Source organism: Pseudomonadota bacterium (assembly GCA_016195085.1).
In the GTDB taxonomy this organism is placed as follows: domain Bacteria; phylum Pseudomonadota; class Alphaproteobacteria; order SHVZ01; family SHVZ01; genus JACQAG01.
Genome location: JACQAG010000022.1, coordinates 111,709 through 225,607 on the forward strand (window position 1 = coordinate 111,709; position 113,899 = coordinate 225,607).

The 113,899-nt window shown below is 65.3% G+C and carries 105 protein-coding genes and 1 pseudogene (2 of these 106 running past the window's edge); 48 read left to right on the forward strand and 58 right to left on the reverse strand.

Translation table 11 applies throughout. The features are described 5' to 3' along the window. The 8 genes in view from bamA to gloA are tightly spaced (at most 17 nt apart) and all read left to right on the forward strand, a layout consistent with a single transcriptional unit that may run on beyond the window. Positions 1 to 1,053: the 3' end of an outer membrane protein assembly factor BamA gene (gene bamA, locus HY058_06255; GenBank protein ID MBI3496886.1), read on the forward strand. The gene continues 1,218 nt to the left of window position 1, outside the view; only the last 1,053 of its 2,271 coding nucleotides appear in the window; its start codon lies off the left edge, out of view; its stop codon occupies positions 1,051 to 1,053. Positions 1,054 to 1,055: 2 nt separating this feature from the next. Then, the gene (locus HY058_06260; GenBank protein MBI3496887.1) at positions 1,056 to 1,700 is read left to right on the forward strand and encodes an OmpH family outer membrane protein; all 645 of its coding nucleotides are present in this window, start codon (positions 1,056 to 1,058) and stop codon (positions 1,698 to 1,700) included. Positions 1,701 to 1,716: 16 nt separating this feature from the next. Next, complete coding sequence (gene lpxD, locus HY058_06265) at positions 1,717 to 2,739, forward strand: UDP-3-O-(3-hydroxymyristoyl)glucosamine N-acyltransferase (GenBank protein ID MBI3496888.1); 1,023 nt, start codon at positions 1,717 to 1,719, stop codon at positions 2,737 to 2,739. A 3-nt stretch (positions 2,740 to 2,742) separates the two neighbouring features. After that, a complete protein-coding gene (fabZ, locus tag HY058_06270) occupies positions 2,743 to 3,228 on the forward strand; it encodes a 3-hydroxyacyl-ACP dehydratase FabZ (GenBank protein MBI3496889.1) in 486 nt (161 codons plus the stop codon). Then, positions 3,228 to 4,028 carry an acyl-ACP--UDP-N-acetylglucosamine O-acyltransferase gene (gene lpxA / locus HY058_06275; GenBank protein ID MBI3496890.1) on the forward strand — a complete coding sequence of 267 codons (801 nt, stop codon included), beginning with the start codon at positions 3,228 to 3,230 and terminating at the stop codon, positions 4,026 to 4,028. The genes fabZ and lpxA overlap by 1 nt, the downstream gene beginning before the upstream one ends. Further along, on the forward strand, positions 4,018 to 4,839 hold the full coding sequence (gene lpxI / locus HY058_06280; protein ID MBI3496891.1) for a UDP-2,3-diacylglucosamine diphosphatase LpxI: 822 nt from the start codon (positions 4,018 to 4,020) through the stop codon (positions 4,837 to 4,839). The genes lpxA and lpxI overlap by 11 nt, the downstream gene beginning before the upstream one ends. Then, complete coding sequence (lpxB, locus tag HY058_06285; GenBank protein MBI3496892.1) at positions 4,836 to 6,020, forward strand: lipid-A-disaccharide synthase; 1,185 nt, start codon at positions 4,836 to 4,838, stop codon at positions 6,018 to 6,020. Before lpxI ends, lpxB begins: the two co-directional genes overlap by 4 nt. 17 nt (positions 6,021 to 6,037) lie before the next feature. Then, positions 6,038 to 6,478, forward strand: coding sequence for a lactoylglutathione lyase (gene gloA, locus HY058_06290; GenBank protein MBI3496893.1), 441 nt, complete (start codon positions 6,038 to 6,040; stop codon positions 6,476 to 6,478). A 490-nt stretch (positions 6,479 to 6,968) separates the two neighbouring features. Here gloA and HY058_06295 read toward each other — a convergent pair whose 3' ends face one another. Next, on the reverse strand, positions 6,969 to 7,490 hold the full coding sequence (locus tag HY058_06295; protein ID MBI3496894.1) for a hypothetical protein: 522 nt from the start codon (positions 7,488 to 7,490) through the stop codon (positions 6,969 to 6,971). Positions 7,491 to 7,967: 477 nt separating this feature from the next. Here HY058_06295 and HY058_06300 point away from each other — a divergent pair, with 477 nt between their 5' ends. Next, positions 7,968 to 8,168 carry a hypothetical protein gene (locus tag HY058_06300; GenBank protein ID MBI3496895.1) on the forward strand — a complete coding sequence of 67 codons (201 nt, stop codon included), beginning with the start codon at positions 7,968 to 7,970 and terminating at the stop codon, positions 8,166 to 8,168. A gap of 116 nt (positions 8,169 to 8,284) precedes the next feature. Here HY058_06300 and HY058_06305 read toward each other — a convergent pair whose 3' ends face one another. The 8 genes from HY058_06305 to HY058_06340 all read right to left on the reverse strand — a co-directional run bounded on the left by HY058_06305 (position 8,285) and on the right by HY058_06340 (position 15,733). Continuing rightward, positions 8,285 to 8,671: a response regulator gene (locus HY058_06305; protein ID MBI3496896.1), complete on the reverse strand. Its 387-nt coding sequence runs from the start codon at positions 8,669 to 8,671 to the stop codon at positions 8,285 to 8,287. A 232-nt stretch (positions 8,672 to 8,903) separates the two neighbouring features. Continuing rightward, entirely contained in the window at positions 8,904 to 9,842 is a 939-nt protein-coding gene (locus tag HY058_06310; GenBank protein MBI3496897.1) for a nucleoside hydrolase, read from the reverse strand. 33 nt (positions 9,843 to 9,875) lie between these two features. Then, positions 9,876 to 10,823: a cupin domain-containing protein gene (locus tag HY058_06315; protein MBI3496898.1), complete on the reverse strand. Its 948-nt coding sequence runs from the start codon at positions 10,821 to 10,823 to the stop codon at positions 9,876 to 9,878. Positions 10,824 to 10,845: 22 nt separating this feature from the next. Continuing rightward, entirely contained in the window at positions 10,846 to 12,120 is a 1,275-nt protein-coding gene (locus HY058_06320) for a hydantoinase/carbamoylase family amidase (GenBank protein MBI3496899.1), read from the reverse strand. 7 nt (positions 12,121 to 12,127) lie between these two features. Then, positions 12,128 to 13,006: an alpha/beta hydrolase gene (locus tag HY058_06325; GenBank protein ID MBI3496900.1), complete on the reverse strand. Its 879-nt coding sequence runs from the start codon at positions 13,004 to 13,006 to the stop codon at positions 12,128 to 12,130. 17 nt (positions 13,007 to 13,023) lie between these two features. Further along, entirely contained in the window at positions 13,024 to 14,154 is a 1,131-nt protein-coding gene (locus HY058_06330) for a pyridoxal phosphate-dependent aminotransferase (GenBank protein ID MBI3496901.1), read from the reverse strand. A gap of 29 nt (positions 14,155 to 14,183) precedes the next feature. Beyond that, positions 14,184 to 14,963 (reverse strand): SDR family oxidoreductase, encoded by a 780-nt coding sequence (locus HY058_06335; protein MBI3496902.1) that lies wholly within the window; start codon positions 14,961 to 14,963, stop codon positions 14,184 to 14,186. Positions 14,964 to 15,037: 74 nt separating this feature from the next. Beyond that, entirely contained in the window at positions 15,038 to 15,733 is a 696-nt protein-coding gene (locus HY058_06340) for a GntR family transcriptional regulator (protein MBI3496903.1), read from the reverse strand. 236 nt (positions 15,734 to 15,969) lie between these two features. Between HY058_06340 and HY058_06345 the strand changes: the two genes are divergently transcribed. The 4 genes from HY058_06345 (at position 15,970) to HY058_06360 (ending at position 20,026) form a co-directional block, all read left to right on the forward strand. Beyond that, positions 15,970 to 16,755, forward strand: a complete 786-nt coding sequence (locus HY058_06345; GenBank protein MBI3496904.1) for a class II aldolase/adducin family protein — start codon at positions 15,970 to 15,972, stop codon at positions 16,753 to 16,755. A 117-nt stretch (positions 16,756 to 16,872) separates the two neighbouring features. After that, the gene (locus tag HY058_06350) at positions 16,873 to 18,180 is read left to right on the forward strand and encodes a sugar ABC transporter substrate-binding protein (GenBank protein MBI3496905.1); all 1,308 of its coding nucleotides are present in this window, start codon (positions 16,873 to 16,875) and stop codon (positions 18,178 to 18,180) included. A gap of 15 nt (positions 18,181 to 18,195) precedes the next feature. Further along, positions 18,196 to 19,149: a sugar ABC transporter permease gene (locus tag HY058_06355; protein ID MBI3496906.1), complete on the forward strand. Its 954-nt coding sequence runs from the start codon at positions 18,196 to 18,198 to the stop codon at positions 19,147 to 19,149. 10 nt (positions 19,150 to 19,159) lie between these two features. Further along, positions 19,160 to 20,026, forward strand: coding sequence for a carbohydrate ABC transporter permease (locus HY058_06360; protein ID MBI3496907.1), 867 nt, complete (start codon positions 19,160 to 19,162; stop codon positions 20,024 to 20,026). Between the two features lie 15 nt (positions 20,027 to 20,041). On the opposite strand, the gene HY058_06365 is transcribed toward HY058_06360, so the two are convergent. From HY058_06365 to HY058_06415, 11 genes are all read right to left on the reverse strand, one after another. Next, the gene (locus HY058_06365) at positions 20,042 to 20,803 is read right to left on the reverse strand and encodes an N-acyl homoserine lactonase family protein (GenBank protein ID MBI3496908.1); all 762 of its coding nucleotides are present in this window, start codon (positions 20,801 to 20,803) and stop codon (positions 20,042 to 20,044) included. Between the two features lie 85 nt (positions 20,804 to 20,888). Continuing rightward, positions 20,889 to 21,641, reverse strand: coding sequence for a DUF2061 domain-containing protein (locus tag HY058_06370; GenBank protein ID MBI3496909.1), 753 nt, complete (start codon positions 21,639 to 21,641; stop codon positions 20,889 to 20,891). Next, positions 21,638 to 21,862 (reverse strand): hypothetical protein, encoded by a 225-nt coding sequence (locus tag HY058_06375; GenBank protein ID MBI3496910.1) that lies wholly within the window; start codon positions 21,860 to 21,862, stop codon positions 21,638 to 21,640. The genes HY058_06370 and HY058_06375 overlap by 4 nt, the downstream gene beginning before the upstream one ends. Then, positions 21,855 to 23,183, reverse strand: coding sequence for a citrate (Si)-synthase (gene gltA / locus HY058_06380; protein ID MBI3496911.1), 1,329 nt, complete (start codon positions 23,181 to 23,183; stop codon positions 21,855 to 21,857). Before gltA ends, HY058_06375 begins: the two co-directional genes overlap by 8 nt. A gap of 118 nt (positions 23,184 to 23,301) precedes the next feature. Then, positions 23,302 to 24,708: a glutamate--tRNA ligase gene (locus tag HY058_06385; GenBank protein ID MBI3496912.1), complete on the reverse strand. Its 1,407-nt coding sequence runs from the start codon at positions 24,706 to 24,708 to the stop codon at positions 23,302 to 23,304. Positions 24,709 to 24,865: 157 nt separating this feature from the next. Next, positions 24,866 to 25,576: a transcriptional repressor LexA gene (gene lexA, locus HY058_06390; GenBank protein ID MBI3496913.1), complete on the reverse strand. Its 711-nt coding sequence runs from the start codon at positions 25,574 to 25,576 to the stop codon at positions 24,866 to 24,868. A 114-nt stretch (positions 25,577 to 25,690) separates the two neighbouring features. Then, on the reverse strand, positions 25,691 to 26,905 hold the full coding sequence (locus HY058_06395) for a molybdopterin molybdotransferase MoeA (protein ID MBI3496914.1): 1,215 nt from the start codon (positions 26,903 to 26,905) through the stop codon (positions 25,691 to 25,693). After that, positions 26,902 to 27,378, reverse strand: coding sequence for a cyclic pyranopterin monophosphate synthase MoaC (gene moaC, locus HY058_06400; protein ID MBI3496915.1), 477 nt, complete (start codon positions 27,376 to 27,378; stop codon positions 26,902 to 26,904). Before moaC ends, HY058_06395 begins: the two co-directional genes overlap by 4 nt. Then, entirely contained in the window at positions 27,375 to 28,187 is an 813-nt protein-coding gene (gene trpC, locus HY058_06405; protein MBI3496916.1) for an indole-3-glycerol phosphate synthase TrpC, read from the reverse strand. Before trpC ends, moaC begins: the two co-directional genes overlap by 4 nt. Continuing rightward, a complete protein-coding gene (gene trpD, locus HY058_06410) occupies positions 28,184 to 29,224 on the reverse strand; it encodes an anthranilate phosphoribosyltransferase (GenBank protein MBI3496917.1) in 1,041 nt (346 codons plus the stop codon). The genes trpC and trpD overlap by 4 nt, the downstream gene beginning before the upstream one ends. Further along, positions 29,221 to 29,808: an aminodeoxychorismate/anthranilate synthase component II gene (locus HY058_06415; GenBank protein MBI3496918.1), complete on the reverse strand. Its 588-nt coding sequence runs from the start codon at positions 29,806 to 29,808 to the stop codon at positions 29,221 to 29,223. Before HY058_06415 ends, trpD begins: the two co-directional genes overlap by 4 nt. 301 nt (positions 29,809 to 30,109) lie before the next feature. On the opposite strand from HY058_06415, the gene HY058_06420 reads away from it, so the two are divergent. From HY058_06420 to HY058_06470, 11 genes are all read left to right on the forward strand, one after another. Next, on the forward strand, positions 30,110 to 31,255 hold the full coding sequence (locus tag HY058_06420) for a divergent polysaccharide deacetylase family protein (protein MBI3496919.1): 1,146 nt from the start codon (positions 30,110 to 30,112) through the stop codon (positions 31,253 to 31,255). Between the two features lie 172 nt (positions 31,256 to 31,427). Beyond that, entirely contained in the window at positions 31,428 to 32,990 is a 1,563-nt protein-coding gene (locus tag HY058_06425) for an ABC transporter substrate-binding protein (protein MBI3496920.1), read from the forward strand. Between the two features lie 232 nt (positions 32,991 to 33,222). Then, the gene (locus tag HY058_06430) at positions 33,223 to 34,161 is read left to right on the forward strand and encodes an ABC transporter permease (protein MBI3496921.1); all 939 of its coding nucleotides are present in this window, start codon (positions 33,223 to 33,225) and stop codon (positions 34,159 to 34,161) included. Positions 34,162 to 34,205: 44 nt separating this feature from the next. Further along, positions 34,206 to 35,057, forward strand: coding sequence for an ABC transporter permease (locus tag HY058_06435; protein ID MBI3496922.1), 852 nt, complete (start codon positions 34,206 to 34,208; stop codon positions 35,055 to 35,057). Then, positions 35,057 to 36,049 (forward strand): ABC transporter ATP-binding protein, encoded by a 993-nt coding sequence (locus tag HY058_06440; protein ID MBI3496923.1) that lies wholly within the window; start codon positions 35,057 to 35,059, stop codon positions 36,047 to 36,049. Before HY058_06435 ends, HY058_06440 begins: the two co-directional genes overlap by 1 nt. Further along, the gene (locus HY058_06445) at positions 36,046 to 37,008 is read left to right on the forward strand and encodes an ATP-binding cassette domain-containing protein (GenBank protein ID MBI3496924.1); all 963 of its coding nucleotides are present in this window, start codon (positions 36,046 to 36,048) and stop codon (positions 37,006 to 37,008) included. The genes HY058_06440 and HY058_06445 overlap by 4 nt, the downstream gene beginning before the upstream one ends. 35 nt (positions 37,009 to 37,043) lie before the next feature. Further along, positions 37,044 to 38,123, forward strand: coding sequence for a prolyl oligopeptidase family serine peptidase (locus HY058_06450; protein ID MBI3496925.1), 1,080 nt, complete (start codon positions 37,044 to 37,046; stop codon positions 38,121 to 38,123). Next, complete coding sequence (locus tag HY058_06455) at positions 38,120 to 38,959, forward strand: creatininase family protein (GenBank protein MBI3496926.1); 840 nt, start codon at positions 38,120 to 38,122, stop codon at positions 38,957 to 38,959. Before HY058_06450 ends, HY058_06455 begins: the two co-directional genes overlap by 4 nt. Beyond that, positions 38,956 to 40,506 carry an FAD-binding protein gene (locus tag HY058_06460; GenBank protein ID MBI3496927.1) on the forward strand — a complete coding sequence of 517 codons (1,551 nt, stop codon included), beginning with the start codon at positions 38,956 to 38,958 and terminating at the stop codon, positions 40,504 to 40,506. The genes HY058_06455 and HY058_06460 overlap by 4 nt, the downstream gene beginning before the upstream one ends. 246 nt (positions 40,507 to 40,752) lie before the next feature. Then, positions 40,753 to 42,711, forward strand: coding sequence for a methyl-accepting chemotaxis protein (locus HY058_06465; protein MBI3496928.1), 1,959 nt, complete (start codon positions 40,753 to 40,755; stop codon positions 42,709 to 42,711). Positions 42,712 to 42,916: 205 nt separating this feature from the next. Further along, entirely contained in the window at positions 42,917 to 44,497 is a 1,581-nt protein-coding gene (locus HY058_06470) for a putative N-acetylmannosamine-6-phosphate 2-epimerase (GenBank protein MBI3496929.1), read from the forward strand. A 50-nt stretch (positions 44,498 to 44,547) separates the two neighbouring features. Here the strand turns inward: HY058_06470 and HY058_06475 are convergent, their stop codons facing one another. After that, positions 44,548 to 46,164, reverse strand: a complete 1,617-nt coding sequence (locus HY058_06475) for an MHS family MFS transporter (protein MBI3496930.1) — start codon at positions 46,162 to 46,164, stop codon at positions 44,548 to 44,550. Between the two features lie 681 nt (positions 46,165 to 46,845). Here HY058_06475 and HY058_06480 point away from each other — a divergent pair. Continuing rightward, entirely contained in the window at positions 46,846 to 48,420 is a 1,575-nt protein-coding gene (locus HY058_06480; protein ID MBI3496931.1) for an acyl--CoA ligase, read from the forward strand. Between the two features lie 405 nt (positions 48,421 to 48,825). On the opposite strand, the gene HY058_06485 is transcribed toward HY058_06480, so the two are convergent. The 4 genes from HY058_06485 to HY058_06500 form a co-directional block, all read right to left on the reverse strand. Then, entirely contained in the window at positions 48,826 to 49,464 is a 639-nt protein-coding gene (locus HY058_06485; protein ID MBI3496932.1) for a response regulator transcription factor, read from the reverse strand. A 201-nt stretch (positions 49,465 to 49,665) separates the two neighbouring features. After that, the gene (locus tag HY058_06490) at positions 49,666 to 52,422 is read right to left on the reverse strand and encodes a histidine kinase (GenBank protein MBI3496933.1); all 2,757 of its coding nucleotides are present in this window, start codon (positions 52,420 to 52,422) and stop codon (positions 49,666 to 49,668) included. A gap of 14 nt (positions 52,423 to 52,436) precedes the next feature. Further along, the gene (locus tag HY058_06495) at positions 52,437 to 52,676 is read right to left on the reverse strand and encodes a hypothetical protein (GenBank protein MBI3496934.1); all 240 of its coding nucleotides are present in this window, start codon (positions 52,674 to 52,676) and stop codon (positions 52,437 to 52,439) included. Between the two features lie 108 nt (positions 52,677 to 52,784). Further along, positions 52,785 to 53,162 carry a response regulator gene (locus tag HY058_06500; protein ID MBI3496935.1) on the reverse strand — a complete coding sequence of 126 codons (378 nt, stop codon included), beginning with the start codon at positions 53,160 to 53,162 and terminating at the stop codon, positions 52,785 to 52,787. Positions 53,163 to 53,418: 256 nt separating this feature from the next. Between HY058_06500 and HY058_06505 the strand changes: the two genes are divergently transcribed. Further along, positions 53,419 to 53,949 (forward strand): PAS domain-containing protein, encoded by a 531-nt coding sequence (locus HY058_06505; protein MBI3496936.1) that lies wholly within the window; start codon positions 53,419 to 53,421, stop codon positions 53,947 to 53,949. A gap of 29 nt (positions 53,950 to 53,978) precedes the next feature. On the opposite strand, the gene HY058_06510 is transcribed toward HY058_06505, so the two are convergent. Together HY058_06510 and HY058_06515 are read right to left on the reverse strand one after the other, a co-directional pair. Continuing rightward, complete coding sequence (locus tag HY058_06510) at positions 53,979 to 54,398, reverse strand: PaaI family thioesterase (protein MBI3496937.1); 420 nt, start codon at positions 54,396 to 54,398, stop codon at positions 53,979 to 53,981. Then, positions 54,395 to 55,372, reverse strand: a complete 978-nt coding sequence (locus HY058_06515; protein MBI3496938.1) for a zinc-binding dehydrogenase — start codon at positions 55,370 to 55,372, stop codon at positions 54,395 to 54,397. The genes HY058_06510 and HY058_06515 overlap by 4 nt, the downstream gene beginning before the upstream one ends. Positions 55,373 to 55,524: 152 nt before the next feature. Here HY058_06515 and HY058_06520 point away from each other — a divergent pair, with 152 nt between their 5' ends. From HY058_06520 to HY058_06530, 3 genes are all read left to right on the forward strand, one after another. After that, the gene (locus HY058_06520) at positions 55,525 to 57,129 is read left to right on the forward strand and encodes an ABC transporter substrate-binding protein (GenBank protein ID MBI3496939.1); all 1,605 of its coding nucleotides are present in this window, start codon (positions 55,525 to 55,527) and stop codon (positions 57,127 to 57,129) included. Between the two features lie 140 nt (positions 57,130 to 57,269). Beyond that, positions 57,270 to 58,292, forward strand: a complete 1,023-nt coding sequence (locus HY058_06525; protein ID MBI3496940.1) for a methionine synthase — start codon at positions 57,270 to 57,272, stop codon at positions 58,290 to 58,292. 119 nt (positions 58,293 to 58,411) lie between these two features. Further along, entirely contained in the window at positions 58,412 to 59,695 is a 1,284-nt protein-coding gene (locus tag HY058_06530; protein MBI3496941.1) for a cystathionine gamma-synthase family protein, read from the forward strand. A 35-nt stretch (positions 59,696 to 59,730) separates the two neighbouring features. On the opposite strand, the gene HY058_06535 is transcribed toward HY058_06530, so the two are convergent. The 3 genes from HY058_06535 to HY058_06545 all read right to left on the reverse strand — a co-directional run bounded on the left by HY058_06535 (position 59,731) and on the right by HY058_06545 (position 62,616). Further along, complete coding sequence (locus HY058_06535; GenBank protein ID MBI3496942.1) at positions 59,731 to 60,417, reverse strand: Crp/Fnr family transcriptional regulator; 687 nt, start codon at positions 60,415 to 60,417, stop codon at positions 59,731 to 59,733. Between the two features lie 86 nt (positions 60,418 to 60,503). Then, positions 60,504 to 60,785 (reverse strand): hypothetical protein, encoded by a 282-nt coding sequence (locus HY058_06540; protein ID MBI3496943.1) that lies wholly within the window; start codon positions 60,783 to 60,785, stop codon positions 60,504 to 60,506. 259 nt (positions 60,786 to 61,044) lie between these two features. Then, positions 61,045 to 62,616 (reverse strand): ABC transporter substrate-binding protein, encoded by a 1,572-nt coding sequence (locus HY058_06545; GenBank protein MBI3496944.1) that lies wholly within the window; start codon positions 62,614 to 62,616, stop codon positions 61,045 to 61,047. A gap of 286 nt (positions 62,617 to 62,902) precedes the next feature. On the opposite strand from HY058_06545, the gene HY058_06550 reads away from it, so the two are divergent. From HY058_06550 to HY058_06560, 3 genes are read left to right on the forward strand one after another with little or no spacing between them, the layout of a single operon-like run. Continuing rightward, positions 62,903 to 64,102: an alpha-hydroxy-acid oxidizing protein gene (locus HY058_06550; GenBank protein MBI3496945.1), complete on the forward strand. Its 1,200-nt coding sequence runs from the start codon at positions 62,903 to 62,905 to the stop codon at positions 64,100 to 64,102. After that, entirely contained in the window at positions 64,099 to 65,514 is a 1,416-nt protein-coding gene (locus tag HY058_06555; protein ID MBI3496946.1) for a neutral/alkaline non-lysosomal ceramidase N-terminal domain-containing protein, read from the forward strand. Before HY058_06550 ends, HY058_06555 begins: the two co-directional genes overlap by 4 nt. Before the next feature lie 14 nt (positions 65,515 to 65,528). After that, positions 65,529 to 66,503: a DUF4862 family protein gene (locus tag HY058_06560; GenBank protein ID MBI3496947.1), complete on the forward strand. Its 975-nt coding sequence runs from the start codon at positions 65,529 to 65,531 to the stop codon at positions 66,501 to 66,503. A 55-nt stretch (positions 66,504 to 66,558) separates the two neighbouring features. Here HY058_06560 and HY058_06565 read toward each other — a convergent pair whose 3' ends face one another. Further along, complete coding sequence (locus tag HY058_06565) at positions 66,559 to 66,855, reverse strand: hypothetical protein (protein MBI3496948.1); 297 nt, start codon at positions 66,853 to 66,855, stop codon at positions 66,559 to 66,561. A 113-nt stretch (positions 66,856 to 66,968) separates the two neighbouring features. Between HY058_06565 and HY058_06570 the strand changes: the two genes are divergently transcribed. Further along, a complete protein-coding gene (locus HY058_06570; protein ID MBI3496949.1) occupies positions 66,969 to 68,159 on the forward strand; it encodes a mandelate racemase/muconate lactonizing enzyme family protein in 1,191 nt (396 codons plus the stop codon). Positions 68,160 to 68,183: 24 nt separating this feature from the next. On the opposite strand, the gene HY058_06575 is transcribed toward HY058_06570, so the two are convergent. Both HY058_06575 and HY058_06580 read right to left on the reverse strand, forming a co-directional pair. After that, complete coding sequence (locus HY058_06575; protein ID MBI3496950.1) at positions 68,184 to 68,888, reverse strand: phosphatase PAP2 family protein; 705 nt, start codon at positions 68,886 to 68,888, stop codon at positions 68,184 to 68,186. Positions 68,889 to 68,967: 79 nt separating this feature from the next. Then, entirely contained in the window at positions 68,968 to 69,705 is a 738-nt protein-coding gene (locus HY058_06580) for a response regulator transcription factor (protein MBI3496951.1), read from the reverse strand. A gap of 274 nt (positions 69,706 to 69,979) precedes the next feature. Between HY058_06580 and HY058_06585 the strand changes: the two genes are divergently transcribed. Continuing rightward, complete coding sequence (locus HY058_06585; protein MBI3496952.1) at positions 69,980 to 70,129, forward strand: hypothetical protein; 150 nt, start codon at positions 69,980 to 69,982, stop codon at positions 70,127 to 70,129. A gap of 60 nt (positions 70,130 to 70,189) precedes the next feature. Here HY058_06585 and HY058_06590 read toward each other — a convergent pair whose 3' ends face one another. The 3 genes from HY058_06590 to HY058_06600 form a co-directional block, all read right to left on the reverse strand. After that, complete coding sequence (locus HY058_06590; GenBank protein ID MBI3496953.1) at positions 70,190 to 73,339, reverse strand: PAS domain S-box protein; 3,150 nt, start codon at positions 73,337 to 73,339, stop codon at positions 70,190 to 70,192. Further along, positions 73,332 to 74,201 carry a hypothetical protein gene (locus HY058_06595; protein MBI3496954.1) on the reverse strand — a complete coding sequence of 290 codons (870 nt, stop codon included), beginning with the start codon at positions 74,199 to 74,201 and terminating at the stop codon, positions 73,332 to 73,334. Before HY058_06595 ends, HY058_06590 begins: the two co-directional genes overlap by 8 nt. Positions 74,202 to 74,388: 187 nt before the next feature. Further along, positions 74,389 to 74,673, reverse strand: a complete 285-nt coding sequence (locus tag HY058_06600; GenBank protein MBI3496955.1) for a hypothetical protein — start codon at positions 74,671 to 74,673, stop codon at positions 74,389 to 74,391. 764 nt (positions 74,674 to 75,437) lie between these two features. Between HY058_06600 and HY058_06605 the strand changes: the two genes are divergently transcribed. The 5 genes and pseudogenes from HY058_06605 to HY058_06625 all read left to right on the forward strand — a co-directional run bounded on the left by HY058_06605 (position 75,438) and on the right by HY058_06625 (position 80,975). Further along, positions 75,438 to 75,926, forward strand: a complete 489-nt coding sequence (locus HY058_06605) for a GNAT family N-acetyltransferase (GenBank protein ID MBI3496956.1) — start codon at positions 75,438 to 75,440, stop codon at positions 75,924 to 75,926. Next, positions 75,923 to 77,395, forward strand: a pseudogene (locus HY058_06610) (RimK family protein). The gene HY058_06605 and the pseudogene HY058_06610 overlap by 4 nt, the downstream one beginning before the upstream one ends. Positions 77,396 to 77,604: 209 nt before the next feature. Next, positions 77,605 to 78,003 carry an SET domain-containing protein-lysine N-methyltransferase gene (locus HY058_06615; protein ID MBI3496957.1) on the forward strand — a complete coding sequence of 133 codons (399 nt, stop codon included), beginning with the start codon at positions 77,605 to 77,607 and terminating at the stop codon, positions 78,001 to 78,003. Between the two features lie 82 nt (positions 78,004 to 78,085). Continuing rightward, entirely contained in the window at positions 78,086 to 80,182 is a 2,097-nt protein-coding gene (locus tag HY058_06620) for an ABC transporter substrate-binding protein (protein MBI3496958.1), read from the forward strand. Between the two features lie 25 nt (positions 80,183 to 80,207). After that, complete coding sequence (locus HY058_06625) at positions 80,208 to 80,975, forward strand: 2,4-dihydroxyhept-2-ene-1,7-dioic acid aldolase (GenBank protein MBI3496959.1); 768 nt, start codon at positions 80,208 to 80,210, stop codon at positions 80,973 to 80,975. Between the two features lie 118 nt (positions 80,976 to 81,093). Here the strand turns inward: HY058_06625 and HY058_06630 are convergent, their stop codons facing one another. Further along, on the reverse strand, positions 81,094 to 82,950 hold the full coding sequence (locus tag HY058_06630; protein ID MBI3496960.1) for a HAMP domain-containing protein: 1,857 nt from the start codon (positions 82,948 to 82,950) through the stop codon (positions 81,094 to 81,096). On the opposite strand from HY058_06630, the gene HY058_06635 reads away from it, so the two are divergent. Next, positions 82,940 to 83,077: a hypothetical protein gene (locus HY058_06635; GenBank protein MBI3496961.1), complete on the forward strand. Its 138-nt coding sequence runs from the start codon at positions 82,940 to 82,942 to the stop codon at positions 83,075 to 83,077. The two genes, HY058_06630 and HY058_06635, sit on opposite strands and share 11 nt — an antisense overlap. Before the next feature lie 75 nt (positions 83,078 to 83,152). Here HY058_06635 and HY058_06640 read toward each other — a convergent pair whose 3' ends face one another. Next, complete coding sequence (locus HY058_06640; protein ID MBI3496962.1) at positions 83,153 to 83,551, reverse strand: hypothetical protein; 399 nt, start codon at positions 83,549 to 83,551, stop codon at positions 83,153 to 83,155. Between the two features lie 310 nt (positions 83,552 to 83,861). Between HY058_06640 and HY058_06645 the strand changes: the two genes are divergently transcribed. Next, the gene (locus HY058_06645; GenBank protein ID MBI3496963.1) at positions 83,862 to 84,941 is read left to right on the forward strand and encodes a hypothetical protein; all 1,080 of its coding nucleotides are present in this window, start codon (positions 83,862 to 83,864) and stop codon (positions 84,939 to 84,941) included. Positions 84,942 to 84,973: 32 nt separating this feature from the next. Here the strand turns inward: HY058_06645 and HY058_06650 are convergent, their stop codons facing one another. From HY058_06650 to HY058_06685, 8 genes are all read right to left on the reverse strand, one after another. Then, positions 84,974 to 85,918 (reverse strand): succinylglutamate desuccinylase/aspartoacylase family protein, encoded by a 945-nt coding sequence (locus HY058_06650; protein MBI3496964.1) that lies wholly within the window; start codon positions 85,916 to 85,918, stop codon positions 84,974 to 84,976. Positions 85,919 to 85,964: 46 nt separating this feature from the next. Then, positions 85,965 to 86,804, reverse strand: coding sequence for an ABC transporter permease (locus HY058_06655; protein MBI3496965.1), 840 nt, complete (start codon positions 86,802 to 86,804; stop codon positions 85,965 to 85,967). Next, entirely contained in the window at positions 86,801 to 87,790 is a 990-nt protein-coding gene (locus tag HY058_06660; GenBank protein ID MBI3496966.1) for an ABC transporter permease, read from the reverse strand. The genes HY058_06655 and HY058_06660 overlap by 4 nt, the downstream gene beginning before the upstream one ends. A 40-nt stretch (positions 87,791 to 87,830) precedes the next feature. Next, positions 87,831 to 89,369, reverse strand: a complete 1,539-nt coding sequence (locus HY058_06665; GenBank protein MBI3496967.1) for an ABC transporter substrate-binding protein — start codon at positions 89,367 to 89,369, stop codon at positions 87,831 to 87,833. A gap of 50 nt (positions 89,370 to 89,419) precedes the next feature. Next, positions 89,420 to 90,184, reverse strand: coding sequence for a phytanoyl-CoA dioxygenase family protein (locus tag HY058_06670; GenBank protein MBI3496968.1), 765 nt, complete (start codon positions 90,182 to 90,184; stop codon positions 89,420 to 89,422). A gap of 90 nt (positions 90,185 to 90,274) precedes the next feature. After that, complete coding sequence (locus tag HY058_06675; GenBank protein MBI3496969.1) at positions 90,275 to 91,198, reverse strand: DMT family transporter; 924 nt, start codon at positions 91,196 to 91,198, stop codon at positions 90,275 to 90,277. A gap of 62 nt (positions 91,199 to 91,260) precedes the next feature. Continuing rightward, complete coding sequence (locus HY058_06680; GenBank protein ID MBI3496970.1) at positions 91,261 to 92,826, reverse strand: tetratricopeptide repeat protein; 1,566 nt, start codon at positions 92,824 to 92,826, stop codon at positions 91,261 to 91,263. A gap of 5 nt (positions 92,827 to 92,831) precedes the next feature. Then, on the reverse strand, positions 92,832 to 93,743 hold the full coding sequence (locus tag HY058_06685) for a LysR family transcriptional regulator (GenBank protein MBI3496971.1): 912 nt from the start codon (positions 93,741 to 93,743) through the stop codon (positions 92,832 to 92,834). Between the two features lie 125 nt (positions 93,744 to 93,868). Here HY058_06685 and HY058_06690 point away from each other — a divergent pair, with 125 nt between their 5' ends. Continuing rightward, positions 93,869 to 94,339: a DoxX family protein gene (locus HY058_06690; protein ID MBI3496972.1), complete on the forward strand. Its 471-nt coding sequence runs from the start codon at positions 93,869 to 93,871 to the stop codon at positions 94,337 to 94,339. A 51-nt stretch (positions 94,340 to 94,390) separates the two neighbouring features. Continuing rightward, positions 94,391 to 95,092 carry a pirin family protein gene (locus HY058_06695; GenBank protein ID MBI3496973.1) on the forward strand — a complete coding sequence of 234 codons (702 nt, stop codon included), beginning with the start codon at positions 94,391 to 94,393 and terminating at the stop codon, positions 95,090 to 95,092. A gap of 38 nt (positions 95,093 to 95,130) precedes the next feature. Here HY058_06695 and HY058_06700 read toward each other — a convergent pair whose 3' ends face one another. Next, positions 95,131 to 95,961, reverse strand: coding sequence for an ABC transporter permease (locus HY058_06700; GenBank protein MBI3496974.1), 831 nt, complete (start codon positions 95,959 to 95,961; stop codon positions 95,131 to 95,133). A 62-nt stretch (positions 95,962 to 96,023) separates the two neighbouring features. Further along, positions 96,024 to 96,965: an ABC transporter permease gene (locus tag HY058_06705; protein MBI3496975.1), complete on the reverse strand. Its 942-nt coding sequence runs from the start codon at positions 96,963 to 96,965 to the stop codon at positions 96,024 to 96,026. Between the two features lie 178 nt (positions 96,966 to 97,143). On the opposite strand from HY058_06705, the gene HY058_06710 reads away from it, so the two are divergent. Together HY058_06710 and HY058_06715 are read left to right on the forward strand one after the other, a co-directional pair. Further along, positions 97,144 to 98,679, forward strand: a complete 1,536-nt coding sequence (locus HY058_06710; GenBank protein ID MBI3496976.1) for an ABC transporter substrate-binding protein — start codon at positions 97,144 to 97,146, stop codon at positions 98,677 to 98,679. Then, the gene (locus HY058_06715; GenBank protein MBI3496977.1) at positions 98,679 to 99,323 is read left to right on the forward strand and encodes a class I SAM-dependent methyltransferase; all 645 of its coding nucleotides are present in this window, start codon (positions 98,679 to 98,681) and stop codon (positions 99,321 to 99,323) included. The genes HY058_06710 and HY058_06715 overlap by 1 nt, the downstream gene beginning before the upstream one ends. On the opposite strand, the gene HY058_06720 is transcribed toward HY058_06715, so the two are convergent. From HY058_06720 to HY058_06755, 8 genes are all read right to left on the reverse strand, one after another. Further along, complete coding sequence (locus HY058_06720) at positions 99,320 to 99,805, reverse strand: hypothetical protein (protein MBI3496978.1); 486 nt, start codon at positions 99,803 to 99,805, stop codon at positions 99,320 to 99,322. The genes HY058_06715 and HY058_06720 overlap by 4 nt on opposite strands. Before the next feature lie 153 nt (positions 99,806 to 99,958). After that, on the reverse strand, positions 99,959 to 100,711 hold the full coding sequence (locus HY058_06725) for a cysteine hydrolase (GenBank protein MBI3496979.1): 753 nt from the start codon (positions 100,709 to 100,711) through the stop codon (positions 99,959 to 99,961). A gap of 75 nt (positions 100,712 to 100,786) precedes the next feature. Next, positions 100,787 to 102,820 carry a dipeptide ABC transporter ATP-binding protein gene (locus HY058_06730; GenBank protein MBI3496980.1) on the reverse strand — a complete coding sequence of 678 codons (2,034 nt, stop codon included), beginning with the start codon at positions 102,818 to 102,820 and terminating at the stop codon, positions 100,787 to 100,789. After that, positions 102,817 to 103,704, reverse strand: a complete 888-nt coding sequence (locus tag HY058_06735; protein MBI3496981.1) for an ABC transporter permease — start codon at positions 103,702 to 103,704, stop codon at positions 102,817 to 102,819. The genes HY058_06730 and HY058_06735 overlap by 4 nt, the downstream gene beginning before the upstream one ends. 1 nt (position 103,705) lies before the next feature. After that, positions 103,706 to 104,623 carry an ABC transporter permease gene (locus HY058_06740; GenBank protein ID MBI3496982.1) on the reverse strand — a complete coding sequence of 306 codons (918 nt, stop codon included), beginning with the start codon at positions 104,621 to 104,623 and terminating at the stop codon, positions 103,706 to 103,708. Positions 104,624 to 104,648: 25 nt separating this feature from the next. Beyond that, positions 104,649 to 106,169 (reverse strand): hypothetical protein, encoded by a 1,521-nt coding sequence (locus tag HY058_06745; GenBank protein ID MBI3496983.1) that lies wholly within the window; start codon positions 106,167 to 106,169, stop codon positions 104,649 to 104,651. Positions 106,170 to 106,214: 45 nt separating this feature from the next. Next, entirely contained in the window at positions 106,215 to 107,375 is a 1,161-nt protein-coding gene (locus tag HY058_06750) for a carboxypeptidase family protein (protein ID MBI3496984.1), read from the reverse strand. Positions 107,376 to 107,464: 89 nt separating this feature from the next. Continuing rightward, on the reverse strand, positions 107,465 to 108,196 hold the full coding sequence (locus HY058_06755) for a GntR family transcriptional regulator (protein ID MBI3496985.1): 732 nt from the start codon (positions 108,194 to 108,196) through the stop codon (positions 107,465 to 107,467). Positions 108,197 to 108,334: 138 nt separating this feature from the next. Here HY058_06755 and HY058_06760 point away from each other — a divergent pair, with 138 nt between their 5' ends. The 3 genes from HY058_06760 to HY058_06770 all read left to right on the forward strand — a co-directional run bounded on the left by HY058_06760 (position 108,335) and on the right by HY058_06770 (position 111,766). Further along, positions 108,335 to 108,730, forward strand: a complete 396-nt coding sequence (locus HY058_06760; GenBank protein MBI3496986.1) for a TIGR04076 family protein — start codon at positions 108,335 to 108,337, stop codon at positions 108,728 to 108,730. 26 nt (positions 108,731 to 108,756) lie between these two features. Continuing rightward, positions 108,757 to 109,803, forward strand: coding sequence for an aldo/keto reductase (locus tag HY058_06765; protein ID MBI3496987.1), 1,047 nt, complete (start codon positions 108,757 to 108,759; stop codon positions 109,801 to 109,803). An 85-nt stretch (positions 109,804 to 109,888) separates the two neighbouring features. Further along, positions 109,889 to 111,766: a TIGR04372 family glycosyltransferase gene (locus tag HY058_06770; protein MBI3496988.1), complete on the forward strand. Its 1,878-nt coding sequence runs from the start codon at positions 109,889 to 109,891 to the stop codon at positions 111,764 to 111,766. Between the two features lie 151 nt (positions 111,767 to 111,917). On the opposite strand, the gene HY058_06775 is transcribed toward HY058_06770, so the two are convergent. Further along, a complete protein-coding gene (locus HY058_06775; protein ID MBI3496989.1) occupies positions 111,918 to 112,616 on the reverse strand; it encodes a cysteine hydrolase in 699 nt (232 codons plus the stop codon). A 727-nt stretch (positions 112,617 to 113,343) separates the two neighbouring features. Further along, positions 113,344 to 113,899: the 3' end of an ABC transporter substrate-binding protein gene (locus HY058_06780; GenBank protein MBI3496990.1), read on the reverse strand. Its footprint extends 1,049 nt past the window's final position; only the last 556 of its 1,605 coding nucleotides appear in the window; the start codon falls outside the window, past its right edge; the stop codon is at positions 113,344 to 113,346.

The following is a 113,899-nucleotide window of genomic DNA, read 5'->3' on the forward strand; positions in this document are numbered from 1 at the left end:
GGAAGTTCGCCGGACAAGACCGTGGTCAAGGTCGAGATCGAAGAAAAGTCGACCGGCGAGTTGTCGTTTGGCGCGGGCTACTCGACCAGCGACAAGATCCTGGGCAACGTGCAGGTGCGGGAGCGCAATTTGCTCGGCACCGGGCAAGACCTTCGCATCGCCACCACCCTGTCCTTTACCCGCCGAGAGGTGAATGCCAGCTTCACCGAGCCTTATTTCTTCAACAAGGATGTCTCGGCCGGCGTCGACGCCATCTATTCGACCCAAGATCTGCAATCGGTCAGCCAATACGACCAGCGGACCGCGGGGTTTGGGCTGCGCGGCGGCTTCCTGCTGAGCGAGCCCTTGCGCCAGACCGTGCACTACAACCTGTCTTCGGTCTTTATCACCAACGTCGCGGGCTCCGCTTCGCCCTTCATCCGCGAGCAGATCGGCCATACCATCACCTCGCTCATCGGCAACGAATTCGCCTACGACAAGCGCGATGACCGAAACAATCCGACCCAGGGATACTATATTAGGTTCGGCACGGATTTTGCCGGGCTCGGCGGTGACAGCCGGTTCGTGCGCCCGATCATCAAGGGCGGCTACTTCTATCCCTTCGGCAGCGACATCGTCGCCTCCCTCCTCGGCGAGACCGGCGACGTGATCGCCCTTGGCCAGCGGGTGCGGATCAACGACCGCTTCTTCATCGGGGGCGACAACTTGCGCGGCTTCCGGAGTGGCGGTGTCGGTCCCCGCGACACCAATACCCAGGACTCGCTCGGAGGCACGAAGTATTATGCTGGCTCCCTGGAGGTCAGCGTGCCCCTGGGGACACCCAAGGACTTCCCGGTAAGCGGCCGCGTCTTCACCGATTTCGGTAGTCTTTGGGATCTTGGTGAGACCGGGCCAGGTTTGGCCGATATCTCTTCGCTGCGGGTCTCGGCGGGTGCGGGCGTAACGGTCATTTCGCCGCTGGGTCCGATCCGCATCGACTTAGGCATTCCGGTTGTGCGGGAGAATTTCGACCGCAAAGAACTCATTCGCTTCAGTTTTGGCACGAGGTTTTGAGGATGCGCAGTACCATGTTGTGGCGGTTCGCCTTCGCAGCCTCTTTGGCGTTGGCGCCCCTCACGCTCCAAGCTCAGACGCCCCGCCCGCCGGCTCAGCAGGGCCAGCCCGCGCAACCGGCGCCGCCAGCGCAGCCGGCGCCAGCGGGTAAGCCGCTGGGGGCCTTCCCAGCCGCCACAATCGCCGTCGTCGACGTTCAGGAAGTGATGCGGTCTGCCGCCGCCGCCCGCTCGATCCAGCAGCAACTCGATACCCAGCGTGTGTCCTATCAGGACGACATCAACAAGAAGGAAGCCGAGCTGCGCAAGGCGGAGCAGGATCTGACGCAGCAGCGCCTGGTCCTGGCCGAAGATGCCTTCAACCAACGCCGCCGCGATTTCGAAAACCGGGTGAACGACGTGCAGCGCGAGGTGCAGGCGCGCAAGCGCCAGCTGGATCAGGCCTTCGATGACAACATGAACAAGGTCAAGACGGCGTTGCTCGACGTGATCGAGCAGGTGGCCGCGGAAGGAAAGATCTCGGTGGTGCTGCCGCGGGCGAATGTCGTGCTCGCCGACCGCGCGCTCGACCTTACGAGCGAGGTGCAAGCGCGGCTCGACAAGAAGCTGCCGACGATCAAGGTGACGCTGCCGCCGTTGAAACCATAGATCTGATCGGAGACTCATGGCCGATCCGCGGTTCTATGCCCTGGCAGGTCCTTTCAGTGTCGGCGACATCGCACAGCGCATTGGCGCGGAACTGGCCCCAGGCGCGGAAGCCGGCAGGCTGATCCGCAATCTGGCAACACTCGGCGAAGCCGGTTCCGACGATCTCAGCTTTCTCGAGAACCGGCGCTATCTCGAGGCCTTCGGCGCCAGCCGCGCGGGCGCCTGCGTCGTCGAACGGGCGGCCGCCGCGCGCGCGCCCAAGGGGATGACGCTGCTGTTCGCGGCGAGGCCGCGACGCGCTTACGCGCTCGCCGCCTCGCTGTTCTACCCTGCGCGGGACGTGAAGCCGGGTGTACATCCCCGGGCGACGGTCGATACCAGCGCCAAGCTCGGCCCCGGCGTCACCGTCGAAGCGGGTGCCGTGATCGCCGCCGCCGCCGAGATCGGCCGAGGCTGTCGCATCGGGGCCAATGCGGTGATCGGTCCCGGCGTCGTGCTTGGCGATGACAGCGTCGTCGGCGCCAACGCCTCGATCAGCCACGCGCTTATCGGCGCGCGGGTAGTCATCTATGCTGGGGTCCGGATCGGCACGGACGGCTTCGGCTTCGATCCCTCGCCCGAGGGGCACCTGCGGATGCCGCAGCTCGGCCGGGTCATCATCGGCGACGACGTCGAGGTCGGCGCCAATTCGACCATCGATCGCGGCAGCGGCCGCGACACGGTGATCGGCCGCGGCTGCATGATTGATAATTTGGTGCAGATCGGGCACAACGTTCAACTTGGCGAGGGCTGTATTTTGGTCGGCCAGAGCGGCATCGCCGGGTCCGCCCGGCTCGGGCGGCTGGTCACGCTCGCCGGGCAGGCCGGCATTTCGGGCCACCTCGAGATCGGCGATGGGGCCACGATCGGCCCGCAGGCGGGGGTGACGCATAACGTGGCGGCCGGCCAGACCGTGCTGGGCGCGCCGGCGATCCCGGCCTTGGAATTTGCGCGTCAGGTGGCGACCTTGAAGCGGCTGGCGGCGAAGAAGGGCAAATAGGCCATGAACGACGTCAAGGCCAACACTGCGGGCGGCGGCGTTCGGCACATCGCCGAGATCGACATAAACCGCGTGATGCAGATGATTCCGCATCGTTATCCGATGCTGATGATCGACCGCGTCATCGATGTCCATCTCGACCAAAGCGCCGTCGGGGTCAAGAACGTCTCGATCAACGAGCCGTATTTCCAGGGGCATTTCCCGCGCTTCCCGGTAATGCCGGGGGTGATGATTATCGAGGCCATGGCCCAGACTTCGGCGGTGCTGGTGGTGGCCACCTTGGGCCGGGAGGCGGAAGGCAAGCTCGTGTATTTCATGAGCGTGGACGGCGCCCGCTTCCGCAAGCCGGTGCTGCCGGGCGACACGCTCCACATCCATGTGCGCAAGGAGCACAGCCGCGGCAATGTCTGGAAGTTCAGCGCCGAGGCGGTCGTCGACGGTGTGAAGAAGGCGGACGCCACCTTCGCCGCCATGATCCGAGACAATTGATGACGTCGGTCCATCCGACGGCGATCGTCGAGCCCGGGGCGCGGTTCGGCGAGAGGGTGGTCGTCGGCCCCTTTTGCTGCGTCGGCGCCGCGGTCGATCTGGGCGATGGGGTCGAGCTCTCGAGCCATGTGGTGATCGGCGGACGCACCCGCGTCGGCGCCGGCACCAAGATCTTTCCCTTCGCGTCCATCGGGCTGGCACCCCAGGACCTCAAATATCACGGCGAGCCTTCCGAGCTCATCATCGGTCGCGACAACGTCATCCGCGAGCACGTGACCATGCACCCCGGCACCGAGGGCGGGGCGATGAAGACCGTGGTCGGCGACGGCTGCCTATTCATGGTGAACACCCACATCGCCCATGACTGCGTCATCGGCAATCGGGTGGTGATGGCGAACAACGCCACCCTCGGCGGCCATGTGCATGTGGAGGATTACGTCATTCTGGGTGGCGTATCGGCCGTCCATCAGCGCGTGCGCATCGGCAAGCACGCGATCGTCGGCGGCATGTCCGGCGTCGAGCAGGACGTCATTCCCTACGGGCTAGTGATGGGCGACCGGGCGCGGCTCTCAGGGCTCAACCTCGTCGGCTTGAAGCGCCGCGGCTTCGGCCGCGAGGACATCCAGGCGCTGCGAACCGCCTATCGGCTTCTGTTTGCGGCCGAGGGCACGTTGGCCGAGCGGCTCTCCGATGTGGCTGAGCTGTACAAAGCAACTAGCGTGGTGATGGACATCATCAACTTCATCCGCGCCGATGCCACCAGGCCGATTTGCCAGCCCAAAGGGGGCAATGCAGGCTAAATTGGGCATCCTCGCGGGCGGCGGGCCGTTGCCGGGCCAGCTCATCGCCGTGTGCAAGGAATCGGGCCGACCCGTGTTCGTGCTCGCCTTCAAGGGCGAGACCGATCCCTCGACCGTCTCCGGCGTGGAGCACGCCTGGATCCGGGTCGGCGCCGCCGGCACCGGCATGGAACTCCTGCGCGAGGCCGGCTGCGAGGAGCTGGTGCTGGCCGGGCCGGTCAAGCGCCTGTCGCCGGCTAGCCTCCGGCCGGATTGGCGGACCCTGCAGTTCTTCGCCAAGATCGGGCGGCGCGCTTGGGGCGACGACGGGCTCCTGTCGGCGGTCATCAACGAGCTCGAAGGCGAAGGGTTCCGCGTTGTCGGCGCCGAGGAGATCTTGCCGAGCCTGCTGGCACCGTTGGGGCCGCTCGGGCGCATTGCCGCCGATCCGACGCAACTGGCCGATATCGGGCGCGGGCTCGAGGTGCTGCGTGAGCTGGGTCGCCTCGACATCGGCCAGGCGGCGATCGTGCAGCAGGGCGTAGTCTTGGGCTTGGAGGCGATCGAGGGCACCGATCAGCTGATCGAGCGTTGCGGCAAGCTGCAGCGGGCGGGCAGGGGCGGCGTGCTGGTCAAGGTCAAGAAGCCCGGCCAGGAGACGCGGGTCGATCTGCCGACCATAGGCGAGCGCACGGTCAGGCGCGCCGCCGAGAGCGGCCTCTCCGGGATCGCCATCGAAGCCGGCGGCACCATCGTGCTCGGCCGCGACGCGGCGATCGCGGCGGCCGACGAGCGCGGGCTCTTCCTCGAGGGTGTCCGGGTGAGCCGGTGAGCGCCGGGCCTCTCGTTTTTCTCGTCGCCGCCGAAGCCTCCGCCGATGCCATCGGGGCGAGGCTCATGGCCGCGCTGAAGACGGCGACCGACGGCCGCGTGCGCTTTGCCGGTATCGGCGGCACGGCGATGGCGGAAGAGGGCCTCGAAAGCCTGGTGCACTTCGGCGAGCTCAACGTCATGGGCATCATCGAAGTGCTGCCCCATGTGCCTCGCATCCTCCGGCATATCGGCGAGACGGCCAAGGCCGCGCTCGACCTCCGACCCGATGCGGTCGTCACCATCGATGCGCCTTCCTTCTCCTTTCGTTTGGGTCGGAAGCTCCGCGGCAAAGGCTTGCTGCTGGTTCACTACGTGGCGCCCACCGTGTGGGCCTGGCGGCCACGGCGCGCCCGGATGATCGCCCGGTTCCTCGACCATCTCCTTTGCGTGCTGCCCTTCGAGCTGCCCTATTTCGAGAAGGTGGGGCTGCCGGCGAGCTTCGTCGGCCATTCCGTCATCGAGCAGGATGGCATCAGCCCCGACGGTCCGGGCTTCCGCCGGCGCCACGGCATTGCCGACGACGCGCCGCTCCTCTGCGTGCTGCCGGGGAGCCGCGTGGGCGAAGTCAACCGGCTGGCGCCGGTGTTCGGCGCGGTGGTGGCCCGTCTCGCGGCCAAGCACGAGGGATTGCGGGTGGTGGTGCCGACCGTGGCACCGGTGGCGGCCCTGGTCCGCAGCCAGGCCGCCCAATGGCGCGTGCAGCCCGTCGTCGTCGAGGGCACGGCCGAGAAGCATCATGCCTTCGCCGCGTCGACGGCGGCTCTGGCGGCCTCGGGCACGGTTAATCTCGAGCTCGCCGTCGCCGGCGTCGCCTTCGTGATCGCCTACCGGGTCACCTGGCTCAGCTATGGGATCGGCCGGCTCCTGGTGAAGGTGCCGTCGATCGTCATGACCAACCTCCTGGTCGGGCGGAACGTCATTCCGGAATTCCTGCAGCAGGATTGCCGCGCCGATCTGATCGCGCCTGTCGTCGAGCGGCTGCTGACGAGCCTCGAGGCGAGGGAGGAGCAGAGAGCGGGCAGCCACGAAGCAGCATTTCGGCTCGGCCTCGGCGGACCAAGCCCCAGCCGCAACGCCGCCAAAATCATTCTCGACCTCATCGCCGGTCGCGCTAAACTCGCGCCCATCCCCCCGACTTGAGCCAAGGAGTGAGAGCCATGAGCGACGTGCAGACGAAAACCGCATCTTCGGCCGGGAGCGCATTCCAAGGCTCGCGCTTCTTGCACACGATGATCCGGGTCAAGGACCTCGACAAATCCCTCGACTTCTACACCCGGCTCCTCGGCATGAACCTCATCCGCAAGAAGGACTACCCGACCGGCGAGTTTACGCTTGCCTTCGTCGGCTATGGCGACGAGAACGACGCCTCGGTGGTCGAGCTCACCTACAACTGGCCGCGCAAGGAGCCCTACCCGATCGGCGAGGGCTTCGGCCACCTCGCCATCTCGACCCGCGACATCTACGGCGCCTGCGAGAAACTTGCCGCCGCGGGCGTCAAGATTCCGCGGCCCCCCGGCCCGATGAAACACGGCGGCTCGGTCATCGCCTTCATCGAAGACCCCGACGGCTACAAGATCGAGCTCATCGAAAAGAAGTAGTCGCATCCGACGGCAGGGCTGAGAGCGGGAGAAGCGGCTGACGAGAGCGGAGCGCATGCCGACACAATGGCCGGTATCTCATACCTATCGTAGACGGCGAGACCCTGCCGCAAAGGACCGGTCAACGCCCCTCGACGGTGCCCAAGTCCGCGGATGACCGGGGTAGTCTCCCCACCACACGCATAGTCTCGGTCTTCTGATCGAGTCGGCACACTTGGCGGCTCAGGCACCACAGCTCCGCTGCCGGCAGGTCTGACCTCTGCCGCAGCAAGTCAGCCGCCCAGCATGCCGCCGCCTGGTCATCGTCGCGGTGCGCTTCCGCCGAGCTGACGATGATATTCGCCGTGCTGAGAAGGTAACAACGATAGTAGCTCACCATGCGGTCCCCCCACACACGACCGCATTCATAGCCTAGGGTGGTAAACGAACTATTGCCGCAACCGGCATGGAGGAGACATCGGCTCGGGTCTCCCTGCGATGGTTGCGGTGATCATGGGGTCATCGTCGCGGATGCACCGACGCCGCCTGAAGCCGTGGAGGGCGGCTGCGGCTTCGCGGCCTCCTCGGCCGCCGCTCGGTTGGTCTTCTCGCTCGTGCCAAGGGGGCCAGTGAGCCCGATCAACTCCAGCTTGCGCCGGACCGCCTCTTTGAAATCCTCGCTCGCGCCAGCGCGCAGCGCCAGCGTGAAGTGGTCCTTGGCTTTGGCGAGGAGCTTATGCATGCGCGCATCGTCGGCACCACGCCCCGCTGCTACGGCGTCGTCGAGATAGAGGTTCACGCTCGTCTCATAGGCCTGGCGGAGGAGCGACGTGCAGCGGTCCTGGAGTTCGCGGCGGCGCGCTATGGGAAAGGCCTTGTCCTTCACGATCTCGGCGACGCGCTTCGATTTGCGCTCGACCGCATCCGGATTGCCGCTGGTCGCATCGCTCATCATGCGCTCGACTTCCGCTTCGGCCCGTTTGACGAGCCCTTCTTCGAGCTGCTGACGCGACTGCGCCGCCGCTGCCGCCAACACCATGACGTACCTCTCTAAGCCGCAAATAGGGTCCCGAGCGCCCCGATGCCGCGGCATTATCATGGTTCCGCTTTAATGCTGCCTTAACGCATACAATGCGATCTATTCTTGCGGCCACCACGACCGAGAGACCGCGCCTGCGGCCTGGCCGAGGCGAGGCAGAGGGGCGGCCGCGGCGCAACGTTCTCTGCCATGAAGCCCATTGCCGGCATTGTTGCCGCAGCTCTCGCTCTGTCGCCTGAACTTTCGCGCCAGCTGGCCCCAGCAGCGGAAACAACGGCATGACCGACGCGCCGGCGGCACTGCGCTTGGGAAATAGTACGCGGGCGTACGAAGAGTGGCATTGGGCATGCCGTACGGGCAGCTGCAGCACGGTGACATGGCCGTGTCACGTGAGCTCAAGGGGCACCTCTGCGATTGCAACGGCGGCGACCGAACGCAGACTCTCGTCAGCCGCCGCAGGAGTCTGGCTCCATGGCCGCAACGCTATCCCCTGAGCTCGCCAAAGCGATCAGCCGAGCGATCAAGACCGCCATCGACGAGGGCCTCGGTGCCTTTGCCCAAAATGCGGCGGCCATCGCGGTCGTGCGCAAGGTGCACCCGCAACTCAGCTCTGATGCTGCGCTGGCCGTTGTGCTGCGCTGGCGGAAGAGCCAACCAACCCAAAGGTTATAGGCAAGCATCCGGTGCAGGCCGCCTTGCTGGGGATTTGCTGTTGGCGGGGACCTAGCGAAGGTTCCGGCGATGACCTCGACGCCTGATGGTCTCGCGGCGGTGAGCGGCAGCGTGGTTCAGTTGGGGAGCCCGGAGCCGCCGATCACCGCGAGGAGTGCTGAGATCAGGGCTGCGCTGTGGAAGGGCTTCGCCAGGGTCGCTACCGCCCCGTTGTCCTCTGCCACCCGGAGCAAATCCTCGCTCCCGCCGGAGACGGCGATGATCGGCACGGATGGGTCCAATCCCCGCAAGACGCTGATCGTCTCGATGCCGTCGAAGTGCGGCATGATCATGTCGGTGATGACGAGATCGGGGCGGCGCTGGGAGAAGTAGTCGATGCCCTCGAAACCGTCGGTGGCGGTCACCACCGCATGGCCCTCGCCTTCCAGCATCAGCCGCACCAGCCGACAGAAGCGAGGGTCGTCGTCAATCACCAGCACCGCCGCCACGATAGATTCTCCCATTGAGGTCGCCGGGGCTTCTAGCACGTACTATGGTATGCACTCAACCTAGTTGCGATTAAGAATTATAAACTAGGAAAAGTGGCAGGAACCCTTTGCTTGACAGCGACCGGCCGAAGACCCGGGCCGATCATGCGGACCCGTGCGGGCGGCCGATGCCGCCCGTATTGGCTCGGACGGATTCGATATTCCCTGCGGGATATGTCCAGCGGGTCAGAGCGCGCCCGCTTCCCCCTCAGCTAAGCGCCGTCTTCAGCATCCTCAGAAACGCCTTGGTGTCGGCGCGGCGAATGACGCGCGCGTTCGGCATCTTCTCCGGCCAGCGCGTTCCAAGCCGGGGCGGGTGAATCGAGGAGAAGCCGCGGGTGAGCTCGCCTTGCACTTCGACGTCGACGACGCAGTCGTCGCTCTCCAGGATCAGGCGTTCATCGATGGCGCAGGCGCAGGTCAGGGAATCCGGATGGGTGCTGATCGGCTTGCCGTAACGGGCGAGCGCCTGCGCCCGGGGCTCACGTGTGACGGTCATGAAGAACTTGGACAGGGGCGTGTCCAGCGCTTCGATCTCGGCGATCTCCTCGGCATCGAAGGCACCCGACCTCAAAGTCAGTGTCCAGGTGGAGATCGTCATCTTGAAGCCGGCATTGAGCACAATCTTGGCGGCCTCCGGATCGACGTAGAAATTGAATTCGGCCGTCGGCGTGACGTTGCCGATGGCACTGTCGGTGCCCCCCATGATCCAGAGGTGACGGACCGCGCCTGCGATGCGCGGCTCCATCACCACGGCGGCCGCGATGTTGGTGAGCGGGGCTTGGGCGAGGATGCTGACCTCGCCCGGTCGCGCCATCACCCGGTCGATGATCGCGGCCACCGCATGCGTCGTCTCCGCCCGCTGCGCTGCTTTGGGAAAATTGGCATCGCTCATGCCGTCTTTGCCGTGAAAGAGCGCCGGCACCCATTTGCGCAGCATGGGGCGCGGACAACCGGGGTAGACCGGGACCGTGCCGCCGCGCCCGGCCTTCTCGATGGCGATGAGCGCGTTGTCGATCTGCTGCTGGAAGTCGACATTGCCGTTGCAGATGGTGACGGCCTCGAGCGTGACGCCGGGGTGCTTGAGGGCCAGCAGCAGCGAGAAGGTGTCGTCGCCGGCGGTGTCGGTGTCGATGATGAGACGCATGCGAGCGCTCCAGATGCTGCGGAGAAGGCGTCGCTACTCCAGGAAGCTGAATCCCATGGTGCGGGCATGGTAGTAGAGGCCGCCATCCTGCACGATGAGGAAGAGCGCGCGCCCGTCGCCAGCATTGTGATGGGAGTGGGGCAGGCCCGGCGGCGTCACCATCGTCGCCCCCTCCAGCCACTCGCAGCGTTCCGCTCCGACCATGGAATGGCAGCGCTTGCCCTTGACGATGAGGGTGGTGGCCGCCGAGTTGTGCCGGTGCGCGCGCTGATGCGTTGCCGCGGGCAGCGAGTTCAACGACAAGGTCAGCGTCGGCATGATGTTGCGGCTGGCTTCTTGCCGGTCGGAGGAGAAAATAACGGCGATGCCGGAGGTCGCCTCGTTCGCTGATGCTTCGTAGATGAGGTCGATCTGACGGGCGATCTCGGCCGCCGGGTAGTGCACTGGTTCGATCGGCGCGTTTCTGCCCGTCGTCGGCCGCAGCCGATCGAAGGCCAGCTGCGGCTCGTTGCTGACGGTCCACAGCACGGCATGCTCGGACCCGGCGGTATGATCGCCCGGCTGCCCGCCCGGCAGCAGGAACACGTCGCCGACGCTCCAGCTGATCGCTTCCTGGCCGCTACGGCTCATGCCGTTTCCGGCGATCACGTACCAGATCGAGCCTGTGGCGATCGATTCCGAGCGCAAGGTCTTGCCCGCGGGAATACCGGCGTAGCGCGCCAGCATGAGGGGCGTGGTGGCCGGGAACGGACAGTCGAGCTCTGCCGATTGATCGCAGGCGAAGAAGCGCGCCTTCCTGCCGGGGGCGGAGGCTGCCTCGAATTCCGCATGGAAACTGCGGGCCGGCACCGGGGTGAGCTTTACGTTGAAGGCATTGCCCGAATTGAAGAAGCGCGCGCGCCCCGCCGCCGGGCTCTCCGGTGCGAGCGGCTTTTGCGCCGACATATCCGCCATGTCCGGCTTTTCGGCTTGCGTCGTCATAGTCCTCTCGTTTTCACGTGGGTCATTGCCACAGCAGCTCCGCGAGGCTGGCGGCGAGCACGGCGGCGCCGGCGCCGACATGCTCGCATTCGGCCCACTCGGCCTCGGCATGGCTGATGCCGCTGCGGCAGGGGATGAAGATCATCGCGCTCGGGCAGAGCGTCGCCAAATGCCGGGCGTCGTGACCTGCGGCCGAGAAGAGACGCATGCTGGGATAGCCGCAAGCCGCGGCAACCCGCTCGATGCGCGCCTGCAGCGCCGGGTCGAAATCGTTCGAAGGGGCATCCACCAACGGCGTCACCGTCACTGCGCACGGGGCGGCCTCACGCCGGCAAACCGTGCCGAAGCGCTCGCCCAGCGCCGTGAGGACGCCGTCGTCGGGATGGCGCAGGTCGGCGCTGAACGTCACCCGCGCCGGAACCACCGAAGGCGCGTTCGGCTCGACGCGGAGGCGTCCGATGGTGAACTTGACCAAGCCGTCGTGGTCGCCGAGCTCGACCGCGAGCGCGCCTGCCATACGCGCGAAGACGGCGACCGCGTCTCGGCGCTCGCCCATGGGCATCGTGCCGGCATGGCCCTCGCAACCCTCGATCACCGTCTCGAAGGTCTTCTTGCCTTGGATGCCGGTGACGATGCCGATGAGCCGGTTCTCGGCTTCGAGGATCGGTCCTTGCTCGATATGGGCCTCGAGATAGGCGAAGGCGGGAAAGCCGAGGGGCCGGCGCGGCAAGCCGGGGAAGGCGGCATGCAGCGCATCGAGCGCCCCGCCGGCGCTGACCCCTTCGGCGTCGACCGCGGCCCTGATCCGGTCCAGCGAGCGCAGGCCGGCGAACGCCTCGGAGCCCATCATGCCTGACGCAAAGCGCGAGCCTTCTTCATTCATCCAAGCGACGACGATGAGGTCGCGCATGGGGCGCCGTCCCTGCTCGGCGAGGGCAGTGGCCGTCTCCAGCGCCGCCAGCACGCCATAGACGCCGTCGAAGCGGCCGCCGGTCGGCTGCGTGTCGAGATGGCTGCCGGCCAGCACCGGCGCCGCCGCGCGATCGGCGCCTGGGAGCGCCAGGAACAGGTTGCCGGCGGCGTCGGTCGAGGGCTCGAGCCCTGCTTGCCCGGCCCAGCCGATCACCATCCGCCACGCCTCGATCTCGGGCGCGCTCAGAGCCGGGCGATTCACGCCGCCCTTGGCCGTGGCACCGATCTTTGCAAGCGCCATCAGCCGGCTCCACAGCCGCGCCGTGTCGGTCTTCACGCGCCGGAGATCCGATGCCGGCTCACCCTTCGCACTCTTCGCCTTCATCGGGCCATCACTTGGTTCGCATGATCTCGCCGGCGATCGCGCGCGCGTCGCGCACCGTCCATCGGCCGGCCTCGACTTGGGCCAGGAACTCCGCCAGCAGGCCGTTGAACAGAGCCGGCTCCTCCAGATTGAGCGTATGGCCCGTCTTCGGCAGTACCGCGAGCCCGCACGCCGGGATCGTCTTCTTCAAGAAAATGCCGGGCTGCAGGCAGTGATCGTCCTCGTCGCCGACCACAACCAGGGTCGGCACCGGCATCTGCTTCAGCTCCGCCTCGAGGTCGTAGAAGGAAGGCCGGCGCGCCTGCACGCCGCGCATGGTCAAGGCGGCGCCGACATCGGAGTGGGTGGCGAGCCGGTCGGCGAATTCCTGCCAGCCGCGCGGGTCCTTGTTCTGGAACTGCACGCGGCTGGCGCCGAGCGCGTAGACCTTGGCGAACGCCTTGGCGCCCAACCGCTCGAAATTGTCGGCCACCTCGAGGGAGACCTTGCGGAAATACTCCTCATACGGCTTCTCGCAGCCGTAGCCGGCGCCGGCCACGGTCAGCGACAAGGCGCGCGTGGCATGGCCGAGGCCGAAATGCACCGTGGCGAAGCCGCCCATGGATAGGCCGACGATGTGTGCCTTGGCGATGCCGAGGCCGTCCAAAACGGCGACCGCATCGCTGACCGCCTTTGCTTGCGAGTAGGCCTCGAGGTTGGCCGGCACGTCCGAGGGCGGATAGCCCCGCGCCGCGTAGGTGATGCAGCGGTAGCGGTGGCCGAAGAAGCGCAGCTGCGGTTCCCAGCTCGCGTGGTTGCCGCCGAACTCGTGGATGAACAGGATCGCCGTGCCGGTGCCGGCCTCCTCGACGTGGAGACGGATGCCATCGGCGGCGGTGATGTTCATGGGTGCAGCTCCTCGCCTCAGAATTGCGGCGGCAACTCGTTCAGGCTGCGCGCCTTGACGATCATATCCGGCAATAGCGCGCAGAAGCGATCCGCCCACGCCCGCGGCACCGAGGTGCTGACCTTGACGAACCGGTCGCCGAAGCGCTCCGTGTGATAACCGCCGTGCCGGATCATGATGCCCTCGCGGCGATAGCATTCGACCAGCGCTTCTGGGCGAATGTTGGCGCCTACGGTCTCCAGGACGAGGAAGTTGCCGTGCGAGGGGTAGACGGGGAGCGACAGGCCGGCGATCCCGGCGGCCTTCTTGATCGCTAGCTTGTTGTCACGGTCGATTCTGCGCACGGTCCGCATCCACTCGGACTTGACCGCGAGGCCGGCGGCAGCCGCCCGTTGGGCGACGACGCTGGCGCCGAGCACGCCGGTGGTCCATTTTGAAATCTTGTCGAGGAGGGGCGGGGCGGCGACGAGCGCACCCACCCGAAGGCCGGCGAGGCCAAGCCATTTGGAGAAGCTGACAGTGACGACCGTGCCTTCCGGGGCCACGTGGAGGGCCGGCACGTGGCCATCGGCGAAATCCCGATAGGTGCAGTCATGCACCAGGAGGGCGCCGCTCGTCTTGGCGATCTCGGCAAAACTCTCGATCTCCGCTCGCGTGTGGCAGCTGCCAAGCGGATTGTTGGGATCGACGAGATAGATGATCGCTGTCCGCACGTCCACATGGCGGCGCAAGAGGTCGGGCGTCAACCGATAGCCGATCGAGGCGTCATAGATCGGTATTTCAATCACCTCCGCACCCTGCTGGCGGGCAAAGAGGCAAGGCCACTTCCAGGTTGGGTCGGTGGTGACGAGGGTGGTGCCGGGTCGGCAAAAAGCCCGGCAGATCATTGCCAGCGCGTTGACCCCGCCCTCCGTCACCAATGCCTCCGCCTCCGGCGCGCCGAGATCGGCGGCAATCGCCAGGCGCAGCGCCTCGAAGCCCATGGGCGGCGCGTAGGCATTGTATTCGCCGGACTCAATCGAGCGGAGCATCGCTTCGCGGACGGCCGGATGCGCCGGAATGTGGTTGGTGTTCTGGCCTAGCCAGCAGAGGCCGGGCGTGGCGAAGAGATCGTCGAAATAGCGGTTGCGGGTGCGGGCGTCCGACATCGATCGCGTCCAGTGCCGTCACTTCGCCCTTAGATCACCGATCCGCGGGCGGAGATACCCCCGTCGATGGTGACAACGGAGCCGGTGATGTAGCCGGCCTTGGGCGAGGCGAGGAACGCCAGCAGATCGGCCACCTCCTCCGAAGTCGCGGGCCGGCCGCCGGGATATTTCTGGAACAGCTCCTCCCAACGTTCCTCGTCGCCCAGCATGTCGATTGCCTTGCGCCGCATGATCTTCAGCATGCGGTCGGTGGCCACCGGGCCCGGGTTGACGCCGACGACGCGCACACCGTGGTTGAGGCTGGCGCCGCCGAGCGCCTTGGTGAACGCCATCAGCGCGGCATTCCCGGTGCTGCCGGCGATGTAGCCTGCATCCCAGTTCTCGCCGGAATTGCCGATGACATTGATGATGACGCCGTCGCGGCCGCGCATGCGGCCATAGAGCGCGCGGGTCAGCGTGATGTAGCCGAACACCTTGAGGTCGAATCCGCGCCGCCAGGCCGCATCGTCGACCTTGTCGAGGGAGCCGACCGGAATATCCCCGGCATTATTGATGAGAACGTCCACCTCGCCGACCTCGGCGGCGAGGCGCTCCATGGCTTGCGTGCTCGAGAGGTCGAGGGGGTAGACGCCGACTTTGACGCCGTGGGCGGTCTTGATCTCGTTTGCGGCGGCGCGGAGAGCAACGCCGTTTCGGGCGGCGAGATGCAGGTTGCAACCTTCTTCAGCGAAAGTGCGCGCGGTGGCGAGGCCAATTCCTTTCGAGGCGCCGGTGATGACGACGCTCTTGCCGGTGAGATTGAGCTGCAACGGAGGCTCCTAGAGAGGTGAAGTCGAAATTATACATAGAGTCACTTTTTGTATACAACATTTTCATCCATGTCTCAGTCGAAGGCGGCGATGAAGTCCGAGACGTCGTCGCCGAGGAGCGTGAGATGGTCGCGCATGGCCTGATGGGCGCGCTCGCAGTCATGGGCGAAGATCGCGTTCATCACCTCCTCATGCTCGCAGATGGTGTCGGCGATGCGCCCAGGCATATAGGTAACGCGGCGACGGTAGGCGCCGATGCGGTTGCGCAACGCCCGGGTCTGTTCGGCCACGTATTCGTTCCTCGATGCCTCGTAGATCGCCTCGTGGAACGCCACGTTCACGTCGTAGAATCGATCGGGATCGTCGGTTTCGGCGGATTCCTGCAGTTTCCGATGGATTTCTTCGATTTTGGCCCGCTGCTCGCTGGTGAGACGGCGCGCGGCTAGACGCGCGCAAAGGCCTTCGAGCTCGGCCATGACTTGGAACATTTCGATCAGCCTATTGACGCCGATCGAGCGGACGATCACCCCCTGTCGCCCGCGCAGCTCTACGAGCCCACTCGCCGCAAGCAGCCTGAACGCCTCGCGCACCGGCGTGCGCGAGACACCGCAGCGCGATGCGATCTCCTGCTCGTCGAGACGCGCGCCCGGCGCCAGCTTGCCGTCGACGATCTCGCGCTCGAGACGCCGATGCAGGTCATCGGCCAGGGTCTTGCCTGCCTGTTCTTTAGGCAGAGCCGGTGCCATGGAGGGTTTTTTCAAGGCATTCATAATACATCATCTCGATTATTGTATAACAAAGGCGAGGCATGTACCATAGTCGTGTGCACGGGGAGCCCACGGAAACCATGAGCTCCCGTGCATCCCAGTGCCAGCCGGGGCGGCAGATGCACCCGGCGCGGCATGCGGGTTGCGTTGCTCGCGTCGTCGGGGACGATGGATTTTCCGAGGTACCGGATGGATCGGCGGCAGCTGTGTTTCGTCGGAATGGCCGAAAGCGCCATGAAATGACCGCGGCTCATCTGCGGGCGCGCCGGCCTCAGACCATCGATCCGGCCGAGTGGGAAGCGCGCGTCGCACTCGCGGCCTGCTATCGCCTGGTGGCCAAGCTCGGCATGGACGATCTCATCTACAATCACATCTCTGCCCGGGTCCCCGGCCGTGACGCGCAATTCCTGATCAACCCCTATGGTTTGTTGTTCGAGGAGATCACCGCCTCGAGCCTGGTCAGGATCGACACCAAGGGCTGCAAGCTCGACGATTCCCCCCATGATGTGAATGTCGCCGCCTTCGTCATCCATGGCGCCGTTCATGCCGGCAGGGCGGATGCCGGCTGCGTCCTCCATACCCATTCCGACGCCAGCGTCGCCGTTTCAGCGCAACCCGACGGGCTCCTGCCGCTCAGCCAGTTCGCCATGCGCTTCTATCGCCGCCAGGCCTTCCACGACTATGAGGGGGTGGCGATCGATCTCGATGAGCAGCAACGGCTGGTCAGCGATCTCGGCTCCCACAAGGTGATGTTGATGCGCAATCACGGCATCCTCACCGTCGGCCGCACGCCGGGCGAAGCCTTCATGCTTCTCTACTACTTCGAACGCGCCGCCGGCATCCAGCTGGCGATGCAGGCGGCCGCCGCTTCCGGCGTCCCGCCGATCCAGCCTTCGCATGGAGTTTGCGAGCGAGCGGCCCGGCAATTCTGGGAAAACCAGGGCGACATCCGCGTGCCCGGCGAGCGGGAATGGCCGGCGTTGCTGCGTCAGCTCGATCGTCTCGATGCCTCGTACCGGAGCTGATCGGTGCCGCAAGCCTCCCTGCCGCCCCATACCGAGGGGAACCCGTTCCCTCTACCGGCGAGAGCCCTCGCGGCGAATCCAGCGCAACACCGAAGTGTGGAAGGAGATGATCGAGAGATGAAGATCCAGACGATGCTACTCGCCCTGTCGCTCACATCGGCGCTGACGTTTCCGGCCGCCGTTGCTGAGGCGCAAGATGCCACCTCGTGCAAGACCGGCATCGTGCAGCTGACCGGTCTGCGCTCCCAGGGCAACGCACCCTATGCGAATGTCATCGAGGCTTGGCAGAAGGCAAATCCCTGCGCCAAGGTGGAATTCACCGAGGTGCCCTTCAGCCAGCTCGCGGACAAGATCAGCGTGCTCGCCGCATCCGACAATCCTCCGGACGTGCTGGTCTATGACGGACCGAACACGCAGTCCTATGCCGCCGCCGGCATCCTGCTCGCCCTCGACCCGTATCTGCCTGCCGGATTCAAGGACGACGTGCTGCCCGCGACCCTGGCGGAGCACTCCTATCAGGGCAAGGTCTACTCCCCCGGCATGGAGCAGACCACCATCGGTCTCTACTACAACAAGACGCTGACCGACGCGGCCGGGATCACGCCGCCGCCGACGCTGGCGACCGCGTGGACCTGGAGCCAGGCGATCGAGGCCTTCAAGAAATGCCAGCAGGGACCGGCGGACAATCCCACGGTATGGGGCCTGGGGCCGACGCGGTTCGGCAATGGCCAGCCCGGGATCGTCTACCGCGACCTCCTGTTCCAGCGCAGCGCCGGCGATCCGAAGGCGGATCCAAAGAGCTCACTCTACAAGACCTACTGGGCGCAATCCCCGGACGCAAAGGAGGTCGACGGCTGGCTCAACACGCCGGAGGCGATTGCCGCCCTCAAGATCTACAGCGACATCTTCAACGTCTACAAGGTCGCGCCCAAGACGGGCATTCCCAACGCCTTCATCGACGGCAAGGCCTGTTTCTATATCGACACACCCGCCGTCGGCAACGCGCTCTTGAAGGATCCGAAGATTCAATGGGGGATCACGCCGTTTCCCTATTTCAAGACGCCGATCGTGCATACCGGCAGCACCACCCTCGGTGCCACCCAGAAGAGCAAGCATCCCGAGGTCGCCGCCAAGTTCGTCGTCGATATGAGCTCGGGCGAGTACCTGACCGAGATCCTGCGGCAGCGCGGCAATCTGCCGACCCTGCGCTCGCTCAATGCCAAGTTCCCGGTGTTCGAGCAGTATCCCATGAAGCTGTTCCGCGACCAGCTCGAGCAGTGGGGCCAACCGCGGCCGCCATCGCCGAAATTCGCCGAGTATGACAAGCTGGTGAGCGATGCGCTGAAGGACATCGCCCTCGGCTCCGATCCCAAGGAGCGCATGGATGCGGCGGTCCGGCGCCTCGGCCCGATCCTCAGGCGCTGAGGCGCTTGCGGCCGGATGCGGACGGTGGATGTAGCGCCGGAGACACGGCGCGACCGGCATCAGCGTGGCTCGATCCTGCCCTGGCGCCAGCCCGGGCAGGGCGCCCGCAACGTCATGGCCGCGAGCCTGTTCCTGGCGCCTTTTCTCATCCTCCTGCTGCTATTCCAGTATGTGCCGCTGGCGCTGATGACGAGGAACAGCCTCTACAGCTATTCGCTGCTGAATCCGGCCGCTTCGAGCTTTGTCGGAATGCAGAACTACCTCGATATTATTAGCGACCCGGACGCCCGAGGCTCGTTCCTCACCACGCTCCTGTTCGCCGCCGGCGTGGTTGCGACCGTGGTGCCCGCCGGTCTCTCCTTGGCGCTGATCCTCGACACCGAGCTCCCGGCGCGGGCGTTGATCCGCACCATCATCCTCGTGCCGGTGGTGAGTTCCGCCGTCGTGGTGGCGACGATTTGGACCTTCCTCCTCGATCCCGCGAACGGGCTCATCAACGGCTTGTTGGCGTGGATCCGGCTCGGTCCCTATGGCTTTCTCACCGACAGATCCCTGGCGCTGCCGGCCTTGGTCGTCATGACGCTCTGGCAGCAGGTGGGCTTCGCGGCGATCTTGTTCCTGGCCGGCCTGCAGGCGATTCCAGTGGAGCTGGGCGAGGCGGCGTTGGTCGACGGGGCGACGAAGCCGCAAAGGTTCTGGCACGTGACCCTTCCGCTGCTGGCGCGCACCACGCTTTTCGTCGTGGTGATCATGACGGTGTTCTCGCTGCAGGCCTTCGCTCCGGCTCTGATCATGACCTCCGGCGGTCCGCAAGCCAGCACCAACTTCATCGTCTACGAAATCTACCAGCTGGCATTCGCGCTGCACGACGCAGGCTATGCCTCGGCGTTGTCGGTCGTGCTGCTGCTGGCCGTGCTGCTCGTCAGTATTGTGCAGATGGGCATCTTGCGGGTGCGCTGGAACTATTGAGCTGGGCAGAATGATCTCGACCCGCCTCGAAGAGACGCTTCGTCATGGCATCGGCTGGGTGATCTCCGGCCTCATCGTACTGGCCATCGGAGGGGTGTTTCTGCTGCCCTATCTCTGGGTGGCCGCGTCATCCTTCAAATCGCAGTTCGACATCTTCAGCGACATTTCACCGCTGCAGTGGAGCGCCTTCCTGCCGACCAAGCCGACGACGGCCAACTACTTCAGCCTCATGCAGCGCCGCCCCATCCTCGGGGCGCTCCTGAATTCGGCCGCGGTTTCCCTCTGCCAAGTGGTGCTCACCCTGATGCTCTGCTCGATGGCGGCCTACGCACTGACCCGTATCGGCTTCCGCGGCGCCAATGTCGTGTTCGTGCTGATCCTCGTTACCTTCCTCTTGCCGATCGAAGCCTTGATGGTGCCGCTCTATCAGGTCGTGTCCGGCTTCGGCCTGCAGGACACGCTGGTCGGCGTTCTCATCCCCTGGATCGCCAGTCCGTTCGGGCTCTTTCAGCTGCGCCAGGCCTTCGAGGAGCTGCCGAAGGAGCTCGAGGACGCGGCCCGGATCGACGGCGCCGGCCATGTTCGGATCTTTCTCAGCATCATCCTGCCGAATGTGAAGGCGCCGCTCGCCACCTTGGCGCTGGTGACCTTCCTGTTTTCCTGGAACAGCTTCCTGTGGCCCCTGGTGATCGTCCAGTCGCCGAAGCGCCAGCTCATTCAGGTGGCGATCGCCCAGTCGGTCTCGCCCGGAGAGTTTCCGAACTGGGGCGAGACCTTCGCCGGCGCCACTCTAGCGACCGTGCCGCTGCTCCTGCTGTTCCTCTTCCTGCAGAAGTATTTCGTGCGCGGCATGGTCATGAGCGGCATCAAGGGCTGAACCTCTGCGCCGCGGCTAAAACGCAATCTCCGCCGGTGCCTGCGGCACGCTCGCCCAGAATTCGGCGTCGTGGCCGAAGAAAATGCGGGCGCCGCCGGCCTCGAGTGCTGCCAGCTTGTCCAAGGAGCGCATCATCTCGGCGTGGTCGTGGGCGCGGGGCGGCAGCCTGCGCTCGCGCAAGGTGCGGCAGAAATAGCAGGCGTCCGCCGCCAGCACGACCTCGCCCTTCTCCAGCCTGACCTTGAGCGATTGATGGCCCGGCGTGTGGCCATAGGTCGGCAGGCAGACGACCCGCCCGTCGCCGAAGAGGTCGTGCTCGCCGTCGATCTTCATGAGCTTGTGGCCGAGATCGAAGTCCCGCCGGTTGAAGCCGCGCTGGGCGGCGATGTCAGGGTCCATGCCGGCTTCCCATTCGCGCTTCTGCACCACCACCGTCGCGTTGGGGATGAGCGCGTTGCCGCCGACATGGTCGAAATGCAGATGCGAATTGACGATGAAATCGATCTTCGCCGGATCTTGCCCGATCGATTTGAGGCGGCCGCTCACTTCGTCGCCCGGCTGGTAGTCGAACTTGAAGAGCTGGCCGATGCGGGGGCCGGCGCGGCCCGCCGGATCGTGCTGGCAATCGGGGTGCATGCCGGTGTCGAACAGCACTGTGCCCTTCTCGTGCCGGATCAGATAGGCGGGGATCGGCAGCTCGACCTCGCCCTCGCCGTCCTGCATGAGGTCGCCGAGCTTGCCCGTGAGCCGTCCCAAAGTGAATGCCGAGAGCTTCATGATGCCATCCAGGCAAGGTGTTGGCGGGGATCGCCGCCGAGTATAGGGGGCGTTCGACCCCGGTCAACGTCCTGCCGACCGAGACTCACCGCCCGGGTTGGATCTCCACGCCGCGGCTCCCGAAGGTGCCGGCGAACGCGGCTGCGGCCGCAGCTTTGGCGTCGACGGCGCGACGGCCGATCGCCGCGGCGGCGTCGGTGATCGCTGCCAGCGACAAGCTTCTTGGTGCCGGCGGCGAAACCGGGCGCAGCGCGACCGGGATCGATTCCGCCGCCGAGGTCGCGATCGATGGGCCATAGAGGTACCAGCCATACTCGTTGGCGGCGTAGATGGCCGCATCCACCACATTGCTGAGGGCGGCGAAGCCGATCGTGGCCGACACGCTGCCGGTGAACACATAGACCAATGCCAGATTGCGCGCGGTGCTGACCAGCCGGTAGACCAGCACTTTCTCGACCCCGACCTCCATCGCGATGGTCGGCGACTCCTGCATCGACGGGCCGTAGAGGTTCCAGACGACCTCGTGCGCGTAGTAGGCCGCCGCCGCCGTGGTCACGTTCACAGCGGTGAACAGCCCGGCCCCCGCGGGCGTCCCTCCCAGAACGAAAGTGTAGAGAGGGATGTCGGCGGCGTTGGCGACGAGCTCGTAGGTGATCGTTTTGTAGAGCGAATAGGTCCACACCGACATGGGTGCGTCTGCGGCCGCGCTCGATCTGCCGGCGAGGATGGCGAGCAGCAAGGCGATGCCCCCGGCCAGACGGCGAATTCGGGGGATGGCGACGACGATGGCCGCGTCGTTGCTGGTCGCGGATCGAACGTCGATCCGGGTCCGGTTCACATGAGCCAGTAGGTGATCGCTCCCGCGCCGACGATGGCGGCGATCAGCTTGAAGGCGCCGCTTCGCCAGAGGTGGCGGTAGCGGAGACCCGGGCCGTGCCGGTTGTCATTGGCCGAAGGCGCGCGCTGACCGCCGCCAAGGCGTGGGAAACGGCTTTCCGCTCCCGCTCCACCGGCTCCGGAGGCGGCTCCGCCCCGATCCTTGGTCCGGCGTCTATCCACGCTTCTCGATCGGCACGTATTTGCGCTTGGTGTAGCCGGTATAGAGCTGGCGGGGCCGGCCGATCTTCTGCTGCGGGTCCTCGATCATCTCGTTCCACTGGGCAACCCAGCCCACGGTGCGGGCGAGCGCGAAAATGGCGGTGAACATGCTGACGGGAATGCTCATCGCCTTGAGGATGATGCCCGAGTAGAAGTCGACGTTGGGATAGAGCTTCTTCGAGACGAAGTAATCGTCCTTGAGGGCGACGCGCTCCAGCTCCATTGCGAGCTCGAGGAGCGGATCGTTCTTGTGCCCCAGCGCCTCCAAGACCTCGTAGCAGGTCTTGCGCATGATTGCGGCGCGGGGATCGTAGTTCTTATAGACCCGGTGGCCGAAGCCCATGAGGCGCACGCCGCCATCCTTCGTCTTCACCCGCCGGATGAAGTCGGGGACCTTGTCCTTGGCTCCGATCTCGCCCAGCATGTTGAGCACGGCTTCGTTGGCGCCGCCATGGGCCGGACCCCAGAGCGAGGCGATGCCGGCGGCGATGCAGGCAAACGGATTGGCGCCGGACGAGCCGGCGAGCCTGACGGTCGAAGTCGAGGCATTCTGCTCGTGGTCGGCGTGCAGGATGAAGATCCGGTCCATGGCGCGGGCGAGGACCGGGTTCACCTTGTACTCCTCGGCCGGCACCGCAAACATCATGCGCAGGAAGTTCTCGGCGTAGCCCAGATTGTTCTGCGGATAGATGAAGGGCTGCCCGACCGAGTATTTGAAGGCCATGGCGGCGATGGTCGGCATCTTGGCGATGAGCCGATGCGAGGCGACGATGCGCTGGCGCGAGTCGTGGATGTCGGTCGAGTCGTGGTAGAAGGCCGCCATCGCGCCGACCACGCCGCACATCATCGCCATTGGGTGCGAGTCCCGGCGGAATCCCCGCCAGAATTGCGCCATCTGCTCATGCACCATGGTGTGGTGGGTGATGTCGTGGGAGAACGTCGCCTTCTGTGCTTTGGTCGGCAGCTCGCCGTGGAGGATCAGGTAGGCGACCTCGATGTAGTCGCTCTTCTCCGCCAGCTCCTCGATCGGATAGCCCCGGTGCAGGAGCACGCCCGCATCGCCGTCGATATAGGTGATCTTCGACTCGCAGCTGCCGGTCGAGGTGTAGCCCGGGTCGTAGGTGAAATACCCGGTGTCGCTATAGAGCTTGCGCACATCGATGACGCGCGGGCCGGTGGTCCCATCCAGGATCGGCAGCTCGTAGGTCTTGCCGCTCGCCGGATCGCTGAGCGTCGCTTGCTGTTGGTTGGACTTAGCTTTCGCGACAGCGGGCTTGGCCATGGCCGTGTTTCCCCATGTTGTGCGTTGCACCAAGGATAGAACTGGCCGAGATGCCTGGCAAATCCCCTGAAAATGCGCCGGAACAACATGAGGGAGGGGCGCTGCCGGTTCGGCCGCGCTAGGCGGCTGCCTGTTGCACGTCGGCCAGCCGGGCGAGGCTTTCCTCCCGGCCGAGCACGGCCATGACTTCGAAGAGGCTGGGCGAAGCAATCGACCCGGTCAGCGCCGCGCGCAACGGCTGGGCGGCCTGGCCAATCTTCATTCCCTCCGTCTCGGCGAAGCTGCGCACGACCCGCTCCAGCTCCGCCTCCTCCCATTGCGTCACCGCCGCCAGCACGGTCGCCAAGCGCGCCAGCAGCGCGCGGGCTTCCGGGATCAAAAGCGAGGCCGCCTTCTGGCTGAGGACGAGCGGGCGTGGGGACACGTAGAAGGCGGACGCGTCGGCCAGCTCGTTCAGCGTCTTCCAGCGCTGCTTCAGGCTGGCCATGCCCCGGCGCAGACGCTGCCGGCGAACCTCGTCGAGCCCGCGCCCGCCTCCGGTCAGACGCTGTTCGACCAGGAGCGCCAGGCGCTCGTCCTCCGCGTGGCGGAGATAGTGGCCGTTGATGGAGTCGAGCTTCGCCAGATCGAAGCGCGCCGGCGACCGGCCGACGCTGGGGAGATCGAACCAGCGAATGGCATCCTCGGTCGAGATGGTCTCTTCATCGCCATGGGACCAGCCGAGCCTGAGGAGGTAATTCCGCATCGCCTCGGGCAGGTAGCCCAGCTCGCCATAGGCATCGAGAGCAGTCGCCCCGTGGCGCTTCGACAGCTTCGAGCCGTCAAGCCCCAGAATGAGCGGGAGGTGGGCGAACTCCGGCACATGCCAGCCGCAGGCGCGGTAGAGCTGCAGCTGGCGGAAGGCGTTGTTCAAATGATCGGCGCCGCGGATGACGTGGGTGATGCCCATGTCGTGGTCGTCGACCACGACCGAGAGCATGTAGGTGGGCGTGCCGTCGCTCCGAAGCAGCACCATATCGTCGAGCTGGTCGTTGGCGACGGTGACCTGGCCCTGCACCCGGTCCTCGACCGCGGTCTCGCCTTCCTGGGGGGCTCGGAGCCGGATCGTCGGGGCCACCCCCGGCGGCGCTTCCTTGGGGTCGCGGTCGCGCCAGGTGCCGTCATAGCGCGCCGAGCGCCCTTCGGCCTTCGCCTTCTCGCGCATTGCCGCCAGCTCCTCTTGCGTGCAATAGCAGCGATAGGCCTTGCCGTCGGTGAGCAACGCGCGCGCGACCTCGGCGTGGCGCTGGGCGCGGGCGAACTGCATCACCACCTCGCCGTCCCAATCGAGCTCCAGCCATTTCAGCCCATCGACGATCTTCTTGATCGCCGCCTCGGTCGAGCGGGCCCGATCGGTGTCCTCGATGCGCAAACGGAACGTGCCGCCGTGGTGCCTGGCGAAGAGCCAATTGAACAGCGCCGTACGGGCGCCGCCGATATGCAGATAACCCGTGGGCGAGGGGGCGAAACGAGCGACGACGGTCATGGTCCTGGCGACTTGCTGATGGAGCGCTCACGCGAAAGCGGAGCTTGCCATAGCACATTCGACCATGTCGGTGCAGCCGCCCATGTGGACGCCCAACCGGCCGACCTCACGATGCCATGACGACCGGAAGCGCGGCGTCCCCGCGCCGCTTAGGCTACTACTGGTAGCGGCGAATGAGGCCGACCAGACGACCCTGCACCTTGACGCGGTCCGGACCGAAGATCCGGGTCTCGTAGGTCTTGTTGGCCGGCTCGAGGGCGACCGAGGCGCCCTTGCGTCGGAGCCGCTTCAAGGTCACCTCGTTGTCGTCGACGAGAGCGATGACGATGGTGCCGTTCTCCGCCGTGTCGCAGCGCCTGACCACCACCGTGTCGCCATCCTGGATTGCGGCATCGATCATCGAGTCGCCGGCAACCTGAAGGGCATAGTGCTCGCCGCCGGCGAGCAGGCTCGCGGGCACATCGACTTGGCTCGAATTGTCTCGCAGCGCCTCGATCGGCGTACCGGCTGCGATCTTGCCGTAAAGCGGCAACTGCACGGTTCCGGCCTCCGCCGCCACCGTCGCACCGGGCATGGCGCCGGTAAAGTTGCCGGGAATGACGTTGGGGGCGAAGCCGCGGGCGCGGGCTAGCTCGCGCGGCGGCGCGGCAACAGCTTCGGGCAGGCGCAGGACTTCGAGCGCGCGGGCGCGGTGGGGCAGGCGGCGAATGAAGCCGCGCTCCTCCAGACCGGTAATCAAACGGTGAATGCCAGACTTCGATTTCAACCCAAGAGCGTCTTTCATCTCATCGAAGGAAGGCGACACACCATTGTCGTTGAGCCGCTGATTGATGAATGTGAGCAGCTCGTATTGTTTGCGTGTCAGCATCTGCCACCCCCGTTCGCCGCAACCACTACATATAGAACAAATGCGCAACCGTTGCGCATGTTCTAGTTTAGTTCTGGGGATGATGTCAAGGGGGCGAACCCCCGCGTGCGGTCCTCAAAAGCCGGCCCGGCCGGACGGGAAGGTAAGGATTTCCACCGCCGCACCGGCCACCAGCGTCGGATCCAGGGGCGGGCGCACCACCAGGCAATCCGCCCGCACCATGAGCGAGAGCATGGAGGAATCCTGCTTCTCGAAGGGTGTCACCAAGAGGGCACCACCATCCCCATGGGCAAGGGTCGAGCGCAGGTAGTCCTGGCGGCGGTCGTTCGCCGGGAGCGCGCGGGTGAGGCGGGCGGTGGCGGTGGGCTGGGCCGTTTCCTTCAGGCCCATGAGCCGGTCGAGCGCCGGCTTCAGGAAAACCAGGCTGCAGACCAAGGTGGAGACGGGATTGCCCGGCAGGCCCAAGACCGGAACCCGGCCCATGCGGCCCCACATCAAGGGCTTGCCGGGGCGCATGGCGATCTTCCAGAAGTCGACCGCCAATCCCTTTTGACCGAGGGCTTGCTGAACGAGATCGTGGTCGCCCACGGACGCGCCACCGGTGGTGATGAGGAGATCGGCACCGGCGGCGTGGGCGGCGCGATCGACCAGGCTCTCGATCGTGTCGGCGGCGATGCCGAGCGAGATCGGCATCGCTCCCAAGGCCGCGATGAGGGCGGCAAGGGCAAAGCCGTTGGAGCTGACGATCTGGTTCGGGCCGAGGGGATCGCCGGGCCGCACCACCTCGTCTCCGGTGGCGAGGATCGCCACCTGCGGTCGGCGCCGGACCCTGAGCCAAGGCACGTTCATGGCGGCGGCGAGACCCACATCGCGGGCGCTCATGACGCGGCCGGCGGCAAGCCCGATTTCGCCCGCGCGGAAATCGAGCCCGGCCGGCCGGACGTAGCGGCCCTTGGGCGCGCTTTCGCCGACCACCACCGCCTCGCCCTCGCGCTTGGTGTCTTCCTGGATCACGATCGCATCGGCGCCGGTGGGCAAGGGCGCGCCGGTGAAGATACGGACCGCCTCGCGCTCGCCCACGGCGCCCGCGAAGCTGGCGCCGGCCGGTATGGCACCGACCACCTTGAGCCGGGCCGGAACGGTGGCGACGTCGGCGGCGCGCACGGCATAGCCGTCCATGGCCGAAACCGGCCATGGCGGCTGCGTCACCCGCGCCCGCACATCCTCCGCCAGCACCCGGCCGAGCGCCTCGGCGACGCCCACCTCTTCGACCCCGACGGGCTCGAGCCCGTCGAGGAGGCGCCGAAGCGCTTCGGCGACCGGGATCATGGCGCCGTCCACACTCCTGACTTGCCGCCGCTCTTGTGGGTGAGCCGGATGTCGGTGATGCGCATGCCGCGATCGATCGCCTTGCACATGTCGTAGATGGTGAGTGCCGCGACGCTGACGGCGGTCAGTGCTTCCATCTCGACGCCGGTGCGGCCCCTGAGCTTGCAGGTGGCGGTGATGTCGACGGCGGCCCGCGCTTCTTCGTAAGTGAACTCGATCGTCACCGACTCGAGGCCCAGCGGGTGACAGAGCGGAATGAGATCCGCCGTCTTCTTCGCCGCCATGATCCCGGCCAGACGCGCCGCCGCCAAGACGTCGCCCTTCGGTACGCCGCCATCGATGATCTGCTGCAAGGTCTCGGGCCGCATGAGCACGCTGCCCCGCGCCACCGCAACCCGGGCGGTCTCGCTCTTGGCCGAGACGTCGACCATGGCGGCGCGTCCTTCGGCATCGAGATGGGTCAAGCGGCTCATGCGCGAACCGTCTCGGCCGCGATCGGCGCCAGCAGGGCGCGGGTCGCTCGCTCGACATCGCTCTGGCGCATCAGGGACTCGCCGACGAGAAAGGAGCGCACGCCGACGGCCGCGAGCCGCGCCAGATCGGCCGGACCCTCGAGCCCGCTCTCGGCGACGACAAGCCGATCCGCCGGCACCTTCGGCGCCAGGGTCGCGGCCGTGGCGAGATCGACCTTGAGGGTCTTCAGGTCGCGGTTGTTGATTCCGATGAGCTTTGCCGGCAAGGCCAGGGCTCGATCGAGCTCGCCGGCATCATGAACCTCGACCAGCACGTCCATGCCGAGCCCGTGGGCGCTGGCGACCAGTGCCGCGGCCATGCGGTCGTCCACCGCCGCCATGATGACGAGCACGCAATCGGCTCCGAGCGCCCTCGACTCGACGATCTGATAAGGGTCGATCATGAAATCCTTGCGCAGCACCGGCAGCTCCACCGCCGCCCGCGCCTCGACCAGATAACGGTCCTCGCCTTGGAAATAGGGCGCGTCGGTCAGCACCGAAAGACAGGCGGCACCGCCAGTTTGATAGGCGCGGGCCAGACTCGGCGGATCGAAATCGGCACGGATGAGGCCCTTGCTGGGCGAAGCGCGCTTGATCTCGGCAATGAGGCCGTAGCCGGAGGCGGTCGCCCCCCGCAGGCGCTCGGCGAAGCCCCGGGGAGTTGGGGCTCCCTCGGCGCGGCGCTGCTGCTCGGCGGCGGAGACGCGCGCCTTGGCGGCGGCAACGTGCTTCGCCTTGTCGCGGCAGATACGGTCGAGCACGTCGCTCATGGCTTGGCCGCACCGGAATTGGTGATGGCGACCAGGCGCCCCAAGGTCGCACGGGCCCGTCCTTCGTCGATGGCCTTTGCTGCCAGTAACGCCCCTTCCTTCAATGTCGCCGCCTTGCCGGCGACGATCAACGCCGCCGCGCTGTTGAGGACAACGATGTCGCGATAGGCGCCGGGCATGCCGGCCAGAACGCCGGTGAGTGCGGCGGCATTGCCGGCGGCATCCGAACCCTTGAGCTGCTCGGGCTTGGCTCTGGGCAAGCCCGCATCCTCGGGCGTGATCTCGAAGCGGGTCACCCGCCCGCCCCTGAGCTCGGCGACAAGCGTCGGCCCGGTCGTGGTGATCTCGTCGATCCCATCCGAGCCATGGACGACCCAGGCGCATTCCGATCCGAGCGCCTGCAGCACGTCGGCGATCGGTCCGACCCACTCGCGGGCGAACACGCCCAAGAGCTGGCGCTTGGCGCCGGCCGGGTTGGAGAGGGGGCCGAGCAGATTGAAGACGGTGCGGGTGCCGAGCTCGACCCGGGTGGGGGCGACGTTGCGCATGGCGGCATGGTGGCGCGGCGCCATCATGAAGCCGATGCCCACTTCGAAGAGGGCTTGGCGCACGAGGCCGATATCGGCATCGATGTTGACGCCGAGCGCGGTCAAGACATCGGCCGAACCCGCTCTGGAGGAGAGCGCCCGGTTGCCATGCTTGGCCACCGGCACACCCAAGGAGGCGACCACCAGGGCGGCGGCGGTCGACACGTTGAAAGTGCCCGAGGCATCGCCGCCGGTGCCGCAGGTGTCGATGGCGCCCAGGGGAGCCTCGACCTTGAGCGCCTTGGCCCGCATTGCCCTGGCGGCGCCGGCAATCTCCTCGACGGTCTCGCCGCGCACCCGAAGCGCCATCAAGAAGCCGCCCATCTGCGCCGGCGTGGCGTTGCCGGACATCATGATCTCGAAGGCAGCCTCCGCCTCGGCGCCGGTGAGACGCTGGCCGGAAGCGGCTTTGGCGATGAGCGGCTTCAGATCGACGGATGCTTCGGTCATGCCGCTCGACGCCGGGGCTGGGTCACGGCCAGGAAGTTGCCGAGCAGCGTGTGACCATGCTCGGAGGCGATGCTCTCCGGATGGAACTGCACGCCGTAGATCGGCGCTTGATGATGCTGCAATCCCATGATCAGCCCGTCATCGGTCTCGGCGGTCACGCGCAAGGTGTTGGGAAGGCTCGCGCGCTCGACGATCAGCGAGTGGTAGCGCGTGCCCTGGAATTCATTCGCAATGCCTTGGAACAGGCCGCTCGCGTCATGGCGAACCTTGGAAACCTTGCCGTGCATAGGCAAGGGCGCCCGCACCACCTTGCCGCCGAAGGCCTGGCCGATCGCCTGGTGGCCGAGGCAGACGCCGAGGATGGGCACCTGGTCCGCGGCGGCGCGAATGAGGGCAAGGCAGATTCCGGCGCGGTCGGGATCGCAGGGGCCCGGGGAGAGGACGATGCCCTGCGGCCGCTTGGCGAGCGCCGCATCGACGCTGATTGCGTCGTTGCGCACCACCTCGACCTCGGCCCCGAGCTCGCCCAGGAAGTGCCAGAGATTGTAAGTGAAGCTGTCGTAGTTATCGATCAGCAGGAGCATCGGCGTCGCTTGGCAGTGGTCTCGTGGAGACAGGCTCGGCGTGGGCGCCGCCTTATAGCAAGTCCCCTCTTCGCGTGAAAGCCGAGGCGCCGGATCCGGTCCGCCATGAGCATTTTGTGACCTAGCTTGGAGCCGGCAGCGAACCACTATATATTGCGTCTGCTGTCAACGGCCTGCGGAGGCATTGCGCGTGGCCTCTCGGAAAGCACGCCGGCGACGCTCCTCACGAACCCCCGCTCACCAAAGGTCCACCCGCCAGGCTTCGCGGCCCGGCTGGCTCGCCCGGAGCTTCGGCTCGTTCGTGGGGGGCAACCGGTCCTGGGTGGTGGCTGCCGCCTCGGTGTTTGCGATCGGGGTGGGTCTGGGGATGGCGATGACCGGCTGGCAGGGGAAGCCCCCGCCGATCCCAACGGCCGCGGATCCCTCCGGCCCGCCGCCGGAATATTCCGCCCGCGACCGCCGCGCGCTCGACCGATTGATGGCCTCGGCGGCCGAGCAGCCGATCTACCGCGCCCCGCCTTATCGACCCGGTGCGGTGGCGTCCCGCGCCCCGGCGCTCGCGAGCCCGCCCGCGCCGGCGCTGCAACCGAGCCCGCCGGTCACAGCACCCCCGGCCGTGCCTGCACCAATGCAGCGCGTGAGGCCGACGCTGCCGCCGCCGCCGGCACTGTCATCGCTCCCGCCGCCGCCCCTCGACCAGGGCCAGCCCTGGCGTCGCTATGCCGTTGCGGTGCCGCCGCCGGATGATCGGCCGATGATTGCCGTCGTCATCGATGATGCCGGGGTCGATCGCGCGCGCACTCAGCAGGCGATCCGGTTGCGGGCACCCCTCACCATCGCCTTCCTGCCCTACGCCCAGGACTTGAAGGCGCAGACCGAGGCGGCGCATGCGGCCGGCCACGAGCTGATGGTGCATGTGCCGATGGAGCCCTTCGGGGAGTATCACGATCCGGGTCCGAACGTGCTCTTGGTCAAGCAGTCGCGCACCGAGCTTCTGCACCGCCTGGTGCGGGATCTGGAGAGCTTCCAGGGCTATGTCGGCATCAACAATCACATGGGAAGCCGCTTCACCAGCAATGCGGAAACCATGGGGCCGGTCGCCGCCGAGCTCAAGCGCCGGGGCCTGCTATTCCTCGATTCCCGCACGACCGCCCAGAGCGTCGCCTTCCAGGTCGCGGTCGAGCACGGGGTCCCGAGTGCCGTTCGCGACGTCTTCCTCGACAACGAGGACAGGAGCGATGCGGTCCTGCGGCGGCTGGCGGAGCTGGAGCAGATCGCCCGGCGGCAGGGTCACGCGATCGCCATCGGCCATCCGCGCGAGGTGACCCTGGCCGAGCTCGAGCAATGGCTGCTCGGCGTCGAGACACGAGGCTTCCGCCTGGTGCCGGTGAGCGCCGTCGTCATGTCCCGGATCATGGTCGCCGGCGAGCTGGGCGACCGCCGCTGAGAGAGCGGGGACGGCCCTGGATCACGCGTTCGTAGGCGATGCTGCTGCCGGGCAGGCTTGCGCGGCTTCGCGGAGCAAGCGCATACTTTTCAGGCCGTCGGAGGGAAATCCAAAAAAGCCAAGATGCGCCTGCGCGGCTCGAGCCGGGACGCTGACCCCTGAGGAGACATCGATGCGCCATCTGACCGCAACCGTGTTTGGCGCCGTCGCAGGCGCGCTGGCAGCGAGTACGATCCTACTCGGCGGCGCCGATGCGAAGACGTTCCGCACGGCGCTCCGGGCCGATCCGGCCATGATCGACCCGATCACCAATTCCGAGATCGTCGCCGGCGACATTCTGAAGAACGTCTATGAGAGCTTCACCAGCGTATCGGGCGAGGGCAAGGTTTCGCCGGCGCTGGCGACGAGCTGGGAGACGATCGACAACGGCAACGGCTTCCGCTTCCACCTGCGCAAGGGCGTCAAGTTCCACAGCGGCCGCGAGCTCTCCGCCAAGGACGTGAAGTTCACCTTCGAGACCATGCTGACGCCCAGCATGAAGGGCGGATCGGCGGTTGTTTATCTGAAGAACGTCAAGGGCGCGCAGGAAATGCTGGACGGTAAGGCCAAGGATGCTCCCGGCATCGTCGTGATCGACGACAACACCGTCGACATCCATCTTGCGGTCAAGGACGTGCTCTTCCCGATCTACCCCTTCCTCATCATGGATTCCGCCGTCATGGCGGAGCAGGGGCCGGAATGGTTCAACAAGGTCTCCGCCGGCACCGGCCCGTTCAAATCGATCGCCTGGAAACGCGGTGTGTCGGTGACCTTGGAGGCGCATAAGGCCTATTGGGGTGGTGCTCCGACCGTCGACGGCGTGTCGATGCCGATCGTTCCCTCGAGCGACACCGCCTTGTCGATGTACGATGCCGGCGACATCGACTTCCTCTACGTGCCCGAGAACATTGTCAGCCGCGTCCTCGGCGATCCCCGCTACAAGGCCGAGCTCATCGAGTCGCCGCGGGCGCAAGCGCGCTATCTCGGCATGAACCAGAGCCTCTATGCGCCCTTCAAGGACAAGCGGGTGCGCGAGGCGATCTCGCTGTCGATCGATCGCCCAGGCATGATCAAAGGCCTCTACAAGGGCGCGGCGTTCCAGCTCAACGGCCAGATCACCCCGGGCGTGGCCGGCTTCGATCCGAAGAACGTGCCGCCGCTCAAATTCGATCCCGAGCGCGCGAAGAAGCTGCTGGTCGAGGCTGGGCTGCCGGGCGGCAAGGGCATGCCTCCGGTCGACATCCAGTCGACCGAGATCTTCAAGGACGAGATCACCTACTACGCCAACCAGCTGAAGCGCGTGCTCGGCATGGAGGTGAACGTCAAGATCGTCGAGCGCGGCACCCACATCAAGCAGATGAATGCCGGCGAGGTCGCCTTCTTCCCCTGGGGCTGGACGGCGGATTATCCCGACGGCCTCTACTATCTCTCGCAGATGTGGTACGGGCCCAGTCCCTACAATCGGGCCCGCTACAAGAACCCCGACTATGATCGGCTCATCGAAAAGGCGCAGGCCACCGCCGCCGACGCCGAGCGCTACAAGATCTACCACGAAGCCGAACGGGTGCTGATGGCGGATTGGGCGACGGCACCGCTGCCGATCCCCGCCGTCGTGGCCCTGCGCAAGCCCAACGTCAAGAACGTGACGGTGACGCCCTTCGGCTATTCGCCGTTCAACAAGATCCAGATCAATTGATCGGGCACCGACGGAAGCTCGTGCCGTGCCTCAGACGTTCTGTCCGCCTTTTTCGTCATGCCCGGACTTGATCCGGGCATCCGTCGTATTCGTGAGCAGGCTTAAGAAGCAGAGGGCATCCAACGGCTTCTGGGGCGACCGCGCGTACGATGGATTGCCGAGTCAAGCCCGGCAATGACGATTGAGGAACACGGAAAGCGCGTCGGGGCGATCGCACTAGTCGCGACTTAAGGTGCTGCGCTACGCCACGCGTCGCTTGATCGGGCTCATCCCGGTGCTGCTGGCCGCGATCATATTGACCTTCGCGGCCAACCAGCTCATTCCGGGCGACCCGATCACGATCATGTTGAGCGATCAGTCGGCGAATAAGGAGCTGGCCGACCGCCTGCGCGCCCAGTACGGACTCACGCTCCCGGTCTGGCAGCAATTCGTCAACTACATCCTCTCCATCCTGCACGGCGACTTCGGATTGTCATTCCGCTTCGTCGGCGCGCATGTCGTCGATGTGATCTGGGACGGGCTGATGATCAGCCCGGTGCTCGCTCTCGCTGCCACCGCCTTGGCCGTGCCAACTGGCGTGGTGGTCGGCATCTTTGCGGCGCTGCGACGCAATCGTCGAGCCGACACGGCGGTGATCCTCGCGCTCGTTGCCGGTATTTCCATTCCTAATTTCGCCATGGCTGCCTATCTCGTGTACCTCTTCAGCGTCAAACTTGCGGTGCTGCCGGTGGCCGGGTGGGGCAGGCTCGACCAGGCCGTGCTTCCGGTGCTGGTCCTGGCGCTTCAGCCGGCTGCGCAAATCGGCCGCCTGTCGCGCACCTATATGCTGGAGGTCCTTGGACAGGATTACATTCGAACCGCCCGGGCAAAGGGACTGCGCGAGCGCCTCGTTGTCTACCGCCACGCCTTGCGCAACACGCTCGTGCCCTTGCTGACGACGATTGGCATCATATTTGGCACGCTGTTGTCGGCTAGTTTCGTCATCGAGACCATTTTCAACATTCCAGGCCTGGGACGCCTTGCCATACAGTCCGTGTTCGCTCGCGACTATCCGGTGACAACGGCAATCGTGCTGTTGTTCACCTTCTTCTACACCATGGTCAATCTCGTCGTGGATCTGCTCTACGGTCTGATCGATCCGCGCATCCGCCTTGGTGGTGGGCAATCGTGACACTGGCAAGCCTGCCTACGGCCGATGCGGGGGCCAAGTCGGCCTTGCCTGTGCTCACCTCGCGATCGGAGTTCTGGATTCGCTTCCGGCGCAATCGGAACGCAGTGGCGGGTTCCGTGCTGGTGGCTCTCGTCATCCTCGTGGCCTTGTTCGCCGACCAGCTGGCGCCGCATAGCTACGAGGACACCGACCTGCTCTCGGTGTGGGCCGAGCCTTCGGCCGACCAGTGGCTCGGCGGCGACTCGCTCGGCCGCGATGTGCTGAGCCGGCTCATCTTAGGCGCGCGGGTGTCGCTGGTCGTCGCCTTCTCGGTGCTGGCGATTACGCTCTCGGTGGGCATTCTCTTGGGCATGATCGCCGGATATTTCGGCGGCTGGCTCGACTCCCTCATCATGCGCACGGTCGACATCGTCTTCGCCTTTCCCGATATCGTGTTCGCTATCCTGATCGCAGCCGTCATGGGGCCGGGCGTCTTGACCGTCATCGCAGCGCTCTCGCTCGTCTGGTGGCCGGGTGTCGCCCGGCTCACGCGGTCCTTGGTGCTGGGGCTGAAGACCGAGCTCTATGTCGACGCGGCGATCGCCTGCGGCACCAGGCCGTTCACCATCCTGTTCCGCCATTTGCTGCCCAATATCGTGGCGCCGCTCATCGTGCGCGCCTCGATCGGTGTCGGCTTCATCATCATGGCGGAGGCAACGCTCTCCTTTCTCGGCATCGGCGTGCAGGAGCCGACGCCGAGCTGGGGCGGCATGATCCGCGACGGCATTCTGCGCCTGCGCACCGAGCCATATCTCGGGCTCTCGGCCTCGACGGCGCTGGCGCTGACCATCATCGGCTTCAATCTCTTGGGTGACGGGCTGCGCGACCTCTTGGACCCGCGCGTCCGCGATCGCTGATGGTCAGCCTCTTGGAGGTCAGTGATCTTGCCGTGTCGTTCCAGGCGCTCGACCGGCGCTTGACCGTGGTGGATGGCATCTCCTTTCGGTTGGCGCCAGGGGAGGTCTTGGGTGTCGTGGGTGAGAGCGGCTCCGGCAAGTCGGTGACGGCGCTGTCGATCATGCGTCTGCTGGGCGAGCAAGGCGCCATCGACCGCGGACGGGTCGAGCTGGACGGCCGCGATCTCACCCGCCTCTCCGAGCAGGAGATGCTGAGTGTCCGCGGGCAGGCGGTTTCGATGATCTTTCAGGAGCCGATGACCAGCCTCAATCCCGTCTACACCGTGGGCCTCCAGATCGCCGAGACCTTGGTCGAGCATCTCGGCATCGGCTGGACCGAGGCGCGGGCCCGCGCGGTCGAGCTCATGGGCGAGGTCGGCATCCCGGCGCCCGCGGAGCGGCTCGGTCAGTATCCGCACCAGCTGTCGGGCGGCATGCGCCAGCGGGTTATGGTGGCGATTGCGATCGCCTGCTCGCCGCTTCTCCTCATCGCCGACGAGCCGACGACCGCGCTCGACGTCACCATCCAGGCGCAGATCCTCGAGCTCATGCGCAGGCTCCGCGACAAGACCGGTGCGGCGATCATGATGATCACCCACGATCTCGGCGTCATCGCCGACATCGCCGACCGCGTCATCGTCATGTATGCGGGCCAGATCGTCGAAGAGGCTTCGGTTGCCGATCTTTTCGAGCGTCCGCAGCATCCCTATACGCGGCTGCTTCTCCGCTCCGTGCCGTTGGCGACGGCGAAGCGGCAGCGTCTGGAGGCGATCGCGGGCGCCACACCCTCGCCCAGGCAGTTTCCGAGCGGCTGCCGATTTCACCCGCGCTGCCCGGATGCGGTCGAACGCTGCCGATCGGAGATGCCGGTCCTCGAACGGACGAGTGCGGCCGGCGGTGTCCGCTGCTGGCGCGCGGGCGAGCCAGGCCTCCTTTCCGGGAGGCCGTCGTGAGCGCGAAGCTGCTCAGCGTCGAAGGCTTGTCCAAGGATTTTTCCGTGGCCGCTTCCGGGTTTGCAGCGCCACGTCGGCTGCGAGCGGTCGAAGACGTCAATTTCGATCTGTCGCCGGGGGAGACCCTCGGCTGCGTCGGGGAGAGCGGCTGCGGCAAGACCACGCTTGGCCGTATGATCCTGAGATTGGTCGAGCCATCGGCCGGCCGGATTCGGTTCGATGGACGGGACATCACGCGCCTCGCCGAGGCCGAGATGCGCCCGCTGCGTCGCCACCTGCAGGTGGTCTTTCAAGATCCCTTCTCCTCGCTCAACCCCAGGCTTCGCGTTCGCGACATCATCGCCGAGCCGCTGCAGAACTTCGGTCTCGATCGCCCAGCGATCGATCGGCGCGTGGCCGAGGTGATGGAGATCGTCGGATTGGCGCCCGAGTATGCCAGCCGGTATCCGCACGCATTCTCCGGCGGTCAACGCCAGCGGATCGGCATCGCCCGGGCGCTGGCGCTGACCCCAAAGCTGATCGTCTGCGACGAAGCGGTCTCCGCGCTCGACGTGTCCATTCAAGCGCAGATTCTCAACCTCCTCGGCGACATTCAGCGACAGTTCGGGCTCTCGCTCTTGTTCATCTCCCACAACCTCGCGGTGGTTCGGCATGTGAGCCATCGCATCGCGGTCATGTATCTGGGCCGGCTGGTCGAGCTCGCGAGCGAGGAGGCGCTGTTCGAGCGGCCGCTCCATCCCTATACCACGGCGCTCATCGGCGCGGTTCCCGAACCCGATCCGAAGCGCCGCGGAAAAAGGCAGATCTTGCAGGGGGAGATGCCGAGCCCGCTCGATCCGCCGACCGGCTGCGCCTTTCGCACGCGATGTCCGAAAGCGGAGCCCAAGTGCCGCGAGCTCGTCCCGGAGTTTCGCGAGGTCGAGTCTGGACGCTGGGTTCGCTGCCATTTTCCGGGATAGCCATTTTTCGAGATAGACTGGGATCGAGGGGGACGATGATCTTCGAGCGAACCAACTACTATGCGAAGCCGGGCCGAGAAGCGGCCGTGCTCGCCACGCGGCGCAAGGCGAACGCCGTGCGCGTGGCGCTGGGGCTGCCGGCCGGCTCCATCTACCTCAAGGCCGGAGGCGAGGGGCCGGATGTGAGCTGGGAATGCGAGTTCGCCGATGCCGCGACGCACCAAGCCGATTTGAAGGCCCGGGCGGAGAGCGCCGAGTTCGAGCGCGTACGCAGCGAGATGCGGGAGGCCATCGCCCGCTTCGAGCGCCATCTGGAGTCACGCGATGCGGACTTGAGCGGCCGCGTCGGTGCCCGGACGTTGGCGGGGCTGCCGATCGTGCCTCGGGAGCTCGCCTTCCAAAGCGGCGGGCTGACACTCAAGGGCTTCCTCTACATGCCGCCAGGCACCGGGCCGTTTCCTTGCATGATCCGCAACCACGGCAGCGGCATCCAGCAGGGCAGCACGGATATATCGCGCCCCGGCACCGCAAGCTGGCTCTTGAGCTGGGGGATTGCTTCGTTCCTGCCGCATCGCCGCGGCTACGGCAATTCGCCCGGTACACCCTGGCGCCAGGATTGCTCGGCGGAGTTCGGCACGCCGGAATATGACGAGCAGATCGCCAGGCGCCTCGACGGGGAGAGTGACGACGTGTTGGCGGCGCTGGACTTCGTCGAGACCCTGCCGGAGATCGAGCGCGACCGCATCGGCGTGATGGGGAGCTCGTTCGGCGGCGTCAACACCCTGCTGGCCGCGGCCAAATCGGATCGCTTTCGCTGCGGCATCGATTTCGCCGGCGCGGCGATGAACTGGGATCGAACGCCGCAGCTGCGCCGGCTCATGCTCGCCGCCGCGCATCGCCTCACCCGGCCCATGTTCTTCATCCAGGCGGCCAGCGATTACAGCATCCGCCCGACGATCGAATTGGCCGCAGCCCTGGCCGGCAGCGGCAAGGTGATCGAGTCCAGGATCTATCCCGACTATGGGATCAACCGCGACGAAGGGCACTTGTTCGAGAGCACCGGCCAGCTGCTCTGGGCGCCCGATGTGCGGCGCTTCCTGGAACGCTGGCTATGAGCAAGGCGCGAAGCGGTGCCGCGCCGGGCGCGTGGTTGGAGGATCTCACCTGGCCCGAGGCGCAGAAGCGGTTCCGCGCCGGCGCCGTCGTCGTCGTTCCCATCGGCGCCCGCTCGAAGGAGCATGGCCATCACTTGCCGCTGAAGACGGATTATCTCTTGGCACGCGAGCTCGGCCGACGGGTGGCCGCGGCGCTGCCGGTGGTGGTGGCGCCGGTCATCGACTTCGGCTACTACCCCGCCTTCATCAACTATCCCGGAAGCCAGCATCTTCGTGCCGAGACCTTCGTTGCGCTGGTCAAGGATCTCATCGGCAATCTGATCGACCATGGCGTGACGCGGATCGCGATCATCAATACGGGGGTGTCAACAGAGGCGCCTTTGCGGATCGTGCAGCGCGACATCCTGGTCGAATGCAAAGTGCGCGTCGCCTGCGCCGATATTCGCGGTCTCGGCCGGGCGACGAGCAACCTCATGCGGCAGAAGCTGGGCGGGCATGGCGATGAGCATGAAACCTCGATGATCCTCGCGATCGAGCCAGGCTCGGTGAAGATGGCGTTGGCGCGCCCCGACTACGGCAATATGCTGAAGGCGCCGCAGACCGTTTTCGTGCAACCCAGCACCTTCGGGGGCAATCCCGATTCCGGCATCGACTACAGCCTGACCGGCGTGCGCGGCGATCCGAGCCTCGCCACCGTCGCCAAGGGCCGCAAGATCCTGGACGCCATGGCGGGCGAGCTGGTTGCGGGCATTCGCGCGCTGTTTCCCGAAGCCTTCGCGGCGGTCAAGGCCGCCGCCGGCGCGGCACCAAGGCGCCGTCGAGGTTCGAAGCGATGACGCAAGGACCGCGCTCTTGGGATGAGACCGTCGATGTCGTGATCGTCGGTTTCGGATATGCCGGCGGCATTGCCGCGATCGAGGCGGCCGATGCCGGGGCGGAGGTGCTGCTCGTCGAGAAAATGCCGGATCCCGGCGGCATTTCGGTGTGCTCGGCAGGCGGCGTGCGCCTGGCGCTGGATGCCGACGAGGCGTTGGCCTATCTCAAGGCGACCAATGCCGGCACCACGCCCGATGCGGTGCTGGCGGTGCTCGCTCGCGGCATGACGATGGTCGCCGACCAGTTGCGGTGCTTGGCCGGCGTCAGCGGCGCCACCGTCGGCATCCGCGAGGCGGTGGGCAACTACCCCTTTCCCGGCGTCGACACCTTCGGCTTCGCCACCATCGACGAGCTCCCGGGTTTCGATGCCGAGAAGGCATTTCCGCAGGTCAGGGGCTCGATCTTCGGAGCGCGCCTGTTCAAGGTCGTCGCCGACAACGTGGCTGAGCGCCGCCGCATCTCGGTGCGCCTTGCCACGCCGGCGAAGCGTTTGGTGCGCGACGGCGATGGGGCGGTCCTGGGGGTGGTGCTGGATGGGCCATCGGGCGAGCGCCATGTGGCGGCGCGCCGCGCCGTCGTGCTCGCGACCGGCGGCTTCGAGGCCGATGGGGCGATGCAGGCGCAGTTCTGGCAGATCAAGCCGGTGCTCTCGGCTGCATTCCGCGGCAATACCGGCGACGGTATCCGCATGGCTCAAGCGGTCGGCGCCGGTCTATGGCACATGTGGCATTTCCACGGCTCTTATGGTTTCCGCCATCCCGATCCCGGCTATCCATTCGGCATTCGCACCAAACGACTGCCGGATTGGCTCCCGGGCAAGGGGCCCCGCGGTGATGTCCGCATGGCCTGGATCATGGTCGATCAGACCGGGCGACGCTTCGCCAACGAATACCACCCCTACCTGCAGGATACCGGCCACCGCCCGATGGAGGCGTTCGACCCGGAGATCATGCGGTTTCCGCGCATTCCCGCCTTCATGATCGTCGATGACGCCGGTCGCAGGCTCTACCCCTTAGGGGCGCCGACCTATAACGACCGGGGCGTTCGGATGAGCTGGAGCCGAGACAACGAGGCCGAGGTCGCCCTGGGCCTCATTGGCCGCGCCGCCTCGGTGGCCGCTGTCGCAGGGGCGATCAAAGTGTCCGAGGCGGCGCTCGCCGATACGCTGGAACGCTGGAACCGCGCCTGTCGAGACGGGCACGATCCGGAATTCGGCCGGGCCGCCAGCACCATGGTGCCGATCGCCACGCCGCCATTCTACTACGCGCCGATGTGGCCCATCGTCTCCAACACCCAAGGTGGGCCGGTGCACGACGCGCGTCAGCGCGTGTTGGACGCCTTCGGTCAAGTCATTCCGAAGCTCTATGCCGCCGGCGAGCTCGGCAGTGTGTTTGGCCATCTCTACATGTCCGGGGGAAACCTTGCCGAATGCTTTATCGGCGGCGCAATCGCCGGTCGTGAAGCCGCAGCCGAGAGCCCGGTCGGGGAGAGGGCAGCGGCGGACTAAGGCCTCATACTTTCGTCTGATGCCGCCACTGTTAGGATTCCGTTAATCCTTCCCGATCCGAGGCGTGCCGACCGGTCCAGAGGGCTCGCTGCCTTTGGCGGCGGCGGCGATGGCGCTCCTTCATCCGAACGGATGTTCCAAGCGCTTCTTAGGATTTTCTTCATACTTTTGTCTAGTACACGCGAACCCCGCCGCCCTCTAGGAATGCCCCGCAATTGCGACCATCAGCAACAAACGGAGGCGGTCATGTCATTCAAGAGCATACGGATCAGCGGTCAGCTCGGCTTGCTTGCCGGCGTTGTCCTCATCGGATTTGCCGCGATTGGCGGCCTGTACTGGTATGGCGTCGGTCAACAGAATGCGTTCCGCATCGCCGAGGACGCCGCCGTTCTCGCCAAGGAGACGGTATCGGCTGCCAGCTACGAATTTCTCGAGGCCCGCGGGCAGGAGAAGAATTTCCTGATGCGGAAGAGCGACGCCGATCTCAAGGCGCATTCGAACGCGGTGGCCGCCGTACGCAAGAATTTCGATGCACTCAAAGCGATGACGGTCCTGAGAGACGATGCGAAGATGCTCGAGGAGATCGGTACCGGGTTCGAGGCCTATGTCGCAGGCTTTAATAAGCTCGCAGAGCAGGTGCGCCAAGCCGGCTACACGGAAAGCGAAGGCCTGCAGGGAGCCATGCGAAAGGCGGTGCATGAGATCGAGAGCTCCGTCGCTGCCGCCGGAGATCTCCAAGCCACGGCCGATATGCTGATGCTTCGGCGTCACGAAAAGGACTTTCTCGCACGGTCCTCCAAGCAGTATGTCGATGCCTTCACGAATGCCGAGAAGATACTGCTCGCCCATTTGGCCGCGAGCAATCTAACCGAGGCCGACCAAGCGCATGTCAGGGCGCTGATGGCGGAGTACAGCAAGTCCTTCCACGATCTGGCGGGCGTATGGATGGTTATCCCGACGGAGACCGCCGCCCTTACGCAAACATTCAACGCGATTACGCCTAAGGTTGGCGGTCTCATCAGCAAGATCGCGACCATCGCCACGAATGCGGCAGCCGAGAAGCTGGCGACCGACGCGCGCATCAATCTGCTCATGATCTCCACGATTCTCGTGTCCCTGATCGCTGTCGGCATCGTCTGCATCGTGATCGCCCGTGCGATCACCCGGCCCTTGACCGCGCTCACCGGTGCCATGCAGAGCCTCTCGTCCGGCGCGCTCGAAACCGAGGTCCCCGCTCGGGAGTATCGGAACGAGATCGGCACGATCGCCGCGGCGCTCGGCATATTCAAGGACTCGGCTTTGCGGATGCGCGAGCTCCAGGCCGAGGCCGAGCGCAAGGGTGCCGAGTCGACGATGCGTGCCTCCAAGCTCGGTGCGGCGACCCAAAAGTTCGAAACCACCATCCAAGACGTGACCAGCGCCTTGGCGAGCTCCGCTGGCCAGATGCGCTCGACCGCCGAAGCCATGTCGGCGACCGCCGAGGAGACCTCACGCCAGTCGACGGCCGTCGCCGCAGCCTCCGAACAGGCATCGACCAACGTCCAAACGGTGGCGGCAGCCGCAGAGGAGCTCTCGGCGTCGATTTCGGAGATCTCCCGGCAGGTCGCGCAGTCGACGGTGGTGACGGGCACCGCATTGGGCCAGGCGAACCAAAGCTCCGCCGCGGTCCGGAGCCTCGCCCAGTCGTCGATGAAGATCGGGGAAATCATCGATCTCATCAGCGAGATCGCCGGCAAGACCAATCTGCTGGCGCTCAACGCCACGATCGAGGCGGCGCGGGCGGGCGAAGCCGGCAGAGGCTTTGCGGTGGTCGCCTCCGAGGTCAAGTCGCTCGCCACTCAGACGGCCAAGGCCACCCAAGACATCACCCAGCAGATCTCGACGATTCAGGGCCAGACCGATGCAGCCGTGAAGACCATCGGTGTCATCTCGGAGACCATAGGCGAAGTGAACGCGATTGCGACCACCATCGCCTCGGCCGTCGAGGAGCAGGGTGCGGCCACCAAGGAAATCGCCCGGAATGTTCAGCAGGCCGCAGCGGGAACCAACGAGGTCTCTTCGAACGTGACGGGGGTCAGTCAAGCAGCGAGCGAGACGGGAAAGAGTGCCGCCGATACGCTCAAGGTCGCGACTGATCTCGGCGCCAAGGCGGAGCTGCTGAAGGTCGAGGTGGAGCGGTTCCTCTCCGAGGTGCGGGCGGCATAAGAGAGCACGGCTTCCGGCCACCCGCGGTCTTGGTGGTACTTATGTGTCGACATGATACGCTAGCGCCAATTGCCGTTTGAGGCCGAACGGGCTTTAGAATTGATTTGGTAAGGTGGTCGGGGAGGGGGGCTCGTGCGCCCCTTCTTGGCTTTGGCGATCACCTCCGGGCAGTGCCGTTGATCGACCGGACTTGCGAATGGAGCCGATGACCGCCTTCGATGCCGCGAAACAAGAAGCGCTGCTTCGTCAGCTTGTAGGCGGCGTGATCGTCTCCTGCCAGCCGGAGCCGGGAGGTCGTTTCGATGCACCCGAGTCCGTGGTCGCCTTTGCGCTGGCGGCGACGGCGGCGGGGGCGAAGGGCTTGCGCATCCAGGCGGCGAGAAACGTCGAGGCGGTGCGGAATGCCTGCGCCTTGCCGGTGATCGGCATCGTCAAGCGCGACTTGGAGTCGAGTCCGGTTAGGATCACACCGCTCATCGCCGATGTGGAGGCGCTGGCGGATGCGGAGGCGGCAATCATCGCCGTCGATGCAACCGAACGGGTGCGGCCGACCCCGGTGGCCGAGCTGATCGCCGCCATCCACCGGCGCGGCCGGATCGCGATGGCGGACATCGCCACTCCCGGTGAGGCGCTTAGCGCCGTCGCCGCCGGCGCGGACGTGCTCGCCTCGACCATGTCTGGCTACACAGGCCCGGGGCCGACGCCTGGCCTTCCCGACCTGGCGCTCGTCCGCTACTGCGCCACGCTCGGGCGCCCGGTTTTTGCGGAAGGCCGCTACAATACGCCGGCGCTCGCCGCCGAAGCGATCCGTGCCGGTGCCACGGCCGTCGTGGTGGGATCGGCGATCACCCGGCCGGAACGCATCACCGCGTGGTTTCGTGCCGCGGTCGAGGCAGCGTCGCCGACAACGACGCCGGTGTTGGCCTTCGACATCGGCGGCACGAAGACGCTTGCCGCCCTGGTGCTGGGCGCCGAGGTGCTCGAACGTCGGATGGTGCCGACGCCGCGCGATGTCGCGGATCCCGGCTGGATCGAAGCGATCGCCCGGCTCGCCTCCGGCTGGTCGGGCCGCTACGCCATCGCGTCCGCGGTCGTGACCGGCTTGGTGGTGGCTGGCCGCTGGTCGGCGGTCAATTCCGGCGTCTTGCAGATTCCCGAAGGCTATCCGTTGGAGGAGCGCCTATCGAAGGCATTGGGCGTTCCCACATTGAGCATGAACGACGGCAATGCGGCGGCGTGGGGCGAGTATCGCCATGGCGCCGGGCGCGGGCGGGATCTGGCCTTCGTCACGGTTTCCAGCGGGATCGGCGGCGGCATCGTCTCCCAGGGGCGCTTGCTGTGCGGAGCGCGCGGTTTTGGCGGCAGCCTCGGGCAGGTGCCCTGGAAGCTTGGCGCCGAAGGCCGGTCGCTCGAGGCCCGAGCCTCCGGCTTCGGGATGGCGGCGGTCGCGCGGTCCCAGGGTCGCGCTGCAGAGGCGCCGGACGCAGCCGCGATCTTCGCGGCGGCAGGGCGAGGCTCCCCCTGGGCCGAACAGATCGTCGCCGACGCGATCGACGACCTCGCCGCAGCACTCGTCGGACTGCAGGCCATCATCGACCCGGATCTGATGGTCATCGGCGGCGGGGTCGGCCTGGCCGAGGGCTTTATCGAGAGGCTCCGCCAGGCAGCGCAGAAGCACCATCGCCTGCTGGTGCCGAAGATCGTCCCGGCCGCGCTCGGAGCCGATGCCGGCATCGTCGGTGCCGCCGATCTCGCGCTGACGGGCGAGGGGCCGGCCATGCGCTAAACAAAAAGCCGCGCCAGTTGCCTGGCGCGGCTTTGCCGGAGCTGGCCCGACTAGTGGTGGATCGAGACTTCCTTGTTATCCTTGAGGAAGAGATAGCCGACCACCACGGTCATGAGCGAGACGACGATCGGGTACCAAAGTCCATAGTAGATGTCGCCGGACGAAGCCACCATCGCCGTGGCGAGCAGCGGCAGCATGCCGCCAAACCAGCCATTGCCGATGTGATAGGGCAGCGACATCGAGGTGTAGCGGATCTTGGTCGGGAACAGCTCGACCAGGAAGGCCGCGATCGGCCCGTAGACCATGGTGACGTAGATCACCATGATGACGAGCAGCAGCTCGACCATGAAATAGTTGACCTTCGCCGGGTCGGCCGTGGCCGAGAAGCCGGCGGCTTTGAGCGCGTCGTTCCATTTCGCCGTGTTCCAGCCCTCGACCTTGGCACTGCCGATGGCGACGTTCACCGCCGGGCCCGGCGCGTGCACGGTGGTGAACGACAGACCGGCCTTGGTCAGGAAGTCCTTGGCCCGGTCGCAGTCGGTGAAGCTCGACCACGGCCCGACGAAGATGTGGAAGTTGCAGTTGGCCGCGTCGGCCGTCAGCACGATCGGGTTCTTCTGCTGGAAGGCCTCGAGGTCCGGGTTCGCATAGTGGAGGAGGCCATGGAACAGCGGGAAGTAGGTCACCGCGGCGATCAGGCAGCCCGCCAGGATGATCTTGAGCCGTCCGATGCGGTCCGACAGCGCGCCGAAGACGATGAAGAACGGCGTGCCGATGAGCAACGATAGCCCGATCAAGGCATAAGCCGTCACGAAGTCGAGCTTGGCCGTGATGGTGAGGAAGAAGAGGGCGTAGAACTGGCCCGTGTACCACACCACGCCCTGGCCGGCGGTGGCGCCGATCAGCGCCAGGGCCACGAATTTGTTGTTCGGGTACTTGAAGAAGCTTTCGGTGAGCGGAGCGGATGAGCCGCGCCCCTCCGCCTTCATCCGCTGGAATACCGGGGACTCGTTCAGCTTGAGGCGGATATAGACCGAGAACACCAGCAGGATGAGCGACACCAGGAACGGAATGCGCCAGCCCCAATCGATGAAGGTCTTGGCATCGAAGGTCGTCCGGCACAGGCCGATGACCAGGAGCGCCAGGAAGAAACCCAGCGTCGCCGTCGTCTGGATCCAGCTGGTGGCGTAGCCCCGCTGATTCTCGGCCGCATGTTCGGCGACGTAGGTCGCGGCACCGCCGTATTCGCCGCCAAGCGCCAGACCCTGCGCCAGACGCAGGCTCACCAGCAGGACGGGTGCGAGCCAGCCGATTGCCGTGAAGGTGGGCAGGAGGCCGACCGCGAATGTGGCGCTACCCATGACGACGATGGTGATGAGGAAGGTGTATTTGCGCCCGACGAGATCGCCGATCCGGCCGAAGAAGACCGCACCGAAGGGGCGCACGAGGAAGCCGGCCGCATAGGTCGCGAAGGCCGAGAGCAGCGCCGCCGTGTCGTTGCCTGGCGGAAAGAACAGGGCGGCGAAGAAGGGGGCAAGAGTGGCGTAGAGGTAGAAGTCGTACCACTCAAAGACGGTGCCGAGCGAGGAGGCGAAAATGACTCGCCGTTCTTCCTCCTTCGACACTATGGGCCGCAAGCGGGTGTCAAGGACAGCTTCTGCAGTCATCGGTGGAATCCTCCGCGTATCGGTTGAGCAATTTTTTTCATTTGGATCGGCTGATGGGTGGATCGGCAAGGGAGAAGCCGGCCCCGGCAGGCCGAGGCGGCCTGGAAGTCCGTCCTTGGCGCGCATGGCGCCCCGGCTTCGCCGATTTCGTCATCGTTTCCATCCCCCTTGCTTGGCTTTGCACCCACACCGCAGCCAAGTACCGCCGGTAGGGCACGGGGCGTTCTCCGGCCCTCGCGCAGTTCCGACCACGGGCGATCTCGCCACTGTAAAAATCGCCTGTGTCGCGCTTTCGTGGGTCAAGCATATGTCATAATGAGGATCTATTCGCAATGCGAAAGGATCTCGCGAGTGCCGTGAAAGATCATCTCGACCCTTGAATCTTGGTATTAACCTGGCTGACGTTTGCTTTTGCCTAGATTTCAAGCATGCGCGCCAATTCTGCGGCTTCTCTGGTCGGATAGCCTTCTTTCGCGGTTGCAACTTGTTCCTTCGCAGCTGCGGCAAGCCAGGGCCTGGTGTGAATTTGCCGATTCGACCGCAGCGTGTACGCCGAGGGAGGCCGCGCGACTTCGCCTGGCTGCCCACGCTCGTGCCAACTCGGCCCTGTACAGCCAAGGCCTCGATCTGGCGAAATGCGCCCGTCCACCTCGGTCCTCCCAAGCAGTGTTGCGGACGGTCATGACGCTGAGCGACAAGCGTGCAAACAATCTCGGCTACTACTTCAGCAATGCGGCGATCGCGCATGCGGAGAAGGTGGCGTTGATCGATCTGTCCGGCTCGGCGCCGCGCGAGATCGCCTACGCCCTCTTGGACGAACGCCACGACCGGTTTGCCGCGCTCATGAGCGGGCTCGGGCTCAAGCCCGGCGACCGCATGGCAATGGCAGTCGGCAATCGCTTCGAGTTCGTCGAGATCATGTACGGCGCCATGCGGGCGGGCGTGGTGCCGGTGCCGCTCAACACCAAGCTCGCCGCCGATACGCTCGACTACACGATGAAGGATGCCGGCTGCGTCGCCGCCGTCGTCGAACCCGGCGCCAATCCGCATATGGTGGGGCTGGTCGATGGCCTCGATCTGAAGGTCAAGCTCGCCTTCGCTCCGGTGCCGCAGGGTTGGCTCGACTATGAACGGGAGCTGGCGCACGCCGCGCCCGAATTCGATCCGCCGGCGATCGCCGATGATCACCCGTCGTTCCAGCCCTATACCTCGGGTTCGACCGGTCGGCCGAAGGGTGTGGTGCTGACGCATGAAGGGCAGCTCTGGTGGATCCGCTGCTTGCAGAAATACTGGCCCGGCCCTCCCGATCAGCGCGCGCTCGCCGCCGTGCCGCTCTACCATAAGAACGCCATGGCCGGCGCCATCAAGCCGATGCTGCAATGTGGCGGCTCGGTGGTGATCCTCCCCAATTTTGAGCCGCGCCGGTTCCTGCAGGTGCTCTCCGACTACCGCTGCACCCATGCCGGCGGCGTGCCGGCGGTGTTCACGCTGCTTCTGCAGCAGCGCGACCTCATTGCGAGCCTCGACTTCTCCTATCTGCAGGCGCTCAAGATCGGTTCCGCACCGACGCCGAAGGAGCTCATGGACGCGGTCGAGGCCGCCTTCGGCGTCAAGGTGTCGGAAAGCTATGGGCTCACCGAGGGGGGGCCGGTGATGATCGGTCCGCCGCTCGATGGCAGGGAGGTGCCCCATGGCAGCTGCGGGGTTGCCTGGCCCGAGGGCGAGATCAAGCTCGCCAGCGCCGACGGCAGGGCGAGCGGCAGCTATGGCGAGCTGTGGGTCAAGAACCCGGGTGTCACGCCGGGATATCACGGCCTGCCCGAGGTCAATCGCCAGCGCATCGTCGATGGCTGGCTCAAGACCGGCGATCTGTTCAGCCGGGACGCGGGCGGCTTCTACTATTTCCGCGGCCGTACCGACGACATGTTCAACTGCGGTGGAGAGAACGTCTATCCCCTCGAGGTCGAGAATCTCCTGCTGAAGCACCCCGCCGTCGCCGACGTCTCGGTCGTGCCGGTGCCGCACAAGATCAAGGGCGAAGCGCCGGTCGCGATGGTCGTACTCGCCAACGGTAAAGCCGCGGACGAGACCGCGCTGAAGTCGTTCTGCCTTTCCGGCGGCCCTGCCTATGCGCATCCGCGCCGCGTCTTTTTCGTCGACGACCTGCCTTTGAACGGCGCCGGCAAGACCGATCGCAAGGTCGTGCAGAAGCAAGTGCTGGCCATGCTGGGCGAGGCGGGCCTGGGCGGCGCGTGACGCTTCGGTGCCGATAACGCCGCCATGATCGATGGGCGCGACGATCCCGCATAGCCCCTCTCACCCATCTCGCTTGGACGGCGCATCGCGCGACGGGCATGGGACAGCGATAGAGCCGCTATCAGGCACGGCGTCGGGCGCCACGAGTCTCTCGAGCGCTGCGGTGCTGGCGCCGCCTTCATGGCTGTCCCTCCGGCCGGGAGATCTTATTGTGTCTCCTCGGATCGGACTCTAGGACTCGTCGCCCCGCCGCTCAACTAGGGTAAACCCTAGTGTCCCGCCCCTGTAATTCGTCCGCGAATTTCCGGGATAAGCGGGTCGCTCATCTGTTTAAACGAGTGTGATTTGGGTTTCGAGGCTCGCCTGCGCGCTTCGGAATCGTCCCGCTCGTGGGGATGGCGGGCTTCAGCCGGTTAACGAAAGGCGTATCAGCTCCGCCAGGGAATGCACCTGAAGCTTCTCCATGATGCGCGCGCGATGCCATTCGATGGTCTTGACGCTGACCGCCAGCTCGTCGGCGATCACGCGGTTCGGCTTTCCGGCGACGACGCGCTCCATGACCTCGCGCTCGCGCGGGGTCAAGGCCGCCAGCTGCGAAGACACGCCTTCGCCGCGTCGACGTCGCGCCCAGGAATCCGCGCTGCTCTTCAGACATGTGCGAACGAGCTCGACCAGGTGCCGGTAGTCGAAGGGCTTGACCACGAAGTCGACCGCCCCATGCTTCACCGCCGCGACCGCTTGCGCGATCTCGGCGGTGCCGGAAATGAACACGATCGGCAGCTCGACGCCACGGTCCTTGAGTCGCTGCTGCAGCGCCAGCCCGTCCATGCCGCCGAGCGTGAGGTCAAGCACGAGGCACACCGGCCCGTCCGCTTCGAAGGCCTCGAGGAACGACTCGCCGCCGTCGCAGCCGACGACGCGAACGCCTTCCCGTCCCAGCAGCCAGGCGAATAGACGACGAATCGACGGGTCGTCGTCCACGACATAGACGACCGGCCTTGCCATCTCCGGTTCGACCGAGGCCACAGCGGCGCCCCAGGCCATGCGCGCCTCCCGTCCTGCGCCGGGCAATGTTGATGCTTACGGGGGATTCTGACAATAGGCATAAGATCGTGGCGGCCCCCCGACCGTTAGTAAAATCGCGCAACTTTATGATCGTCAATCGGACGGCGCCCGGCGCCGGCGGCATTTCGAGGCCCAAGGCGGCGGCGGCCACGCGCCTCGCTGGCTGGGCGGGTGACAGCGCTACTTCGCCGCCACCATCGCCGGCCGACGTTCGGCGGCCGGCACCAGGAACGCGAAGGTCGCGCCCTTTCCGGGTTCGCTCTCGACCCAGATCCGGCCGCCGAAATGCTCGATGATGCGCCGCGAGATCGACAATCCCAGGCCCGAGCCTTCGGGTTTGTCGGTGAGCATGTCGCCGACCTGCCGAAACTTCTCGAAGATCACTTCCCGGTGCTCGGGCGAGAGTCCCGGCCCGTTGTCGGCGACGTGGATCTCGACACCCCCCGCCGTCGCCGTGGCGCTAACCCTGACGCGGCCGGCGTTCGGCGGTGAGAACTTGACGGCGTTCGAGAGCAGGTTGATCACCACCTGCATGAGCTGGTCGCGATCGGCGCTGACGCGCGGCAAGCCGTCCGGGATCGCCGCATCGAGGCTCACGGATTTCTCGGTGAAGAGCTGGGCGATTGCGGCCATCGCATCCCCGACGACGGCTTTGGCGTCGACCGGGCCGATGCGCCAGTCGAACCGGCCGGCTTCGATCTTGGCGAGATCCAGCACCTGGTTGATCAGGCGCGTCAGGCGCTCGCTCTCCTTGGCGATGATGCCGAGGAACTCCTGGCGCTCATCCGGCGCGATGTCGGGGTTGTCGCGAAGGATCTCGGAGAAGGAGCGAATCGAAGTGAGCGGGGTGCGCAGCTCGTGGGTGACGGTCGCAAGAAACTCGTCCTTGAGGCGGTCAAGCTCCTTCAACCGCTCATTCGCGGCCCGTAGCTCACTCGAGGCCCGCTCCAGCTCGAGCGATTTCTGCTCGAGCTGCCGGCTGAACTCGATGACCTGCGAGGCCTCGTCGAGGATGGCCATCACCTCCTCGAGGCCGACATTCTCGCCCTTGACCGCGGAGGCCACCATCACGCGCGCCGAAGCGGCGCCGATGGCGCCGGCAAGGAGGTGCTCGGCGAATTGCAGCAATGCCGCATCGACCGAGGCAAGCTTCGCGAGATTGAGCCCGCGGCTCGCGGCATAGCCGCCGAAGGCGCGGTCGGCGCGCTGGCGGCCGATGAAGCGGGCGACCAGCGCGTAGAGCTCCCGGTAGGACGCCTCGCCGCGACCGAGCGGGCCGCCGCGACCGCCCGTCGGCTGCTGGAACGCGGCGACGAAGCGCGTCGCCTGGACGCGTTCGGTCGGGCTCTGCCGGACCGCAAGAGACAGCGCAATGTAGCCCCCGACATTCGCAACCATGCTCCAGAACAGCGAGTGCGCCAGAGGGTCGAAGCCGGCGAGGCCGAAAAGGGCGTAGGGCTTCAAGAGAGCGACCCCCCAAGGACCTTCGCTCAGGAACCCGGGCGGCAGCCAGCCGGAGCGCACAAACGAGGGGAGCAGCAGGGTGTAGACCCAGACCGCGAAGCCCAGAGTGAGCCCGGCCAGCGCGCCGGCGCGATTGCCGCCGCGCCAATAGATGCCGCCGATGATGGCGGGCGCGAACTGCGCGACGGCGGCGAAGGACAAGAGCCCAATCGCGACGAGCGCGTAGGAGCCGCCGATGAAGTGGAAATACAGGTATCCGAGAAACAGGATGAGGACGATGCTGCCGCGACGGATCGCGATCAGCAGCCGCGTGAGGTCGCCGCGCTTGGTGAGACGAAGCCAAGGTATGCGCAATAGGATGGGCATCGCCAAGTCGTTGCAGACCATCGTCGACAGCGCGATCGTCTCGACGATCACCATGCCGGTGGCGGCGGAAAGTCCGCCGATGAAGGCCAGCAGCGCCGCGGCGGGATTGCCGTCGAGGATCGGCAGCGCCAGCACGAAGGTATCGGGATCAATCGACTCCTTGCCGAAGATCAGCAGCCCGGCGAACGCCAGCGGCAGCACGAACAGGTTGATCACCAGCAGGTAGAGCGGGAACAGCCAGACCGCCTTGCCGAGGTGGCGCTCATCGACGTTCTCCACCACTAGGATTTGGAACTGCCGCGGCAGGAACAGGATGGCGGCCATCGACAGAAGCGTGAGGGTGACCCAGCCGCCATAGCCGCTGCCGCCGACGCTGGTGAGCAATGGCGCGATCTCCGGGTCCGCCACGGCTCTGGTGAATATGTCGCCGAAGCCGTCGAACATCGCATAGGTGACGAACGCACCGACCGCGACGAAGGCGATCAGCTTGACGATCGACTCGAATGCGATTGCGGCGACCATGCCGTCGTGCCGCTCGGTCGCGTCGATGTGGCGCGTGCCGTAGAGCATGGCGAACACCGCCATCAGCGCGGCGACATAGAGCGCGGTATCGCCGAGGAGCGGCGTTTCCGCGTCCGCCTCGGGCATGACGATCGCCGGATAGTGCGAAAGCACCTGGTAGCTGGTGGAGACCGCTTTCAGCTGGAGCGCGATGTAAGGCGTGATCACGACGACGGCGATGATGGTGACGAGGCCACCGAGCACTTGGCTCTTGCCGTAGCGTGAAGCGATGAAGTCGGCGATCGAGGTGATGCGATTGCTCTTGCTGATGCGCAGGATCTTGCGCAAGAGCGGCCACCACAGGATCGCCACGAGGGTCGGGCCGAGGTAGATCGGCAGAAAGTCGATGCCGCTGGTCGCCGCGCGGCCGACGCTGCCGTAGAACGTCCATGCCGTGCAGTAGACGGCGATCGACAGGGTATAGACATACGGGCTCGCGACTACGCTGCGGCCGGCATCCGCGCGCTTGTCGCCCCAGTAGGCGATCGCGAACAGCAGGCAAAGATAGCCGAAGCCGACGAGGAGAATGGCCCAGGCGGGGAGCATGGGGCGGCCGCCCCCTAGCTTTGCCGCTTGGGCTCGACCGAATCGGCGGCGGCCTCGCGGCCCCGTCCGGTCTCGATTGCGAGCGCGAGCAGACCGACCAGGAGCGCCCAAGCGACGAAGAGATAGAGAAACAGCAGCGGGATCCCGGCCACGAGCACGTCCGCGCGGACCACGGCGAGCAGAGGCGGGCTGATGAGGAGCACACCCAAGAGGAACAATGCGATGAGACGATCGCCGAAATTGGCCGACGTCATAGGCGCCTCGAATTTCACGCCGCAGCGTTCATGCCCGCCGGGCGGCTGCGGGGCCTGCGTGGGACCATAGCATGCGCCTGCGCGATTGCCGAGCTTGGTCGGCTCGTCTCAGGGGCCGTCGGGGCCGAGCATCCGCTTCACCCGATCCACCAGCCCTTGGGTCGAGAACGGCTTGGTCACGTACTCGTCCGCCCCGAGAGCCAACCCCTTCTCCTGCTCGACGTCTCGGCTCTTCGCGGTCAGCATGATGATCTTGATCTTCTTGCCGTCCGCCGCCGCCCGGATCGTCTGGCACACTTCGTAGCCATTGCGCCCCGGCAGCATGACGTCGAGCAAGATCAAATCCGGGGCGCGTTCGCTGACGGCCTGCAATGCCGCGTTCCCGTCGCGGGCCACGCGAACGTCGTATCCCGCCTGCCGGAGCAGGAACTCGATCGAGAGCACGATGCTGGGCTCGTCGTCAACGACCAGGATCGAGCGCTGCATGGGCCGTCTCCGTCGATTTCGCCCGCTCGCTGGCGGTGGTGGAGCTGCGCTGGAGAACTTACCGCTCCGACCGTCTGCATGTCACTGCCGTACGAATCTTGCACGGCGATGCCCTGCATCCACCGCAAGGCCCTCGCCGTGGTCGTTTACAGCACGTCCGGTGTCCGACCATAGTACGGCGCAATGCAAACTCAGCCTCGTCACGCATCCGCCCATCGATCACGGACGCGATCGTCGATCCACGGGAGGCGCGGCAATGAGCCAAATCGTTGATGATCCGGCACTGCAAGGCTTGTTCGCCTATTGGCTCAGACAGAAGGGCCAGCGGCTGATGCCGAGCCGCGCCGATCTCGATCCGGTGGAGATGACGGCGCGATTGCTGCCGCATGTGACGCTGCAGGACGTCGTCTACGATGCCGGGCGTCGGCGCTATCGTTACCGGCTCATCGGCTCGGTGCTGCAGCAGGCGCTCGGCGTGCACGCATTGCGCAAATACGTCGACGAGACGGTTCCCAACACGGCCGGTTATCGCGACTACGTCATCGCCATCTATGACGAGATGGTGGAAACGCGGCAGCCGATCTATTGCGAGACCGTGTTTGCGCTGGCCACCTTTACGCGCCCGGTGTTGTCCAAGCGCCTGACGATGCCGCTCTCCAGCGACGGAGAGACCGTCGACATGGCCTTCGTCGGGCATAGCATCGAATATCCGAACGTAGCGGAGACGGCATCGCTCATCGCGCTCGAAGGCTTCAAGGTGCTGGAACGGCGCTATCTCGGCCGATGAGCCGGGGAGTGCCGCACCTCTCGCCGCGTTCAGCCGAGCTTGGTCGAATAGCAACCCCGACCGACCGCGACCAGCCGTCCGCTCTCGTCGCTGACCTCGATGTCGACGATGCCGACGGTGCGGCCATGGCGAACCACCCGGGCGGTCGCGAGCAGGGCCGAGTCTTCCGCCGGGCGCAGATAGTCGACGCGCAGATCGATGGTAGGGACACCACCGCCCAGCTTCGATGCAAGCGCATAGTCGCCGGCGATGTCGATCAGCGCCGCGATCACTCCGCCATGGATCTGCTTGTGTTTCGAAGAGCGCTGGAACTCTCGCCGGAACGGCATCCTGAGGGTGACGGTGCCGGCCTCGCCATCGAGGTCGACGAGCTCCAGATCGAGAAACTCGTGGAAGGGCGGCTCCTTCAGATGCTCGGCCAGCTTGGCTCTCAACCCCGCTTCCGTCATGGCACCAGCACCACCTTGCCGAAGACCGCACGCTGTTCCATGAGCCACTCCGCTTCGCGCCCCTCCGACAGGGGCAGGATATGGCTGATCACCGGCTTGATCCGCCCAGCCGCAACCAGGTCGAGAAGCCTCGCAATATCCTCCGTCGACCAGCCATTGCAGCCGACGATGGTGATCTCTCGCGTCCAGATGTAGCGGATATCCTCTTGGGGAGCGAAGCCGGCGGTGGCGCCGCAGGTCAGGAGCCGGCCATGATGCTTGAGCGCGCGCAGCGCCGGCACCCAGGTGTCGCCGCCGGTGTAGTTCACCACCACGTCGACGCCCACCTTGCCGGAGATGCGCCAAGCCTCTTGGCTGAAATCCACCTTGGTGTAGTCGATGAGATGGTCGGCGCCGAGAGCCCTGAGCTTGTCGAGCTTCTCGGCCGAGCTTGCGGCGGCCAGCACCTCAGCGCCGATCATTTTGGCGATCTGCACCGCCGCGGTGCCGACGCCGCCGCTGGCGCCGAGGATCAGCACCTTTTCGCCGGGGGCAACGGCGCCGCGCACGGTCAGCATGCGGAACGCGGTGCCGTAAGCGACCGGCAGGCACGCCGCCGCCTCGAAGCTGACGCCGTCCGGAATTCGCAGCAAGTTCTGCTGCGGAGCGCAAGCGTACTCGGCCATGCCGCCGAAGATGTCCTCGCCCATCATGCCTGCAGCCGTGCTCGGATTGACCAGGACCCGTTCGCCCACCCGCCAGCCGGTGACACCGTCGCCCAGCGCGGCGATCTCGCCCGCGATGTCCCCGCCGGAGATGAACGGCGTCTTGACCGGCAGCCCCGGCATGCCGCGGCGCACGAAGATGTCGAGATGATTGAGACCGCAGGCCCTGACCCTGACCAGCACCTGGCCGATCTCAGGCTCCGGATCAGGCCAATCGTCGTACACCAAATTGTCGAGGCCACCCTGGGCCTTGATGATCATGGCCTTCATGCCTTGCCTCGATCTATCCCGTCATCCCGACGCTCGGACCCGCGCCATGCTACTGGGGCGTGCCGCCTGGCGAAAGCCCGGAGATCGGACTACCGCAGGGCGTAAAAAGGGGTCTAAGCTTCGCCTTTCAACACCGTTTGGGAGGCGTGTTCATGGCGATATCCACCAAGCGATGGGGCGCGTGGGCGGCTGCTGCCATCGTTCCCTTGGCGCTGGCTGCGGGGCCGACTCCTGCGGCTGCGCAAAAGACGCTCAACGTCGTTCTTCATGCCGATCTCAAGGTCCTCGATCCGATTTGGACTACGGCCGACATCACCCGCTATTACGGCTGGATGGTCTACGACCAGCTGTTCGCGCAGGACCTCGAGGGCGGCTTTCAGCCGCAGATGGTCGATAACTACAATGTGAGCCAGGACGGGCTCACCTATACCTTCGCGCTCCGCGACGGTCTCAAATTCCACGACGGCAATCCGGTCACCACCGCCGACGTGGTCCAGTCCTTGAAGCGCTGGGCCGCCCGCGACGGCGCCGGGCAGATCCTCTACAAATTCGTGAAGGACGTCGCCGCCGTCGATGCGAAGACGTTCAAGATGACCTTGAGCGAGCCATACGGGCTTGTCCTCGACTCCATCGGCAAATACGCATCGTTGCCGGCCTTCATCATGCCGAAGCGCCTTGCCGACACCGACCCGCAGGTTCAGGTCACCGAGGCGACCGGCTCCGGCCCGTTCAAGTTCGTCAGGGCTGAATGGAACCCGGGCAGCAAGGCGGTCTACGTCAAGAACGCCGACTATGTGCCACGCAAGGAAGCGGCAAGCATGTTTGCCGGCGGCAAGGTGGTCAAGGTCGATCGGGTCGAGTGGGTCTATATGCCCGACGAGCAGACCCAGGTTTCCGCCCTCGACAAGGGCGAGGTCGACTTCGTCGAGACGCCCCGGGTCGATCTTCTGCCGGTCCTGCGCAAGAACTCGCACATCAAGATCGAGCCGCTCGACAAGGTGGGTAATGTCGGCATTCTCCGGCCAAATCACCTGCACCCGCCCTTCAACAATGTGAAGGCGCGACAGGCGCTTCTGTGGATCGTCAATCAGGACGACTATCTGCAGGCGATCTCCGGCGCCGACATGTCGCTGGCGACTAAGTGCGGCGCCATCCTGGTCTGCGGGACGCCGATGGCGAACGAGACGGGCTCCGAGGCACTCCTCTCGAAAGAACCGAAGGCGGCGCGCATGGCCAAGGCCAAGGCGCTTATGGCCGAAGCTGGATACAAAGGCGAGCCGATCATCTTGCTCGAGCCCAGCGACAATCCGAGCCTGCATGCCGCGGGCGTGGTGTTGACCGGGCTCATGCGCGAGGCCGGGCTCAACGTCGACCAGCAGACCATGGAATGGGGTACTCTGGTCACCCGGCGGGCGAAGAAGGAGCCCCCCCCGGCCGGCTGGAACATCTTCCAGACCTCCGGTGGCTTTTCGGACGGCAACCCGGCCTTCTCCATCATCCAGGCTGCGAACTGCGAGAAGGCGTGGTTCGGCTGGCCCTGCGATGAGAGCTTGGAGAAGCTGCGGCTGGATTGGGCCAAGGCCAAGACGCTCGACGAGCGCAAGAAGATCGCCCTGGACATTCAGAAGCGGGCGATGGAGACCGTGCCTTGGATCAATTACGGCCAATGGGTGCAGCCGGTCGCCTATCGCGACGGTCTGAAGGGACTGCTGGTGGTCCCCGAGACCGTATTGTTCTGGAACGTGGAGAAAGGGTGAGCTGAACGGCGGATGGCGGGCGCAAGACCGCCGTCCTCGCTCATTGCAGGGCCACCGTCCGCCGACGGTGGCCCTTCGCTTTTGCGATCGCACCGGCGTGCTAACCTCGCCCCGCCAAAGAAGAATTGGGGAGGACGGTCATGCTCGAAACCACAATCGCCGGCAGCCTGCCGAAACCGAGCTGGCTGGCCGAGCCGTTGCGCCTCTGGGCGCCGTGGCGGCTTTCGGGTGCGGCCCTCGAGGAGGGTAAGCGCGACGCCACCCTGATCGCCCTGAAGGAACAGGAAGACGCCGGCATCGACATCGTCACCGATGGCGAGCAGTCGCGGCAGCATTTCGTGCATGGATTTCTCGAGCGTGTTGAGGGTATCGATTTCGCGCGGCGCGTGACCATCGGGATCAGGCGCGACCGCTACAAGGCCGAAGTCCCAACCGTCACCGGAGTGCTCAGGCGCTCGGGGCCGGTGCATGCGGTCGAAGCCAAGCTTGCCCGCGCCCACACCAAGCGGACGCTGAAATTCACCTTGCCCGGGCCGATGACGATCGTCGACACCATCGCCGACACCTACTACGGCGACAAGGTCAAGCTCGCCATGGCCTTCGCCGAGATCCTCAACGAGGAGGCAAGAGAGCTCGAGGCGATCGGTGTAGACGTCGTGCAGTTCGACGAGCCGGCCTTCAATGTCTACATGGAGGAAGTGAGGGACTGGGGGATCGTCGCGCTCGAACGGGCGCGCGCCGGTCTCAAGTGCAAGACCGCGGTGCATATCTGTTACGGCTACGGCATCAAGGCCAATATCGAGTGGAAGCAGACGCTCGGTCGGGAGTGGCGGCAATACGAGGAGACATTCCCCGTGCTGGCCCAGAGCAGCATCGACCAGGTCTCGCTCGAATGCGCCAATGCCCGGGTGCCGGTGTCGCTTCTGGGCCTGCTCCGCGGCAAGGATGTGCTCCTGGGCGCGATCGATGTCGCAACCGAGGTGGTGGAGTCGCCGGAGATGGTGGCCGCCACGATCCGCAGCGCATTGCCCCATGTAACGCCGGAACACCTCTATCCCTGCAGCAATTGCGGGATGGCGCCGCTCGCCCGCGCTCTCGCCATTGGCAAGCTTCGCGCGCTTGCCGCCGGAGCGGCACTGGTTCGCCGCGAGCTCGGAAGCTGAGCCGCATCCTCGCCAGCCGCCACCGGCCGGTCATGCGAAGGCGGCCGATCGCCCCCATATTCTGAGCCGGGCACGAGCCGTGGCGGCCGACGGGCTGACGGCAGCGAAGGAGAAGCTGGATGAAGACGACCCGCTACAAGGATCGAACCCTCAACAATCATCCGCTCCATCCCGAGACGCTGATGATGGGCTATGGCTATTCGCCCAGCCTTTCGGAAGGCGCCTTGAAGCCGCCGATCTTCCTCACCTCGACCTTCGTCTTCGAGAGCGCCCAGCAGGGCAAGGACTTCTTCGATCTCACCGCCGGCCGCCGGCGCCCGCGGGAGGGCGAAAAGTCCGGCCTGGTCTATTCGCGCTTCAACAATCCGAACTTCGAGATCCTCGAGGATCGTCTCGCCGTCTGGGACGACGCCGAGCGCGCTGCGGTCTTTGCCAGCGGCATGGCGGCGATCGCGACCATGATGCTGGCGTTCCTGCGTCCGGGCGACACGGTGCTGCACAGCCGTCCGCTCTACGGCGGCACCGAGACGCTGATCCGCAATCAGCTGACGCAATTCGGTATCACGCCGGTCGGATTCACCGACGGAACCGACAAGCGGAAGATGGCGGAAGCCGCCGAGGAGGCGCGCGGCATCGGGCGGGTCGGCTTGATCATGTTGGAGACCCCGGCCAACCCGACGAATGGCCTCGTCGATCTAAAGGCGATGGCGGCCATTGCCGACTCCTTGGGCAAGAAGCAACGGCACCGGCCGCCGGTCGCGGTCGACAACACGCTGCTCGGGCCGATGTACCAGAAGCCGCTCGAGCACGGAGCCGACCTCGCCATCTACTCGCTCACCAAATATGCCGGCGGTCACAGCGATCTCGTCGCCGGCGGCATCTGCGGCTCCGAGGAGCTCATGCGCAAGATCGTGATGCTCCGGGGCGCGCTCGGGACCCAGCTCGACCCGCATTCATGCTGGATGCTTTTGCGTTCGCTGGAGACGCTGAGCATCAGAACCGAACGGGCGAACGAGAATGCGCGCAAGGTCGCAGACTATCTTGAGGGTCATCGAAAGATCGCCGCCGTGCACTATCTTGGCCGTCTCGATGCCGCCGATCCGCGCAAGGCGATCTTCGATCGGCAATGCACGGCGCCGGGTTCGACGTTCTCCTTCGAGGTCAATGGTGGGGAGAAAGAGGCGTTCCAGTTGCTCGATCGGCTGCGGATCATGAAGCTCGCCGTCAGTCTGGGCGGGACCGAGACGTTGATCTCGCATCCTGCCTCGACGACCCATTCCGGGGTGGCCAAAGAGCTTCGCGAAGAGATCGGCTTGAGCGATGCGACCATCCGCATCTCGGTCGGTATCGAGAATCCCGAGGATCTCATCAAGGATTTGGAGCAGGCTCTGGCCGGGGGCTAACCCGCATTTGCGGGTTGGGGACGGCCCGGGTGCCGTCATTCGGCCGGGTTCAGGCGTTCGATGCAGCGCTCGAGCCGGCAACGGTCGCGCAAGTAGAGCGTCTTGCCTTTGCGATGGATCATGCCCTGCTGCTCCAGCAGGGAAAGGACTCTGGCAACGGTCTCGCGCGTGGTTGCCGCGCGCCGGGCAATGTCCTGCTGGGTCGGCACGGGGTAGACCGACCACAGTCCCGGCGTGGCCGGGTCCTGGCGGGCCATCCGCAGCACTTCCTGCTCGACGCGCTGCACGGCGCCGAGCGTCGCCAGGTCCATGATGCGCTCATCGCAGCTTCGGACCACCCGCGCCAGCTGGTTGAGCACGTGCATGGCTACGTCGGGATGCTGCCGCAAGAGCGTCTGGAAGGTACGGGGCGGCATCCAGGCCAACAAGCAGTCCGTGTCGGCGACGACCGCCGCCGATCGAGGTTCGCCATCGATGGCCGAGAGCTCGCCGAAAAAGGATCCGGCGCTGAGCGTGCCATACGCGATCTCGCGGCCGGAGACCGAGTAGTTGACGACGTCGACTTGGCCTTCGACGACGAAGTAAACATCGCGGCAAGCGCTGTCGCGACCGAGGATCTGTTCACCGCGCCGGTAGCGTCGCCAAGTGGCGGCTCGGTCGAGCTGGCCGAGATCCAACGCCGACAGGCTGGCGAAGGCGGCGATGCCGGCGAGCCGACTCACGCAGGCGTGCTGGTCCCCTGCACCCGGCGCATCAGCCGGGGGCGCGGCATAATTGAATGTCATTGGATGCCCCCAAGGACGGCCGGCTAGTGGGATCGGCGGGGGGCGGAGCGGCTCCGGCGGGGCTTGGCATACGGCTCCGGCGGGGCGGGCGGCACGCAAGCCTGGGTGATGGTGGCATAGCGCGTGGGGCAATGCGTCACCGGGTGGCTCTTCAGAAAGCTGGCAATCTCACGACGGGAGCGCGCCAGCTCCTCGGATGACGGACGGTGCGCCGGCGGCAGCTGCACCGTGCCGAAGGCCAGGTCAGCCTCGAACCAGGGGAGTGCCGCGGAGATCGCATTCTGCGTGTTTGCCCGGATGCCCATTCTTGCCTCCTGTGGAGAGCAGGATTGCCCTCGCCCGCCCGAGCTGCAGGAAGCAGGCCACAAGAATGAGCAAGATGATTCAAAGGCTTGAGAAGGCTGGGCAGGGGCAGAGGCGGACGCCGGTCGGCAGAAATTGCCGGGCGCGGGAATAGGAGGGCCGCCTCGGCCAAAGCCCTCCACCCGCGGCCAGAAAGCGAAGCGGCGGCCCCGTTGCCTGGGCCGCCGCTCGAGCCGGGCAGCGTGCGCTGCCGTTCGGAGATCAACCCTTCTTCGAGATGTTCCAGAACACGAGCACGATCGCCTTCAAGACGCCGTCGAGGCTCTTCCTGTAGAAGGTCGGTTGGCTGTACTGGCCGGTCAGCGCCAAGGGCTGCACTTCCCAGAGGCGCTTCTGATAGGCCTCGGCGATCTGCTTTTGCTGCGCCGCCTCCGGTGCCCGAATGAAGCGGTCCAGAAGCTTGTCCGCTTCCTCATCGCAAGGCCAACCGAACCAGTTATTGCCGCCGCATTGCTCGTTGACGGCGACGTTCAGGAGCGGATGCGCCATGGATACGCCGCCCCAGGTGGTGTGGAAGATGTTCCAGCCGCCTTGGTCCGGTGGCTCCTTCTTGCCGCGGCGGGTCACCACGCCACCCCAGTCGGACATCTGCAGGTCGACATTGGCGCCGATCTGCCGGAGCTTGTCCGCGGTCACCATCGTCATCGCATTGAGCGAGGCGATGTCCATGGCGCCGATGATTACGATCTTTTCGCCCTTGTAGCCGGACTCGGCCAAGAGCTGCTTGGCCTTTGCCATGTCGGGTTGGCGGTAGGGTTCCGAGCCCGCCTCGCTGCCATAGGGCGCACCGCACACGAAGTAGGAGAAGCAGGTGCTCCACCACTTCTTGTCGCCGAACCCAGCCTGCAGGTAGTCGGTTTGGTTCATCATCGCCGACAAAGCGGCGCGTGCCTTCACATTGTTGAAGGGCGGATAGAGGTGGTTGGGCCGGACCACGCCGACCGCGGGGATGGGCGCGATGACCTTGAGCTCGATGTCGGCATTCTTCTCCACGATCGGCACGAGGTCGATCGATGGCTGATCCATCAGATCCACCTCATTGGCGCCGAGCGCGGCGACGGCCGTGTTCGCATCGGGGAGATACTTGTATTCGACCCGATCGACCTTGACGAGCTTGGCGCCGGCCAGACCGTCGGGCGCGTCGCTGCGCGGCACATAGTCCTTGTTCTTGTCATAGACGACCTTCGATCCGGGCGCCCATTCCGCCTTGTTGAACTTGAACGGGCCGGAGCCGTTGGTCTCGGTGAAGGCGACGAAGGGATCGCTCTTCGCCTCCTTCTCCGGGAAGACGAAGGCATCAATGCCGGCGATGATGCCGAGCGAGAATTCCACCAGGCCGTAGGCCTCCTTCATCTTGATGGTGAAGGTCCGATCGTCCACCGGCTCCATGCTGGCCATGAAGGTCTTCAGCTTCTGGCCGACCGCGCCGCGCTTCATCCACCGCTCGAGCGAGGGGATCACGTCCTTGGTGGTGACCGGGGTGCCGTCATGGAACTTGAGGCCGGGCCGAAGGGTGAAGTTGTAGGTGAGATTGTCGGACGAGACTTTGTAGGTCTCCAGCATCTGCGGCTTGACATTGAGCTTCTCGTCCATGGCGAAGAGCATGTCGAAGATCGACAGCCCGTGCATGACGGTGATGGTCGCCGTGGTCTGGTTGGGGTCCAGAACCTTGAGATCGGCGTGGGGAACGACGCGGATCGTCGTTTGCGCCAGGGCCGGCGCCGACAGCGCGGCCAGCAGCGACGCGGCGAGCGCGGCGCCCCTGAGCGGGATTTGAGCCTGGGTCACGGGGGGAAGCTCCCTGTTTTGTGGTTACGTGGCTAGTTTTGGCCGGCGGGGCGATTTCCGCAAGGCGTCTCTTAGGCGGTGGTTGCCCATCCGCGGCCTTGCTTGCGCCGAAGCCTGGGATTGTGGACACTCGGCCGCCGTCCAAGGGGGTTCCTGCCCCGCGACACGGCCGCCGGTCCGAGCCGTAGCCCGCGCGCAACAGCAGGCATGGGTCCGTCGCGGCGCCCACCCTTGCAGGCTTCTTGAGCCGCGCCAGCCGCATGAGTGACCCATGAATTCCAGGCTCGCCCGGGCCCACAGCATCGCCGATCTGCGCCAGATGGCGCGCCGGCGTCTGCCGAAGCCCATCTTTGACTTCGTCGACGGCGGCGCCGAGGACGAGGTCTCGCTTCGTCATAACCGCGCCGTGTTCGAGCGCGTGCGCTTCCGCGCCCGCACCGTGGTGGACGTGGCGAAGCGGTCCCAGTCGGTCGACCTCTTCGACCGGCCTTCGGCAAGCCCGTTCGGCATCGCGCCGATGGGCGGTCTTGGCCTGCTGTGGCCGGAGGCGGAGATCCAACTGGTGCGAGCCGCATCCGCCGCCGGCATTCCCTTCGTGCTCAGCACCGCCTCGAACACCTCGCTCGAGCGGGTGGCGGAGCATGCCGGTCAGGCGCGGCTGTGGTTCCAGCTCTACACGCTCAATGACCAGAGGGTTAACTTGTCGCTGATCAGGCGCGCCGCGGCGGCTGGCTACGAGGCGCTGGTCGTCACCACCGACACCAACATGTTTCCCAAACGCGAGCGCGACCGCCGCAACCAGTTCACGCTCGCCTTGAAGAAGACGCCCGGCAATGTCTTCAACATCCTCCGCCATCCGAGCTGGCTCTACCGTGTCGGGATGCGGCCGGGCCTCGGGCGCATGGAGAACCTGATAGGCGAGGTCGAGGGCCCGACCGATCCCGCCAAGCTGGTCGCTTACTTCATGTCGCAGCGAAATCCGACCCTCGACTGGGACTTTCTACGCCCGCTGCGCGAGGCTTGGAAAGGCCCGATGCTGCTCAAGGGCATCATGAGCAAGGAGGAGGCGATCCGAGCGGCCGACTTCGGCATGGACGGCGTGATCCTCTCCAATCATGGCGGCCGCAACCTCGATAGCGCGGTCGCGCCGTTCGAGATTCTGCCGGAAATCGTCGATGCCGTCGGAGCGCGACTGACCGTCTGCTTGGACAGCGGCTTCCGACGCGGCAGCGACGTGCTGAAGGCAGTCGCCATGGGCGCGCGGATGGCCTTTCTCGGCCGCCCCGCCGCTTTCGCCGTCGCCGCCGCCGGTCCGGCGGGGGCGGAGCACCTCGTGGCCTTGCTCAAGGACGAGATCGATCGCGTCCAGGGCTATCTCGGCTGCCCGACCCTCGACATGCTCGACCGCAGCTATCTCTGGTGCGACGGCCTCGCCGCCGGCCGCTTCCACGCCTGGGGAGAGAATTCATGACGGGCGGGCTCAAGGCCGGGGTCGGCCGCGCCGATATCACCCCGCCCGTCGGCATTGCCCATGTCAATTGGGGTGCCAGGACGCATGATCGCGCCGAAGGCATCGACTTGCCGCTGTGGCTGACCGTTCTTCTGCTGGCCGAAGGACGAGAACGGATTGCCATCGTCGATGTCGATCTCGGCGTCGTGCCGACCGAGGACTGCGAGGAATTCCGCCAGATCGTGGCCGAAGAAGCGAAATGCGCTCCCGCCGATGTGCGCATCTCCTACGGCCACACCCATGCGGGGCCGAGCTGGGAGGTCGGTCGGTTCGGCGCTCAGGAGGAGCTGCCGGGCATGGAATTGGTGCCGGCCTACCGCGAGTCGGTGCGAGCCGGGCTGAGGGCGGCGACACAGACGGCGGCGGCGGCGCTGCGTCCGGCCCGCATCGCGGCCGGATACGGAAAGAGCGACGTGTCGGTCAATCGCCGGCTGCGCACGCCCGAAGGCCGGACCGTCGTCGGCCAGAATTGGGATGGCTACTCCGATCAGACCGTGACCGTGGTCAGGATCGACGACAACGAGGAGAATCCGATCGCGAGCCTGGTCGGATTCGGCACGCACCCGATCATTCTTGCGCACGAGAATCGGCTGATCAGTCCCGACTATCCGGGTGTGGTCAAGCGCACCATGGAGGAGCTGGTCGGCGGCACCTGCCTATTTCTGCAAGGCTGTGCCGGGGATCAAATGCCGGTCGAGGGATTGACGGCCGATCTGGGAGCGCCACGACGGATCGGCAAGCGCCTGGGCGCGGAGGCGGCGCGGGTTTGCCTCGGCCTACGCACCCGGCCCACGCAAAGGCGCTTCGATCGGGTGGTTGAGTCCGGCGCGCCACTCGGCATCTGGGTCAATGATCCGTTGCCGGAGACCGAGCCCGTTCTCCGCGCGCTCTCGCGCAAAGTGGCGCTGCCGGTGCGCAACTATGGTTCGAGCCAGGCGCTGGGAGCGGAGGCGGAGAAATGGGCCGCGGCTTCCGGCTCGATTGACCGCTCGCGGGCAACGCCGCAAGAGATTGCCGAAGTGAACTTCCGGGCGAAGCGTGCCGCCATGGACGCCCATTGGGGCGAGCTCTGCAGCGGCCGGACCCAGGTCGAGGTCGAGCTCCACGGCATCCGGCTTGGGCCCGTGGGCCTGATCGGTGCGCCGCTCGAGCCCTTCGCCAGGCTCGGCGCCGAAGTCCGCCAAGCCTCGCCGCTACCGGTGACCCAGCTTGCCGGCTACACCAATGGCTGGGAGGGCTACGTCGCCACGCCGGAGGAATTTCAATCCGGCGGCTACGAGGTCGAATGGGCCACGCCCTACGCGCCGACTGCCGCATCGACTCTGGTTAACGCCGCCCTAGCGATGCTCCGCGATTTGGCCGCTTCGGGCTGAGGCGAGGCCGCGTGATGGGGTATTTCCTCGGAGCCTATGCCGCCTCGCCCTGCGGCTCGCAGTGGAGCGAGGCGGCGGAAGGCGCCTATTTCGACGGGTTGCGGCGCTTGCCGACGCTGCGCGGCCTCGAAGTTCCATTCACCGGCCGCCTGCATCGACATGACGAAGCGTGGTTCTTGACACACATCGACCGGGCTTGGGATTTCGTCGTGACCTGCATACCCGGCACCATGGAAGCCCTGCAGTCAAATCCGCATTTCGGTCTCGCCTCGGAGTCCGGCGCCGGCCGACAGGCGGCCCTGGCATTTGCCGCCAGCGCGCGCGACGCCGTCACGCGCCTCAACGGGCATCTCGGTCGGACTGCAGTTGTCGCCGTCGAGCTTCACTCGGCCCCGAGCCCGGCCGCTTCCGGCGTCCGCTCATCGGCCGCTTCCTTTACCCGCTCGCTCAGCGAGATCCGGTCATGGGATTGGCAAGGTGCGGGCCTTGTTGTCGAGCACTGCGACGCCTTCAGGCCGGGCCGGCCGTACATCAAGGGCTTCCTCGGCCTGGAGGAGGAGATCGACGCCGTGACCCGCGCCAATGCCGGTTCCGCCCTACGCATCGGCATCGCCGTCAATTGGGGCCGTTCGGTTTTAGAAATGCGGGAGCCGGCGACCGCGCTTCAGCATATTCGCCGCCTGCGCTCGGCCGATCTTCTGAGCGGGCTCATCTTCTCGGGTTGCGGGGCTGTCGCCGGCCCCTATGGCGCCTGGCAGGACACCCATATGCCCCATGCGCCGGCGCCCGGGATCGAGTATGGCGCCGAAGGCTCGCTGATGACGGAGGCCGAGATCGACCGATCGCTCGCCGCCGCGGTGCCGAGCGCGCTTGCGTTCCTCGGCGCCAAGATCGCGGTCAGGCCGGAGGGTGTCGCCGTCGCTGAGAGGGTCGGATTCTGCCGCGATGCGCTGGCGCTGATCGATCGTCACCTCGCTGTGGCGGCGTGAGGCGAGGCAGAGGCCGCGAACCAGCGACCGCGACGCGGGGAAATTGGCGCTCGGCCTAGAGAACGCGGTGCAGCAGGCTCTCGGCGATGGCGCACCATTCCTCGTCCAGCGTGGTCGTCGCCGGTTTCTTCTTCGCCCGACGATACCAGTGGCCGGCGTTCTGAGGGTCGCCTTCCTTGCGATGCAGATAGGCGTGCACCCAGGCTCCGATCTCGTCGTCCTGGGCTTGAGCGCAGACATGGGCCTTGTCCCAATCGCCCTTGGCATCCCACCACAGGGCCTCGATCGCAGAGCCGAGGCCCGATGGCGGCATGCCGCGCGCGGTCGATTTCTTGAAGGCTGCAAGATCCATTTGCGTCTCCTCGCTTTGCCCGACGGAATTCTGGCACGAAAACGCCCGGCCGCGGGATTCCTGTGCCTTCGGCTGATGCCGGGCTATTTTGGCTGGTTCGCAGGGGAGGGCTCATGCCGACGAGGATCGAGGCGGTTGATCTGTTCTACGTCTCCATGCCGGTGGTCGAGGATATCAGCGATGGCAGCCAAGATGCGCTCTTAGTTCGCGTCGCCGCCGGCGGCAAAGTCGGCTGGGGCGAGTGCGAGGCCTCGCCGCTGACCTCGATCGCGAGCTGGGTTGCGCCGATGTCCCATGGTTTTTGCCATCCGCTCCGTGCTTCCGTACTGGGCGAGCGCCTCGACTCCATCGCCGACATTCAGCGGATCAATGCGTTGGTTAAGCGGCGTTCCCTCGACATTCTGCAGACCGATCACACGCTTTCCGGCATCGATGAGGCCTTGTGGGACCTTCTCGGCAAGCGCCGGGGCGAGCCCGTATGGAAGCTGTTGGGTTACCGCAAGTCCTGGCCGAAGACGCCTTACGCCTCGCAACTCTTCGGCAATACCCCGCAGCAGACCTTGCGCAAGGCGCGCAAGGTGCGCAAGGCGGGATACAGGGCGACGAAGTTCGGTTGGGGGCGGTTCGGCACCGGGACAGTCAAGCAAGATGCCGACCACCTCATGGCGGCGCGCGAGGGTCTTGGCCCCGACGGCATTCTCCTGGTCGATGCCGGCTGCGTATTCGCCGATGACGTCAAGGCAGCAGCGCGACGGCTGGCGGCTCTCAGCCGGGCGCGGGCCACCTGGTACGAGGAGCCGATGGATCGGCATGCCTTCGCCGAATACAAGGCCCTATCCAGGCTGGCGCGCGGCGGAGTCAAGCTCGCCGGCGGCGAGGGTGCCTACACCTTTCACATGGCGAAGCAGATGATCGACTTCGCCGGGATCGGCTTCGTGCAGATCGATGCCGGCCGCATCGGCGGCATTACCCCGGCAAAGGCGGTGGCTGACTATGCCAAGGCGAAAGGCGTCACCTTCGTCAACCACACCTTCACCTCGCATCTGCAGTTGACCGCTTCGCTGCAGCCCTATGCAGGACTGCGCGAGCATGAGCTCTGCGAGTACCCGGTCGAGCTGAAGCCCGTCGCTTGGGCGATCACCAAAAATCATCTTCTCTTGGACAGGAACGGCCAGGTCGCGGCACCCGATGCGCCCGGCCTCGGCGTGGAGATCGATGTGCGCCGGCTCCGACCCTATCTCGTCGATGTGATGATGAGCATCGGCGGCAAGCTGCTCTACAAGACGCCCCGGCTCAGGGCATGAGCCGGGTCCGCCAGGGCAGGAGCGCTACAGGCCGAGCGCTGCTCGCAGTTCGGCCCTTGCCGCGGCAAATTCCGTCTGGAAGTCGCTCCGCGTCATGATCGTGGCGGCGATCACGCTGCCGGCGATCCGACCGGCCTCGATGTCGCTCGCGTAGTGGATGCCGCCGACTAGGCGGTTGTGTCCGTACTCCCAGGCCCGCGCCATGATCTCCGCCCGCTTCTCCGGCACCATGTTGGAGAGAACGATGCCCATGAGCGTGCCGACGGTCGCATGGCCGGAAGGGTAGGAGCCTGACTTGCTGAGTGGCACCGTGGGCTTCACTAGATCGCTGTAGAGATGCGGGCGTGGCCGCTTCCAGACGTCCTTTGCGGGGTCGTTCACTGCGCCCTCCGTTGTGACCACGCGCTCGAAGAACCGGGCAAACTTTGGCAACGCATCTTTGGCGTATTGCGGACCCATGACGTCGGCAAAACGCCAAATCTCTTGAGCGACATCGGCCTTGGCGCGGGCTTCCATATCGCTGGTGCGGGTGACCTGTAGAATCAAGATCTCGCCGAGCTCGGCCTTAGTCTGGGCCGAGTCGTTGCGTGGCGGCGGCGGCAAGAGCACGAGAAGGTCTAGATCCTCGGCCGTGATGAACGGCCTTGCCCCCTCCGCATGCACAGAGGCGCCGGAGAGCAGCCGGGATGCCAGGAAAAGGATAGCAAAGAAGCTCGTGATCTTGCGCATGGCTCGCCTCCCTGGCCCGCAGATGTCGCAAATCTAGCCGCGAATGGTGACAGTTTAAACTACCGCGTTTCCGCGGCGTCTAGACGGCGACCACGCCCACGTCGGCCACCAGCATGTAGCCGGCACCGCGGATCGTCCGGATGAGCGCCGGCTTGCTGCGATCCCGCTCGATCTTGCCGCGAAGCCGGCCGACGAGCACGTCGACGGTGCGGTCGAACGGTGTGGAATCGCGGCCGCGAACCAGGTCCAGGAGCTGATCGCGATCGAGCACCCGGTTGGCATGGTTGAGGAAGGCCAGCAGCAGCGTGAATTCCGAGGCGGTCAGCGTCGTGTCCGTGCCGTCGGCGTCCACCAGACATCGCCGATCCTGGTCGAGCGTCCATTCGGCGAACTTCGTGAGCCGCGCAGGTTGCGATCTGCCGGCGATAGGCATGGGAGCCAGCCGGCGCAGAACGCTGCGGACACGCGCCAAGAGCGCGCGCAACGGCACGGGCTTGGTCAAGTAGTCGTCGGCCCCAGTCTCCAATGCCGCTACTTGGTCGATCGACTCGACCTGGCCGGAGAGAATGATGATGCCGATGTCGTAAGTGGCGCGAATATGCCGGGTGAGGTCCAAGCCGTCTTCACCCGGCATCAGCAGATCGACGATGGCCAGTTGATAGGCCTTGCGTTCCAGCAGCTCCCGCGCGCGGGCGGCGTTGATCGCCCGGTCTACGTCGAAGCCGTGCTGGCTGAGATAGGTCTGGACCAGCTTGGCGATCTCCGGATCGTCGTCGACGACGAGCAATTGGGCGTGGGCTTGAGCCGCAGTGGTCATCGGCAAGGCTCGCCCCGAGGCGCCTTTCGGCACAAAGGATCGTAAGGGGCATAGTGATCATCCCGGCCATGCCGTCGGTGGGCGCGCATCGTCTCAGCTCCGCGGGTTGGCCACTCGAATGCGACTATTATGCAATCGGAACGTGCAAAGTACATACCGATCGAGCATATCTTGCTCACAGAGAGCATATTATCGCAGAATATCATAGGTTGCAGTCGCGCCGGCGCGGTCAGCGCCGCGACGGGCATCGGGCGGGACCAGGAGCCCAGGCGTTGTGGCGGTGAAAGGCGAGGGAACGCAGTTTGAGGCAGTGGCCGACACGGCCGTCGATGGCGTGATCCTGATCGATGCACTGGGCGCGGTGTCGATATTCAATCCGGCTTGCGAGCGGACCCCTCGAGGCGGGCATGGCGGTGCTGATTGAGCCATGCCAGACCGTCGATCTCGCCCGGCGGCTCGGCGAGACATCGGACGGCCAGCCGAGCTAACAGACTTCGCTGCCCGGGCTGCCATCGGCCGGCGCAGCCGGGCCGGGGGAGTCGAGCACGGAGCGGACCTTGTCGACGAGCTGATGCTTGCTGAACGGCTTATGCAGCAGCACGACACCCGGGTCGAGCCGGCCTTCGTGGATCATGGCTTCCCTGGTATAGCCCGACATGAACATCACCTTTAGATCCGGGCGCAACGCGTACGCTTGCGCCGCAAGCTCCGTTCCGCTCTCGCGCCCCGGCAGGACGACATCGCTCAGCAGCAGATCGATGTCATGGCCGGCGCCGAGAATCTTCAACGCCTCGGCGGCGCTGCCGGCGTCCAACGTCCGGTAGCCGAGCTCCTGCAGAAAGGCCAAGGTCAGCGCGCGAACATCCGGATCGTCCTCGACGACTAGGATCGTCTCGGATGCGCGGCTCGGAAGACCGGGAGCCGGCTCGATGACGGCCGATGCGGCGGCATCCGTGCGGCTTCTCGGGAGGAGAATGCTCACCGTGGTGCCCAGTCCAACCTCGCTATAGATCGATAGGTGACCGCCGGATTGGTTGGCGTATCCGTAGATCATGCTGAGGCCGAGCCCGGTCCCCTTGCCCGGTTCCTTCGTCGTGAAGAACGGCTCGAAGACGCGTTCCAGGACCTCGGGCGGCATCCCGATGCCGCAGTCGGTCATCGACACCCGCGCATAGTCGCCGACAGCGAGTCCCGGGCGTTGCGCCGCGTAGGTCGCATCGACGATGGAATTTTCCGTCTCGATGTGAAGCCAGCCGCCTCCCGGCATGGCGTCGCGCGCATTGATGGCGAGATTGAGGATCGCGTTGTCGAATTGGCTGGGGTCCGTCACCACGGGCCACAGGCCAGCCTCGTGAGAATGCCGAATGTCGATCGACTCGCCGAGCGCGCGCCTCAGCAGCGGCACCAAGCCGGAAATCCGCTGCTTGAGATCGACCGCAGTCGGCATCAGCGGCTGCTGACGGGAGAACGAAAGCAGGCGTTGAATCAGATCGGCCCCGCGCATGCCAGCGGCGATTGCGGCATCGAGCTGGCCCACCGCCGTCGCATCATTTGCGCAGCGATCCCTGGCAAGCTCGAGGTTGCCCAGAACGATCTGGAGCAGGTTATTGAAGTCGTGGGCAATACCGCCCGTCAGCCGGCCGACGGCTTCCATCTTTTGCGACTGTTGAAACCTGGATTGCAGCTCCTGGCGTTCGCGTTCGGCCACGCGGCGTTCGGTAATGTCCGAGGCGGCAGCCAGCACACCCGTCTTGCCGGCGTAGTCCATGGGGATGCCTATGATTTCCACCACGCGCGTCGATCCGTCCAATCTGAGGATGGTCCGTTCGATGGGCAGGAGCGTGTCGGGCACGCGGTTCTGCAAAGCGCGTTCGACATTGTTCGACACGTCCTCGCGCTCGTCGGGATGCACGAGGTCGAGCGCGTGCATGCCAATGAGCCGGTTCGTGCTCTCCGCCCCGAACAAGCGCGCTGCGGCGGGATTGGCAAACACGATACGGCCATCGACATGCACGACGATGGCAGTGGGCAGCACGTCGACAACGCGCCGGTAGCGCTCCTCGCTCTGCCGAAGCGCCTCATCCGCCTGCTTGCGCTGGGTTATATCCATGCGCAAGCCGGCGATGCCGCCGTTCCGCATCCTTCGGTCGGTGATCAGCAGCCATCGCCCATTGGCGAGCTGCTGCTCCACGTCGGTACCGGGATGCTGGTGCTGGTAGAGCCGCTGCTGGATCCATTCCTCCTCGCGGCCGAACGCTTCGACGTATTCGCCTGCCGCAACACCGCGTCGGATGATCTCCTCGAACGTCGTACCCGGCGGACTGTGCTTGACGCTCCGCTCGTAGATTGCAGCGTATTTCGCGTTGCTCGTAACCAGACGGTCGTCGGCGTCGTAGATGACGAAACCTTCAGAGATGCTCTCGACCGCATCGCGCAGATAGGCCTCTGCCTCGGTGCGCTTGCGCTCGGCCTCGATGATTGCGGTCACGTCGGTTGCCACGCCGCGATAGCCGCGAAACGTACCGCTCTCGACCGCGAAGATCGGCCGGCCGCTGACGCTGAAGCGATGAATTCTGGAGTCGGCGCCGACCAGATCCAGCCGGAAGTCGTCGAACGGGGCATGGCGCGCGAGCTCGCGTGGCCGGTTGCGCGGCTCCCCTTCCGGACCCGGAAGCTCCCAGAGGGCCTTCCGGATCAAGCCCGCGGCATCGCCTGACGCTTTCCCGGTCGGATTGCCGGAGAGATAGGTCAGCCGGTGCTCGGAATCGGATTCCCAAATCCAATCGCTCGCCAGCTCCGCGATATCGCGAAAGCGCTGCCGGCTTCGGTCGAGCGCGCGCTCCGCTGCTCGGCGTTCGGTGGTGTCGATCGCAACCGCATCCCAGACGATCCGGCCATCTTCTTCGCGCCGTGCCCGCGAGTAGCTGCTGATCCAACGCACCTCGCCGCTTGGCAGCACCAGCCGCAGCTCATAGGACATCGCCTGCAGGTCTTTGATGGAGCGTGCCAGCGCGGCGTTCCAGGGTTCCAGATCTTCGGGATGCAGCCATCGCCTGAGGTCGATGCCGCCCTTGCTCGCCTGGTCGGAATCGACTCCCAGCGCCGTCAGGAAATTGCCGCCGACGAAGGGGTACTCGACCCTGCCGTCAGGATGCAGAACGCGTCGATAGACCAGCCCCGGAAGGTTTACGGCGAAGCCGCGAAGCTGCTCGTTGCTGCGAGCCAGTCCGGCTGCCGCGGCCGCCTCGCGCCGCCGCGAGGCCGAGGCGGACAGCTCGCGCTCGATCGCGGGGACGAGGCGCGCGAGATTGTCTTTGAGGATGAGATCGTGAGCGCCGAGGCGCATCACCTCGATCGCCCGTTCCTCGCCGATGACCCCGGAGACAACGATGAAAGGTATATCGAGCCGGGCTTGGCGCAGCAGCGCCAGCGCCGAGGCGATGTCGAAGCGTGGCAGCTGGTGGTCGCATAGGACGATGTCCCAGGGACCGCGCTGCAGCGCTGCGGTCATAGCCTCCGCCGTATCGATGCGCTCCAGCTCAGGCTCGAAGCCGCCGCGGGTGAGCGCATACGCCAGCAGCCGGGCGTCATCGGCGGAATCGTCGACGATCAAGGTCCGCAAAGTTCTACTCATTGCCGGATCCGAGCGCGGCAGCGACGCCGGCGGCATCATCTCGAGATCCAGGTGTCAGCGAGAAGAAGACGGTGGTTTCCCGGTCGATGACCGAGTTTGCCCACGCGCGTCCCCCGAGCTTACGAAGACTGCGCGCAACCATGGCGAGCCCGATGCCATTGCCCTCGAACTCGTCGGCGCTATGCAGCCGTTGGAACGGCTTGAACAGCTTGCCGACGTAGCTCATGTCGAAGCCGGCACCATTGTCGCGCACATGGTAGATCGTCCGATTCCCCTCGCGAACGAATCCGAACTCGATGGTCGCCTTTTCCTTCTTGCTGGTGAATTTCCAAGCGTTGCTAAGCAGATGCTCGAGGACGATACGGATGAGGCGCGGCTCGCTCGGCTCGATCGCTCCGGGCTGGATCGAAAGATCCACGTGGCGTTCGGGGACCTGCTGCCGCAGCCCGTCGATGATTTCTTGCGCCACCGCCGAAAGATCGACGGAGCGCGTTTCCATGCGTCCGCGACCGAGGCGGTTGAGCATGACCATGTCGTCGATGAGGCGCGTCATCCGAATGCCGTTGGCGCGAATGGCGTCGAGCAGCGCGTGTGCGCCAGCATCGAGCTTGGCGCCATGCTCGTCGATCAGGATCTCGGCGAACCCGGTCATCGATCTAAGGGGCGCCCGCAGGTCATGCGACAGCGCGAAGGTGAAGGCTTCGAGGTCGGCGGCGGCCTCGCCGCTCGCTCTATTGCGCTCCTCGATGTCGGCGTCTCGCTGCTGCGGTTCTGCTCCCTCGGCGCCCCGCAGGCCGGTTGCGCACCTGCCGCCGGCGACGCGCGCAATCCGCCTCAGCAGACGGGTCATGAGCCCAGGCATGTCATCGCTCGCATGAGGTTCGGCGATCAGCGCCCTATGGCATTAAACGGCGGCGTGGCGCGATCCGTCCAGCGTGGGATTTGGGGGGCGCGGGCGGCCATCCCGTAAAGATCCGCCAAGCCGAAGGGCTCGAGGTCTCGGAGGGCGTCGGCCAAGTCTGCGATCGGCTTCTTTTTGAACCCCCGGATCATCCCCGGGAAAGGTTAACCGTTGATGAGTTGGACCCGGATTCTGGGGCCGGCTGGCTCCCCGGTTGGCCGGCTACATCGCGGATCGCCTCGAGTAGCGCCGTGCGGGTGAAGGGCTTCGCCAGGGTACGGTTGGCGCCGAATTTCACGGCAAGAGACAGAAAATCCATATTGCCGACGCGCCCGTCGCTCGCGCACGCAACGAGATAGCCCGCGTCGGACAATATCCGGTTCATGACCTCGCGGATGGCGGAGTCGTCATCGATAACGAGAACCCGTGTCATTCGTCTACTCCCCAGAAGGCGGCAGGCGCGTCGCCACCAATGCGCGACGCTCCGAGGCGCTGCCGTGCATGGGACAGCGCCAACGGATCGGTGACGCTCCCTTGATCGCAGACCTTCGCAACGCGGCAATGTCGGTTGCGTAATTATCTTGTAACAATTGCAGGTTTGGCAGTGTTCGTGCCGCTCGGGCCGAGCCGATGACCGGCTCGAAGGAGCGGCCCGGGCCAGGCCATTTGTAGGCCGCGATCACCGTCGAGACGCCGAGAAGGTGAACGGCCCGCGTGTAGGCGCCGCAGTCGACGCTGAGCATCGGAGCGGCACATGGATGGAATGCCGTGCCGGGTCTCGCAGACCCGCTTGGGCGTTGCCGCTCGAGACGCGCTCGGGCAACGGGCGATTCGCAATTCGCGCGGCCGGAAAGCCGATGGGTGACGGCCGGTCGGTTGTCCATCGCCCCGCTGGCGCGTCCCCTTCGATTCGTGGACATCGCGCCGTTGATCGGGTCATCGCCCGCACCATCGCCTCGATTCCGCGCGGCTATTAGAGGTCTTTTCCGGCGCGGCGGGAGACCGTGGCCCGCCATCGACAAGGACGATGCCCGATGCGTTGCCGACGTTCTGTCGATTCGCGGCCGGGCGACCCGGAGTTCCGACGGCCTAGCTTGCGAGCGGGCTTGAGTTTTCGCCGGACAGCGCATATCAAGCAAAGACCGGACTTTGCGCCGGGCGCCACATGGGGGAGCAGCGTCGCTGTCGGACTTGGGCATGATCCGCGGTGCCAGGATTGGCGACATTGATGACCTGTTGGATCTCGAGGCCCAGTGCTTTTCGAGCGATCGACTGACCCGCAGAAGCTTCCGCCATCTACTCCGCGAGGGACACTCGACGACCTTCGTGGCCGTCTCTAGGCGCGTGATCCAAGGCTACGCGATGCTGCTGTTCCGCAAAGGCACGAAGGTCGGTCGGCTTTACTCGATCGCTGTCGATCCTCGCCACCGCGGACAGGGCGTCGCCCGTCGGCTAATGCATCTCGTCGAACGCGAGGCCCGCGCCCGCGATTGTCGTCGGCTCGTCCTCGAGGTCCGGCCCGGCAATCGTCCCGCGCGCCGCTTCTACGATGAGTTCGGATTCCGCCATTTCGCGCGCAAGCGCGGTTTCTACGAGGACGGCGTCCACGCGTTGCGCCTCGACAAGCAATTGGCACCTGGCCGCGCTCGCAAGCGCGGCCGACTGCGACGGAGGCGATCACCTTGAAGAAGCCTGTCATCATCGTCAGCAGGCCGAGTGATTTCGCGGAGCACGACCGCAGCTATCGCATCAGGACCGGGTGCGAGTATCTCGCCGAGAGGGATCAACAGAAGAGCGACGACGACATCGTCATCAATCTTTGCCGCAGCTACCGCTACGGCAGCCTGGGCTACCACTGCTCGCTTCTGGCCGAGGCGCGAGGGCAGATCGTGGTGCCGCCGGTCGAAGCCATCGTCGACCTCAGCTCCAAAGCCACTTACCGGTTCACCCTACCCGAGCTCGATGCGTTGCTTCGCAAGGCCCTGCGTCGCGTGGGCGAGGCTCCTTCGCTGTCGGACCCCTTGCGCGGCCTCGACATTTTCTTCGGCCAAGTCACCGATCAGCGGTTCCGCGAGCTGGCGCGCCGCGTCTTCGATCTGTTCCGCTGCCCGATCCTCAGGCTGAACTTCGTCGGCTCGGTCGGCGCCGGCGATCTTCGCATTGCCGCCATCCGGCTCTTGTCGATCCGGGACCTCGATGCGGCGCGTCGGGACTCTTTCAGGCGGGCGCTCGACTCATATCTGCGCGGCCATCGGCCTGTGCCGCAGAAGGATCCGCCGCCCCGATACGATCTGGCGATCCTCCATGATCCGACCGAGCCTACGCCTCCCTCCTCGCCGGGCGCGCTCCGCAAGTTCATTCAGGCGGGCAAGAGCCTGGGCGTGCGCGTCGAGCTCATCGGCAAGAAGGACTATCATCGTATTGCCGAGTTCGACGCGTTGTTTATCCGCGAGACGACGCGCACCAACCACCACACATATCGCTTTGCGCGCCGGGCGGCAGCGGCCGGGCTGCCGGTCATCGACGATCCCAGATCGATCACGCTTTGCACCAACAAGGTGTTTCTCGCCGATCTTCTGCGCAGCAATGGCGTGCCTGCGCCACAGTCGGTGATCCTGGATCGTTCGCGGCTGGCGTCGGTCGAGCAGGAGATCGACTATCCCATCGTCCTCAAGCTGCCCGATGGCTCGTTTTCCCGCGGCGTACACAAGGCGCAGAATCGCGTTGAGCTGCGGCAGCTCACCGACCGGCTGTTCCAGCAGTCGCAGATCCTGCTCGCCCAGAAATACGTTCCTACCAGCTTCGATTGGCGTGTGGGCATCCTCAACCGGCAGCCGCTTTTCGTCTGCCAGTACTTCATGACCAAAAACCACTGGCAGGTGAACAAGCTTCTGAAGAATGGCCGGCTTTGGACGGGCAGCGCCCGCACGTTTCTGGTCGAGGACGCGCCGGCCGAGGTGCTGCGGGTGGCCATGCAGGCGGCGAACCTTATCGGCGACGGGCTGTACGGCGTGGATCTGAAGGAGACCCCGGAAGGGATGCTGGTGATCGAGATCAACGACAATCCGAACATCGACATCGATGTCGAGGACGCGTGCCTCAGGGACGAGATCTATCGCTGCGTCATCCGCGAATTCGTGCGGCGTATCGAGGCACGGGAAGTCGCCGGCCCGGTGATCTCGGCTGCGGAGTTGGCGCGGATCGAGCCGGCGCATGGAGATCAAGGGGTCCTCCCGCAGCCGCTCGCGGTCGGCGCCGGAGAGCCGGCGATGACCGCCGCGGCGGCCGAACCGCGCTCCTGGCCAAGCTGGATCGGTGAGCTGGCAGGGCTGGATTCGAGCGCCGGCGAATCCTCTTAAGCGCGATGCTCCTGGTCCCGACTTATGTGGCGCCGAGCCGAATTCATGGCTTGGGCCTTTTCGCGGTCGAGCGCGTTCCGGTCCGCACGAAGATGTGGGCCTTCCAGCCCGGTCTTGATGCCTTCGTTCCCGACGAGCTCTACCAGCGTCTGCCGGAGTTTCAACGGACCTTTCTCGATCATTACGGCTTCCGCTCGCCAATCTGGCCGGGTGGAGTGGTCATCGGCTTCGACAATTCCCGCTACATCAATCACAGCGCGACACCCAATACGGAAAACGAAACGGAATTTGCTTTCGCCGCCCGCGACATCGAAAGGGACGAAGAGATCACTTGCGACTATGAGGTGATCCATCCCGAGGGCACCTGGGCGGCCGCCGTCGACCACTCCCCCAGGCTCGGCTAGCGCTAGAAGTCCCGCTGCGGGCTCCGCGGCCTGTCGATCGTCGATTTGCATTGAACGGGGCTGCCAAGAGTGGCCACCATGGATGTGGGGCATCTCCATCCGCGAGGGCAGGCTCATGTGGTCGACACCCTATTGCAGCGCTCTTGTCGCCGCGGCCGTTCGATCCACCTTGTTCGTCGGGCTCGTGGCGATGACGCAAGCGGCAAGCGCGCAGGCGCCGGGCGCAGGCGCGCTTGCCGCCTCTGGCCTCGTCGGCAAGCTCGAAGGCGCTCAGCTCGTGCTCGACCCGGCTTTGCGGCCAAGCCGCTACCAGGAGGCGCCAGCCCTCGGCGAGATGGTGAAGGCGGGACGCCTGCCGGCGGTCGGTGAGCGGCTGCCGGCAGATCCGCTGGTGATCAGGCCGCTGAGGGAGACCGGCCGCTACGGAGGCACCTGGAGGCGTGGTTTCATCGGTCCGGCCGATGGCGAGAACGGCAACCGCATCAACGCCTCGGACAAGCTCGTGTTTTGGGATGCAACGGGCACCAAGATCGTGCCCAGCTTGGCTAAGAGCTGGCAAACGAGCGCGGATGGCCGCACCCTCACGCTCACCTTGCGCCGAGGCCTGAAATGGTCCGACGGCGCGCCGTTCAACGCCGACGACTTCGTCTTCTGGTTCGAAGATCTCTACTCCAACAAGGATATCGTCCCGGTCCCGGTTGCGGACATGTCGATCAACGGAAAGCCTGGCCGCGTCGTCAAGATTGCCGACGACACTGTGGCCTTCCAGTTCGATGATCCTTACTACCTCTTCCTCGATATCCTCGCGGGTGACACGCCGATCGGCGGCGGGCAATCGGCACGGCAGTCGCAGAACTATACCTACGGCGCCTATGCGCCTGCGCACTACCTGAAGAAGTTTCTGCCGAAATACTCCTCCGAGCAGCTGGTGACCCAGGCGGCGAAGGCCGAGGGCTTCGAGACCTGGGTCAGGATGCTGCATTTCAAGAAGGACTGGCTGCTCAATCCCGAGCTGCCCACGGTCGGTCCTTGGCACATGCAAAGGCCGATCAACACTCTCAACTGGGTGCTCGAGCGCAACCCTTATTATTGGGCCGTCGACACCGAAGGCAATCAACTGCCCTATATCGACCGCATCGTGATGACACTGGCCCAGGACACCGAGGTCCTGAATCTACGCGCCATCGCCGGCGAGTACGACATGCAGGAGCGCAATGTCGACCTCGGCAAGCTGCCGGTGCTGCTCGAGAACCGACAGAAGGCCGATTACTCCATCCACCTCGATCTCGCCTTCAACGGCTCCGATACGACGCTGCACCTGAACCAGAGCTATGCCGCCGACCCGGAAATCGCCAGATGGCTGACCAATGTCGATTTTCGGCGCGCCTTGTCGCTCGGCATCGATCGCGAGCAGCTGAATGAGACGTTCTGGCTCGGAACCGGCATAGCCGGATCGATCGCGCCGGCGGAGGCGACGCCCTTCAGCCCCGGTGCGGACTGGCGCAAGAAGTGGTCGACCTACGACCCGGTGCGAGCCAACGGAATGTTGGATGCGCTCGGGCTTGCGAAGCGGGACGGCGATGGCTTCCGGCTGCGGGCCGACAATGGCGAAAAGCTTCGTCTGCAGGTGACCGCAGTCAAGGCCCTGCTGCCATGGCCGCAACAGGCCGAGATGATCGCCCAGCAATGGAAGAAGATCGGCATTCAGGCCGATGTTCGCGAGATGGAGCGCAGCCTCGCCATCACGCAGACGCGGAACAATGAGCATCAGGTCTTCGTGTGGACCAATGGCGGAACCGAGATGCTCTATCTTTATCCGCAGCTGGCGATCCCGGTCATACCGAACGAGTCGTACATGGGGCCCCAGATCGCCATCTGGTTTGGCAGCGGCGGCAAGCAAGGCGTCGAGCCGAAGGATCCCCAGATGCAGCGTGCCCTCGCTCTGTTCCGGTCGGCCTCCGGACAGGACGCTATCGGGCGGGAGAACACGGCGAAGGAGATCTGGAAGATCCTCGTCGATCAGCAATACAGCATCGGTACGGTCGGCCAGTCTCCGGCGTTTATGGGTGTCCGCCTGGTCAGCAACCGCCTCGGCAACATTCCGGAGCGCGCCTGCATTGCTCAGCACTGCCGCACGCCGGGCAGCTCGCATCCGGAGACATGGTTTTTCAAGAACTAGCGCCCGCAACGGAGGAGGGGACACGATGCGCGAGAACCGCGTCAAGACGATTTGGCAGAATGGCGGCGTGGTCGTCGCCGGCGCCTGTGCGTTGGATAGCCTCTATGCGGCCGAAGTCATGGCCCATGAGGGTTTCGATGCGTTGATCATCGATACCCAGCATGCAGCGATCGACTACAAGGACACGCTGGCGATGATGCAGGTAATATCCGCCACCCAATCGACGCCCATCGTGCGGGTCGGCTGGAACACCCCCAACCTGGTCATGCGGATGCTGGATGCCGGCGCCTACGGCGTCATCTGCCCGATGATCAACACCCGGGCGGATTGTGAGGCATTCGTCGGGGCCTGCCTCTATGCGCCCCGCGGCTATCGGAGCTACGGTCCGATCCGCGGCGGCTTCTATGGCGGGCCCGACTATCTCGATCGGGCCAACGACACGATTCTGCCGATGATCCAGATCGAGACGGCCGTGGCGGTCGAGCGTGCCGATGAGATCCTGAGTGTCCCGGGTCTTGGCGGCATCTATCTCGGTCCCGGCGACCTCTCGATCACGCTTGGCCTCGATCCCCGAACCCAAATGGACGATACGCGGCTCTGGCGAGCGATCGAGCGTGTGCTGGCATCGTGTGTCCGCAACAAGGTGCTGCCAGGCCTCTATACGCCAAATGCGGCTTGGGCGCGGCGTGCGATTGATCTCGGTGCGCGGTTGATCACCGCCGGTGCCGATGTCGGATTTATCCGTGCCGGCGCTCAGCAATCGCTCGCGGCATTTCGCGCCATCGCTGGCTGAGGTCCGCTCTTTCGCCTCCCGCTCAAGTCCCCGCGTCGTCGTCGGGCCTGAAGCGAAACCAGCCGACCGGCGGCGCAAGCTCCAACGGCACGGATCGTTTGCGCGGGGGGGGGGGGGCCTATCTCGCCGCGAGCGAGGCCAAGGAGTGCCCGGCGTCGCCGTTGTGCAAGCGGTGCGGCAACATGACCGCAACCCGGGTGCCCTTGCCGGGCTCGCTGGCAATCGTGATCTCGCCGCCATGCAGCTCCACCAGCGCCTTTGCCAAAGGCAAGCCGAGGCCGGTCCCCTCATAGCGCCGCGCCAGCCTGCTATCGATTTGCTCGAAGGGAGCGAGCGCGATCGGAATGTCCTCAGGCGCCATGCCGATACCCGTATCGGCGATCTCGACTCTGATGGCACCGTCCATCGGCGCTCCGGCCCGCATGGACACGGAACCGCCGGGCTCCGTGAACTTGACCGCGTTGGACAGCAGATTGAGGAAGATCTGACGGAGCTTGGCCGGCTCGCCGACGATGTCGAGCGGCTGCTCTTGGCTGGCAACATCGAAGCGAAGGCTGGCGCGCGTGCATTGGTCCTGCATCATCGTCGCGCAGTCCGCGAGGACGACGCGCAGATCGAGCGGTTCGCCGTTGAGCTGCAGCTTGCCGGCTTCGCTCTTTGCCAAATCGAGCACGCTGCTGATGATGTCCAGAAGATGATGGCCGCCTTGGCTGATATTGGTGGCGTAGTCCACGTATTTCCCGTTGCCCAGCGATCCAAACATCTGGCTCGCGAGGACTTCCGAAAAGCCGATGATGGCGTTGAGCGGCGTGCGCAGCTCGTGGCTCATGTGAGCCAGGAACCGGCTCTTGGCGGTGCTCGCCGCCTCGGCCTGCAGCTTCGCCTCCCGATAGTGCTGCTCGCGCGCCTTGATCTCGGTGAAGTCGCTAAGGAAGAGGAAGAAACCCCCATCATGGGTGTTGCTGCGGCTCACTCTGATCCAGCGCCCGTCCGTCAGCTGCGCCTCGCCGCCGCGATCGAGGATCTGGGAAAACGCCGCCTCTGCAGCCGAAGAATCTGCCGGCTGCTTCAGCTGGGTATGGATCAGCGCGAACGCGGCGGAAAACTCCGCTCCTTGCGTGAAATAGTGAGCCACTCGCGGAAAGAATGCCGCGACTTGGCTGTTGACCATGACGATGCGGCCCTCCGCGTCGACCAGAAGCATTCCCTCGCGGGAGCTCTCAAGGGCATCGATCAATCGGTTCTGCGCCGACTGGCGCTGGGCGGTCTCGCGCTCCATCATCACGCGAATGTTGTCCTGCATGACCGTCATTGATCTGAGGAGGATTCCGGTCTCGTCCTTGCCGCCGCTCGGGATCGGCGTATTAAGCTCGCCTTTGGCGATGCGATCGGCAATCCTGGCCGACGCCGCCAGCGGCTGGATGATGCGGCTTGCCAGGCCCAGGGTGATTGCGGCGGCCAGCATGAAAGCCAACAAGGCTCCGCCGATGCTGATGTACTTGAAGCGCGAGATCGCGGAGATACCCTGGCGGCGCTCGACGAAGCCATGCTCGGCTGTGAGCTCGGTCAAGATATCGAAGCGATCGATGATGTCTTCCGCCAGCCGGTATAGCTGCGGGGCGATGTCGTCGAGACTCTGACTTCGCCGGAGGTCGTTCCACTCGCCGACCAGCTGGCGTATCTGCTGAATGATGCCGCGTTCCTGCTCGGAGAGCGCGCGCTCCTCGGCGATCGCGAGATCGTCGGAGAAGCTGTGCGCGAGCTGGTCGATGTGGCGTTCGATTTCCTGTTGGGCGGCGGGCGGAACCGTGCTGCGTCGCAGCACTTCCTTGTCCATCGCAGTGAAAATCTGGCTGGCGGAGCGCGCGAAATTGATGGCCATGAGCGGCCGATCATAGGTGTCGGCGACGATCGTGCCGGCAACCGTGAGCACGTAGATGGCGTAGGCGCCAAGCGCGCCGATCATGAGCGCCATGGCGATGAATGCGCCGAAGATCTTCGTGCTGATCGAGCCTTTGATCTTTATGGGGGAGAGCGACATCGAGACGGTTCTCGCTTTGATGCCGATCGCCATGGCCCATGGGGCGATCTTCCGCGATTAGCCGCTATTCTAAGCAGAAACCGCCTTAACGTTCTTCAACACGGCGTGTCATCGCTGAGAATAGCGCAAGATAATGTTATTTGACCATGATGGACAACAGCATCTTGGGATGGATATGACAGCGGACCGAATAGAGGCCGGCGCTAGGGAACTTCACCTCGATCGCTTCGCCAGGTGGCTGCTCGGCAGAGTCGAACTTGAAGGCGTCCGAGGTGACGAAGATCTGATGCAGGAACTCGTCGTCATTGGTAAAGCGCACGACATCGCCGATGCCGATATTGATGGTCTTCACTTGAAATTCCCGGCCTTTTTGCGCGATCTGATGAACGCTCGCCGCCACGGCGAGGGCGCAAACGAGGCTGCTCGCGGCTATCAACGCGCCCAAAGCCAATAGCAGACGATAGGCGGGCCGCGGCCGCAGACTGAGGCGCTGGCCCATCGACGCTGAAATATTCCGGATGCCCGGTCTATTCATTCTATCTTCCGATCGCCGTGGCGACACGCCGCGCCCGGCTTCACGCGGTCAATACTACCAGCATTGACCCGCGGCCCGATGCGAACCGGGCAAGGTCACATGACCGAGGCCTTAAGATCGTGATAAGACTGCCACTTTGGCGGGGGTCGAAGCAATGCCAGGCCGCTTTCGTTCAGCGCTTTTGCTGGCCGCGATGTTGGTCGCCGTTGCTCCGTCGGGTGCGGGGTGGGCGCAGGACTTCACTGTCAACGCCCTTGGCGATGTGCGCTTGGTCCGCCCTTCGAGCCAGCGCTCCTGGATGGATGGAGGCTTGGGCAAGCTTCGGTTCAATGGCGGCAGCGATCAAGGTCCGGACATTCATCTGGGTCAACTCCTCGCGGATGCGCGTCTCAAGCTTGGACCCGATGTCCTGGCCTTCGCCTCGGTGCGCTACGAGCCGAAGCAGAAGACGGCGATCGATATCCTGGAAGCCTATGGCCGCTATCAGCCGATTTCGACCCCCTCGACCTTGTGGTCGATCAAGCTCGGCGCCTTCTTCCCGCCGATCTCGCTCGAGAACGAAGGGGTCGGCTGGACCAGCCCCTGGACGCTGACGCCTTCGGCGATCAATTCCTGGGTGGGTGACGAGCTGCGCACCATCGGCGGCGAATCCACCCTCGAGTGGCGCTATGGCACGGGAGCTTTCGGTATCACCGGAGCGGTCTTCGGCAAGAACGATCCCACTGGAGCGCTGCTGGCGGATCGCGGCTGGACCTTCGGTGATCGGCCGACCGGCCTTTTCGACCGTCTTCGAATTCCCGATGTGGTCCTCCGCGCGCAACGCAGGCGGGCCCCGGGATGGATGAGCGAGTTCCGGGAAATCGACAACACGCCGGGATTCTATGGCGGCCTGTCATGGCGCGAGAACGATATCGGCCGCTTGACCCTGCTGCATTACGACAACGGGGCCGATCCCGCCGCGCGCCGATACGGCCAGTTCGCCTGGCGTACCGAGTTCAACAGCGCCGGAATCGAGACCTATCTCGGCGACTTCGTCGTCTTGAGCCAAGGCATGGTCGGTGAGACCGAGATCAATCCAAGTCAGGCGTCTCGCAGCATCACGCATTTTCAATCCGCCTATCTTCTGGCGGGGCGATACTTCGGCAACTGGAATGCTGCGCTGCGCCTCGATGTCTTCGCCACCCAGGAGCGGTCGGGCCCGAACAACGACTATACCGAGCACGGGCATGCGCTGACTCTCGCGGTAACCTGGGGGCCGGTGCGCTGGTTCAAGCTGTCCGGAGAGGTGCTGCGCATCGACAGCAGCCGCGTGCAGCGCAGCAGAGAGCTCGGCTTGCCGCAGCGCTCCGTGGAGACCCAGCTACAGCTGAACGCGCGCTTCGTCTACTAGCCGAACGCCCGAGCCGATCGCGACCGCCCTCGTCAGGTCTCGGCACCCTCGAGATCGCCGATCATGTAGCCGTAGTCGCCGGATTCCACCAGATTACGGCCGAGATGACCCATGATCATGATGCCGTTCTCATAGGGGCTGGCGACTTCCTGTAGGACTTCGAAGGTATAGGGGCTGATGACGCGGAAGATCGGCGCCCTGCCGCGGATCCTCTCGCCCAAGGGCGGGGCCAGGTTCTCGATCAGACCGGCCTGGGTTGGTCTGACGCCGGCGATCGAGCGCACCACGACCTGGGGTGGCGGCGGGACGACCTCGCCCTCGATCACGCCGAGCTGGCGCAGCATGTTGAGCGCCCCGGCGAGGCCGCGCTCGACATAGGGCTTCTGGTCGACGATCCCGCCGCCGAGCTCGACGACGACGACCGGAATATTGCGCCGGTCGAGAGTGACGGCCTTGGTGGTCCCGGCGTAGACGGTGCCTTCCTTGCCGGCCATCGGGCGGAAGAGGACCTTGGAGCCGAAGGATCGCGACAGGGCTTCGTCGCTCCAGATATAGACATAGTCGACGGTCGGCCGGTCGGTGCCGGAATGGAAATCGATATGGACGTCGATTTTCTCGAGAAACTCCCCGGTGATGGCGGCGGCGAGCTGCTGGGTGTAGGTGCCCTTCGCGTCACCGGGAAACTCGCGGTTGAGATTGAGGTCATCGGTCGGGGTGCAGCGGCGGTTAGCGGCAAACGCGCGGGGGTTGGCAACCGGCAGCAGCAGGAGCCGGCCCTTGATCCTCATGTTCTTGATGGTGCGGTAGAGATCGAGAATGATCTCCGTGCCGGTCGGCTCGTTGCCATGGATGGCGCCGCTGATGCCGACCGTGGGCCCGTCGGCTTCGCCGACAATCTCGTGCATGGTGAGGACGGCCTCGCAACCATCCGCATAGGTGGTGAATTTCGGCCGGATGATCCGGTGCTGACTGGCCATCGATACGTCCTTCCGCTGAGGGCAACTTCCTAGGGGAGATTCAAGATCATTTAGCCATGCCGCGTGACAATTGACGCGGATCGAGGATGTCGCGCAGGCCATCGCCGAGTAGATTGAAGCCGAGCACGGTCAGCATGATCGCCCCGCCGGAGACGATCGAGAGCCAGGGCTCGGTGCGCATGAACTTGGTTCCATAGGCAAGCGTCCAGCCCCAGGTGGGTTGCGGTGGCGGCACGCCGAAGCCGAGGAAGCCCAGCGCCGACTCGGCGATGATTGCGCCGCCGAGGCCGAGCGTCGCTAGAACGATGATCGGTCCCACCGCATTGGGTAGGATCTCCAGGAACAGGATGCGAAAATCCGAGGCGCCTAGAATCCGAGCCGCCTGAACATAGGCCTGTTCGCGCAAGATCAGCGTCGCTGCGCGGACGACGCGGGCATATTCGGTCCAGAACACGATGACGAGTGCCAGCGTGACGTTGACGATTCCCGGCCCTAGCACGGCAATCACGGCGAGCGCCAGGATCAGCGCCGGAAATCCCAGAAAGACGTCGGTGACGCGCATCAGAACCAGATCGACCCACCCGCCGAAATAGCCCGCAGCGAGGCCGACCGCGGTGCCGATGGTGGCCGCGAGCGATACCGAGAGAATGGAAATCGTGAGCGAGATCCGCGCGCCGAAGATCAGCCGGCTCCATACATCGCGTCCAAAATTGTCCGAGCCGAGCCAATGGCGCCAAGACGGCCAGGCGAAGCGGTTCGCCATGTCCATCTGCTCGACGCCATGGGTCGCAAGCACCGGTGCGAAGATCGCGGAGAAGACGATCGCGAACGAGATCGCCGCGCCGACGACGAGCGACGCGTGGCGCAGCGAACGCCACCCTCTCATGGCACCCCTCCGAGCCTGATGCGGGGGTCGACGGCAGCATAGATGAGGTCGACCGCCAGGTTCACCAGCGCGAACAGGATCGCGAAGGTAAGCGTGATGCCCTGGATCAACGGCAGGTCGCGCTGCGAGATGGCGGCGATGGTGAGCTGGCCGAGGCCGGGCCAACCAAATATGCTCTCGGTCAGCACCGCACCTCCCAGAAGCGCGCCAAAACGCAGCCCGATCATGCTGATGACCGGCAGCAGCGCATTGCGCAGCACATGGGCGAAGATGACACGGTGGGGCCGCAAGCCCTTGGAATGGGCGGTGCGGACGAAGTCCTCGCTGAGCACCTCCAGCATGGAGGCGCGGACCAGGCGGCTGATGACGGCCGCCGCGTTGGCGCCGAGGGCGAGCGCCGGCAGAAAGAGATGGGAGAGAAAGTTGACGAAGACTTCCGGCTCGCCCGTCACCGCGGCCAGCAGCGCGTCGGGCAATGGTGCGCCGCGCCCGATCGCCGGCAGCCAGCCGAGATGGACGGAGAAGAAGAGGGCCAGAAGGATGCCGAGCCAATAGATCGGCATCGACACTCCGAGCTGGGCCAGCAGCATGGCGCCGACATCGATCATGGTTCCCTGGCGTGAGGCGGCGGCGACGCCGAGCGCGATGCCGGCGATGGAAGCCAGGAGCAGGGCGACGACCGCCAGCTCCACCGTCGCGCCGAGGCGGCTGAAAATCACCGTCGAGACCGGCTCGTTCTGGAAGAGCGACATGCCCATGTCGCCCTGGGCCAGCCGCAGGACATAGTCGCCGAGCCGCATGTACCAGGACGCGTCGAGCCCAAGCGCCGTGCGCAGCCGCTGGATCGCCTCGGGCGATGCTTCCGGGCCCAGAAGCATCGCTGCTGGATCGCCGGGAATGAGCAGCAATAGGCAGAAGGTGACGACGACCATGCCCGCCGCCGTCGGGATGAGTAGCACCAGGCGTTGACCGACATAGCTCAGCATCGGCGCCGTCCGCCGCTTCCAGCCAGCCCGTGATCGCTCGTTACTTGGCCGGGGCGACGAGGGCGCGCAGATAGCCCCTGGGATTGACCTGAAGCTCGCCGAGCTTGGGGTTGTGGAAGCGCTGATAGCCTTGGTAGGAGAGCACGTAGTAGGGGAGCTCGTCGGCGATGACCCTGGCCGCACCGCGATAGGCTGCTTGCCGCCCGGGGAGATCGAGGGACTGCCGGCCGGCGTCGAGCAAGGCGTCGAGCGCCGGGTTGGCGTATTTGCCCCAGTTGAGCGAGCCGTCGGTATGGAGCTGGCCGTAGCTGACACGGTCCGGATCGACGAGGTTGAGCCAGCCGAGGAGCGCCACCTGGTGCTTGCCCTGCTGAACATAGCCGGTCGAGAAGGACGGCCAGTCGGAGATCTGGATCTCGGCCTGGATGCCGGCCTGCTTCATCACCGCCTGCATGAATTCAACGGCCTGGACGCGGTTCGGGTCCTCCGAATGGGTGGCGATGGTCAGCTTCAACGGCTTGCCGTCCTTTCTGAGGAGCCCGTCGCCATTGCTGACCTTCCAGCCGAGCGAGGCGAGAAGCGCGCGCGCCCCCTCGGGGTCGAAGTCTGGCTGCTTGATCTCGGGCGAATAGGCCCATGACGAGGGCAGCAGGATCGAAGTTGCCGCCTGGTCGACACCCTCGTAGATCTTTCCGACGATGGTCTTCTGGTCGATCAGCATGGCGAGCGCGCGCCGCATCTTCGGGTCGGCGAGGATGGGATCGGCCGTGTTCAAGTTGAGGTAGGTGATGCCGAGTCCGGCCTGAACGGTGGGGACGAAGCGGCGGTCGGCTTGCAGCCGCTTGATGTCCTGGGGCGATAGGGGCGACTGAATGAGGTCGAGATCGCCGGCTTCGAAGGCCTGGGCACGCGCCGTATTGTCCCCGATCACCACGAGCTCGATCGTCTTTGCCGCCGGAGCGCCGGCCCAATAGTCCGCATTGGCTTCGAGCTTGATCGATGCGCCGCGTTGCCAGGCGGCGAGCTTCATCGGTCCGGTCCCGATCGGCTTCAGCGCGATGTCGCGTCCGCCCTCGACCAGGGCCTTCGGCACGATGCCGACATCGAGGTAGCTCAGGAGCGGCGCATAGGGCACCTCGAGGGTGAATTTGACCGTCGAGGCATCGATCGCATCCACGGAAGCGACCGGTGTCACCAGGGCGCGATAGGGCGCGTTGAATTTCGGGTCGATAATCGAGCGATAGGTGAAGACCACGTCTTCGGCCGTCAGCGGCGCGCCGTCATGGAACTTCACACCCTTGCGCAGATGGAAGACCCACACGGTTGGAGCGGGGTTATCCCAGCTCTCGGCGATATCCGGCACCGGTTTCAGATCCTGAGAGAGCTGCACCAGCCCGTCATAGATCAGATCGTTGGCGCGAAACGCCGTCGTATCCCGGGCGAGCCTGGGATCGAGCGTGCCCGCATCGACATCGATACCGACACGGACGGCTTTGGGCATTTCCGCGTAGGAGACGCCTGGTGTCGTGGCCGTCAGCACTGCCGCAAGCACGAGTGGGGCGGAGACGATCGCTCTCATCGATACCTCCTGGTTTGCTGCGGCGGTGCCGGCGTGCCGGGCCGGGCGCGCTAGAGCCGCAGGGTAAAATCGTTCTTGCCGCTGCGGTCGACGCCGCGCATGAGGAACAGGGTGCGGTCCTGGTGGCCCATTGGTAGCTGCTTTTCCTGGCGCTGACGTTCGGCCAGCGCGCGATCGAACACCGAGGTCGTGGGCATGAAGCGGAGCGTCATGCCGCGCCTGGGCTTCGGCGAAGTGTTTGCCTCTGAACCGTGAACGAGAAAGACGTCATGCAGCGAGACCTGCCCCGCTTCGAGTAGGATATCGACCGCGTCCCCTTCGTCATATTCCGAAGCGTCCAGCTCCTGGTTGAGCGTGAGATTGCGGTCGGCATTGGTGCTGTGGCGGAACAGACGGCGCGCCTGGTGCGAACCGCGAATGATCCTGAGGCAGCCATTCTCGCGGGTGGAATCGTCCACGGCGATCCACACGGTGCAGGTGGCAATCGGCCGGATCGGCCAATACTCCCCATCCTGATGCCAGGGGGTTTTGCGGCCTTTGAAGGCCGGCTTGGCGAAGAAGCTGGAGTTCCACAGCGCGAAGTCGGGCCCGATGATCTGCCCGACCATGTCGACCAGAGTCGGGATCCGCGCATAGTTTAGGAAGCAGAGATCGTAGGCGAGGAGTGTGGAGCAATAGTCGACGAATTCCGGTTTTCTGGCGATCAGCCGGGAATGGTCGGCGCGGATCGCCTCGATCGTCGCCTCCGGCAGGCGAAAATCCGGAATGACGAAGCCGTCCTCGCGGTACCGCGCGAGCTCAGTCTCGCTCAGCATGCTCCAACTCCCCGACCGTCGTAACGTCCGCTAGCTTAGCCTGGCTTGCATCCGGCCGCACGCCCCCGAGGGAGGCGAAGGGGAGCCGCTTCATGGTTGCGGCGAGCGGACCGGGCCCGGCGCCGGCTTACCCCCGGTATCGTCATGGGCGATGCCGAGTACGTAGAGGCCGCTCAGCACGATAATGCCGGCACCCGCGATCGACCAGGCGTCGGGCAGATCACCGAACAAGAGCCAACCGAACGGCACCGCCCACAGAATGGCGGCATAGTTGAAGGGTGCGAGCACCGAGGCCGGCGCCAACGCGAAGGCGCGGATGACGCAGACTTGCGAGAGCGTGCCCAAGCTGCCAAGGGCCACGATCAGCAACCATTCACCTGCCGAAGGGCCGACCCAGACAAAGGGAACGAAGCAGCTCATGGCGAAGGCCCCGACCAGGGTCGAATAGAGCAGGCTGACCGCAACCCCGTCATAGGGAGCGATCTTGCGGGTCAGCAGCTGGTAGAGCGCATAGAGTGCGGCCGATCCCAGCGGCAGCAAGGCCTCCCAGCCATGGCTCGTGGAACCGGGCTGGGTGATGAGGAGTGTCCCGGCAAGCCCAACGGCAATCGAGATCCAGAGGCCGAGACCGACCCGCTCGCCTAAGGCGAGGGCCGACAGCGCCGTCAGGATCAAGGGCGAGACGAAGGCGATGGCGGTCGCATCGGCCAGCGGAATGTAGCGGAGTGCCCAGAAGTAGAGGACGCCCGAAGTGACCAGCGCCGTCGAGCGGCCGAGCTGCAGCCACGGACGCCGGCTCGTCAGCAGCGGCGCCAGGCCCAGCCGCGGCACCAAAGGCAGGAGCGAGAGAAAGCTGAAGGCATAGCGCGCCCACACCACCTCGGCGACCGGCAGGGTCTGGCCCAGCGTCTTGGCGATGCTGTCCAGGCCCACGCCCACCAGGCTGCTCCCGATCATCAGCAGAATGCCGAGATGGATGGCGCGGCGCCCGGTGCGGCCTTCGGCAGTCGACATGGTTTCCTTGGGTGCACCGGCTCTCGGCACTATAGCCCCATGCACGCGCCGATCAGGGCGCCTTACCGCCGGGCCCGCTCCCCATAGAGTATGGTGACGTTGATCCGCCGGTTGGCATAGCCCGGCTCGAAGCTGAAATCGTCGGTTCGGTGGAAGAGGTCGGAGTCGAAGATCGCCGCCCGGTTACGGCGGTATGGGATGATGACGCTCCGCGCCCCGGCCTCGGCGAGAAACCGCCGGATCGCCTGCTGGTCGCTGTTGAACTTGGCGAAGTCCCAATCCGCCGGCGCCAGGCGGTCCCAGACTTCGAGCCCGCCGCGTCCGGGGCTGAGATTGGCCTCATCCGGCGTGATCCAGAAATTGACGTTGAGGCGCGCGGCATCGGCATGCAGATCCGTGCCCGCATGGCCGCTCTCATACTTGAACGCCCACATCTGCGTCAGCATCTCGCCGCCGAACAATTTGGGTAGCCGTTCCGGCAGCTCATGGGCGATCTGCAACAGGAGCGGCGAGGTGAAGCCGTCGCCGAGCATGGCGCCGACATAGCCTTCGGGATGGCGGTAGTCGAACCAGATGGTGGATTCCAGGCAGAAGCGATGGAGCTCTTCCACCGCCGCCTGCGTCAGCAGCTCGTCGACCCACACGATCCCCGGCTTGGCGGCCTTGAACCGAGCGGCGATGGCGTCGTCGTCCAATCGAGGGTTCACGGCTGGAGTCGTGAACGCGCCCATCCGACGGTGCAGCACCCGGTTGTAGGTCGGTGCCAGGCGCTCGGCCTGGTTCGCCGTCAGCCGCACGGGGAGGGCGGTGTAAATCTCGGCCAATACTGCTTCATAGCGCTGGATCGTCTCCGCATACGTGGCGGGCACGAGCCCGAGACCGAGGAGATAGCGGAGCTGCTCGACGTCGTGGGCGAGCTTGGTCCGCGTGGTTTCGCGGAAGCTCCCATGACCGGATGCCGGCCCGGCTTGTTCGCTGAGTTCCGGATGGAACCACGGGGAGGCGCGCCGCCGGGCGAGGATCCGCTCATAGCTGGACCAGGCCGCCCCCAATCGGCCCGATCGGAGCTGCGCGGTTGCCAAATTGGCCGCGATCTCCAGGAGATGCGGTTGCACCGCGGCCGCCCGCTGAAACGCCGTCGCGGCCGAATGCGCGCATCCGGCGGCGAGGCGCGCCTCGCCAAGTCCGTTCCAGCCATCCGCCGCCGCGGGGGCGAGCAGCAAGGCCTTTTGCAGCCCAGCTTCGGCTTCCCTGGCCGCGCCGGTTGCAAGCGCCGAGGTCGCGAGCGCGATGAGGGAGCGCGAATCCGCCGAACCGAGCGCGGCTGCGCGTCGAATAGACGCCGTCGCTGCAGCGCCGTCGCCGGAGTCGCGCCGACACAGGCCGAGATTGAGATGCTGGTCGGCGAAGGCCGGATCGAGCGAGAGCGCGCCCATGAAGAAGCGCTCGGCCAGCGCGTGCTCGCCCATGCGCGCGGCGATGACGCCGAGCATGCCAAGCACAGTCGGGTCCGCGGTCCCGCTCACCAGCACTTCCCGATAGGAGGCTTGGGCGGCGACGAGGTTGCCGGAATTGTATTGCTCGATCGCCAAGGCCTGCAGGCGATCGAGATCGGCTCCAGAGGTCATCGCGGCTATTCCACGAGGTCCCAATAGGGCAGCGGACCGAAGCGTTCGGCCAGGAAATCGCTGAAGGCCCGAACCTTCGGCGAGAGATGGCGCGCATGGGGGTGAACCGCATAGATCGCCGTATCCTGGGGGATGTACTCGGCCAGCAGCGAGACCAGCGCACCCGCCTGCAAATCGCCGCCGACGATGAAGCTCGGCAGGTTGACGATGCCGAGACCCTTCAACGCCGCGGCCCGGAGCGCATCGCCATTGTTGACCCGGAACCGTCCCTCCACCTCGACCGACCATGGCCGTCCGTCCGTGCCGACGAAGCGCCACTCCTCCGAACGGGTGAGATTGCTGTAGCACAGGCAATCATGGCCCTCGAGGTCGTCGGGCGTCTTCGGCACGCCGCTTCGCTCGAGATAGGCGGGGCTGGCCGAAAGCGTGCGGCGCATGGGGGCGAGCTTGCGCGCGACCAGGCTCGAATCCGCCAAGCGACCGATGCGGACGGCGACATCGAAGCCTTCCTCGACCAGATCGACAAAGCGGTCGTTCATCGCCATGTCGATCTCCACCTCGGGATAGCGTGCGAGGAAATCGGGCAGGGCCGGGGCGAGGTGGAGGAAGCCGAAGCTCATCGGTGCGTTCACCCTGAGCCGCCCCCTGGGAGCCGTCTGCAGTTTGCTCACCGACAGCTTCGCCTCTTCGATCTCTGCCACGATCCGCTGGGTCGCCGCGTAGTAGCGCTCCCCGGCCTCGGTCAGCGTGAGCGAGCGGGTGGTTCGGTGGAAGAGACGGGCGCCCAGCTCGGCTTCCAACGCCGCCACCTGCCGGCTGACCAGGGACTTCGAGAGGCTGAGCCGCCGCGCCGCTTCGGTGAACGACCGCGTCTCGGCCACCCGAAGAAACGCCTCCATGGCGGAAAGACGGTCCATGATTGTTGCCTGCAACGCGACAGTATTGTTCCAATATCATGGATTGTTGCAAACCTGGGCGCAAGCCATGTTTGGGGCACCACACCGGGGCCGACCCGGATGGCATCAATCAGAAGGAGCTTCCAATGTCGGATACGTCGCTTTCCGCGCCCAAGCCGCTGGTTCCGGCGCTGGGCTCGATCACCGAAGCCCTGGCACCCTTGGCCGACCCGCTGGTGCGGGCGGCAACCGGGCTCATGCTTGTCCCCCATGGTGCGCAGAAGCTGTTTGGCTGGTTCGGTGGCTATGGCGTTGCCGGCACCGGCGAATTCTTCGCCTCGCAATTGGGGCTGCCGGCCTCGCTGGCGCTCATGGCTGGGCTCATCGAATTCGGCGGCGGTCTGCTTTTGGCTTTTGGCCTGGCGACACGCGCCGCCGCTGCCTTGATCTTCGGCTTGATGGCTGTCGCCGTGGTCGAGGTGCACCTGGCGAACGGCTTCTTCTGGACCGATGGCGGCTATGAATACCCACTTCTTTGGAGCGTGCTCGCGTTGAGCTATGTCATCCGGGGCGGTGGCCGCTTCTCGCTCGATGCCGCGATCGGCCGCGAGCTTTAATAGGCGAAGACCGGCGGGCGCTCCGGCGCCCCCCTTTCGGAGACGAATGCCATGACTATCCAACTGCGTCCGGCCGAAGCCCGTGGACATGCGAACCACGGCTGGCTCGACACCCACCACACCTTCTCATTCGCTCACTACTATGACCCGGCGCATATGGGCTATCGCAGCCTGCGCGTCATCAATGACGATAGCCTCAAGCCCGGATCCGGCTTTCCCATGCACGGCCACCGGGACATGGAGATCGTGACCTACCTCGTCCGCGGCGCGCTGGCGCATAAGGACACGACCGGCGGCTCCGGCGTGCTCAACCGCGGCGACGTCCAGTCCATGACGGCAGGGACGGGCGTGCGCCACAGCGAGTTCAACGCTTCCGACAAAGACGATCTCCGCCTGCTGCAGATCTGGATTCTGCCCGACCGCGAGGGGCATGAGCCCACCTACCGGCAGACCAGCGTCCCCGATGCGGCCAAGCGCAACACGCTCAGCCTGCTGGTCGCCCCTGACGGCGGCGAGGGCGTGCTCGACATTCACCAGGATGTCCGCATCTATGCGAGCCTGCTCGATCGCGGCGCCAGGGTCGGCCACAAGCTGGCATCGGGGCGCGGCGCCTGGATCCAGGTCGTCGACGGCACACTCTCGGCGAACGGGCAGACCTTGAAGACGGGTGACGGTGCTGCGATCGAAGACGTCGAGACGATCGACATCGCCGCGACGACGGAGGCGGAGTTCCTGTTGTTCGACCTGACGTGATCGCTCGGTTGCCGAATTCGGCGGCCGAGCCATGGTCGTCATACCACCCGTCTCAGCCGGGGATCGAGCGCATCCCGCAAGCCGTCTCCGAAGATCTGCAGCGAGACCACCGTGAGCGCGATGGCGATGCCCGGGGCCAGGATCAGCCATTCGGCCTGCTGCATGACCTGTTGAGCGCTGGCAATCATGTTGCCCCAGGTGGCGACGGTCGGAGGGACGCCGACGCCGAGGAATGACAAGGCCGCCTCGGTGAGGATTGCGTATGCGAACACGAACGTGGCTTGGACGATGATCGGCGAGACCAGATTCGGCAGGAGGTGAGCCATGATGATTCTGGATCGCGTGGCGCCGATTGCTTCCGCGGCCTCGATGAACTGCAGCTCGCGGAGGATCAGGGTTGCGGCGCGCACGATGCGCGCGATCCGCGGCGTATAGACGATGCCAAGCGCCAGCACGACGTTCAGCAGCCCCGGACCCAGGCCCGCCATCAGGGCGATGGCCAGAAGTATGTCGGGAAACGCCATCATGGCATCGGTCAGCCGCATCAGTGCTGCGTCCAGGCTCCTGACATAGCCCGCCACGAGTCCCATCGCCGTTCCGATGACACCGGAGACGACGACGACAAGAAAGCCGACCAGCAGCGAAAGCCGGGCGCCATAGATCGTGCGACTGAGGACGTCGCGGCCGAATTCGTCGGTGCCGAAGGGATGGATCGCGCTTGGCGCCGCCAGCCGATTGGCGACCTGCATCTTTTGCGGACTAAAGGGGGCGACCCAGGGCGCGAACACCGCGGAGATCACCGCCAATGCAAGCAAGACGAGACCCACGACGAAGATGCGGCGACGCGTTAGGCGCATCAGCAGGCGCATCGCCGGCGATCTCGAGCGTCCGAGCCGGATGGTGCGGTCGCTGATGGTGGACACGGGCGGGCTCAATAGCGAATGCGCGGATCGAGGACGGCGTAGAGCAGATCGATCGCCAGATTGATGAGGACATATATCCCCGACACCACCAGCAGCGCGCCTTGAATCACCGGATAGTCGCGATACAGCACGGCTTGGACGATCAGCTTGCCCACGCCTGGCAACGCGAAAACAGTTTCGGTGACGATGGCACCTCCCATCAGGACCGTGATGGTCAATCCGATGACGGTCAGGATGGGGATGGCTGCGTTGCGCAGCGCATGCTTCAGGATGCCCCGATCTTCGGCCAGCCCTTTTGCCCGGGCGGTGCGGATGTAATCTTCGCCAAGCACGTCCAGCATGCTGCTTCGGGTGAACCGCATGATCAAAGCGGAACTTGGAATTCCAAGCGCGAAGGATGGCAAGATCAGGTATTGCAGCCGTTCGAGCAGGCTGGAGCCAGGCGGTCCGTAGCCCGCCACCGGAAACCACCTGAGGTCCACCGACAAATACTGGATCAGCGTTAGGCCGATCCAGAAGCTCGGCAAGCTAGCCGCTAGCATCGCGCCAGCCGTCAGCGCCTGATCCGAGACCTTGCCGCGTTGAACCGCGGCAACGATGCCAATGGGAACGCCGATGGCCATCGCGATGCTCACTGCCAGCGCGGTTAGCAAGAGCGTCAGCTCGGCGCGATCGAGCATGGCCTGGGCGACCGGCTGATCGAAGAAGATCGACCTTCCGAGGTTGCCAGCCAGGATGTTTCGCAGAAAGATGACGAATTGGATGGCAAGCGGCCGATTGAGGCCGAGTTCGGATCGGAGCTTGTCCACATCGGCCGGCGTCGCCATGTCGCCCAGCATCACGGCTGCCGGATCTCCTGGTACGACGCGGGCGATGATGAATGCCAAGGATGCGACGAGCAGCATGACAATGATCATCGCGCCCAATCGCCGAATGACGAATGTCAGCATTGCTGCATCAGTCTAGCACGGTCTGGCGAAGCGATCTTGCGCAAGGAACCGCATTGGCGGAGGATCGGCCCGCGAGCGGGCCGGTCAGGCGGCAATCGGTCGCCATAGGACAGCCCCTCGATCAACCGGGAGAAGCGGCCTCGCCAAAGCGCCGCGCCCGAAATCTAGGGAGATGGCCATGAAGCTCGAGAGATGCCTTCGACTTGGCGCCGCATTGGCGCTCTTCGGCGGCAATGTTCTTGCTGCGCCGGCCCTGGCCGCGACGGCAATCGACGTCGCCCTCTACGGCGAGCCGCCGAACCTCGATCCGGTCATCTTCACCTCGGATTCGGCGACCATTATAACGCATCACATATTTGAGGCGCTCTACACATTCAACTCGAAATGGGAGCTTCAGCCCGTGCTCGCCTCGGGCCCGGCGACCATTGCCGGGAACGGCACTGTGGTGACCATTCCGCTCCGCGCCGACGTCGTCTTTCACAACGGCAGGCGAATGACCGCCGAGGACGTGGTCGCCTCGCTGCAGCGTTGGGCCAGAGTATCGCCGCGCGGCAAGCTCGTCGGCGCGCTGGCCGAATCCATCACGATGAAGGATCCGAGCACGGTCGAGATCCGGATGAAGCAGGCATTTGCGCCGCTGCTGCCGCTGCTGGCCACCAACACCGCGGCCGCCGTGATCCTGCCGAAGGAATTGAACGCGACCGATACGCCCATAACCGAGTTCATCGGAACGGGACCGTACAAGTTTCTCGAGCGCAAGCCAGACCAATTCACGCGTGTCGTACGATTTGACCAGTACAAGTCACCGCCTGGGACGCCCGATGGCTATGCCGGCGAACGCAAGGCCATCATCGACGAAATCCGGTTCATCCCGGTAACCAATGCGATGACGCGCGTGGCGGGCGTGATCAGCGGCCAATACGCCTTTGCCGACACGCTGCCGAACGAGTCCTATGCCCAGCTCAAGGCGGCGCGTGGTGTGACGCCGATCCTCGTGCGCCCGGACTGGGTGATCTTCATGGTGCTGAACACCAAGGCAGGGCCGACGGCGAACGTGAAGATCCGGCAAGCGATGCAGGCGGCGATCAGCCCGCGCGACATGCTGGCGGCCGCTTTTGGCGACCCTGCGCTCTTTGACCTCGACGGCTCGATCTACGGCAAGGGTGCTGCCTACCACGACGGCGCCAATACCCAGGGCTTCAACCAGCACGATCCGAAGAAGGCCGCCCGGCTGCTGAAGGAGGCCGGCTACAAGGGCGAGCCGATCCGCCTGCTGACCTCGCAGCAATTCGACTATTTCTACAAGCAGACGCTCGTTGCCAAGGAAAACTTGGAGGAAGCCGGCTTCGCCGTCGATGTGAAGGTGCTGGACTGGGCGTCGGTGACGCAACTGCGCACCAACCCCAACAATTGGGAAGGCTTCATCGCCTATAACGGGTTCCAGCCCGATCCCAATGCGGTCACGTTCATCAGCCCGGACTATCCCGGCTGGTGGGACACCCCGGAGAAGACCGCGGCATTGAACGAGTTCAACCGGGAGATGGACCCGGCCAAGCGCGTGCCGCTCTGGTCGAAGATCCAGACGCTTCTCTATGAGCAGGCGTCGACACTGATCACCGGCCATTTCTATAGCCTGACGGCGGTCAGCGATAAGCTGCAGGGATTCACCTCGATGCCCCAGCCGGCGTTCTGGAACGTCCGGTTGGCGCCGTGATGGCGGCAGCGGATAACGCTTCAGACCAGCCGCATCGTGCTTCGGAGGTGACGCTCGCCTATTACGATCGGCAGGCCGAGGCCTTCTGGGACGGGACCCGGGCGCACGACGTCAGCCAGAACTATGCGGCGCTCCTCGATGCGATCGAGGGCGATCCCCCGCACTCCATTCTCGATCTGGGGTGCGGGCCGGGCCGCGACCTTCGCCATTTCCGTTCCTTGGGGCATGAGGCCATCGGCTTGGACGGGTCGAAGGAGTTCGTCGCCATGGCGCGCGCCTATTCCGGCTGCGAGGTTCTGCACCAGGATTTCCTGGCGATGGATCTGCCGGCCGATCGCTTCCACGGGGTGTTTGCCAATGCCTCACTGTTCCACGTGCCGAGCCGGGAGCTGCCGAGGGTGTTGCTGGAGCTCGCCGGAACCTTGAGACCGCGGGGCGTCCTATTTTGCTCGAATCCTCGAGGCAACAACGAGGAAGGTATCCGCGGCGACCGCTATGGCTGTTTCCGCGATCTCGACGCTTGGCGCAACTATGTGAGCGCTGCCGGATTCGTCGAAGTGCTGCACTACTACCGCCCGCCCGGACTCCCCCGCCCCCAGCAGCCCTGGCTCGCCATGGTATGGCGCAAAGGGGTAGCGGCCTAGTTTCGCGATCCCAGCAGGCGCAGCCCCACGGTCATCCATACGGCCCCACCCAGGCCGAAAATGCCGTTATAGGTCATGCCGCGAAGCATATTGACGAGCACGAAGCCATTACCGAGCGCCTGTCCGCGCAAGGGGGCCAGCACGAACCAATTGAACGTGGAAATGAATAGACCGCCGAAAACAATCGCGGCGATGAAGAAACCCGCACCGCTCCGCAGGGATTGCGGCAGCCGGCTGGAGACGGCGGCAAACACCGAAAACCAGACACCGCCCCAGAAGGCGAGGGAGATGACCTGCGGCACGCCCAGAGGCGGAACCGCGCGCATGGCGTAGGCCGGATTCGGATTCCAGCCCAACAGATAGGCAATGCTATTGGCACCCTGATGGAAAACCAGGACCGAGAGGAATCCGGCGACGAAGCCGAACAAGATCCACCTCGGCAAAGAGATTGAGGGTGCAGGGTCATCGAAGGTGACGGTCATCGTTACCCCTCGAAGCGGTGGCCGGCCGCATGATCGTGAATGGCGTGACCATTGTAGCCAATATCGCGGCGGCGGGCGAGCAAGTGTCCCCGCTTCAGCCAATCTCGATATCCGTCTCGATTGCGTGCATCGGCCACCGGATCTCGTTCAAACCTAGTGGGATTTCAAGGGGCTCGACGCGCCGATCGCATCCAAGACCTGCTCGGTGCTCCAGACCTGCCCGAAGACGCGCGCAAAACCGGAAAGCGCCGCGCGATGGTGCCGATCGAAAAACGTCGCGGATGCGTCCTCGACGATGATTGCATTGAATCCGCGATCGGCGGCATCGCGCGCTGTCGTCTCGACACACATATCGGTCGCCATGCCGACGAACACGATCGACTCGATGCCCATATTTCTCAGCAGCCATTCGATCCCGGTCGAATTGAAAGCGCTCGAGGTATTCTTGTCGAGAACGAGGTCGCGCGCGGCGGGCGTCAGCTCCGCAATCACGTCGTGCTCGAAAGTCCCTCGATGCCAGAGCACCGGCGTATTTGTCGTCGTGATCGACTCGGCATCGCGCCGTCTTCGGCGTTCGATCATGTCCCGCCCATCGGGGAGCAAGGCTCCGTGTCGCGTGAACACGATCTGCGCGGAGTGGCTTCGAAACCGTTCCAACAATCGTTTGGCATTCGGAATGACGGTGTGGACCAAGCGCTCGACGTAGTAGTCCGCAATGGCGGGATAGCGCTGCGTCAGCATCTGGGCAACGCCGACCGCGGGATTGCATCCGTAGTTTTGCATGTCCACGACGACCAGGGCCGTCGAACGCCAGTCGATCGTGAAGCTGGGCCAAGGCATGTGCCAATCGGCAAATGTCTCGGGCGAGTCGATATGTCCCGACGGCTGATCCTTGGTTTGTTTCATTGGTCACCCCAATCCGTCTGCGCGGCAGCACGTTACCCTGCTAGTGGAGCAGGGCGCCCCCCCGCCTGCGCGGCTTTACTCTAACTGTTTGATATCCATGGTTCCCGAACGGTCGCCTGGATCCAGGTCGTTGCCGACAGGCTCGAGGTGGCACGCCCAGTCATGTCCGTCGACGGCACGCAGCGGCGGCGCCATCTCGGTACAGATCGGCATCGCAAGGGGGCAGCGCGTGCGATAGGTGCAGCCGGAGGGCAGCGCCAGCGCGCTTGGAGGCTCGCTCACTTGCATCGCCTCGAGGCCGGCCTCGGCGCTCGTCGCCAGCAGCATCTGCGAATAGGGATGCCGCGGCGTTTGGAGGACCTGTCGGGCGGATCCCGCCTCGACGATGGCGCCCAGGTACATGACCACGATCCGGTCGGCGAGGTAGCGGATGACGTTGAGATCGTGGCTGATCACCACAGAAGTGAGGCCGAGCTCGGCGCGGAGGTCCTGCAGCAAATTGAGGATCTGCGATTGCACCGAGACGTCGAGCGCGCTGGTCGGCTCGTCGCAGATGAGAATCGGCGGTCTGAGGATGACGGCGCTGGCGATGGCGACGCGCTGGCGCTGCCCGCCGGATAGCTCAGCTGGGTAGGACGAAGCGAGGCGTCTGGGCAGCCCGCACAAATCCATCATCCGCTCGACCGCGTGATCGCGCTCGGCCGGCGTGCCGATCCGGTGCACGTCGAGGGGAAGGCGGATGGTCGCCCCGACGGTGCGGCGCGGGTTGAGGGATGAGTAGGGATCTTGGAACACGGGTTGGATCGTGCGTGCAAGCGCCGCCCTGCCGAAAGTGCCGAGGTCGCGACCGAAAAGGCGAACCGTGCCGCTCCGCGGCCGTTCCAAGCCGAGCATGACTCTTGCCAGGGTGGACTTGCCGCTGCCGCTTTCTCCGACGACGCCGAGAGCAAGGCCTGGGGCGAGATCGAGCGCAATGCCGCGAAGTGCCTTCAGCGTTTTTGGCGGATCGAAGAGCCCCTGGCGCACCCGATAGATGACCGCGACGTCCATGAGCGTGATCGCGGAGGCCGCGGTACTCGTGCCGGTCTTCGCCGCTTGCGCCGCCGCTGGTTCCGCCAGCGCTTGGCTCCCGGTCGCCGCCGCGGGAGGGATGACGCAGCGGTAGTACCGATCCGGCGCGATCATGCGCTGCGGGATCGCTCGGGCGCAGGCTTCGGCGGCCTTGGGGCAGCGGTTGCGAAATTGGCAACCCGCGACCTCGCCGATGAGGCTCGGCACCTGTCCCTGCAAATAGCCGAGGCGGCTGCCGCCGCTCCGCACCCCCGGCATACAGGAGAGGAGCGCTTTTGTATAGGGATGCATCGGTTGCCTGAGCAGCGTCTCGGTCGGCGCCGTCTCCACGATCTCCCCTGCGTACATCACCGCGACCCGATCGCCGAAGCGGCTGACGACGCCGAAATCGTGGGTGATCAGGATGATGGCGAGGTCGAACCGATGCTGGAGCTGCCGCAGCAGGCCCAGGATCTGCGCTTGAATGGTGACGTCAAGGGCCGTCGTCGGCTCGTCGGCGATGAGCAGAGCCGGCTCGGTCATCAGCGCCATGGCGATCATGACCCGCTGGCGCATGCCGCCGGAGAGTTGATGCGGATATTGCCTGAGGCGCAGCCGCGCTTGGCCGATGCCGCAGGTTCCAAGGAGCTCGGCGGCACGCGCCACGGCGTCCCCGCGGCGGATCAGCTTCCGGTGGTGACGAATTCCCTCGATGAGCTGCTCGCCGACGGTATAGGCCGGGTTGAGCGCCGTCGTCGGCTCCTGGAAGATCATCGCCATCCTGTCGCCACGGAGCGCCTCTATGCGCGCCTCGTCGGCACCGCGGAGATCCTCGCCCTGGAGAATCAGCCGGTCGACCTCACGCACTGCCGAGCGCGGCAGCAGATTCATGAGCGCCAGCGACGTCATCGACTTGCCGCAGCCGCTCTCCCCGACGATGCACAAGGTCTCGCCGCGCCTGACATGGAGATCGACCCCCCGCACCACAAGCTGCGTGCCGTCGAGGGTTGGCAGGGACACGCGCAAGCCTTCGACCTCGAGCGTCGATGGCTGGGTCAATGGCGTCGCTCCGGGGTCAATCTGGCGCGCAGTCCATCGCCGACGAGGTTGATCGCCAGCACCAGCAGCATGAGTGCCAGCCCGGCGGCGGTGGTGAGCCAGGGTGCGGTCGTAAGCCAGGTGCGGCCCTCGGCCATCATCAGGCCCCAGGACGGCTCCGGCGCCTGGATGCCGAGCCCGAGGAAGCTCAGGATCGCGGTCGCCAGGATGCACTGGGCCATCTCTAAGGTGAACACGACGACGAAATGGCTGAATACATTGGGCACGACATCACGGGTGATGATCCGCCAATCGGAGCACCCCATGGTGCGGGCACGCGTAATGTAGTCTTGGCTCTCCACCTGGCGCGTGACCGTGCGCATGACGACCGCGAAGCGGTCCCAGTGGGTCAGGCCCAGAACCAGGATCACGATGCCGAGGCCGCTGCCGCCGACCTGCAGGATCGCCAGCGCGATCAAGAGCGAGGGGAGTGCCAGCCGCGTGGAGATGACGTAGGAGGCGACCCGGTCGACGATGCCGCCGGCATAGCCAGCGACGACGCCGAGGCTGGCCCCGATCAGGCCGGCGATGCTCGCCGCGGCGGCACCGACGGCGAGCGAAATGCGGGTGCCGTGGATCAATCGGGAGAGATAGTCGCGCCCGAAGGCATCGGTGCCGAGCGGGTAGGTCCAGCTACCACCCGAGTACCAAACCGGAGGCCGCAAGCGCCGGATCAGGCTCTGAGAATAGGGATCGTGCGGGGCGATGACGTCCGCCAACACGGCGACCATTGCGAGGCCGGCGACGATCGCGCAGCCGACAAGGAAGCCCGCGTCGCGGAAAGCGGGATGGCGCCGGCCGATCGGGAGGCGGGCGATTGCAGCCTGTAGTGGGGCTTCCGCCATCTCAGGTCATGCGAATGCGTGGATCCAAGAGGCCGTTCAACAGATCCGCCAGCAGATTGAGGAGCACGAACAAGGCCGCGACGATCATGACGATCGCCTGGGTCACGGGAAAGTCCGAGCGCTGGATGGCGTTCCAGGCCAAGAGCCCGATGCCGTTCAGGGCGAACACGCTCTCGATCACGATCGAGCCGCCGAGCAGGAACCCGAATTGCACCATGGCGACCGACACGACCGGAAGGATGGCATTGCGGAGAGCGTGCTTGAAGAGGACGACGCGCGACGGCAAGCCCTTCGCCCGTGCGGTGCGGATGTAGTCCGATCCCAGCGCCTCGATCATCCCGGCGCGGGTGAGCCGCATGAGCACCGGCATGACGAACCAGGCGAGCGCCAGGCTGGGCAGAACGAAATTTCGCCAGCTATCGGTTCCGGATATGGGCAGGATCTGCAGCTTCACGCCGAACAAGAGGATGAGCAGCAACGCCGACCAGTAGGAGGGCATCGCTTGGCCGAGAACGCCGACGGCAAGGCATACCCGGTCGGTGAACGACCCCGTGCGGTTGGCGGCCAGCACGCCCAGCGGCACGGCCGCGATGAGGGCCAGCGACAGGGACGCAACGGCGAGAATGACGGTGACCGGCAGCCTGCCGACAATCATCCGGAACACGTCTTCGTGCGAGAAGAACGAGGCGCCGAAGTCGCCCAGCACCACCCGGCCGGCCCAGCCGAGATATTGGGCGATGAGGCTCCGGTCGAATCCGTAGAAGGCTCGAATGCGCTCGACCTCCTCGCGGCTGGCCTCCATCCCGCCGATCGACATCGCCAGATCGCCGGTCCAATGAATGAGCGCAAAGGTGGCGATCGACACCGTTATGCAGACGAGCAGGCTCTCCCAGATCTTGCGGACGATGTAGTCGACCATCGAGAGGTGCTGCTATGCAGGCGCCTCACTGCTTCCAACCGGTCATATACATCAGCGGGTAGCCGTCGCCCGGCGTGACGAAGTCGAGGCCGGCGCGGAAGCCGTAGTTGGTGACGTTGGTCATCAGCGGCACGACCAGCGCCTCGCGCTCGATCTTGTCGAAGCCGAGCTTATAGAGGCGCGCGCGCTCGGCCGCATCGACGATCGAGCCCGCCTGCTTGAACCAGCCGGCAATCTCCTCGTCGCGCGCATAGTCGCCCTGGTCGCTCATGAAGAACAGCGGCACCAGTGCCGAGACATCGTAGACGCCGTTCGAGGGCCAGGGCACCACCGCGGCGGTCAGCTTGCCACCGAAGAAATCCTTGATCCACGCGGAGGTCTCGCGGTAGTCGAGCTTGGCCCGAATGCCGATCTCGCGCAGATCGCCGATGATCGCCTCGGCCACCGGCCCGCTATCGGTGAAGGCCGAGATCGACGTCTCGAAGCCATTGGGATAGCCCGATGCCTTCATCAGGTCCTTCGCCTTCTTCGGATCGTGGCCGTAGGTCACGATGGCCGCCGGACAGCCGAATTGCAGGGGATGGCAAGGGACGTCGAGCACCACGCTGCTGCCGCCGCGCAGCACCTGGCTGATCGCGGCCCGGTCGATCGCATGCGTGATGGCGAGCCGCACATTCTTGTCCTGCATCGGATTGGGCCCGCTGCGGCCGGCGGCATCGAGCGACAGGAAGCTGATGCTGGTCGACCCGCCGGCAAGGGTGGTGACGCCGGCGGCACCTTGAAGTTGCTGCTTCTGGTCGGCGCTGATGCTCCACAGGAAATCCACGCGCCCACTGGTGAGCTCGGCGATCTGCGTCTGCGAATCCGGGATCGAGGTGACGGTGATCTTGTCGAGCCTGGGTTTCCCCCAGCCCGCCGCATAGTAGCCGTCATGCCGCGTGAGCTCGACGCTGCGGCCCGCCTCGAATGCGGTCACCATGTAAGGACCGGTGCCGATCGGACTCTTGGCGAAGGCCTGCGCGCCCATCTGCGCATGGGCGGCATGGGGCAGGATGAACAGGGTTTGCGTCAGCCGGTCGATGGCCGAGGGCGTCGGCGCGTTCAGGATCAGGTGGACCGTGTAGGGGCCGATCTTCTCGGCGCGGTTGATGAAGCCGTAATCGGCCTGGCCGAAGGCGATCTGAGCCGCCGGATTCTTGATGTGCTGGACGGTGTAGACGACGTCGTCGGCATCGAAGGGCTGACGGTCATGGAAGCCCACACCCTGGCGGAGCGTGAACTCGATAGTCTTGTCGTCGATCCACGTCCAGGCGGTGGCGAGCGCCGGCTTCGCCTGGCCCGAGGTCGGATCGCGATAGAGCAGGTGCTCGAGCACATTGCGGATCACCAGCTGCGAGGATCGCTTCGAGGTGCCGTAGGGATCGAGGGTCTCGATGTCGTTGGTGAACCCCCAGGTCAAGGCGTTCTTGGCCTGCTGCGCCGGGGCGAGGCTCGGGGCCAGCATGGCGATCCACAAGGCGGAGATGACAACGAGTCTCTTCAGCATCGTGAGTCTCCCAAATGGTCGCATCGGGGCAGGGTCCGCTCGTCGTCAGCGCAATGAGTGGACCACGCCGTAAATGGCCGCTGGCAGTGTCGCGCCGAACCGCGTCGAGCGTTCCGGCGACCAGCCCTGCACCGCATCCTGCCACCACGAGGTATCCTTGAAGGGCTGCTCCAGCAACATCGAAAGGCAGTTGAACCGCTCTGCGATCCAATTCCAGGCCATGCTGAGATCGGCCTTCTCCGGCGAGCCGCCGGGATAGGGATGGCCCAGCTCATAGTCCGGCGACGCCGCGGCCCAGGCGCGCTCGAATTGGTTGAATAGGCCCTTGAGGCGCTCGGACCTCGACGGAATTTCCAGCGGTCCGCCGAGGAAATTGCAGCGCAGCTCCGCGTCGGCGTGGCAATCGAGGCAGAAATCGACGCCGATCGCCTCCATGCGGTTGCGCACATGGAAGACCTCCGGGCTGCGCTCGAGGCTGGGGGCGGCCCATTCGCGGTTGAGATTGACGCCGAGCGCGTTGGTGCGGAAGCGAACTTGCTGCAAGCCATCGGGATTCATGTTGGGCACGACATGGAACACCGCCTCGTCCAGAAGCCGGCGCACGATCGGGTCATGCAGGTCCAGCATGCGCTCGAGGAAGCCCTCGAGGAAATAGCCGCTCTGGGTTTCCGAGGTGTGCTGGAAGGCGATGATCCACACATTCTTCTTGTCGGGCCCGGCCGTTCCGACGGTCAGCATATCGATGTCGGCGCCGTTGACGGTGCGGCCGATCGAGGCCAAGCGGACCCGGGGCGAGAGCTGCGCGCGGGCGGTCAAATCGTGCATCCGCTCCAAGGAGTAGGGCGCCCAGGAGGCGTAGTAGCAGACGTCGAAGTCCGGCCGGTGGCGAAAGATGAAGGCTTGGCCGTCGAAACGTCCCGGCACCCGAAACCAACGGCGCCGGTCGTAGGAGGCGACGGCGCCGGTATTGGTCCAGCGGTTCTCGAGGTCGCGGTGGCTCGCCAACCGGTTGGCGAGCGTCTCGCCGGCATTCGTCAGGTGAAAGGTGCAGTCGACACCGCGGACGCCGATGGCCCTGAAATGGTAGCGGCCGAAATGCGGCGAGTCCTGATCGCGGACGAGCCGAAGCCTGATGTTGCCGGGGTCGGTCGCCTCGACCACCTCGATGGTCCCGTCGGGAATGGTGCCGTTCACTGAGATCGTCATCGCTTTTTGCTCGTCCGCCTGGTCCGAAGATTGCCCGGGGAGGGTCGGGGAGGGGGTGATCCTCACCTCCTCCCAAAGTCCTCCCCGCGTCACGCCCGCCCGAATGGCATCGCCTTGATTGGCGCTGGAGATATGTCCACGGGCGCGTTTGGCTCCGGTTCGGCCGTCGCCAGAAGCAGGTCGAACGAACGGCCGATGTCGGCTTCGACACCGTCGCGTGCCGCTGTCGCATCGCCGCGCGCCATGGCAGCCAGAATTTTCTGGTGGTAGGCGGTGGCTTCGCCGGTACGGTTGTCGAACAGCATGGCCGCGCGCCGGAGATACGGCCCGAACTGAAGCCACAGGCTGTCGATGATCGGCAGCAGCACCGCAGAGCCCGACAAGCCATAGATGGTGAAGTGGAACTGCCAGTTCTTCTGGACGCTGGCTTCGATGCGGTCCTTGGCATCGGCGTCGCGTTCGGCCTCGAGGATGGAGCCGAGCGTGTCGAGATCATCTGCCGTCGCCCGCGGCACGGCCAACGCCGTTGCCATGCCTTCGATCGCTCGGCGCACATTGCGGAGATCGCGAAGCCGGGTCGGCGACAGGTTGGGAACCCGCGCCGAGCGGTTGGGCAGGGATTCCAGGGCCCGCTCGGCGACCAGGCGGCTGAGCGCCTCTCTCACCGGCATGGCGCTGGTGCCGAAGGCCTTCGCCAGCTCGGCGACCTTCAGCACCTGGCCGGGCTCGAAGGCGCCGCTCATCAGACGGTCGCGGAGTACTGCATGCACCCGGCGTTGCACCGTGTCCCGTTCGATGGGGACGACGCCGAGTTCCCGCATCGTCAATCCTGATATAAAATCTTTGATCGAAGATCGAATTTAGCGTAGTCAGGGTAGAGCGATGTGTCAACGGCCTGAGGGCAGGACACGCCGATGCAATCGAAGCGAAGCCGCGGGCGACCCCAGCGACGGACCCCCATGCGCCGGCCTGATGACGGATTCGAGCTCTACGACCTCAGGGTCGAGGTGCTGGCACCGCCCGGTGCCAAGATCTATTGCAACAGCCGTCCGGGGGATTGGTTCGAGGTCAGGGGCGAGCTCCTGCTTTTTCAGCCCGGCATGCCGTTCAGCCTGTACACCCTGGCCGCACTGCTGCCGTTGCTGCCGGCCAAGCAGCGTCCGACCGAGGCGAATGACTGGATGACCACGGATGCGGAGATCGCCTGTCCCGATCCGAACTGTCCGACACGGTTTCGCATCAGCCGATTGGGCAAGCGGCGATTCCGCCATGCCGAAGTCACCGCTGTTCCGCTGCCGACGCTACGGTCCCCTGCCGGACGCGGTCCTGCGCGGCGAAAGCGAGGCCGGGCGTAGTTGGATGTGAGGAGGTGAATGTGACCATCGAGCGCGCCCTGCTGGCGCCGGGCTATTCGATCTCGCGCCTTTTGAAGGGCGGTTGGCATCTCGCCGGCGGCCATGGGCGGATCGATCGCGATCAGGCGATCAAGGACATGGCCGCCTTCGTCGAAGCGGGGATCACCAGCTTCGACTGCGCCGACCACTATGTCGGCGTCGAAGAGCTCATCGGTGATTTTCGCAAGCAGTATCCAAGCCTCGCCAAGAGTCTGCAGGTGCATACCAAGTTCGTGCCGGATTTGGCGGATTTGCCCACCGTGAACCGTGCGTATGTCGGGCGGATCATCGATCGCTCACTGCAGCGGCTTGGGCTCGAGCGGCTCGATCTCGTGCAGTATTTCTGGTGGGATTGGTCGGTCCCCGGCGCCGTCGATACCGCCGTCGCGCTCAATGATCTCCTGCGCCAGGGCAAGATCGCGCGCCTCGGCGTGACCAACTTCAACACCGATCAGTTCGCGGAGCTCGTGGATGCGGGCGTCCCGTTCGCGGCCCACCAGCTGCAATACTCCCTCGTCGATCGGCGGCCCGACTGGAAAATGGCGGACTTTTGCCGCGAGCGCGGCATCGGGCTCCTGACCTATGGTCATCTTCTCGGCGGCTTCTTTTCCGAAGCCTGGCTCGACGCACCGGAGCCGACGGGGCCGTTCGAAAACCGGTCGTTGACGAAATACAAGCTGATCATCGATGAATTCGGCGGCTGGGCGCTGTTCCAGCAGTTGCTACGGGCGCTGAAGAAGGTTGGCCAACGCCACGGTGTGGGCGTCGGCGAGGTGGCCGTGCGCTGGACGCTGGGTCGCCCGGGCGTCGTCGGGTGCATCGTCGGCGCCACCTCGACCCGTCATCTCGCGCAGAACCTGAAGATTTGCGACTTCGCGCTGACCCAAGAAGACCTTGCCGAGATCGCGCTGGTGACCGACAACCGCCGCGGCCCGCCCGGGGACTGCTATCAGCTCGAGAATGACCGCAATGGCCCGCATGGGCGCATCATGCGCTACAACCAGAACAAGATCGGCCAGCCCTCGGCAGCGTGAGCCCTGGCCGGGCCGAGCTCCTGACGTCGGCGGGGATCGGGCTCGGCAGAGTCGTCAGCATGCGAAGGTCGGAGCCAAGCGGATCATGGAAATGAAGAAAGAGGCCGCAGGCGAGGCGAGTGCGGCCGAGGCAGCAGCGGCGGACGCGGCCGGTGATCGTCCGGGTGCCGCCCGGCATTACCGAAAGGCGCTGCTGCGGCAACCGGACCAGGGAGAATGCCTGTTCCGTCTCGGACGGATCGCCAGCGACCTCGGCAATCTCGTTCTCACCCGGGCGCTTATCGGGCGCGCCGTCGCCTGCCGACCGGAAGCGAGCGCCTACCACTTGGAGCTCGCATCCCTCCGCGAGATGAGCGGCAACCTGCCAACTGCGATTGCGAGTCGGCGGCGGGCGCTGGCGCTCGCCCCGGATGACGCCGACGCGATAGCGCGCCTTGGCCACCTGCTGCGTCGGCTCCACGCGATCGATGCAGCCGATCGTCTCTACCGGAGAGCGCTTTCCGTGGTACCCAAGCTCGGCCAGGCGCATCTCGGCCTTGGCTTGCTTGCCGAAGCCAGAGCCGCGGTCGCGGAAGCGCGCATGCATTTCGAGCGCATGGCCGACCAAGTTCCAGGCGCGCTGGCGCGGATCGCCGACGTGGGCCTCCGGGATCATGCGGCCTTGGATCTGGGAACCGACGCGCCCAACCGCTTCACCGCCCTCGGCGAGACCTACTTCCGCGCGAATCGAATCCCGGAGGCCGTGACCGCGTTCTGCATTGCCCTTTCCATGGACGTTGATCACGCGCGGGCGAAGGCCATGCTCAATGCCGTGATGCGGCGCCAGGGCCGCACTGCGGTGTTGTTTCGTCTGCTCGTGCATCCCTCGTTCGGGATCATCGCGGTCGAGGCCGATCTGCTGCTGCGGCACATCCAAGCAGGCTCCGTGCCGCGGGAATTCCTATGCATCCTGCTCTCCGGCAACCGCCCAGCCAACCGGCAGCTGACACGCTTGATTCAGCGGGCGACCTCGCTGGTCGAGGATGATCTCCTCTACTACGCCGCGCTCGAGGTCCTGGCACCCCGCTACATGCTGCCGGAGGGGGTGGTCCGGCTCATGGAATTCGACGTGGGGTTCAATGCACGTACGCGCCCGCCGCTCACCTTCAGCGCCGAAGAGCTCGCCGAGGGCCAAGCCTATCTCGAGGCCAACGGGCTCAATCCCAAGCAAGATTGGTTCGTGTGCATCTATGCCCGCGACATCAGCTATTCGCAAAACGTCTTCAGCGGCGCCCGCCTCGCCACCACCGATTTTCGCAACGCCGACATCGCCACTTTCGTGCCGGCGATCCAGGCGATCATTGCAGCCGGCGGCTGGGTCTTCCGCATCGGCAAGGATGTCGCGCGGCCATTACCGTTGCAGCATGAGCGCGTCATAGATTATGCGGCGAGCGGCCGCAGCGATCTGCTCGATCTCTTTCTGCTGGCGCATTGCCGCTTTTTCCTCGGCACGCCCGCCGGGCCCGGCGATGCCGGACGGCTCTTCAACATGCCCTGCCTTTACGTGAATGCCGTGCCGCCGGGCTTTTGCCCATTCGGTGCTCAGACGATCTACATTTCGAAGAAACTGCGGCACCGCAACGGCGGGGCGCCGGTGCGGTTGGCCGACTACCTGGCGCTCGTCGCCCAAGATCCTTCGATGCTGGCGTTCTTCAGCGACGATGGGCTCGCCTCGGCTGGTCTCGTCTACGAGGACAACACACCGGAGGAGATCGAGGCGGCGACCAAGGAGATGCTGGCGCGGGTCGCAGGCTCCTTCAGCGAGACCGAATTGGACCAGTCCCTGCGTCAGCGCTACCTCGATGCCTTTCGGGCGGGCAGCTGGTCCGGAGCCGCGAAACGCGTTTCAATGTCGAGCGAGGCAGGAATGCCGCTCGGCGCCGCTTTCCTGCGCCGGTATCAGGACCTGCTGTTACCGGACTGAGACGCGGGAATCGCCGCAGGTAATCGACTGCCCTGAGCGGCACCTAGTACCGACTTTCGTAGAAAGTCGGTACAAATCGTTTTGGGCAAGTACCTGATTCACGTGCAAATTCGTGAGTCGACTACGACTCACGAATTTGCGCGATCAGGTACTAGGTCGCCAGCTGCAGGATTTCCTCGACCGGCCGGACATCGGCGAAGGTCTGCATGATGCTGCGCAATCCGGCGAGGTGCGCATCTTCCGTCGGCGCCGCCACACTGTCATGGGGCATGAAGGTGCGAAAGCCGCGCATCATCGCATCGCGAATGGTGGACTCGCAGCAGACATTGGTGGCCGTACCTGCCACCACGACCGTATCGATGCCCTTGTCGCGGAGGAGGGTTTCCAGGTCGTGGGGGTTCTTCATGAAGGCGCTGAAACGGTATTTCGGCAATACGATGTCGCTTGGCCGGCGATCGAGGCGGTCGCTCAGCGCCTGAAACGGGGTGCCCGCCGTTAGCGCCGCCACCGCCGTTCGGCGTTTATCCTCGGCGATGAAGTTGTCAAAATATGTACCCCAATACTCCGGTGTCCCCGGCGCGCCGGCGGTGTGCTGGAACCAGAAGATCGCCGCGCCCAGACCGCGGAGATGCGAGACGAGGTGATTGACCTTGGGCAAAATAGCGCTGGCCGCACCGGCTCTGTCGAAGGGCGCGCCGTCGGCTAGCCATGCATTCTGCATGTTCAAGACACAGACAGCCGTGCGCTTGGCATCGAGCCGATCGAAGACCGCCAGCGTGTCGCGCCGATAGACGGCGCGCCGGATCAGCTCGCTGGGAAGGCCTGAAGTGAAGCCCTTATCGTCTGCCATGGCGGTCACCTGCCGAGGATCTGAGACGTTCCGAGTCCGGGAAGCGCCTCAGCGTTGATACAAAGCGCGGGCGACGACGGACGATCCATATGGCCGCGCACGGTCCATCGTATGTCGATCGAGAGTGGCTCGCCACGGGTGATGAAACTGCGAACTGGACGGAGCCGGTCCCACTGAGCCGTTAGATGCTGAAGCTTTAGACGAGCGATCGCACCGTTGAAGCGGCCGTGGCCAAACCGCCGCTTTACAGCGCGTGCCCGCGTGGCTAGGTTCGATCGCAGGCGTATTGGCACCAAGCTCTGCAGGACCATTCCTATGTCCATGGCCACCCAACATCGCTGGAGCATTGTTCTCCAGACCCACATCGGGGGGCCATCGAGGCTGATGACGCGCTGAGTTTCGCGGCATATGCATAAGACAGGCCCCGCCGGAGATCGACCGGGCCTTTTTACTTGGCTGACGCTGTCGCATCTCCAGCTCAAACAACGGAGAGCGACATGACACGAATACACGTATCGCATGCCGCGAATGCGCTGGGTTCGCCCTTGGGACTGCGCCGGGCGGCGTCGGCGCCGATGCGCTTCCTCCAGCGCTTCGGAGCCTGGCTGCTGCGCCCGCGCCCGCATCGTGCTGCGCCTCACCAACAGGGTTCAGTTTGGCACGAAGAAGATTAGCTTCCGGGGGATCCGCGAGCGCGTCGCGCTCGCGGATCGGGGCATAAGTGAGGCTAATTCCTGACGATATTCCAGTAGACGAGCTCGGGCGCATCGAGCACGCCCTCGACGTTCTTGCGATAGGCGATCGGATTCAGCATCTGGCCGAGGACCCGGTAGGGGAGAACCTCGAAGAATTTGCGCTGGAAGGCTTCCAGCGCCGTCTTGCGTTGCTGAGGCGTCGCGGCGTCGAGGAAATCGATGCGCATCTTCTCCATCGACTCGTCGCAGGCCCAACCGAACCAATTCTTGCCGTCGCACGGCGTTGCCGCGGAGATGTTGAGGAACGGATGCGATTGCAGGCTAGAGGGCCAGGTGGTCTGGAAGATGTGCCAGCCGCCTTTGTTGGTCTGCGGATCGTCCTTGACGGTGCGCCGCTGCACCAGCGTTGCCCAGTCGGTCGCCTGCAGGTCGGCATTAAGGCCGATCTGCCTGAGCAGGTCGGCGGTATAGACTGTCATGTTGTGGAGCACCGGCAGGTCGGTCGGCGTCATGATCGCGATCGGCCGCCCGTCATATCCGGCCTCCTTCATCAGCTGCTTTGCCTTCTCCGGATCGGGCTTGAGGTAT

What these genes read in the sequence shown, in the direction of transcription:
- HY058_06260 (MBI3496887.1), top strand. Translation starts at nt 1,056, where the DNA reads ATGCGCAGTACCATGTTGTGGCGGTTCGCCTTCGCAGCCTCTTTGGCG.
- lpxD (MBI3496888.1), top strand. Translation starts at nt 1,717, where the DNA reads ATGGCCGATCCGCGGTTCTATGCCCTGGCAGGTCCTTTCAGTGTCGGC.
- fabZ (MBI3496889.1), top strand. Translation starts at nt 2,743, where the DNA reads ATGAACGACGTCAAGGCCAACACTGCGGGCGGCGGCGTTCGGCACATC.
- lpxA (MBI3496890.1), top strand. Translation starts at nt 3,228, where the DNA reads ATGACGTCGGTCCATCCGACGGCGATCGTCGAGCCCGGGGCGCGGTTC.
- lpxI (MBI3496891.1), top strand. Translation starts at nt 4,018, where the DNA reads ATGCAGGCTAAATTGGGCATCCTCGCGGGCGGCGGGCCGTTGCCGGGC.
- gloA (MBI3496893.1), top strand. Translation starts at nt 6,038, where the DNA reads ATGAGCGACGTGCAGACGAAAACCGCATCTTCGGCCGGGAGCGCATTC.
- HY058_06300 (MBI3496895.1), top strand. Translation starts at nt 7,968, where the DNA reads ATGGCCGCAACGCTATCCCCTGAGCTCGCCAAAGCGATCAGCCGAGCG.
- HY058_06305 (MBI3496896.1), bottom strand. Translation starts at nt 8,671, where the DNA reads ATGGGAGAATCTATCGTGGCGGCGGTGCTGGTGATTGACGACGACCCT.
- HY058_06310 (MBI3496897.1), bottom strand. Translation starts at nt 9,842, where the DNA reads ATGCGTCTCATCATCGACACCGACACCGCCGGCGACGACACCTTCTCG.
- HY058_06315 (MBI3496898.1), bottom strand. Translation starts at nt 10,823, where the DNA reads ATGACGACGCAAGCCGAAAAGCCGGACATGGCGGATATGTCGGCGCAA.
- HY058_06320 (MBI3496899.1), bottom strand. Translation starts at nt 12,120, where the DNA reads ATGAAGGCGAAGAGTGCGAAGGGTGAGCCGGCATCGGATCTCCGGCGC.
- HY058_06325 (MBI3496900.1), bottom strand. Translation starts at nt 13,006, where the DNA reads ATGAACATCACCGCCGCCGATGGCATCCGTCTCCACGTCGAGGAGGCC.
- HY058_06330 (MBI3496901.1), bottom strand. Translation starts at nt 14,154, where the DNA reads ATGTCGGACGCCCGCACCCGCAACCGCTATTTCGACGATCTCTTCGCC.
- HY058_06340 (MBI3496903.1), bottom strand. Translation starts at nt 15,733, where the DNA reads ATGAATGCCTTGAAAAAACCCTCCATGGCACCGGCTCTGCCTAAAGAA.
- HY058_06345 (MBI3496904.1), top strand. Translation starts at nt 15,970, where the DNA reads ATGACCGCGGCTCATCTGCGGGCGCGCCGGCCTCAGACCATCGATCCG.
- HY058_06350 (MBI3496905.1), top strand. Translation starts at nt 16,873, where the DNA reads ATGAAGATCCAGACGATGCTACTCGCCCTGTCGCTCACATCGGCGCTG.
- HY058_06355 (MBI3496906.1), top strand. Translation starts at nt 18,196, where the DNA reads ATGCGGACGGTGGATGTAGCGCCGGAGACACGGCGCGACCGGCATCAG.
- HY058_06360 (MBI3496907.1), top strand. Translation starts at nt 19,160, where the DNA reads ATGATCTCGACCCGCCTCGAAGAGACGCTTCGTCATGGCATCGGCTGG.
- HY058_06365 (MBI3496908.1), bottom strand. Translation starts at nt 20,803, where the DNA reads ATGAAGCTCTCGGCATTCACTTTGGGACGGCTCACGGGCAAGCTCGGC.
- gltA (MBI3496911.1), bottom strand. Translation starts at nt 23,183, where the DNA reads ATGGCCAAGCCCGCTGTCGCGAAAGCTAAGTCCAACCAACAGCAAGCG.
- HY058_06385 (MBI3496912.1), bottom strand. Translation starts at nt 24,708, where the DNA reads ATGACCGTCGTCGCTCGTTTCGCCCCCTCGCCCACGGGTTATCTGCAT.
- lexA (MBI3496913.1), bottom strand. Translation starts at nt 25,576, where the DNA reads ATGCTGACACGCAAACAATACGAGCTGCTCACATTCATCAATCAGCGG.
- HY058_06395 (MBI3496914.1), bottom strand. Translation starts at nt 26,905, where the DNA reads ATGATCCCGGTCGCCGAAGCGCTTCGGCGCCTCCTCGACGGGCTCGAG.
- moaC (MBI3496915.1), bottom strand. Translation starts at nt 27,378, where the DNA reads ATGAGCCGCTTGACCCATCTCGATGCCGAAGGACGCGCCGCCATGGTC.
- trpC (MBI3496916.1), bottom strand. Translation starts at nt 28,187, where the DNA reads ATGAGCGACGTGCTCGACCGTATCTGCCGCGACAAGGCGAAGCACGTT.
- trpD (MBI3496917.1), bottom strand. Translation starts at nt 29,224, where the DNA reads ATGACCGAAGCATCCGTCGATCTGAAGCCGCTCATCGCCAAAGCCGCT.
- HY058_06415 (MBI3496918.1), bottom strand. Translation starts at nt 29,808, where the DNA reads ATGCTCCTGCTGATCGATAACTACGACAGCTTCACTTACAATCTCTGG.
- HY058_06425 (MBI3496920.1), top strand. Translation starts at nt 31,428, where the DNA reads ATGCGCCATCTGACCGCAACCGTGTTTGGCGCCGTCGCAGGCGCGCTG.
- HY058_06440 (MBI3496923.1), top strand. Translation starts at nt 35,057, where the DNA reads ATGGTCAGCCTCTTGGAGGTCAGTGATCTTGCCGTGTCGTTCCAGGCG.
- HY058_06450 (MBI3496925.1), top strand. Translation starts at nt 37,044, where the DNA reads ATGATCTTCGAGCGAACCAACTACTATGCGAAGCCGGGCCGAGAAGCG.
- HY058_06455 (MBI3496926.1), top strand. Translation starts at nt 38,120, where the DNA reads ATGAGCAAGGCGCGAAGCGGTGCCGCGCCGGGCGCGTGGTTGGAGGAT.
- HY058_06460 (MBI3496927.1), top strand. Translation starts at nt 38,956, where the DNA reads ATGACGCAAGGACCGCGCTCTTGGGATGAGACCGTCGATGTCGTGATC.
- HY058_06465 (MBI3496928.1), top strand. Translation starts at nt 40,753, where the DNA reads ATGTCATTCAAGAGCATACGGATCAGCGGTCAGCTCGGCTTGCTTGCC.
- HY058_06470 (MBI3496929.1), top strand. Translation starts at nt 42,917, where the DNA reads ATGACCGCCTTCGATGCCGCGAAACAAGAAGCGCTGCTTCGTCAGCTT.
- HY058_06475 (MBI3496930.1), bottom strand. Translation starts at nt 46,164, where the DNA reads ATGACTGCAGAAGCTGTCCTTGACACCCGCTTGCGGCCCATAGTGTCG.
- HY058_06480 (MBI3496931.1), top strand. Translation starts at nt 46,846, where the DNA reads ATGACGCTGAGCGACAAGCGTGCAAACAATCTCGGCTACTACTTCAGC.
- HY058_06485 (MBI3496932.1), bottom strand. Translation starts at nt 49,464, where the DNA reads ATGGCCTGGGGCGCCGCTGTGGCCTCGGTCGAACCGGAGATGGCAAGG.
- HY058_06490 (MBI3496933.1), bottom strand. Translation starts at nt 52,422, where the DNA reads ATGCTCCCCGCCTGGGCCATTCTCCTCGTCGGCTTCGGCTATCTTTGC.
- HY058_06495 (MBI3496934.1), bottom strand. Translation starts at nt 52,676, where the DNA reads ATGACGTCGGCCAATTTCGGCGATCGTCTCATCGCATTGTTCCTCTTG.
- HY058_06500 (MBI3496935.1), bottom strand. Translation starts at nt 53,162, where the DNA reads ATGCAGCGCTCGATCCTGGTCGTTGACGACGAGCCCAGCATCGTGCTC.
- HY058_06505 (MBI3496936.1), top strand. Translation starts at nt 53,419, where the DNA reads ATGAGCCAAATCGTTGATGATCCGGCACTGCAAGGCTTGTTCGCCTAT.
- HY058_06510 (MBI3496937.1), bottom strand. Translation starts at nt 54,398, where the DNA reads ATGACGGAAGCGGGGTTGAGAGCCAAGCTGGCCGAGCATCTGAAGGAG.
- HY058_06515 (MBI3496938.1), bottom strand. Translation starts at nt 55,372, where the DNA reads ATGAAGGCCATGATCATCAAGGCCCAGGGTGGCCTCGACAATTTGGTG.
- HY058_06520 (MBI3496939.1), top strand. Translation starts at nt 55,525, where the DNA reads ATGGCGATATCCACCAAGCGATGGGGCGCGTGGGCGGCTGCTGCCATC.
- HY058_06525 (MBI3496940.1), top strand. Translation starts at nt 57,270, where the DNA reads ATGCTCGAAACCACAATCGCCGGCAGCCTGCCGAAACCGAGCTGGCTG.
- HY058_06530 (MBI3496941.1), top strand. Translation starts at nt 58,412, where the DNA reads ATGAAGACGACCCGCTACAAGGATCGAACCCTCAACAATCATCCGCTC.
- HY058_06540 (MBI3496943.1), bottom strand. Translation starts at nt 60,785, where the DNA reads ATGGGCATCCGGGCAAACACGCAGAATGCGATCTCCGCGGCACTCCCC.
- HY058_06550 (MBI3496945.1), top strand. Translation starts at nt 62,903, where the DNA reads ATGAATTCCAGGCTCGCCCGGGCCCACAGCATCGCCGATCTGCGCCAG.
- HY058_06555 (MBI3496946.1), top strand. Translation starts at nt 64,099, where the DNA reads ATGACGGGCGGGCTCAAGGCCGGGGTCGGCCGCGCCGATATCACCCCG.
- HY058_06560 (MBI3496947.1), top strand. Translation starts at nt 65,529, where the DNA reads ATGGGGTATTTCCTCGGAGCCTATGCCGCCTCGCCCTGCGGCTCGCAG.
- HY058_06565 (MBI3496948.1), bottom strand. Translation starts at nt 66,855, where the DNA reads ATGGATCTTGCAGCCTTCAAGAAATCGACCGCGCGCGGCATGCCGCCA.
- HY058_06570 (MBI3496949.1), top strand. Translation starts at nt 66,969, where the DNA reads ATGCCGACGAGGATCGAGGCGGTTGATCTGTTCTACGTCTCCATGCCG.
- HY058_06575 (MBI3496950.1), bottom strand. Translation starts at nt 68,888, where the DNA reads ATGCGCAAGATCACGAGCTTCTTTGCTATCCTTTTCCTGGCATCCCGG.
- HY058_06580 (MBI3496951.1), bottom strand. Translation starts at nt 69,705, where the DNA reads ATGACCACTGCGGCTCAAGCCCACGCCCAATTGCTCGTCGTCGACGAC.
- HY058_06590 (MBI3496953.1), bottom strand. Translation starts at nt 73,339, where the DNA reads ATGAGTAGAACTTTGCGGACCTTGATCGTCGACGATTCCGCCGATGAC.
- HY058_06595 (MBI3496954.1), bottom strand. Translation starts at nt 74,201, where the DNA reads ATGCCTGGGCTCATGACCCGTCTGCTGAGGCGGATTGCGCGCGTCGCC.
- HY058_06600 (MBI3496955.1), bottom strand. Translation starts at nt 74,673, where the DNA reads ATGACACGGGTTCTCGTTATCGATGACGACTCCGCCATCCGCGAGGTC.
- HY058_06605 (MBI3496956.1), top strand. Translation starts at nt 75,438, where the DNA reads ATGATCCGCGGTGCCAGGATTGGCGACATTGATGACCTGTTGGATCTC.
- HY058_06615 (MBI3496957.1), top strand. Translation starts at nt 77,605, where the DNA reads ATGCTCCTGGTCCCGACTTATGTGGCGCCGAGCCGAATTCATGGCTTG.
- HY058_06620 (MBI3496958.1), top strand. Translation starts at nt 78,086, where the DNA reads ATGTGGGGCATCTCCATCCGCGAGGGCAGGCTCATGTGGTCGACACCC.
- HY058_06625 (MBI3496959.1), top strand. Translation starts at nt 80,208, where the DNA reads ATGCGCGAGAACCGCGTCAAGACGATTTGGCAGAATGGCGGCGTGGTC.
- HY058_06635 (MBI3496961.1), top strand. Translation starts at nt 82,940, where the DNA reads ATGAGCGCCATGGCGATGAATGCGCCGAAGATCTTCGTGCTGATCGAG.
- HY058_06630 (MBI3496960.1), bottom strand. Translation starts at nt 82,950, where the DNA reads ATGGCGCTCATGATCGGCGCGCTTGGCGCCTACGCCATCTACGTGCTC.
- HY058_06640 (MBI3496962.1), bottom strand. Translation starts at nt 83,551, where the DNA reads ATGAATAGACCGGGCATCCGGAATATTTCAGCGTCGATGGGCCAGCGC.
- HY058_06650 (MBI3496964.1), bottom strand. Translation starts at nt 85,918, where the DNA reads ATGGCCAGTCAGCACCGGATCATCCGGCCGAAATTCACCACCTATGCG.
- HY058_06655 (MBI3496965.1), bottom strand. Translation starts at nt 86,804, where the DNA reads ATGAGAGGGTGGCGTTCGCTGCGCCACGCGTCGCTCGTCGTCGGCGCG.
- HY058_06660 (MBI3496966.1), bottom strand. Translation starts at nt 87,790, where the DNA reads ATGCTGAGCTATGTCGGTCAACGCCTGGTGCTACTCATCCCGACGGCG.
- HY058_06665 (MBI3496967.1), bottom strand. Translation starts at nt 89,369, where the DNA reads ATGAGAGCGATCGTCTCCGCCCCACTCGTGCTTGCGGCAGTGCTGACG.
- HY058_06670 (MBI3496968.1), bottom strand. Translation starts at nt 90,184, where the DNA reads ATGCTGAGCGAGACTGAGCTCGCGCGGTACCGCGAGGACGGCTTCGTC.
- HY058_06675 (MBI3496969.1), bottom strand. Translation starts at nt 91,198, where the DNA reads ATGTCGACTGCCGAAGGCCGCACCGGGCGCCGCGCCATCCATCTCGGC.
- HY058_06680 (MBI3496970.1), bottom strand. Translation starts at nt 92,826, where the DNA reads ATGACCTCTGGAGCCGATCTCGATCGCCTGCAGGCCTTGGCGATCGAG.
- HY058_06685 (MBI3496971.1), bottom strand. Translation starts at nt 93,743, where the DNA reads ATGGACCGTCTTTCCGCCATGGAGGCGTTTCTTCGGGTGGCCGAGACG.
- HY058_06690 (MBI3496972.1), top strand. Translation starts at nt 93,869, where the DNA reads ATGTCGGATACGTCGCTTTCCGCGCCCAAGCCGCTGGTTCCGGCGCTG.
- HY058_06695 (MBI3496973.1), top strand. Translation starts at nt 94,391, where the DNA reads ATGACTATCCAACTGCGTCCGGCCGAAGCCCGTGGACATGCGAACCAC.
- HY058_06700 (MBI3496974.1), bottom strand. Translation starts at nt 95,961, where the DNA reads ATGCGCCTGCTGATGCGCCTAACGCGTCGCCGCATCTTCGTCGTGGGT.
- HY058_06705 (MBI3496975.1), bottom strand. Translation starts at nt 96,965, where the DNA reads ATGCTGACATTCGTCATTCGGCGATTGGGCGCGATGATCATTGTCATG.
- HY058_06710 (MBI3496976.1), top strand. Translation starts at nt 97,144, where the DNA reads ATGAAGCTCGAGAGATGCCTTCGACTTGGCGCCGCATTGGCGCTCTTC.
- HY058_06715 (MBI3496977.1), top strand. Translation starts at nt 98,679, where the DNA reads ATGGCGGCAGCGGATAACGCTTCAGACCAGCCGCATCGTGCTTCGGAG.
- HY058_06720 (MBI3496978.1), bottom strand. Translation starts at nt 99,805, where the DNA reads ATGACCGTCACCTTCGATGACCCTGCACCCTCAATCTCTTTGCCGAGG.
- HY058_06725 (MBI3496979.1), bottom strand. Translation starts at nt 100,711, where the DNA reads ATGAAACAAACCAAGGATCAGCCGTCGGGACATATCGACTCGCCCGAG.
- HY058_06735 (MBI3496981.1), bottom strand. Translation starts at nt 103,704, where the DNA reads ATGGCGGAAGCCCCACTACAGGCTGCAATCGCCCGCCTCCCGATCGGC.
- HY058_06740 (MBI3496982.1), bottom strand. Translation starts at nt 104,623, where the DNA reads ATGGTCGACTACATCGTCCGCAAGATCTGGGAGAGCCTGCTCGTCTGC.
- HY058_06745 (MBI3496983.1), bottom strand. Translation starts at nt 106,169, where the DNA reads ATGCTGAAGAGACTCGTTGTCATCTCCGCCTTGTGGATCGCCATGCTG.
- HY058_06750 (MBI3496984.1), bottom strand. Translation starts at nt 107,375, where the DNA reads ATGACGATCTCAGTGAACGGCACCATTCCCGACGGGACCATCGAGGTG.
- HY058_06755 (MBI3496985.1), bottom strand. Translation starts at nt 108,196, where the DNA reads ATGCGGGAACTCGGCGTCGTCCCCATCGAACGGGACACGGTGCAACGC.
- HY058_06760 (MBI3496986.1), top strand. Translation starts at nt 108,335, where the DNA reads ATGCGCCGGCCTGATGACGGATTCGAGCTCTACGACCTCAGGGTCGAG.
- HY058_06770 (MBI3496988.1), top strand. Translation starts at nt 109,889, where the DNA reads ATGGAAATGAAGAAAGAGGCCGCAGGCGAGGCGAGTGCGGCCGAGGCA.
- HY058_06775 (MBI3496989.1), bottom strand. Translation starts at nt 112,616, where the DNA reads ATGGCAGACGATAAGGGCTTCACTTCAGGCCTTCCCAGCGAGCTGATC.